At 51.2% G+C, this 115343-nt stretch carries 105 protein-coding genes, 1 tRNA gene and 9 pseudogenes (2 of these 115 running past the window's edge); 38 read left to right on the top strand and 77 right to left on the bottom strand.

Annotated features, from left to right (window positions below; all coding sequences use genetic code 11):
* From OGX95_RS08115 to OGX95_RS08105, 3 genes are all read right to left on the bottom strand, one after another.
* A protein-coding gene (locus OGX95_RS08115) for an IclR family transcriptional regulator (protein WP_286629067.1) crosses the window boundary here: on the bottom strand, positions 1–596 show its 5' portion. 187 nt of this gene lie to the left of the window's left edge; the window shows 596 of its 783 coding nt (coding positions 1–596); its start codon is at positions 594–596; its stop codon lies off the left edge, out of view.
* A 270-nt stretch (positions 597–866) separates the two neighbouring features.
* The gene (locus OGX95_RS08110; RefSeq protein WP_286629066.1) at positions 867–2063 is read right to left on the bottom strand and encodes a nicotinamide mononucleotide deamidase-related protein YfaY; all 1197 of its coding nucleotides are present in this window, start codon (positions 2061–2063) and stop codon (positions 867–869) included.
* A gap of 113 nt (positions 2064–2176) precedes the next feature.
* Positions 2177–2719, bottom strand: a complete 543-nt coding sequence (locus OGX95_RS08105; protein ID WP_286629065.1) for a YfaZ family protein — start codon at positions 2717–2719, stop codon at positions 2177–2179.
* 317 nt (positions 2720–3036) lie between these two features.
* Between OGX95_RS08105 and nudI the strand changes: the two are divergent.
* From nudI to arnF, 8 genes and pseudogenes are all read left to right on the top strand, one after another.
* Positions 3037–3462: pseudogene (nudI, locus tag OGX95_RS08100) on the top strand (nucleoside triphosphatase NudI).
* Positions 3463–3757: 295 nt separating this feature from the next.
* Positions 3758–4897: a UDP-4-amino-4-deoxy-L-arabinose aminotransferase gene (arnB, locus tag OGX95_RS08095; RefSeq protein WP_286629317.1), complete on the top strand. Its 1140-nt coding sequence runs from the start codon at positions 3758–3760 to the stop codon at positions 4895–4897.
* 2 nt (positions 4898–4899) lie between these two features.
* The gene (arnC, locus tag OGX95_RS08090) at positions 4900–5883 is read left to right on the top strand and encodes an undecaprenyl-phosphate 4-deoxy-4-formamido-L-arabinose transferase (RefSeq protein WP_101741528.1); all 984 of its coding nucleotides are present in this window, start codon (positions 4900–4902) and stop codon (positions 5881–5883) included.
* Positions 5880–7862, top strand: coding sequence for a bifunctional UDP-4-amino-4-deoxy-L-arabinose formyltransferase/UDP-glucuronic acid oxidase ArnA (gene arnA / locus OGX95_RS08085; protein WP_286629064.1), 1983 nt, complete (start codon positions 5880–5882; stop codon positions 7860–7862). The genes arnC and arnA overlap by 4 nt, the downstream gene beginning before the upstream one ends.
* A complete protein-coding gene (arnD, locus tag OGX95_RS08080) occupies positions 7859–8761 on the top strand; it encodes a 4-deoxy-4-formamido-L-arabinose-phosphoundecaprenol deformylase (RefSeq protein ID WP_286629063.1) in 903 nt (300 codons plus the stop codon). The genes arnA and arnD overlap by 4 nt, the downstream gene beginning before the upstream one ends.
* Positions 8758–10413 (top strand): lipid IV(A) 4-amino-4-deoxy-L-arabinosyltransferase, encoded by a 1656-nt coding sequence (arnT, locus tag OGX95_RS08075; protein WP_286629316.1) that lies wholly within the window; start codon positions 8758–8760, stop codon positions 10411–10413. Before arnD ends, arnT begins: the two co-directional genes overlap by 4 nt.
* Positions 10410–10745: a 4-amino-4-deoxy-L-arabinose-phosphoundecaprenol flippase subunit ArnE gene (arnE, locus tag OGX95_RS08070; RefSeq protein ID WP_286629062.1), complete on the top strand. Its 336-nt coding sequence runs from the start codon at positions 10410–10412 to the stop codon at positions 10743–10745. Before arnT ends, arnE begins: the two co-directional genes overlap by 4 nt.
* Entirely contained in the window at positions 10745–11131 is a 387-nt protein-coding gene (arnF, locus tag OGX95_RS08065; RefSeq protein ID WP_286629061.1) for a 4-amino-4-deoxy-L-arabinose-phosphoundecaprenol flippase subunit ArnF, read from the top strand. The genes arnE and arnF overlap by 1 nt, the downstream gene beginning before the upstream one ends.
* A gap of 2 nt (positions 11132–11133) precedes the next feature.
* Here arnF and pmrD read toward each other — a convergent pair whose 3' ends face one another.
* From pmrD to OGX95_RS08025, 8 genes and pseudogenes are all read right to left on the bottom strand, one after another.
* The gene (gene pmrD / locus OGX95_RS08060) at positions 11134–11397 is read right to left on the bottom strand and encodes a signal transduction protein PmrD (protein WP_286629060.1); all 264 of its coding nucleotides are present in this window, start codon (positions 11395–11397) and stop codon (positions 11134–11136) included.
* A gap of 106 nt (positions 11398–11503) precedes the next feature.
* Complete coding sequence (menE, locus tag OGX95_RS08055; protein WP_286629059.1) at positions 11504–12934, bottom strand: o-succinylbenzoate--CoA ligase; 1431 nt, start codon at positions 12932–12934, stop codon at positions 11504–11506.
* Positions 12931–13893 (bottom strand): o-succinylbenzoate synthase, encoded by a 963-nt coding sequence (menC, locus tag OGX95_RS08050; RefSeq protein ID WP_286629058.1) that lies wholly within the window; start codon positions 13891–13893, stop codon positions 12931–12933. The genes menE and menC overlap by 4 nt, the downstream gene beginning before the upstream one ends.
* Complete coding sequence (gene menB / locus OGX95_RS08045; protein WP_137384147.1) at positions 13893–14750, bottom strand: 1,4-dihydroxy-2-naphthoyl-CoA synthase; 858 nt, start codon at positions 14748–14750, stop codon at positions 13893–13895. The genes menC and menB overlap by 1 nt, the downstream gene beginning before the upstream one ends.
* Positions 14751–14764: 14 nt before the next feature.
* A pseudogene (gene menH, locus OGX95_RS08040) lies at positions 14765–15469 on the bottom strand (2-succinyl-6-hydroxy-2,4-cyclohexadiene-1-carboxylate synthase); the annotation flags it as partial.
* Positions 15470–15502: 33 nt separating this feature from the next.
* A pseudogene (locus OGX95_RS08035) lies at positions 15503–16294 on the bottom strand (thiamine pyrophosphate-binding protein); the annotation flags it as partial.
* 73 nt (positions 16295–16367) lie between these two features.
* Positions 16368–16616 (bottom strand): annotated as a pseudogene (locus tag OGX95_RS08030) (chorismate-binding protein); the annotation flags it as partial.
* Positions 16617–16903: 287 nt separating this feature from the next.
* Positions 16904–17226 (bottom strand): annotated as a pseudogene (locus tag OGX95_RS08025) (GNAT family N-acetyltransferase); the annotation flags it as partial.
* Positions 17227–17285: 59 nt separating this feature from the next.
* Here OGX95_RS08025 and OGX95_RS08020 point away from each other — a divergent pair.
* A pseudogene (locus OGX95_RS08020) lies at positions 17286–17642 on the top strand (MBL fold metallo-hydrolase); the annotation flags it as partial.
* 51 nt (positions 17643–17693) lie between these two features.
* On the opposite strand, the pseudogene OGX95_RS08015 reads toward OGX95_RS08020, so the two are convergent.
* The 11 genes and pseudogenes from OGX95_RS08015 to OGX95_RS07965 form a co-directional block, all read right to left on the bottom strand.
* A pseudogene (locus OGX95_RS08015) lies at positions 17694–18192 on the bottom strand (tyrosine-type recombinase/integrase).
* 34 nt (positions 18193–18226) lie between these two features.
* The gene (locus OGX95_RS08010; protein WP_286629057.1) at positions 18227–18736 is read right to left on the bottom strand and encodes a fimbrial protein; all 510 of its coding nucleotides are present in this window, start codon (positions 18734–18736) and stop codon (positions 18227–18229) included.
* A gap of 12 nt (positions 18737–18748) precedes the next feature.
* Complete coding sequence (locus tag OGX95_RS08005; protein ID WP_286629056.1) at positions 18749–19789, bottom strand: fimbrial protein; 1041 nt, start codon at positions 19787–19789, stop codon at positions 18749–18751.
* A gap of 19 nt (positions 19790–19808) precedes the next feature.
* Positions 19809–22358, bottom strand: a complete 2550-nt coding sequence (locus OGX95_RS08000; protein ID WP_286629055.1) for a fimbria/pilus outer membrane usher protein — start codon at positions 22356–22358, stop codon at positions 19809–19811.
* Positions 22359–22388: 30 nt separating this feature from the next.
* Complete coding sequence (locus OGX95_RS07995; protein WP_286629054.1) at positions 22389–23051, bottom strand: fimbrial biogenesis chaperone; 663 nt, start codon at positions 23049–23051, stop codon at positions 22389–22391.
* 62 nt (positions 23052–23113) lie between these two features.
* Positions 23114–23650 (bottom strand): fimbrial protein, encoded by a 537-nt coding sequence (locus tag OGX95_RS07990; protein ID WP_286629053.1) that lies wholly within the window; start codon positions 23648–23650, stop codon positions 23114–23116.
* Positions 23651–24073: 423 nt separating this feature from the next.
* On the bottom strand, positions 24074–24625 hold the full coding sequence (locus OGX95_RS07985) for a tyrosine-type DNA invertase (RefSeq protein ID WP_286629052.1): 552 nt from the start codon (positions 24623–24625) through the stop codon (positions 24074–24076).
* A gap of 305 nt (positions 24626–24930) precedes the next feature.
* The gene (menD, locus tag OGX95_RS07980; protein ID WP_286629051.1) at positions 24931–26601 is read right to left on the bottom strand and encodes a 2-succinyl-5-enolpyruvyl-6-hydroxy-3-cyclohexene-1-carboxylic-acid synthase; all 1671 of its coding nucleotides are present in this window, start codon (positions 26599–26601) and stop codon (positions 24931–24933) included.
* Positions 26602–26688: 87 nt separating this feature from the next.
* Positions 26689–27987 (bottom strand): isochorismate synthase MenF, encoded by a 1299-nt coding sequence (menF, locus tag OGX95_RS07975; RefSeq protein WP_286629050.1) that lies wholly within the window; start codon positions 27985–27987, stop codon positions 26689–26691.
* 94 nt (positions 27988–28081) lie between these two features.
* Positions 28082–28387 (bottom strand): stress response protein ElaB, encoded by a 306-nt coding sequence (gene elaB / locus OGX95_RS07970; RefSeq protein ID WP_286629049.1) that lies wholly within the window; start codon positions 28385–28387, stop codon positions 28082–28084.
* 53 nt (positions 28388–28440) lie between these two features.
* Entirely contained in the window at positions 28441–28902 is a 462-nt protein-coding gene (locus OGX95_RS07965; RefSeq protein WP_286629048.1) for a GNAT family N-acetyltransferase, read from the bottom strand.
* A gap of 67 nt (positions 28903–28969) precedes the next feature.
* On the opposite strand from OGX95_RS07965, the gene rbn reads away from it, so the two are divergent.
* Together rbn and OGX95_RS07955 are read left to right on the top strand one after the other, a co-directional pair.
* The gene (gene rbn / locus OGX95_RS07960) at positions 28970–29887 is read left to right on the top strand and encodes a ribonuclease BN (protein ID WP_286629047.1); all 918 of its coding nucleotides are present in this window, start codon (positions 28970–28972) and stop codon (positions 29885–29887) included.
* A 64-nt stretch (positions 29888–29951) separates the two neighbouring features.
* On the top strand, positions 29952–30956 hold the full coding sequence (locus tag OGX95_RS07955; RefSeq protein WP_286629046.1) for a chemotaxis protein: 1005 nt from the start codon (positions 29952–29954) through the stop codon (positions 30954–30956).
* A gap of 58 nt (positions 30957–31014) precedes the next feature.
* On the opposite strand, the gene nuoN is transcribed toward OGX95_RS07955, so the two are convergent.
* From nuoN to lrhA, 14 genes are all read right to left on the bottom strand, one after another.
* The gene (nuoN, locus tag OGX95_RS07950) at positions 31015–32472 is read right to left on the bottom strand and encodes an NADH-quinone oxidoreductase subunit NuoN (protein ID WP_286629045.1); all 1458 of its coding nucleotides are present in this window, start codon (positions 32470–32472) and stop codon (positions 31015–31017) included.
* Between the two features lie 6 nt (positions 32473–32478).
* Positions 32479–34008, bottom strand: coding sequence for an NADH-quinone oxidoreductase subunit M (nuoM, locus tag OGX95_RS07945; RefSeq protein ID WP_005129465.1), 1530 nt, complete (start codon positions 34006–34008; stop codon positions 32479–32481).
* A 228-nt stretch (positions 34009–34236) separates the two neighbouring features.
* A complete protein-coding gene (gene nuoL, locus OGX95_RS07940; protein WP_286629044.1) occupies positions 34237–36078 on the bottom strand; it encodes an NADH-quinone oxidoreductase subunit L in 1842 nt (613 codons plus the stop codon).
* A complete protein-coding gene (nuoK, locus tag OGX95_RS07935; RefSeq protein ID WP_006683663.1) occupies positions 36075–36377 on the bottom strand; it encodes an NADH-quinone oxidoreductase subunit NuoK in 303 nt (100 codons plus the stop codon). The genes nuoL and nuoK overlap by 4 nt, the downstream gene beginning before the upstream one ends.
* Positions 36374–36928 (bottom strand): NADH-quinone oxidoreductase subunit J, encoded by a 555-nt coding sequence (gene nuoJ, locus OGX95_RS07930; protein WP_003028059.1) that lies wholly within the window; start codon positions 36926–36928, stop codon positions 36374–36376. Before nuoJ ends, nuoK begins: the two co-directional genes overlap by 4 nt.
* A gap of 11 nt (positions 36929–36939) precedes the next feature.
* Positions 36940–37482 (bottom strand): NADH-quinone oxidoreductase subunit NuoI, encoded by a 543-nt coding sequence (gene nuoI, locus OGX95_RS07925; protein WP_005129470.1) that lies wholly within the window; start codon positions 37480–37482, stop codon positions 36940–36942.
* 14 nt (positions 37483–37496) lie between these two features.
* Positions 37497–38474: an NADH-quinone oxidoreductase subunit NuoH gene (gene nuoH, locus OGX95_RS07920; protein WP_003028063.1), complete on the bottom strand. Its 978-nt coding sequence runs from the start codon at positions 38472–38474 to the stop codon at positions 37497–37499.
* The gene (gene nuoG, locus OGX95_RS07915; protein ID WP_286629043.1) at positions 38471–41197 is read right to left on the bottom strand and encodes an NADH-quinone oxidoreductase subunit NuoG; all 2727 of its coding nucleotides are present in this window, start codon (positions 41195–41197) and stop codon (positions 38471–38473) included. Before nuoG ends, nuoH begins: the two co-directional genes overlap by 4 nt.
* 80 nt (positions 41198–41277) lie before the next feature.
* Complete coding sequence (gene nuoF, locus OGX95_RS07910) at positions 41278–42615, bottom strand: NADH-quinone oxidoreductase subunit NuoF (protein ID WP_202038192.1); 1338 nt, start codon at positions 42613–42615, stop codon at positions 41278–41280.
* Entirely contained in the window at positions 42612–43112 is a 501-nt protein-coding gene (nuoE, locus tag OGX95_RS07905; RefSeq protein ID WP_003028069.1) for an NADH-quinone oxidoreductase subunit NuoE, read from the bottom strand. The genes nuoF and nuoE overlap by 4 nt, the downstream gene beginning before the upstream one ends.
* Positions 43113–43114: 2 nt before the next feature.
* Positions 43115–44917, bottom strand: coding sequence for an NADH-quinone oxidoreductase subunit C/D (gene nuoC / locus OGX95_RS07900; protein ID WP_137384160.1), 1803 nt, complete (start codon positions 44915–44917; stop codon positions 43115–43117).
* An 85-nt stretch (positions 44918–45002) separates the two neighbouring features.
* Positions 45003–45665 (bottom strand): NADH-quinone oxidoreductase subunit NuoB, encoded by a 663-nt coding sequence (gene nuoB / locus OGX95_RS07895; RefSeq protein ID WP_003028075.1) that lies wholly within the window; start codon positions 45663–45665, stop codon positions 45003–45005.
* Between the two features lie 15 nt (positions 45666–45680).
* The gene (gene nuoA, locus OGX95_RS07890) at positions 45681–46124 is read right to left on the bottom strand and encodes an NADH-quinone oxidoreductase subunit NuoA (RefSeq protein ID WP_040230134.1); all 444 of its coding nucleotides are present in this window, start codon (positions 46122–46124) and stop codon (positions 45681–45683) included.
* A gap of 626 nt (positions 46125–46750) precedes the next feature.
* On the bottom strand, positions 46751–47689 hold the full coding sequence (gene lrhA / locus OGX95_RS07885) for a transcriptional regulator LrhA (RefSeq protein ID WP_271440146.1): 939 nt from the start codon (positions 47687–47689) through the stop codon (positions 46751–46753).
* Positions 47690–48614: 925 nt separating this feature from the next.
* Between lrhA and alaA the strand changes: the two genes are divergently transcribed.
* Together alaA and yfbR are read left to right on the top strand one after the other, a co-directional pair.
* Positions 48615–49832 carry an alanine transaminase AlaA gene (gene alaA, locus OGX95_RS07880; RefSeq protein WP_286629042.1) on the top strand — a complete coding sequence of 406 codons (1218 nt, stop codon included), beginning with the start codon at positions 48615–48617 and terminating at the stop codon, positions 49830–49832.
* Positions 49833–49916: 84 nt separating this feature from the next.
* Positions 49917–50516: a 5'-deoxynucleotidase gene (gene yfbR / locus OGX95_RS07875; protein ID WP_135321182.1), complete on the top strand. Its 600-nt coding sequence runs from the start codon at positions 49917–49919 to the stop codon at positions 50514–50516.
* Between the two features lie 49 nt (positions 50517–50565).
* On the opposite strand, the gene OGX95_RS07870 is transcribed toward yfbR, so the two are convergent.
* The 4 genes from OGX95_RS07870 to yfbV all read right to left on the bottom strand — a co-directional run bounded on the left by OGX95_RS07870 (position 50566) and on the right by yfbV (position 54180).
* On the bottom strand, positions 50566–52398 hold the full coding sequence (locus tag OGX95_RS07870; RefSeq protein WP_286629041.1) for an SLC13 family permease: 1833 nt from the start codon (positions 52396–52398) through the stop codon (positions 50566–50568).
* A 77-nt stretch (positions 52399–52475) separates the two neighbouring features.
* Positions 52476–53153: a sugar phosphatase gene (locus OGX95_RS07865; RefSeq protein WP_286629314.1), complete on the bottom strand. Its 678-nt coding sequence runs from the start codon at positions 53151–53153 to the stop codon at positions 52476–52478.
* Positions 53146–53640 carry a YfbU family protein gene (locus tag OGX95_RS07860; RefSeq protein WP_003028086.1) on the bottom strand — a complete coding sequence of 165 codons (495 nt, stop codon included), beginning with the start codon at positions 53638–53640 and terminating at the stop codon, positions 53146–53148. Before OGX95_RS07860 ends, OGX95_RS07865 begins: the two co-directional genes overlap by 8 nt.
* A gap of 84 nt (positions 53641–53724) precedes the next feature.
* Positions 53725–54180, bottom strand: a complete 456-nt coding sequence (gene yfbV, locus OGX95_RS07855) for a terminus macrodomain insulation protein YfbV (RefSeq protein WP_003028087.1) — start codon at positions 54178–54180, stop codon at positions 53725–53727.
* A 339-nt stretch (positions 54181–54519) separates the two neighbouring features.
* On the opposite strand from yfbV, the gene ackA reads away from it, so the two are divergent.
* The 3 genes and pseudogenes from ackA to OGX95_RS23000 all read left to right on the top strand — a co-directional run.
* Positions 54520–55722, top strand: a complete 1203-nt coding sequence (ackA, locus tag OGX95_RS07850) for an acetate kinase (protein ID WP_286629040.1) — start codon at positions 54520–54522, stop codon at positions 55720–55722.
* Between the two features lie 75 nt (positions 55723–55797).
* A complete protein-coding gene (pta, locus tag OGX95_RS07845; RefSeq protein WP_137384163.1) occupies positions 55798–57939 on the top strand; it encodes a phosphate acetyltransferase in 2142 nt (713 codons plus the stop codon).
* Positions 57940–58412: 473 nt separating this feature from the next.
* A pseudogene (locus tag OGX95_RS23000) lies at positions 58413–58637 on the top strand (putative basic amino acid antiporter YfcC); the annotation flags it as partial.
* A gap of 85 nt (positions 58638–58722) precedes the next feature.
* Here OGX95_RS23000 and yfcD read toward each other — a convergent pair.
* The 3 genes from yfcD to yfcF are packed head-to-tail and all read right to left on the bottom strand — an operon-like array spanning position 58723 to position 60585.
* Positions 58723–59277 carry an NUDIX hydrolase YfcD gene (gene yfcD, locus OGX95_RS07835; RefSeq protein WP_137384165.1) on the bottom strand — a complete coding sequence of 185 codons (555 nt, stop codon included), beginning with the start codon at positions 59275–59277 and terminating at the stop codon, positions 58723–58725.
* Positions 59278–59333: 56 nt separating this feature from the next.
* Positions 59334–59885: a phosphodiesterase gene (yfcE, locus tag OGX95_RS07830; protein ID WP_271440250.1), complete on the bottom strand. Its 552-nt coding sequence runs from the start codon at positions 59883–59885 to the stop codon at positions 59334–59336.
* 55 nt (positions 59886–59940) lie between these two features.
* Positions 59941–60585 carry a glutathione transferase gene (yfcF, locus tag OGX95_RS07825; RefSeq protein WP_286629039.1) on the bottom strand — a complete coding sequence of 215 codons (645 nt, stop codon included), beginning with the start codon at positions 60583–60585 and terminating at the stop codon, positions 59941–59943.
* Positions 60586–60719: 134 nt separating this feature from the next.
* Here yfcF and yfcG point away from each other — a divergent pair, with 134 nt between their 5' ends.
* The 4 genes from yfcG to OGX95_RS07805 all read left to right on the top strand — a co-directional run bounded on the left by yfcG (position 60720) and on the right by OGX95_RS07805 (position 63272).
* On the top strand, positions 60720–61355 hold the full coding sequence (gene yfcG, locus OGX95_RS07820) for a GSH-dependent disulfide bond oxidoreductase (protein WP_286629313.1): 636 nt from the start codon (positions 60720–60722) through the stop codon (positions 61353–61355).
* A gap of 54 nt (positions 61356–61409) precedes the next feature.
* Positions 61410–61772, top strand: a complete 363-nt coding sequence (gene folX, locus OGX95_RS07815) for a dihydroneopterin triphosphate 2'-epimerase (protein ID WP_005129505.1) — start codon at positions 61410–61412, stop codon at positions 61770–61772.
* A gap of 19 nt (positions 61773–61791) precedes the next feature.
* Positions 61792–62685 (top strand): TIGR01777 family oxidoreductase, encoded by an 894-nt coding sequence (locus OGX95_RS07810; protein ID WP_286629038.1) that lies wholly within the window; start codon positions 61792–61794, stop codon positions 62683–62685.
* 71 nt (positions 62686–62756) lie between these two features.
* Positions 62757–63272: a GNAT family N-acetyltransferase gene (locus OGX95_RS07805; RefSeq protein WP_286629037.1), complete on the top strand. Its 516-nt coding sequence runs from the start codon at positions 62757–62759 to the stop codon at positions 63270–63272.
* Between the two features lie 33 nt (positions 63273–63305).
* Here the strand turns inward: OGX95_RS07805 and hisP are convergent, their stop codons facing one another.
* The 15 genes from hisP to pdxB all read right to left on the bottom strand — a co-directional run bounded on the left by hisP (position 63306) and on the right by pdxB (position 77574).
* Positions 63306–64079: a histidine ABC transporter ATP-binding protein HisP gene (gene hisP / locus OGX95_RS07800; protein WP_005129511.1), complete on the bottom strand. Its 774-nt coding sequence runs from the start codon at positions 64077–64079 to the stop codon at positions 63306–63308.
* Positions 64080–64092: 13 nt separating this feature from the next.
* The gene (gene hisM, locus OGX95_RS07795; RefSeq protein ID WP_271440245.1) at positions 64093–64800 is read right to left on the bottom strand and encodes a histidine ABC transporter permease HisM; all 708 of its coding nucleotides are present in this window, start codon (positions 64798–64800) and stop codon (positions 64093–64095) included.
* Positions 64797–65483 carry a histidine ABC transporter permease HisQ gene (locus tag OGX95_RS07790; RefSeq protein ID WP_286629036.1) on the bottom strand — a complete coding sequence of 229 codons (687 nt, stop codon included), beginning with the start codon at positions 65481–65483 and terminating at the stop codon, positions 64797–64799. Before OGX95_RS07790 ends, hisM begins: the two co-directional genes overlap by 4 nt.
* A gap of 186 nt (positions 65484–65669) precedes the next feature.
* Entirely contained in the window at positions 65670–66452 is a 783-nt protein-coding gene (hisJ, locus tag OGX95_RS07785) for a histidine ABC transporter substrate-binding protein HisJ (protein ID WP_003028120.1), read from the bottom strand.
* Positions 66453–66699: 247 nt separating this feature from the next.
* Positions 66700–67482 carry a lysine/arginine/ornithine ABC transporter substrate-binding protein ArgT gene (gene argT, locus OGX95_RS07780; RefSeq protein WP_286629035.1) on the bottom strand — a complete coding sequence of 261 codons (783 nt, stop codon included), beginning with the start codon at positions 67480–67482 and terminating at the stop codon, positions 66700–66702.
* Between the two features lie 287 nt (positions 67483–67769).
* Positions 67770–68363 (bottom strand): UbiX family flavin prenyltransferase, encoded by a 594-nt coding sequence (locus OGX95_RS07775; protein ID WP_502872775.1) that lies wholly within the window; start codon positions 68361–68363, stop codon positions 67770–67772.
* Positions 68364–68435: 72 nt separating this feature from the next.
* Positions 68436–69953: an amidophosphoribosyltransferase gene (gene purF, locus OGX95_RS07770; RefSeq protein WP_137384176.1), complete on the bottom strand. Its 1518-nt coding sequence runs from the start codon at positions 69951–69953 to the stop codon at positions 68436–68438.
* Between the two features lie 33 nt (positions 69954–69986).
* Positions 69987–70475, bottom strand: a complete 489-nt coding sequence (gene cvpA / locus OGX95_RS07765; protein ID WP_096756345.1) for a colicin V production protein — start codon at positions 70473–70475, stop codon at positions 69987–69989.
* Positions 70476–70677: 202 nt separating this feature from the next.
* Positions 70678–71346: a cell division protein DedD gene (gene dedD / locus OGX95_RS07760; protein ID WP_286629033.1), complete on the bottom strand. Its 669-nt coding sequence runs from the start codon at positions 71344–71346 to the stop codon at positions 70678–70680.
* Positions 71336–72604 carry a bifunctional tetrahydrofolate synthase/dihydrofolate synthase gene (gene folC / locus OGX95_RS07755; RefSeq protein WP_286629032.1) on the bottom strand — a complete coding sequence of 423 codons (1269 nt, stop codon included), beginning with the start codon at positions 72602–72604 and terminating at the stop codon, positions 71336–71338. The genes dedD and folC overlap by 11 nt, the downstream gene beginning before the upstream one ends.
* A gap of 192 nt (positions 72605–72796) precedes the next feature.
* Positions 72797–73711 carry an acetyl-CoA carboxylase, carboxyltransferase subunit beta gene (gene accD, locus OGX95_RS07750; RefSeq protein ID WP_286629031.1) on the bottom strand — a complete coding sequence of 305 codons (915 nt, stop codon included), beginning with the start codon at positions 73709–73711 and terminating at the stop codon, positions 72797–72799.
* A gap of 149 nt (positions 73712–73860) precedes the next feature.
* Positions 73861–74520: a DedA family protein gene (locus OGX95_RS07745; protein ID WP_286629030.1), complete on the bottom strand. Its 660-nt coding sequence runs from the start codon at positions 74518–74520 to the stop codon at positions 73861–73863.
* 24 nt (positions 74521–74544) lie between these two features.
* The gene (truA, locus tag OGX95_RS07740) at positions 74545–75357 is read right to left on the bottom strand and encodes a tRNA pseudouridine(38-40) synthase TruA (protein WP_271454958.1); all 813 of its coding nucleotides are present in this window, start codon (positions 75355–75357) and stop codon (positions 74545–74547) included.
* A complete protein-coding gene (locus OGX95_RS07735) occupies positions 75357–76370 on the bottom strand; it encodes an aspartate-semialdehyde dehydrogenase (protein WP_286629029.1) in 1014 nt (337 codons plus the stop codon). Before OGX95_RS07735 ends, truA begins: the two co-directional genes overlap by 1 nt.
* Positions 76371–76437: 67 nt before the next feature.
* Positions 76438–77574, bottom strand: a complete 1137-nt coding sequence (gene pdxB, locus OGX95_RS07730; RefSeq protein WP_286629028.1) for a 4-phosphoerythronate dehydrogenase PdxB — start codon at positions 77572–77574, stop codon at positions 76438–76440.
* Positions 77575–77682: 108 nt separating this feature from the next.
* On the opposite strand from pdxB, the gene flk reads away from it, so the two are divergent.
* The gene (gene flk / locus OGX95_RS07725) at positions 77683–78690 is read left to right on the top strand and encodes a flagella biosynthesis regulator Flk (RefSeq protein WP_286629312.1); all 1008 of its coding nucleotides are present in this window, start codon (positions 77683–77685) and stop codon (positions 78688–78690) included.
* On the opposite strand, the gene OGX95_RS07720 is transcribed toward flk, so the two are convergent.
* The gene (locus OGX95_RS07720; RefSeq protein ID WP_286629027.1) at positions 78687–79865 is read right to left on the bottom strand and encodes an MFS transporter; all 1179 of its coding nucleotides are present in this window, start codon (positions 79863–79865) and stop codon (positions 78687–78689) included. The genes flk and OGX95_RS07720 overlap by 4 nt on opposite strands.
* Positions 79866–80104: 239 nt before the next feature.
* On the bottom strand, positions 80105–81325 hold the full coding sequence (gene fabB / locus OGX95_RS07715; RefSeq protein WP_005129715.1) for a beta-ketoacyl-ACP synthase I: 1221 nt from the start codon (positions 81323–81325) through the stop codon (positions 80105–80107).
* A gap of 159 nt (positions 81326–81484) precedes the next feature.
* Between fabB and mnmC the strand changes: the two genes are divergently transcribed.
* Positions 81485–83485, top strand: a complete 2001-nt coding sequence (gene mnmC, locus OGX95_RS07710) for a bifunctional tRNA (5-methylaminomethyl-2-thiouridine)(34)-methyltransferase MnmC2/FAD-dependent 5-carboxymethylaminomethyl-2-thiouridine(34) oxidoreductase MnmC1 (protein ID WP_286629026.1) — start codon at positions 81485–81487, stop codon at positions 83483–83485.
* Between the two features lie 122 nt (positions 83486–83607).
* Here mnmC and OGX95_RS07705 read toward each other — a convergent pair whose 3' ends face one another.
* From OGX95_RS07705 to prmB, 6 genes are read right to left on the bottom strand one after another with little or no spacing between them, the layout of a single operon-like run.
* Positions 83608–83883 carry a YfcL family protein gene (locus OGX95_RS07705; protein ID WP_005129722.1) on the bottom strand — a complete coding sequence of 92 codons (276 nt, stop codon included), beginning with the start codon at positions 83881–83883 and terminating at the stop codon, positions 83608–83610.
* A 32-nt stretch (positions 83884–83915) separates the two neighbouring features.
* Positions 83916–84464 (bottom strand): elongation factor P hydroxylase, encoded by a 549-nt coding sequence (locus OGX95_RS07700; RefSeq protein ID WP_286629025.1) that lies wholly within the window; start codon positions 84462–84464, stop codon positions 83916–83918.
* Complete coding sequence (locus tag OGX95_RS07695; protein ID WP_286629024.1) at positions 84464–85273, bottom strand: sulfite exporter TauE/SafE family protein; 810 nt, start codon at positions 85271–85273, stop codon at positions 84464–84466. The genes OGX95_RS07700 and OGX95_RS07695 overlap by 1 nt, the downstream gene beginning before the upstream one ends.
* On the bottom strand, positions 85273–86097 hold the full coding sequence (gene mepA, locus OGX95_RS07690) for a penicillin-insensitive murein endopeptidase (protein WP_286629023.1): 825 nt from the start codon (positions 86095–86097) through the stop codon (positions 85273–85275). The genes OGX95_RS07695 and mepA overlap by 1 nt, the downstream gene beginning before the upstream one ends.
* 3 nt (positions 86098–86100) lie before the next feature.
* Positions 86101–87186 carry a chorismate synthase gene (aroC, locus tag OGX95_RS07685; RefSeq protein WP_286629022.1) on the bottom strand — a complete coding sequence of 362 codons (1086 nt, stop codon included), beginning with the start codon at positions 87184–87186 and terminating at the stop codon, positions 86101–86103.
* 39 nt (positions 87187–87225) lie between these two features.
* On the bottom strand, positions 87226–88158 hold the full coding sequence (prmB, locus tag OGX95_RS07680; protein ID WP_286629021.1) for a 50S ribosomal protein L3 N(5)-glutamine methyltransferase: 933 nt from the start codon (positions 88156–88158) through the stop codon (positions 87226–87228).
* Between the two features lie 166 nt (positions 88159–88324).
* Here prmB and smrB point away from each other — a divergent pair, with 166 nt between their 5' ends.
* Positions 88325–88876: an endonuclease SmrB gene (gene smrB, locus OGX95_RS07675; protein WP_286629020.1), complete on the top strand. Its 552-nt coding sequence runs from the start codon at positions 88325–88327 to the stop codon at positions 88874–88876.
* A gap of 100 nt (positions 88877–88976) precedes the next feature.
* Here the strand turns inward: smrB and sixA are convergent, their stop codons facing one another.
* The 4 genes from sixA to OGX95_RS07655 form a co-directional block, all read right to left on the bottom strand.
* On the bottom strand, positions 88977–89462 hold the full coding sequence (gene sixA, locus OGX95_RS07670; RefSeq protein ID WP_048211041.1) for a phosphohistidine phosphatase SixA: 486 nt from the start codon (positions 89460–89462) through the stop codon (positions 88977–88979).
* Between the two features lie 208 nt (positions 89463–89670).
* On the bottom strand, positions 89671–91818 hold the full coding sequence (gene fadJ / locus OGX95_RS07665; RefSeq protein WP_286629018.1) for a fatty acid oxidation complex subunit alpha FadJ: 2148 nt from the start codon (positions 91816–91818) through the stop codon (positions 89671–89673).
* Positions 91818–93128, bottom strand: a complete 1311-nt coding sequence (gene fadI / locus OGX95_RS07660) for an acetyl-CoA C-acyltransferase FadI (protein ID WP_286629017.1) — start codon at positions 93126–93128, stop codon at positions 91818–91820. Before fadI ends, fadJ begins: the two co-directional genes overlap by 1 nt.
* A 176-nt stretch (positions 93129–93304) precedes the next feature.
* Positions 93305–93589: a YfcZ/YiiS family protein gene (locus tag OGX95_RS07655; RefSeq protein WP_137384194.1), complete on the bottom strand. Its 285-nt coding sequence runs from the start codon at positions 93587–93589 to the stop codon at positions 93305–93307.
* Positions 93590–93960: 371 nt separating this feature from the next.
* Here OGX95_RS07655 and fadL point away from each other — a divergent pair, with 371 nt between their 5' ends.
* Entirely contained in the window at positions 93961–95292 is a 1332-nt protein-coding gene (gene fadL, locus OGX95_RS07650; RefSeq protein WP_286629016.1) for a long-chain fatty acid transporter FadL, read from the top strand.
* A 60-nt stretch (positions 95293–95352) separates the two neighbouring features.
* Here the strand turns inward: fadL and mlaA are convergent, their stop codons facing one another.
* On the bottom strand, positions 95353–96108 hold the full coding sequence (gene mlaA / locus OGX95_RS07645) for a phospholipid-binding lipoprotein MlaA (RefSeq protein ID WP_005129765.1): 756 nt from the start codon (positions 96106–96108) through the stop codon (positions 95353–95355).
* Between the two features lie 287 nt (positions 96109–96395).
* Between mlaA and OGX95_RS07640 the strand changes: the two genes are divergently transcribed.
* The 3 genes and pseudogenes from OGX95_RS07640 to OGX95_RS07630 form a co-directional block, all read left to right on the top strand.
* On the top strand, positions 96396–97337 hold the full coding sequence (locus OGX95_RS07640; protein ID WP_286629015.1) for a formate/nitrite transporter family protein: 942 nt from the start codon (positions 96396–96398) through the stop codon (positions 97335–97337).
* A 75-nt stretch (positions 97338–97412) separates the two neighbouring features.
* Positions 97413–97487 (top strand) — tRNA-Arg (locus OGX95_RS07635).
* A 175-nt stretch (positions 97488–97662) separates the two neighbouring features.
* Positions 97663–97815: pseudogene (locus OGX95_RS07630) on the top strand (Arm DNA-binding domain-containing protein); the annotation flags it as partial.
* 224 nt (positions 97816–98039) lie between these two features.
* Here OGX95_RS07630 and OGX95_RS07625 read toward each other — a convergent pair.
* A complete protein-coding gene (locus OGX95_RS07625; protein ID WP_286629014.1) occupies positions 98040–98939 on the bottom strand; it encodes a LysR family transcriptional regulator in 900 nt (299 codons plus the stop codon).
* A gap of 138 nt (positions 98940–99077) precedes the next feature.
* Here OGX95_RS07625 and OGX95_RS07620 point away from each other — a divergent pair, with 138 nt between their 5' ends.
* From OGX95_RS07620 to OGX95_RS07600, 5 genes are all read left to right on the top strand, one after another.
* Positions 99078–99998 carry an alpha/beta hydrolase gene (locus tag OGX95_RS07620; protein WP_286629013.1) on the top strand — a complete coding sequence of 307 codons (921 nt, stop codon included), beginning with the start codon at positions 99078–99080 and terminating at the stop codon, positions 99996–99998.
* Positions 99999–100027: 29 nt separating this feature from the next.
* Positions 100028–100924 carry an alpha/beta hydrolase gene (locus OGX95_RS07615; RefSeq protein WP_286629311.1) on the top strand — a complete coding sequence of 299 codons (897 nt, stop codon included), beginning with the start codon at positions 100028–100030 and terminating at the stop codon, positions 100922–100924.
* 59 nt (positions 100925–100983) lie between these two features.
* Entirely contained in the window at positions 100984–101619 is a 636-nt protein-coding gene (locus tag OGX95_RS07610; RefSeq protein ID WP_286629012.1) for an SDR family oxidoreductase, read from the top strand.
* 69 nt (positions 101620–101688) lie between these two features.
* The gene (locus OGX95_RS07605) at positions 101689–102837 is read left to right on the top strand and encodes an NADH-dependent flavin oxidoreductase (protein ID WP_286629011.1); all 1149 of its coding nucleotides are present in this window, start codon (positions 101689–101691) and stop codon (positions 102835–102837) included.
* 541 nt (positions 102838–103378) lie between these two features.
* Positions 103379–103849: an Lrp/AsnC family transcriptional regulator gene (locus OGX95_RS07600; RefSeq protein ID WP_286629010.1), complete on the top strand. Its 471-nt coding sequence runs from the start codon at positions 103379–103381 to the stop codon at positions 103847–103849.
* A 400-nt stretch (positions 103850–104249) separates the two neighbouring features.
* On the opposite strand, the gene OGX95_RS07595 is transcribed toward OGX95_RS07600, so the two are convergent.
* Entirely contained in the window at positions 104250–105413 is a 1164-nt protein-coding gene (locus tag OGX95_RS07595; RefSeq protein WP_286629009.1) for a trans-sulfuration enzyme family protein, read from the bottom strand.
* 704 nt (positions 105414–106117) lie between these two features.
* Between OGX95_RS07595 and OGX95_RS07590 the strand changes: the two genes are divergently transcribed.
* Positions 106118–107539: a hypothetical protein gene (locus OGX95_RS07590; RefSeq protein WP_286629008.1), complete on the top strand. Its 1422-nt coding sequence runs from the start codon at positions 106118–106120 to the stop codon at positions 107537–107539.
* Positions 107540–107584: 45 nt separating this feature from the next.
* On the opposite strand, the gene OGX95_RS07585 is transcribed toward OGX95_RS07590, so the two are convergent.
* On the bottom strand, positions 107585–107917 hold the full coding sequence (locus OGX95_RS07585) for a hypothetical protein (RefSeq protein WP_286629007.1): 333 nt from the start codon (positions 107915–107917) through the stop codon (positions 107585–107587).
* Positions 107918–108103: 186 nt separating this feature from the next.
* Between OGX95_RS07585 and OGX95_RS07580 the strand changes: the two genes are divergently transcribed.
* The 4 genes from OGX95_RS07580 to dmsD are packed head-to-tail and all read left to right on the top strand — an operon-like array spanning position 108104 to position 112692.
* On the top strand, positions 108104–110542 hold the full coding sequence (locus OGX95_RS07580) for a DMSO/selenate family reductase complex A subunit (RefSeq protein WP_353655420.1): 2439 nt from the start codon (positions 108104–108106) through the stop codon (positions 110540–110542).
* Positions 110543–110546: 4 nt separating this feature from the next.
* The gene (locus OGX95_RS07575) at positions 110547–111167 is read left to right on the top strand and encodes a DMSO/selenate family reductase complex B subunit (RefSeq protein WP_286629006.1); all 621 of its coding nucleotides are present in this window, start codon (positions 110547–110549) and stop codon (positions 111165–111167) included.
* A gap of 1 nt (position 111168) precedes the next feature.
* The gene (locus tag OGX95_RS07570; protein WP_286629005.1) at positions 111169–112017 is read left to right on the top strand and encodes a dimethyl sulfoxide reductase anchor subunit family protein; all 849 of its coding nucleotides are present in this window, start codon (positions 111169–111171) and stop codon (positions 112015–112017) included.
* 18 nt (positions 112018–112035) lie between these two features.
* The gene (gene dmsD / locus OGX95_RS07565; RefSeq protein ID WP_286629004.1) at positions 112036–112692 is read left to right on the top strand and encodes a Tat proofreading chaperone DmsD; all 657 of its coding nucleotides are present in this window, start codon (positions 112036–112038) and stop codon (positions 112690–112692) included.
* Between the two features lie 254 nt (positions 112693–112946).
* Here the strand turns inward: dmsD and OGX95_RS07560 are convergent, their stop codons facing one another.
* The 3 genes from OGX95_RS07560 to OGX95_RS07550 are packed head-to-tail and all read right to left on the bottom strand — an operon-like array spanning position 112947 to position 114853.
* Positions 112947–113183, bottom strand: a complete 237-nt coding sequence (locus OGX95_RS07560; RefSeq protein WP_286629003.1) for a hypothetical protein — start codon at positions 113181–113183, stop codon at positions 112947–112949.
* A 60-nt stretch (positions 113184–113243) separates the two neighbouring features.
* Positions 113244–114137: a dihydrodipicolinate synthase family protein gene (locus tag OGX95_RS07555; RefSeq protein WP_286629309.1), complete on the bottom strand. Its 894-nt coding sequence runs from the start codon at positions 114135–114137 to the stop codon at positions 113244–113246.
* A 20-nt stretch (positions 114138–114157) separates the two neighbouring features.
* Complete coding sequence (locus OGX95_RS07550) at positions 114158–114853, bottom strand: B3/B4 domain-containing protein (RefSeq protein WP_286629002.1); 696 nt, start codon at positions 114851–114853, stop codon at positions 114158–114160.
* 43 nt (positions 114854–114896) lie between these two features.
* Between OGX95_RS07550 and OGX95_RS07545 the strand changes: the two genes are divergently transcribed.
* Positions 114897–115343, top strand: partial view of a helix-turn-helix domain-containing protein gene (locus tag OGX95_RS07545; RefSeq protein WP_286629001.1) — the 5' portion only. Its footprint extends 156 nt past the window's final position; 447 of the gene's 603 nt are visible here — the first part of the coding sequence; the start codon lies at positions 114897–114899; its stop codon lies beyond the right edge, outside the window.

Raw genomic sequence — 115343 nt, 5'->3', positions numbered from 1 at the left:
ACATCCGGGTAATCCTCGCCGTTATCAAAGCTCCATCCGCGCTGACGAATGCGCTCCAGTTCATCATTCAATTGCTGAGGATTGGCAATGGTGGTCGGCGTCGCCTTCTCCCATACCAACTGGTCAATAATGGTTTTGCGTACTGCCGCAGGCTGCCAGGCCAGCAAACATTTGCCAATGCCTGAGCGATACAGAGAAAGACTTTTTCCCTCATGCGATCGCACACTGATGGTGGACGAGGATTCCACTTTCAGAATGTAATACGCGCTTTCGTGGTCGATGAGCCCCAGATGACAAAGCAAATCGGTTTCATCCATCAGCTGTGTCAAACGGGGTCGCGCCAGCTCACGCAGATCCATTTTGCTCAACGCGTGTCCCGAAAGTTCAACAAGCTTGGTCCACAGGCAGTATTTCTCCTGGTGATCAATACTGAGAAAGCGCTGACGCTTTAGTTCGTTTAACAACAAATAAGCGGTGCTTTTCGGAATACCCAACGTCTCCACAATCGTTGCGGCGCTACACGGGCCGATACGCGCAATAAGATTGAGAATGTCTATCGCTCTGGTGAGAGCAGGGACCTTGCTTGATTCCAACATACTGGACTCCGGTCTGAGATACTGGAATCAGTGTGTTCGGTCAACAGGGGTAAAATTGTGAAGCACATCAAATCCCGCCTTTCTTCCAGCTGGCTGGAAAGATTACGTATAGAAATGTGAACCACAGCACGGATTTTTCCACGGGGAGTACAACAGGTTGGACAAAAATGCAGGGAAAATTGCCGGATGGCGGGTGAACGTCTACTCCGGCAGATAAACAGACGTTCACGCAAAGCCCGATAAGCGCAGCTCCATCGGGCAATTTACAGGTTAGATCGACAGCGACTCAACCACTTCAATCCAGCCGTGTTCGCTGGCAAGATCCTGCCCGTTTAACCAGCGACGCAGCATATTAAGCGCCATCATTGCGCAAACTTCCTGACGAACAACCAAACTGTAGCGATTTGCATTGAGTCGCACCCGCAAGGCATGTGTGCCGTCAGGTGTTGCCAGTGCGAAGTTAATATGTTCGTTTTCGAAACCCGATACCGCCAGCGCCAGTTCGGCATAATGGTTGCCGCGTCGCTCGGTTATCCAGTGCGCCGTTTGTGCCAGCGTTTCTTCCTGAGATGGCACCACTTCACTGGCCAACAGAGGCGCGTTAACGCGAGAAAGCTGGAGTGCGATCAGGCCCGCGGTAAACTGCTCGCTGAGCGTCAGGCTGAACTGTCGCGACTGCAAAGTACGTGCAATTTGTGCAGGAAGCCCTTCCGTGCCTTCAAAAATCATATTCTGCCCGGCAACGCGTTTCACCTCCGGCCAGAGCGCCAGCATCGCTTCACGTTGGGAATCGGGCCCGGTTAGCTTCAGCTCGATTATTGGCATGGACGAACGATATCCCATTGTCACCCCGGGCGGTAAAACCAGAGAGTCCAGGCTCTGTGCCAGATCGCTTTCAGAACGACCAAAAGTCGTTAAGCGCAGACATAGCGGGGGCTGGGAAAGAGAAAAACGTTCACGCAGGCGCGGCAGGATCTCATGTTCAACCATCACTTTAAATTCTGACGGCACACCCGGCGTAAAGAACATCAGGCAGCGATTAAGCTTTACGGCGAACCCGCAGGCAGTTCCGACCGGATTATTAATAAACTCCGCGCTGGCCGGAAGTTCAGCCTGTTTGCGATTGCTCGGTGCCATCACGCGTCCCCGCTCACGGAAAAAACGCGTCATTTCGGCCAGCCACGCTTCATGCAGAACCAGCCCTTCACCTTTTGCGGTTGCCGCCGCCAGTGCGCTCAAATCATCGCTGGTTGGACCTAAGCCACCATTAACAATCAAAATATCGGCGTGTTCACTGCGTTCGCGCAAAATGGCGACCAGATCGTCAAGATTGTCGCCCACCGTGTTACGGCGGGTTAACGGTAATCCCTGATTAAAGAAAAAATCGGCCAGCCAGGCGGCATTGGTGTCGACGATCTGACCGTGCAACACTTCATCCCCGGTGGATAGCATCTCCACGTTTAACATTGTGTTCTCCTGCTTATGCAATCAAAACACTATAACGCAATGGAGGAGGAACATGGAGGAGGAAGGAGAGAGAGAAATAAAAACAGGCGCGGCTAAATGCCGCGCCAGGGACATCAGAAGCTGGCGCTGACCCCAACGTACGGGCCGTCAGCAATCGCGTTATCGCGGTTGCCATCTTTACCCGCCAGATTCAGGTAACGGTAACCTGCTTCAATGCTCAGCGGACGCATAATCGTCAGGCGCGCCCCGGCGTTAGCTTCTTCGTAGCTGTCGATCCCGCTGGAGAGTGAGTCCGGGGAGTAGTAGTATTCGCCAAACAGACGGAAACTGTCGCCAATCGGCCACTGTAAACCACCACCGACAGCTGCCGCGTAGCCTTCATCACCGTCTTTCGGGTTGGTATAGATACCTTTCCCACCGACTGTTGCCAGCAACGGACCCAGAGGGATATTCAGACCAAGGCCAAGCCCTGCAACATCACCGTCGTCATCGTTATGCATCCAGTTACCGCTGACAGCCAGACCCGTGGTTTCAGTTCCCATACCGAATCCAAGGTTGGTGTAATCTTTGCCAGCCTGGCCATTAATGCTAATCGCGTTCGCCGACGCAGAAACAAACAGCATTCCGGCAAAACCCAGTAATACACTTTTTTTCATTTTCTATCCTTTCCAGCAATAATCAAAACATAGCCCCAAAACCGCTGGATTGTACTGCCAGATGGCGAGGAATCAATGAGCTAAAAAAGCGATACAATGACATATTGTAACTAAATACTACCCACAATGTTTCAGTAAGGTTAAGTTCTTACCTGAAATAGACGGTAAAAGGCACCTGATTGCCGTTTTCAATAGACAACGTTATTTTCCCCGGCAAAGCTGGCTTAAACCGCAATGAAGCGTTTTTTCTGCCGCCTGCAAAAGGTAAGATGTGTTAACGATGGATCCCTCCGCCCTCCCCTACAAGGAACAGACTTATGCGCCAAAGAACGATTGTTTGCCCACTCATTCAAAATGAAGGCTGTTATTTACTGTGCAAAATGGCCGACGATCGCGGTGTTTTCCCTGGCCAGTGGGCGTTGTCTGGCGGAGGCGTTGAGCCAGGCGAACGTATCGAAGAAGCCTTACGTCGGGAAATCAGGGAAGAACTGGGAGAACACCTCGAGTTATCGCAGATTACCCCCTAGACCTTCAGTGACGATATACGAACCAAAACCTACGCTGATGGTAGCCAGGAAGAGATTTACATGATTTATCTCATCTTCGATTGTGTTTCCGCCAACCGTGAAGTGAAGATTAACGAAGAGTTCCAGGACTTCGCCTGGGTTAAACCGGAAGATCTCCCTCATTACGATTTAAACATCGCCACACGTAAAACGTTAACATTGAAAGGGTTATTGTAAACTCAAATGGTGATAGCAGCAGGGTATTGATCCTTCAGATCATGGCATTGCACTCATCATTCAGCAGCAGAACTGCAATGCCGTAGCCACGACAAAATACTCGTAAAAATCATTTATTTTCAGACAAATAAAATAATCTCATCCGCATTCCCCTTTATATCTCCAACCTTAAACTCTTAAGGATAAATTAACCTTCAGTCTTTAACCTTTGTGGCCTGATGAAATAATTAACGATGCCCCTGTTTATCACTAAAAATAAAACTGCGGTGGCGTTAAATGGCTTTAAGGAATAATGATGTCTGACTTTTTGCCTTTCTCCCGCCCGGCAATGGGTGATGAAGAACTTGCAGCAGTTAAGGCGGTTCTGGATTCAGGGTGGATAACTACAGGTCCTAAAAATCAGCAGTTGGAAGACGCTTTCTGCCAGCTCACAGGAAACCAAAACGCCGTTGCCGTCTGTTCCGCGACGGCAGGTATGCACATTACGCTAATGGCGCTGGGTGTGGGTGAAGGCGATGAAGTGATCACCCCGTCGATGACGTGGGTATCTACACTCAACATGATTGTCCTGCTGGGCGCCACACCGGTGATGATCGATGTCGACCGCGATACGCTGATGGTGACCCCCGAGCAAATAGAAGCCGCTATTACACCACGAACCAAAGCTATTATTCCCGTGCACTATGCCGGGGCCCCAGCCGATCTTGATGCCATTTACGCCATCGGTGAACGCCATGGAATCCCTGTTATTGAAGATGCAGCGCACGCCGTCGGAACGTTATACAAGGGTCGTCATGTTGGTGCTCGTGGTACCGCAATCTTTTCCTTTCACGCTATCAAGAATGTTACCTGTGCAGAGGGAGGGTTAATTGTTACTGACGACAGCCAGTTCGCTCAACGGCTTCGCAGCCTGAAATTTCACGGCCTGGGTGTAGATGCTTATGACCGTCAAACCTATGGTCGCGCGCCGCAGGCTGAAGTTCTCGCGCCGGGATACAAGTACAACCTGACTGACATCAACGCCGCCATCGCCCTGGTGCAGTTGAACAAGCTGGATCGTCTGAACGCACGCCGTGCGCAAATTGCGCAGCAGTATCAACAGGCGCTGACCGATACACCGTTTCAACCGCTCACCCTGCCTCAGTGGTCGCATGTGCACGCCTGGCATTTGTTCATCATTCGCGTGGATGAAGCCCGCTGTGGGCTGAGCAGAGATGCTCTGATGGAATCACTAAAGGCCAGAAATATTGGCACAGGCCTGCATTTTCGCGCGGCCCACACGCAGAAATATTATCGCGAACGTTTCACCGATCTTTCTCTGCCTAATACCGAATGGAATAGCGCACGCATTTGTTCACTGCCGCTTTTTCCCGACATGACCGACGATGACACACAACGCGTCATTACGGCACTTCGCCAGATTGCAGGACAATAAGCATGTTTGAAGCCACACCGATTAGTAAAGTCTCGGTGGTCATTCCCGTTTTTAACGAACAGGAAAGCCTGCCAGAATTAATCAGGCGCACCAGCGCCGCCTGCGAAAAACTGGATACTGAATATGAAATTCTGCTCATTGATGACGGTAGCAGTGACAATTCGGCTCAACTGATGATGGACGCCTCCCAGGCACCGAACAGCCATATTGTCTCTATTCTGTTGAATCGAAACTATGGGCAACACTCGGCGATTATGGCCGGTTTCAGCCACGTCACTGGCGACCTGATCATCACGTTGGATGCTGATTTACAAAACCCGCCAGAGGAGATCCCGCGACTGGTTGCCACAGCAAAAGAAGGCTTCGATGTCGTCGGAACGGTGCGTCAGAACCGCCAGGACAGCCGCTTTCGTAAGACCGCCTCACGGATGATCAATCATCTGATTCAGCGCACAACCGGTAAAGCAATGGGCGATTATGGCTGCATGCTGCGCGCCTATCGCCGTCACATCGTCGATGCCATGTTGCATTGCCAGGAGCGCAGCACCTTTATTCCTATTCTGGCTAACATCTTTGCCCGCCGCGCCACGGAAATCCCGGTACACCATGCCGAACGTGAATTTGGCGACTCTAAGTACAGTTTCATGCGTCTGATAAACCTGATGTATGACCTGGTAACCTGCCTGACCACCACGCCATTGCGTATGTTGAGCCTGCTGGGCAGCATCATTGCCGCCACAGGCTTTACCCTGTCGGTCCTGCTTGTTGTTCTTCGCCTGACGCTCGGCCCGCAGTGGGCGGCAGAAGGTGTGTTTATGCTGTTTGCCGTGCTGTTTACCTTTATCGGCGCGCAATTCATTGGCATGGGATTACTCGGCGAATATATCGGTCGCATCTATAACGATGTCCGCGCACGCCCTCGCTATTTTGTTCAACACGTTATCCGTCCACAAACCACGCAGTCAACTGAGGAAAACCGCGCATGAAAGCCGTCGTATTTGCCTATCACGATATGGGATGTCAGGGGGTTCAGGCCCTGTTGGATGCGGGTTATGACATCGCTGCTATTTTTACGCACGCCGATAACCCAGGTGAAAAAGCGTTTTTTGGCTCAGTTTCCCGCCTCGCTGCCAGCGCAGGAATTCCAGTGTATGCTCCGGACGAGGTCAATCATCCGCTGTGGATCGAGCGGATCGGCCAGCTCGCCCCTGATGTGATCTTCTCATTCTACTATCGCCATTTACTCAGCAACGAGATCCTGCGTCTTGCGCCTGCGGGTGCCTTTAATCTGCACGGCTCATTACTGCCCAAATATCGTGGCCGTGCACCGTTGAACTGGGTATTAGTCAATGGTGAAACCGAAACAGGTGTGACGCTTCACCGCATGGTCAAGCGCGCAGATGCCGGTGCCATCGTCGCCCAACAACGCATTACCATTTCCCCCGATGACGTGGCACTAACCCTGCACCATAAATTATGCCAGTCTGCCCGCGAGGTACTGGCGCAGGCGCTGCCAGCCATCAAGGCCGGTGATTTTCAGGAATACCCACAACAGGAAGCCGACGCCACCTGTTTTGGTCGCCGCACGCCCGAAGACAGTTTCCTCGACTGGAACAAACCCTGCGCACAACTGCATAACATGGTTCGCGCCGTGTCCGATCCATGGCCCGGCGCATTTAGCTATGCCGGTACGCAAAAATTCACCATCTGGTCATCGCGCCAAAGTGCAAATACATCTGCGGCTCTGCCGGGAACGGTTATCTCCGTATCACCATTGCTGATTGCGTGTGCCGATGGTGCACTCGAAATCATTACCGGGCAAGCGGGTGATGGCATTACTATGCAGGGCTCACAGCTGGCACAAGTTTTGGGTCTGGTTGCAGGTTCCCGCCTCAACAGCCAGTCCGTTTCCGCCAGCAAACGTCGCACCCGCGTTTTGATCCTTGGCGTTAACGGTTTCATTGGCAACCACCTGACCGAACGCCTGCTACGCGAAGATAACTACGAAATCTACGGACTTGATATTGGCAGCGATGCGATTGAGCGTTTTCTGCAACACCCACGATTCCATTTTGTGGAGGGTGATATCAGCATTCACTCCGAATGGATTGAATATCATGTGAAAAAATGCGACGTCGTGCTGCCACTGGTCGCCATTGCCACACCGATTGAATATACCCGCAACCCGCTGCGCGTCTTCGAACTCGATTTTGAAGAAAACCTGAAAATTATTCGCTACTGTGTCAAGTACCGCAAACGCATCATTTTCCCATCAACATCTGAAGTCTATGGTATGTGTACCGATAAAGACTTCGATGAAGACAGCTCCAACCTGATCGTCGGTCCGGTTAATAAACCGCGCTGGATCTACTCGGTTTCTAAACAACTGCTGGATCGCGTCATTTGGGCATACGGTGAAAAAGAAGGGCTACGTTTCACCTTATTCCGTCCGTTTAACTGGATGGGACCGCGTCTGGACAGCCTGAACGCCGCACGTATCGGCAGCTCACGCGCCATTACCCAACTGATCCTGAATCTGGTGGAAGGCTCCCCCATCAAGCTGATTGAAGGCGGCAAGCAGAAGCGCTGCTTTACCGACATTCGTGACGGTATCGAAGCCCTGTTCCGCATCATTGAAAACGACGGCGGGCGCTGTGACGGCGAGATCATCAATATCGGTAATCCGGATAATGAAGCAAGTATTCAGGAACTGGCTGAAATGCTCCTTTCCTGCTTCGAAAAACATCCATTGCGCCAACACTTCCCACCGTTTGCTGGTTTCCGTGACGTTGAGAGTAGCAGCTACTATGGCAAAGGCTACCAGGACGTTGAGCACCGCAAACCCAGTATTCGTAACGCCAAACGTTGCCTGAACTGGGAACCAGCAATCGATATGCAAAAAACGGTTGAAGAGACGCTGGACTTCTTCTTACGCAGTGTGGATATCACGGAACACACATCATGACCAAAGTGGGCTTGCGAATAGATGTCGATACATTCAGGGGGACACGCGAAGGCGTGCCCCGCCTGCTGGAGACATTGAACCGGCATAACGTTCGGGCAAGTTTCTTTTTTAGCGTCGGGCCCGACAACATGGGGCGCCATCTCTGGCGTCTGGTGAAGCCGCAATTTTTGTGGAAGATGCTGCGCTCAAATGCAGCCTCACTCTACGGGTGGGATATTTTACTGGCCGGCACCGCCTGGCCTGGAAAAGAAATTGGCCTGGCCAATGCGGCCATCATTTCGCAAGCAGCCCGGTATCACGAAACTGGCTTACACGCCTGGGATCATCATGCCTGGCAATCTCGAAGTGGCGGCTGGAACGATAAACAGCTGATTGATGATATTTCGCGGGGCATTAATGCGCTCGAAACGATCATCGGCCACCCTGTCACCTGTTCTGCCGTAGCTGGCTGGCGTGCCGACTCACGCGTCGTCGATGCGAAAGAAACATTCCATCTGCGCTATAACAGCGATTGCAGGGGAACATCGTTATTCCGTCCTGTACTTGAAACAGGAGAAATGGGTACGCCACAAATTCCGGTCACGCTACCGACATGGGATGAGGTGGTTGGTCAGGAGGTGCAGGCAGCAGACTTCAACGACTATATTCTCTCCCGCATTCAGAGGGACAAAGGCACCCCGGTCTACACGATTCACGCAGAGGTGGAAGGCATTGCTTTTCAGCAAAAATTTGACGATCTGCTCATTCGTGCCGCCGACGCAGGGATTACGTTTTGTCCACTGGGCGAACTGTTACCAGACGATATCAGTACACTGCCAACGGGCCAGATCGTTCGTGGCAAAATACCCGGCAGAGAGGGATGGCTCGGCTGCCAGCAACCCGCGAGTGTGACACCATGAAATCCGCACGTTACGCCCTGGCATTTGTCGCATTTATTGCACTGTATTTTATTTTACCCATCAATAGCCGCCTGCTCTGGCAGCCCGACGAAACGCGCTATGCTGAAATCAGCCGGGAAATGCTGACGTCTGGCGACTGGATCGTCCCACATTTTTTAGGGCTACGCTATTTTGAAAAACCCATCGCGGGATACTGGTTAAACAGCATCGGGCAATGGCTGTTTGGCGCCAATAATTTTGGCGTCAGAGCGGGCGCAATTTTTGCAACATTGCTGACGGCACTGCTGGTCGCCTGGCTGGCAATGCGGCTATGGCGTGATAAACAAACGGCCATACTCTCTGCCGTTATCTTTCTAACGTTTTTCTCTGTTTACAGTATTGGAACCTATGCGGTACTTGATCCCATTATCGCGCTGTGGCTAATGGCGGGTATGTGCTGTTTTTGGGAGGGAATGCAGGCCACCACCAGAACACGTAAAATTGTCGCCTTTTTGCTGTTAGGATTCACCTGTGGTATGGGCGTGATGACCAAAGGCTTTCTCGCGCTCGCTGTCCCCGTCCTCAGCGTACTGCCATGGATTGTCGTGCAAAAGCGCTGGAAAGAGATCTTTATTTACGGTCTGTTGTCGATTATCAGCTGTATTGCCATTGTCCTGCCGTGGGGACTGGCGATTGCACAACGCGAACCAGACTTCTGGCACTACTTTTTCTGGGTTGAGCATATTCAGCGTTTTGCGCAGGATGATGCCCAACATAAAGCACCATTCTGGTACTACATACCGATTTTCGTGGCGGGTGCCTTACCCTGGCTCGGGCTACTACCGGGTGCATTGCGTACCGGCTGGCGTGAACGGGATGTACCACGTAGCGCCTTATACCTGCTGAGCTGGATTATTATGCCGATCCTGTTTTTCAGTATCGCCAAAGGGAAGTTGCCAACCTATATTCTTTCCTGCTTCGCACCGCTGGCAATCCTTACCGCACGGTTTGGCTTGCAGGCTGCTGAAAAAGGTTCTGCAGCCCTGCGCGTCAACAGTTGGATCAACATTCTGTTCGGTGTTACTGGTATTGTCGCCACATTTATCGTATCCACGCTCGGACCGTTGAAGACACCGGTCTGGTCGCATATCGAAACGTACAAAGTGTTTTGCTCATGGGGTATCTTTATCACCTGGACGCTATTTGGCTGGTATACGCTTAACAACAGTGAAAAAAACTGGAGATTAGCTGCGCTGTGCCCGCTGGGGCTGGCGCTGTTGTTCGGCTTCTCAGTACCTGACCGGGTAATGGAATCCAAACAGCCACAGTTTTTTGTCGAGATGACAAAAGAGTCGCTGGAGTCGAGCCGTTATATTTTCACCGACAGCGTTGGCGTTGCCGCAGGACTAGCCTGGAGCCTGAAACGCGATGACATCAACATGTACGGGCAAACAGGTGAGTTAAAATACGGCCTTAATTATCCAGATGCCCAGGGACGCTTCGTCAGCCGGGATGACTTTGCCAGCTGGTTGGCGCAACATCGTCAGGAAGGGATCATTACGCTCGTGCTGTCAATTTCGAAGGATGAGGATATTAATCAGCTTGCCATTCCCCCCGCTGACTATATCGACAATCAGGGGCGCCTGGTCTTGATTCAGTACAGGCCTAAATGATCTGGCTAATCTTAGTCCTTGCCAGCCTGCTCAGCGTCTGTGGGCAATTGTGCCAGAAGCAGGCCACCCGCCCGGTACCCGCCCACGCGCGAACACGCTATATCACGCAGTGGATTGGTCTGGCGCTGGCCTGTCTGGGACTGGCCATGCTGCTCTGGCTGGCAGTATTGCAGAATATTCCCGTCGGTATCGCCTACCCAATGCTAAGCCTGAACTTTGTATGGGTCACGCTGGCGGCATGGAAAATCTGGCGCGAACCTGTCACAACGCGTCACTGGTTGGGGGTTGGGCTACTCATCACCGGCATCTTTATTCTTGGGAGCGCGGTGTAATGGGCATCTTTTGGGGGCTGTGTAGCGTGATTATTACGTCGGTTGCTCAGCTTAGTCTGGGTTACGCGATGGATAATCTGCCGCCCATGCTGCAACCGCTGGCGTTTATCTCCGCCGTTTTTTCAACCAGCAGCAGCGCATTCGCCTTATATGGCGGGCTGGTAGGTTATTTACTGTCAGTGATGTGCTGGCATAAAGCCCTGCATCAGCTCGCGCTGAGCAAAGCCTATGCCTTGCTCAGCCTCAGCTATGTACTGGTGTGGATCGCATCAATGATTTTACCTGGCTGGCAAGGAACCTTCTCAGTAAAAGCCCTGGTGGGTGTGCTGTGTATTATGGCGGGATTAATGACCATATTCTTACCTGTCCGCCAACACTCGCCCTGAGATCATTTATCGTCAGACAGCTGTCGCAGACGCTCCCATTCTTCACAGAGATACTGTCTGGCATCAATGATTTTAATCACTCGCGATGTGTCACGGTTAATACAATACTGGGCATCTTTTAGCGGTGACAGGAGATCGCCGGCTTTTACACGCTCACAGGCTTGCGCTTCAGCCAGCATTTTCAACGAACCACCGGTATCAGAAAGTACAATATAGAGCCTCCCTGCTTTTTGGTTAAAACAAGACTTCTTCACATGCCATTCCATAGCGCACCTTTTGCTAATGATTTTCACACCAGGTTACACTTTAGCAGATAAACCAAAGGACAATGGCCAGGGAGTGGCAATTATGCGAGATAAATTTAATGCTTTCTTAAGCTTTACCGCAGGTACGGACCCACTCCAGCAGCGCCCGGCGAGAAATCTTAATACCACCGCTTTTCAATTCTGCGGGTAAAGTGAGCCAACGAATGGGTTGCTGGAAACGTGCCAGCTTATCTTTCACCCATTCTGCCAGATCAATACTTCCGGCTTCGGCATCGTACTCCACAACCGCAACGGGGCGGTGGCCAAATTCTTCATCTTCTATTGGAACAATAAAAGCTTGCAGAACATGGGGATGCGATACAATAACGCGCTCTACCTCTTCCGGTTGGATCCCTTCCCCGCCACTAAAAAACAGGTTGTCCATCCGCCCGACAATGGTTAGCTTGCCATCATGCACGATGCCACGATCGCGGGTGGCAAACCAGCCTTGCGCATTAACCAGCGGATAAAGCTGTCCGTTACGCCAGTACCCTTGCGCCATGCTGGCGGCACGCAGCCAGACTTCATCATCAACAATCCTGACTTCTCTGCCTGGTAGTGCAGAGCCGACATCCGCCTTACCATCGGCTTCTTTCGCACAAACCGTGGAGGCAAACTCCGTCAACCCGTAACCGCACCAGCAGCGAATACCCTGCTCACGCGCTTGTTCAGTCAATTCAACAGGAATCGCTGCACCTCCCAGCAACACGGTCTTTAGCGATACCGGTGTGTTATTGACCAACAGCCGCCAAAGCTGCGTGGGAACCAGCGAAGCATGGGTACAACCCGCCAGCATCTGCTCTAACGGCTGCTTATCGCGCACGGTCATACGCGCCCCCGCAAACAGCCAGCGCCACATAATCCCCTGACCGGAAACGTGAAATAACGGTAGCGAGAGCAACCAGTCATCGTCTTCGCCAAATGGCATCAGTGACAGCACCCCCTGCGCACTCGCCAAATGCGCCTGACAAGTATGTACCGCCGCTTTAGGCAGTCCGGTTGAGCCGGAGGTTAACGTCATAGTGCTCAAGCGCTGAGGCAACCAGGCGGCAGCATGCTCGCCAGACGGTTCCAGCATCCGCAGCAGTGTCAGTCCCGGGAGCGGACTTTCTCCTTCCAGATCCAACACAAAACACAGCGTCAGATCCGGGATTAACGCATCCAGCAACGACTGTGGCAACTGCGGGTTCACAGGTAAAATTCGTGCCCCGCACTGCAACAATGCCAGCCAGGCCAGCAGCGAACGGGGATGATTCCAGGCGCGGAGCAATATGCCATCGCCCTCTTCTACACCTTGAGCCGCAAAGCCGCTTGCCAGGCAATCGACTCGTGCACAGAGATCGCCCCAGCTTAACACCTCATCATTGAGGCGTAAGGCTGGCACGTCCGCACGAGCCTGCCGCCAGTGACGCCACGGCCAGTCAGTAAAATCAGGAGTATCGGACAACCGCACCAGGCCCGATGCGCTTGCGCCATCGGGCATTTCCCACTGGGTCATAGCAATCGTTCCAGCGCATCTATCTCAATGCACGGCAACGGACTGCCTGGCCACGCGCGTACCTGCTGGCACTGCATCAGACTGAGCGTATCCAGGCCAGGGATAGTCTGTGGCGTCAACCAGGCGGCGATGCGCGCCAGCTGGGTTAAGCCCAGGCTCGACTCGATAGAGGAGCTGATTACGGCGGTGAGACCGAGCGCGTGTGCGGCTTCAACCTGCTCACGAACCTTGTCGAGGCTACCCGTCAGCGTAGGCTTGATGACGACAGCCTTCACGCCCTCTTCGGCCATAAAGGTGAAATCGGCTTCACGCAGACTTTCATCCCAGGCAATGGCAATCCCTGTTTCACGCGAGAACGCGCGGGAATCATCACGGGTTTTACACGGCTCTTCGAGGAAGGCAATGCGCCCGCGATACTCAGGATTGACATATTTCGCAAACTGCTGGGCTTTCAGCGGCGTCCAGGCACGATTGGCGTCAAGCCGCAGGTGCAGTTCCGGGATCGCCTCCAGCAACAGGTTAACGACCATACCGTCGCGAACAGCCTCATACAGACCGACTTTTACCTTCGCAACTTTCTCGCCAGGCATGTCTGCCAGTTGCAGCACCAGATCGTCAGGATCACCTGTACACAACGGCGCAGCACGATAGTCCGCCGCCTCAGGCAACGTACCCGCAAGCTCGGCCAGCGCACAGCTAACACCAAATGCGACGGCAGGCAGCGTTGGTAAGGATGAATCCCCCTGCTGCCAACCGTTAACCCAGGCCAGCAGCGCAGTTTGCGCCTCTTCCCAGGTTTCCTGGCTGAAGCCCGGTAGTGGAGAGATCTCTCCCCACCCTTCGCGCTCGCCGTCACGAAGACAAACGTACAGCCCGTCACGCGTTTTTAACCGCCTGTCACGCAAAATCACCCCCGCGTCCATGGGGATCTGCCAACGGTATACCTGCGCGCTACGCATTACGGATTCCGTTTGAATTTGCTGAAGTCAGGCTGGCGTTTCTGGTTAAAGGCGTTACGGCCTTCCTGACCTTCTTCCGTCATGTAGAACAGCATGGTCGCGTTACCGGCCAGCTCCTGCAGACCTGCCTGACCATCACAGTCGGCATTCAGTGCAGCTTTCAGGCAACGCAGCGCCATCGGGCTGTTTTGCAGCATTTCACGACACCAGCGCACAGTCTCTTTTTCCAGATCGACCAGCGGAACCACGGTATTGACCAGGCCCATATCCAGCGCCTGTTTTGCATCGTATTGACGGCACAGGAACCAGATTTCACGTGCTTTTTTCTGACCTACGATGCGTGCCATGTAGGACGCGCCCCACCCGCCGTCGAAGGAACCGACTTTCGGGCCAGTCTGACCAAAGATGGCGTTTTCAGCCGCAATAGTCAGATCACACATCATGTGCAGCACATGACCACCACCGATGGAATACCCGGCCACCATCGCGACAACCGGTTTCGGACAAGTGCGAATTTGGCGCTGGAAGTCCAGAACGTTCAGATGATGCACTCCGGAATCATCCTGGTATCCGCCGTAATCGCCACGTACTTTTTGATCGCCACCCGCGCAGAACGCTTTATCGCCCGCACCGGTCAGAATAATCACGCCAATATTGTCATCATAGCGAGCATCCGCCAGCGCCTGAATCATCTCTTTGACGGTGACAGGACGGAAAGCATTGCGTACCTGCGGACGATTAATGGTGATTTTTGCGATACCGTCGGTGGATTTCTCATAGCGAATGTCGGTGTAGCCTTCAGAGCAGTCAAGCCATTCTACCGGTGCGTAAAGCATTGTTTCATCAGGATAAATCATAAAATGTCCTATAGTCAGCGACGCAGAATCTGAGCCAGACAGTCCACCACGCCAGCGGGATTCTCCCGATGCGCGTTGTGTCCGGCATTACGAATCACATGGTTCGGTACGGATAGTTCCGCCGCCAGAGCGCGGAATTTATCGTCACGTTCACCACATAAATAATAAAACGGAAATGTGCGCGTTTTCAGTTGCACACGTAAATCAGGTTGTACGGCCAGCGAGGTGGCTTCCAGCATTGCCGCCAACGTTTCACCCTTATTCTGGCAGCGTAAAGCGACCAGCGCCTCTCTTTCGGTCATATCCAGCGAAGCGAAAACCGGTTGCTGGTACCAGTCATTAAATACATCGTGCAACGGCTCACGGCGAAAACGTGCGGCCCAACGTCCATCTGAAAGACGACGCTGAACGCGCTCATCTTCGTGTTGTAAGCCCGGGTGCCCACCTTCAACAACCAGACCGCAGAGTCCCGGCATCCCCTGACAGGCCGCCATCATTGCGACTCTGCCGCCAAGCGAATATCCCACCAGCCAGTAGTTAAGTATGTTGTAACTAAGCAGCGTATTACGTAACAAATCGCTAACGTCATCGAATCCGTTCACGCTGATATCAGCAGAACCGCCGTGGCCAGGCAGGTCGATATACAACCGCGAATAGTCCGGGAATGCTTCACCGACCGCCTGCCATTCCCGGCGATCACCGGAAAATCCGTGCAGGAAAACCAGCCAGGGGTAGTCGGATTGGCCGTGTTCAACCACCGCGTGCAGCACCCGGCGCGCCAACTCAGGAATAACGACAGCCCACGGCTGGCGTTTCTCCGCCGGATGCAGCTCAAGCCAGCGATCGATATGACAAATCAGGCGACGACCACGATGATGCGCCGAATCCTGACGCCCCGGCAGGTTGTCCACCTGCCAGTACTCGTCAGACTCGCAGGTCGCCAGCCACTGCAAAACGCGTTTGCTGGTCAGGCTGCAGCCCAGTTGCTGCTGCCACTCGACACCGGTATCGTCCATATCGCCGTACAACGGTTCGGCAACCGGACAGTTTATATGAACGCCGCCGGAGTGTAGCGCACCAAGCGCCTGGTCGAGAGTCGATATCAGCCAACTGGCGGGAATATCCTGTGATGGCCGCGGTAGGGATATCGTCTGCGACGAATGCGAGGCAAACATGCCCGGCTGACGAAGGGTTTGGTTCGCACCGCAGTCAATCAGCTCCGGCGGCCGGTCTGCGGTGAGTAAAATGAGTTTTTCACCGGTCAATCCGGCTTCTATCAGCGCCAGATAGAAGTTGGCCGTCGCGGTGCCAGAGGTGACAATCACCGCCACCGGCTGGCCGTTGGCCTTCGCCAGCCCTGGTGCCAGGTGACCGAGGCCGCCTTCGTCAAAGTGAATATGATGAATAAATGCACGGTTTTCCGCCGCCAGGGTTAAAGGTGTTGAGCGCGAACCGGGCGCAATGCAGATATGCTGCACGTCGTGGCGCGTTAAAGCTTCAAGGATCACCACCGCCCAACGTCGGTTGAATGCGCTTACTGACATGAATTTGTCCGGTATCAACAATTGAGGCTAAGTATAGATAATACAAAGTGATCGAGCTTTGATATACATCGTTTTATCCAGGCTTTGTCAGCAATAACGAACGCAATCCTGCAGCTTTATTTTCAATTTCTTGCCACTCTTGTTCGGAGTCCGAACCGCTGACAATTCCTGCCCCGGCGTACAATCTAAGCGTATCGTGCTCTACTTTTGCCGAACGCAGAGAGACGCAGCATTCACTTCGCGCCAGCGACAGATAACCAGCAGACCCGGCATACCCGTCGCGGGCAAAAAGCTCATTGCGGATGATGAAATCCAGAACGGCCAGTTCTTCATCGCCGTTGCGCTGCTGCCAGTAAAATTGCGGCCAGTGCGGCTGATGACTATACCACAGCAGAGGGTCAAAAGCGTTATTCAGCACGAAGGGGATATCGAAAATTCGCGTGCCGGGGGATGGCGGGAAATCTTCAGCCAGACAGCTGGACAGGCTTTCCAGCACGGTGGAAACAGACAGCTCGCAAACCTCCACGGAGTAAAAAACCACATTATAAGGGGTACTGCGGCGAAATAGCAGTACTCACGATGAGGGAACGGTTTTAGCCAGCATGATGGTTAGTGGGTGGCAATTTCGCGTGCCATGCCCACATGATCGATACCGTCCTCGTCATAAACCTCGGTGACCGGCACAAAGCCGAAGCTAACGTAAAGTTTTTGTAGATGCGTCTGAGCGCCAAGATAGATAGCCTTTTGTGCCAGTGCTGACGACAGCTGGCCAGCACCTGCTCCATCAGTTGATAACCCAGCTTCTCGCCGCGCACCGCCGGGCTGACAATTACCCGCCCAATCACCGCCGGCTCAAACTCATCATCGCTCTTGACCATACGCGCGCAGGCCACCAGTTCATCACCGTGCCAGCCGAGAAGATGGCGATCATCTGTTCGGTCTCCCCGGCCTGCGGTGCAGCCGCCCGACGCAGGGTTTAACGCTTGATCAGGAAGATGGTCGGGTAATTGATAGCCTCAGGTATCCTGGCCCATCAACGCCGGGGAAAAAGCTGGCTATTTTCGGCGATACCTCCCCCTGTCCCTAGGCACTGGAACTGGCGCGCGGCGTAAATGCTATGGTTCATCAAGTGACTCTCGAGCAGGCGATGGCGGAAAAAGCCAACGGGCGCGGGCATTCGTCAAGCTAGCAAACGACTGCATTGGCGAGGGAGGTATGCGTTGGTACTCTTATCGCCACTCACTTTAGTTTTCGCTATGATGCGCAAGGCTGTCAGCGGTTGCGGGCAGAGTGTCGGGAAGTATTCCCGTCAACCGTGCTGGCAGAAGATTTTCGGGTTATACCGTAGATTAAAAAAGCGTAATGCGGCAAATAAGAAGAGTCACGATTACGCCAATATTTATTCTTCAACATAATTATTATAACGCAGGGTATATTTTAAATTTCGATAACCGAGATAATCCTGTATAGCGTCGTCATCAACCCCTTTTTTGCCCAACTCATAGCCGCAAGCATGACGCAGCATTCGCGGATGGATATTTTTCTTTAGCGAAACGTTGACGGGTCATTTTATTTCCCCGTGAAGAGATAAATAGCAGATCGCTACGGGCCGGATAGCACTTTCTTCTGGCCAGCAACCAGCGCTGTAATGAAATAATCTCTTTGGGTTGTAATAGATGATACCCTGAGATATCATGACGCGCCCGGCGAACATAAACCCGCCTCCCCGAAAAGTCAATATATCGCAAAGTTAATGCGGTAATTTCGTTAATTCGACCACCGTGCAAAAAGCACATTTTGATCATGCAGCTATTTCTCTCAGGATGAGCACAATAATGTGCAGCGAGCACCAGGCGCTCAACGTCTTTCACGCTAAGATATTCCGTTGCAACCTGCATACGACATTCCTTTTCATCCATTTGATACATAAAATTACTGATAAGTAAAAGTCATCTGCACCACTGATTCGAATTTCCCGACCGTTACCCCGCCCTGGGTCGAATATAATCGAGCAGCCAGCGGAAATTCACCCTTGCCGGTACTGCTGTTAATAGCAATAGTCATCTGGTCCTGATTTTTATAGGTTGTGGAATGGTCGGTATTGGTTATTTGCAGTGCAATATTCTGCGCTGCGTCGCTGGCGGCCATATTGGCGAAATGCGCCGCGTCATCACCATCGGTGACACCAACAAATTTCACCGTCGCTTTGGTGGTTCCTGCCGGGCAGTTTTCTATATTTAAGATAAAGGTTTCCCACTCCGATGCATTACCGGCCGTTTGCATATCTACGTTCAGAAGCGTGCCAAATTTCACCTCCTGATACTGGGTGTCGGTACTCACGTCACAGGGAAGAAAATAGATATTCCCTTTTACATTCAAAGGTATTCCGCCCCATGATGAAAAAACAGGCAGCAACAATACCAGCCACAGCACCTTTTTCATTATTTGCCCCTGTTATTCAATTTCTGCCTGAATGGTTGCCGTGGCCGTAAATCCACCGCCGTCGGGTACATTTCCGGAGGTATTAATCGGATAGATTTTCATGGTCGTATCCCCAGTCTGAGTTGAATAATTCATATTGATCGGAAGCATCCCTGAGATAACGGGGATTTTGACGCCGGTAATACTTTCAATCCGTACCGCAATATCGCTATTAGTCGTCGCTAGCGCACTATTGTCATGACTATCCTGCCCCCCCTGGAATGAAAGAGATATTTTTACTCCAGCGGAAATATTGGTACATGCCACCATCATATTTACCGTATGCGGAGTAAACCCCATCGGCATCTGGCTGGCCGTTTTGAAGTTATTAGCAGCAATATTGCCAAAATCGACGTTAATCGGCTGGCCAGTATTAATTTCACAGGATTGCGGTACCGTTACCGAGCCACTCATTGAGATCTGCGTCATGGGAATTGAGCTGTAACTCCCTGAGGTCCTCGTTCCGTAGACATTGAGGATTATCGTCGGTGGAATTACCACCTGACCGACAAACGGCCGGGTAAAATAGAGTGAAATATATCCTCGCGAACCGGTATCAAACGCTGAACCATTCGAGCCGCAAGTAAGTGAAGTATCATACAGATTACTCTTATTCATCACAGGAGTCGGAACATACTGATTCAGATGTCCTGCAATAAATAACTCACTGGCAATTTCCAGGTATTTATTCAGACGGTAAAAATTTAGCCCCCTGCGGGTTTGCGTCTCAGCTAATCCAGGGATTGTCGCTTTATAAAGAACAGGGCCATAGGAATTTCTGCTCACGCAATCGCATTTTGCTATATAGGTTCCCCCGGTATTCCAATGATAAAGGCGATCAAACTCCATTCCGGTCTGGTTTTGCGAGGGGCTAGTAAATGTATTAATAAACGAAAAACTGTCCTGAAACGGAGCGCCACTATTATTCTGACACCAGCCAGTTGCCGCCATAGCCTGCGGCGACACAATAAGCGCTGTCAGGCTTGCTAATATACCCCATGAAAATCGTTTCATTATCTCTACATCCTTTCGATTAACGACATAGCCCCTGGGCTACAATAATGCCGATGAGGGTTTTTCCTGACGGTAATGCATACTGGACCCGGCAGCGCTCTTGTGCGCCTGCCCCCCATTTCACATTGAGTACACCGTTAGATTCCAGTCCGCTCAGGTAGACTTGCCCACCATCGCCAACGATAAAAGCCTGCTCTGACACCGCAGCTCCGGGTATGCTAACCATGGCACCGAATGGTACAGGCTGACCATTCGCTCGACGCACCGTCATTAGCACCCGGTTGCCCACGCTGGTGGCGTAATTTGCGCGAACCACAGCTCCGCGAGTCGGCACCACCGTCTGAGTAGTGAGTTCAAGATCAACATCATCCGGCATCGTACTGGTATCAAGGGTTAACGTGTTTTTACGATATGGCGAGGCATAAGGCACCACGGTATAGCCTCGCCAGTCAGTCCTGACGCCAGTCTGGTTATTCACGCCGACCCCCGCAGCTCCGGGAGCTTTAATTAAGGCAAGGGTTTCACCAAAAGGCTGCCCCAACGTCAGGCCGTTCTCATGCACCAGCGCTCCACCGCGCAGGGAGTAATTGAGACGATGGCTATATTTATCATGGCTGTAGCCGCCTGTAAGCTCAGCATAGGTCGCACGCCAGTCTGCATTGACGCTGCCACTCTCTCCCCTTCCCTGACTGGTATACCCTTCCTGTACGCTCCAGCTCAGGTTATTACGCTCCAGAAAGGTGCCGGAGAGACCCAGATTGTTGTTGGTTGAACCATTTTTGCTGCTATTCAGGGAGTAGCTGGCATAAACCGGCTTCGGCAGCCATTCGCCCAGAGGAATGCTAATGCTCAGCGCGAACAGGTGATCTTCATCATTACGCTTGCCGGTGCTCTGGTCGGTTGTATTGCGGTTATAGCTGTAGTTCATGCTATAGCTGATGCCGTACCAGCTGTTGCTGTAACCGACACCAACGGATTCCATGGTGCGCCCGGTGTTCCAGTAATCTTCTCGGATATAGCTCAGCGACATCGACCCCATTTCATCGCCAAGACTCTGGCTAAGGGTCATTTCTCCCCGGTTACGCCGCCGTTCGATTGAAGAGGTATAATTGTCATCCCGATAGGTATCCAGCACTTCCTGCATCCCCCAATAACCACTGGTCGCATAGCGATATCCTGCAAGGGAGACGTTAGTGCCTAAGCCTGGGAGATCTTTGCTGTAACGAACACGAACCGACTGGCCGTTCTCTTTGTCTTTATCCTGGCGGTTAGACCAGGCCTGGGTGACATCTGTCGATACGGCACCAAATTCACCGAGGTTTTTACCCATCCCCAACGCCAACGACTGATATTTACTGCTAAATTGTCCACCGCCATATAAGGTCAACCCCCACGGCAGGCCAAAAATAGCCGTCGCCTGAGTGAGAGGCGTCTCATCAATGCTATTGTCGTAGGCGCGATAGACGCCGGAAGTCACACTATATTTCAGACGGCCCTCACGCTGCAGGACAGGGAGGGAAGCATAAGGCACTATCAAGTTCTGCTCACTGCCATCGGATTCTTTGATGGTGACAGATAAGTCGCCCGAACCACCGGTTGGATACATATCGGTGATTTCAAAAGCGCCAGGGGAGACGTAGGTCTGGTAAATCTCATATCCATTCTGACGAATAATGACCTGAGCATTAGTTCGTGCAATCCCGCGGACGACCGGCGCATAGCCGCGCAGGCTTTCCGGCAGCATATCGTCATCGGAAGCTAGCATCGCCCCACGAAAAGGTATGCCGTCGAAAACATCAGCATCGGTGCTGCTGTCCCCCAGCGTCATCACCCCTTGCAGGGCATGAATATTGCGCTGAGCATAGGTATAAACCGTATCCCAACTGTTACTGGACTCTCCACCACTGCTGCTGCGGTTCCAGGTTGTGTAGTTACGCAAACGCCACGGCCCAATGTTGATTCCGGGACGCAGGTTAACGTATTGATTGTCGCTATTCGGCATGTCGTTCCGGCGCGACCAGTTGTTTGCCCCGCTCAAAGAGTAGTTCAACAGAAGCGCAGTAACCCCGTCATCCCACTGCTTCGGGTCAACCCAGCCCCGTGCCGCGCTATAAACCGCAGCCTGAGGGAAGCTTAATAGCAGCCGCTGCTGGCTAAAACGAAAGTCTGATTTTGCCTGCGGTATGACATCCAAATCCGCACAGTCCGCCGATTTGCGTCCTAACTCGGGAAATTGCGCAACGCGCACGCCCCATTCGGCAAGCTCCTCGACGCTCAGACAGGGCTGTAATTCCGTTGTGCCCGAGACTCGACTCTGCTGAAAAGTCACATCCCGGGTTTCCATAAAGACATTATTGAGGTAAATATCAACCCGATAGGTTCCCGGCTGCTGCCCTCCAGCCTGTTCATAGGCTGATAAATCCCTGACGCCCGTATGTGGGCCATCCATCTCCAGTAACGCCGGGTTAAACACATCCCGCGCCAGTGCTGCATCACACCACGGTATCAAGGCAACGGCCAGAGATCCGGCTATCCGGTTAAGCCGCCATTTGTTATGATTGTTTTTCATTCTCTCTGGAACTCCCTGGCCTGACAGCCTTTACAAATTAGCGTTATGCTGCGCGCCAATACCGCCGTAATCATTAATCAGTTTCCACTGCAAAGAGCCTGTGCTGCCGCGCGGTAATTCGAAACGAGCCGTCGCGCCAGGCGCTACCCAGTTGGCTTCTTTGACTTCTGCGCCGCCGATCTTCACCTCAGCGAAATTCATATAGAAAGCAGTTGGATTAGTGACCTGTAATGTATTACCGCTGCGCGTCCAGCGAAGCTGCTCCGTTACCATTTCCGGCGTTCCCTCAACGGATTTCGGTCGATAAATTAATTTGATACGCGTTTTAATCGCTATCTGTAACGTATTCGCACCAGCTTTAACTTGTGAGGATGGAATCGCTTTGATATTCATCCAGAACATACTTTCTTTGTTTTCCGGTAATCCACCGCTATAAATCACCCGCAGGTGGGTCTGCTGTTCACCCTCGAGGCGAAACAAAGGCGGCGTTAACAGAAAGGGAGAAGACCCGTTATCGGCCTCAACCCAACTTTGAATGAGGTAAGGCGTAGCATCATTATTCGTTACGCTCAGAGAGGACTCTTTTTTGCCGCCGGGATAAATCAGGCGAGTACCACCGGTGACGACGCCCGCATGTGCCGCAGCGCCTACCAATAGCCATCCAGCCATTAGCACTTTCAGGTATCGTTTCATCTCCAACTCCCTGGAAAAGCGAGCCGGTTACGGCTCGCTAGCACGGTCTAATAGACGGAGGATCAGTTGTAGCTGATAGTGAAGTTCGCGGCGCCGTCAGCTTTACCGACAACGATAGTCGTGTCTGTCTGGATATAACGGACACGGAACGGCAGATCGATATTGCCGCTAGCCGGAATGGTCAGGCTGGTAGAACGCGCGAACAGTGGAAGGATGTTATTGTTGCTGCCGTCAACCAGTTGCAGCGATACGCCTTTTGCCACATCAGGATCGGTACCTGCGCCAGTCAGCTTGAGTTTTTCATTGTCCCCACCAACGTTATCGCCAGAGAACAATACTGACGCTTTAGTCACGGTAGTCGGGCAGTTTTCCAGTTTAATATCGAAACCTTGCTCAGCCGCAGTAGTACCAGTACCGGCAAACGCAGTCTTAGCAATCTGTCCCATATCAACGATCAGCGGGTTAGACAGGTCGTTGACCACGTCACAACCGGCATCAATGATCTCGCCAGTAAATCTCACCTGACCGTCATCTGCCAGCACAGCACCAGAGAACGTCGCGCAACTGGCAATAACAGCAGCAAGTAATGTTTTTTTCATGATTAATCCTTTTCAATGCAATCAATGCACTAACTTAAAAGCGCAATACCGTGCGCATCCTTTTATTTACGCCTGATAGTAATAACGCAGCAAAACATTGACCCATGAAATGAGTATAATATTTTGAAGTGGTCATTTTGTATCAAACTGACCACTTCAATTAATTGGAATATATATTACCAGGGAAGGTGACTTTTATTTTATATTTACCAGGATAAAACCTAATAAACATGACAAAAAACCAAAAAGAGTAACGGAAAAAGCCATACACGTCATAAATCAAATATCATAAAAAAATAAACCGCCAATATAATTTAAATAACAACATGAAAAATATAAGAAAAAGATTGTTAATCACAAATTGACATTATTATCACCTGTGGATAGCATAGGAGTCAGTTTGATACAAAATGACTATTTCATTTACCAAACCTCCCTAAATCTCGCATCATTGCTTGCCGTATAGATAACCGTATGCTGAATATTTCTGTGCCCCAGGAAATCCTGGATTAATCGTGTGTCCACACCGTTATTAGCCAGCGCAAAGCCGCATGCGTGGCGCAGCATATGTGGATGGGCGTTGATTTCAAGCTGTGCATCCAGACTAAGATTCTTCATCATCTGATATATTCTCTGGCGCGACAACGGCTGGCCATTACGTGATAAAAAAAGCCATTCAGAATTATTTCCGGGATAATTCTTACGCACACTCAGCCACTCATTAAGTATCTTCACCTCTCGCTTATAAATAGGATGAGTCGTTGAAAAACCATTCTTCAGCCGGCTGATATAAATAACCCCACTTTCAATATCGATATCGGAAAGCCGCCAGTGGCGAATTTCGCTTACCCGACATCCATGATTAAAACACATCCACAGCAAGCAGACATCGCGCTCTGGGTTTGCTCCCTGTCTGGCCGCATCAACCAAACGTTGAACCTCCCCAATAGTTAAGTGCTTACGCCTTGATTTCATTGACTTTCTCCGCCTACAAAACACAATAGTGTGCGTATTAATAATAGTACGGAAAATAAGAGTGCAAGGGGAAACGTAAAGTGAGATTAATATGATAAAAAGCATGAGAAATACGTATATTAAAGAAAACATCCACTCAATACATATAGATAAAAAAGGACCGCCGAAGCGATCCTTATTCATTAATGGCGAGTCAAACTACATCAGCGGCTGCGGCGATACGCCGAGTGTCATCGCCGGAAAACCCATGCACAAAATCAGCCAAGGCGAACCTGCCTGAGCCTCTTTTGCCTGCGCATGCAGAATCATAGATGACTTACCTGCGCCAGCAGTTGCTGCAGGGTTTGCGCCCCGTCAGTTTCATTCACGACCAGCTCAATCACCGTTGCCACCGGTGTACGCCAGGCGTTCGTCAGTGCGTTCTCCAGTTGCGCCCAGTTCTCCGGGCGGTGATATTTGAGATCAAACATCGCCGCGGCATGCTCAAAATGGACGTTCTGCGGCATCAGGTAGAACCGTTCACGTTCGCTTTGCGGGGTTGGCAGCAGGGAGAAAATCTGTCCGCCGTTATTATTCACCACAATCAGGACAAACGGCGCGGAAACCTGGCGCAATAAGGCCAGCGCATTCAGGTCATACAGTGCCGATAAATCGCCGACGATAGCCAGCGTTGATTTCGCACTGGCACGCTGTACGCCTGCCGCCGTTGATAGCAGACCGTCAATCCCGCTCGCACCGCGATTGCTGTAAACCGGGAAACCTGCCGGAAGCTGCGAAAGTGCGTCAATCAGCCGTACAACCAGGCTGTTCCCTACGAACAACTGTCCCTGTTCTGGCAGATACTCGCGAATACGGTGCGCCAGCTGTGCTTCGCCAAACGTGTCACGGCGGGCTTCTACCGCCTGCCATGCCTGTTGCGCCAGCCGCGGGATCGCCACACACCAGGGCTGGCGTTTCTCAGCCGGATGCAGCTCCAGCCAGTCGCCCACTTTTGCCACCAGCCGACGTCCACGATGATGAGCAGGATCCAGACGTCCTTCGATATTGTCGACAATCCAGAATTCCTGGGGGTCGCAATTGGCCTGCCACTGCAGCAGTCGTTTACCGGTCAGACTACTGCCGAGCTGCACCACAATCTGCGCCTGCTCTAATTCAGCTACCGCTTTCGCGTTCCCCAGCCACAGATCGGCGCAGGGCAACGGCTGTCCGGTTTGCGACAGCACATCACCAATGAGTGGCCAACCTAACGTCTGTGCCCAGAGCGCAACTTTCTTGCCCTCTTCGGCGCTCATACGCCCGGCAAGTACCACACCACGTTTTTGCCGCCAGAAAAACCAGTCGCGCTGTTTATCACTTTCCAGTCGACGCGCTTCGCGCAACCAGGGTTTATCATCCTGCCACCAGTCACCAAGACGCTGCTGCCAGGCCAGACCCGTTTCGTCCATCTCGCCATATAAGGGTTCGGCAAACGGACAGTTTATATGAACCGCCCCGCTATGCAGCGCCGCTAAGGCGTTATCGATAGTAGACACCAGCCAGCTTGCCGGAATGTCCTGCGTCGGGCGTGGTAAAGAGAGCGTTTGCGACGGATGCGACGCAAACATGCCGGCCTGACGAATCGCCTGGTTAGCGCCACAGTCAATAAGCTCAGGCGGTCTGTCAGCTGTGAGTAAAATCAGTTTTTCACCGGTCAGCCCGGCTTCAATCAGCGCCGGATACAAATTCGCTACCGCCGTACCAGAGGTGACAATAACGGCAACAGGTTGCCTGCTGACTTTCGCCAGGCCTAAGGCGAGATGTCCCAGTCCGCGCTCATCAAAATGGGTATGATGGATAAAAGCGGGGTTTTCCGCTGCCGCTAACGTCAACGGCGTCGAACGAGAGCCAGGGGCAATGCAAACATGCCTGACGCCGTGGCGAGTGAGTGCTTCCAGAATGACCGCCGCCCAGCGTCGGTTAAATGCGCTTACTGACATGAGATTGTCCGGTATCAATATTGCGACACAGTATAAAGAATCGAATAAATGGATTTTTGATATGAGTCGGGAATATACACGAAATCATTATCCTTCCATCTGTAATAAAGTACGTAACCCTGCCGCTTTATTATCTATTTCTTGCCATTCTTGCTCAGGATCTGAACCGCGCACGATCCCCGCCCCGGCATACAGGCGCACTACGTTTGCGCTAATTTTCGCTGAACGTAATGACACGCAAAACTCGCTCTGACGCAGTGAAAGATAACCCGCGGAACCGGCATACCACTCGCGTTCAAAGGGTTCATTATGTTGGATAAATTCACGCGCCAGCTCGCGCGGAATACCCGCTACGGCTGCAGTAGGCTGTAGCTGTACCAGACAGAGCGTATCATCCGCCTGATTGAGTGCAGTCCAGATACAGCGGCGAAGATGCTGTACTTTTCGCAGTCTGAGTACCTGCGGAGGCAAGACATCAAGGGTTTGCGTACAGTTCTGCAGCCGTTGGCAAATATCTTCCACCACCAACATGTTCTCACGCTGGTTTTTATCGTCCTTCATCAGCCATTCACCAAGCTGCCAGGCGCGATGATCGTCAGGATGATTGGCAACGGTTCCGGCCAACGCTTCAGTGCGCAGTGCCGTGTCACGCCGCCTGTACAGACGTTCAGGAGAAGAGCCAAGAAAAGCAGATTCGGCGGAAAACGCCATATAGAAGTGGTAACAGTTGAGATTTAAACGACGACTGGAGGCCATAACCGCCGCCGCGTTCACCGGCTGAGAGAACTGTAAATCGGTCGCACGCGCCAGCACCACTTTGTCGAGTTCTTCCTCAGCAATGGTCTGCGTGGCAAGCTCAATAAGGCGAACCCAACCGTCTTTATCCGGCCAGTGCTGCTCTCCCGTCAAAATCAGACGCAATGAGGGAAGCGGTTTTACCTGCGCAAGTGTTGAAATAAACGCAGCGGCCTGCGCGGCATCTTCACGCAACGACACGTCGCTATACAGGTGTAGTCGTAAGGTTGCAACCCCGGCACAGCGTCGCCATTCCAGGCGAGGCAGCAATAAATTACCGCGCTGCGGCTCAAACGCATTCAGGCCCCAGACGCGCAGTTCGGGGTAATTATCATGTTGGCGTAAAAACCGTTGGGCGGATTCCAGTGAGGAGAATGTCGCAACTGCGCCCAGCACAGCGGCTTCTTCATCGCCGTTACGTTGCTGCCAGTAAAACTGCGGCCAGACGGGCTGGCTGGCCAGCCATCCTAAAGCGTCAAAAGCGTCATTCAGAGGGAAAGGGATGTCGTAAATACGAATGCCAGGTGCTGCCGGTATCTCTTGCGACAAAAAGCGCATCAGACTTTCCAGCGCAGTAGTGATTGAATACACGCGGACCTCTCCCTGTTAAAAACCTCTCATTATACGGGGTACTGGGCAGAAAAAGCAGTACCCCCGTATAGGGAGTGCGATGACAGCGCTATATTTATCGCCGTGCCAGCAATAATCCCATCACTAAACCGACTGTCGCCCCCACGCCGATCCCACGCCAGGGTTTTTCGTGTACATAGTCATCTGCCCGGCAAACAGCCTGCTTTGCACGATAATAGTAACTGTCAGAGGCGTGACTAACGCGGTTTCTCACATCTTCTAACGCCTGCTCAGCCCGCGCTTTCAACTCAAGGTATTTCTGGTCTGCAGGATCGCCGGAAGAACGTAGCACTTCTTCCAGCGTTTCGCTCAACAACTCCAAATCGTCATCAATACGTGATTCGTAAGAATGAAAAGACATTATATTCTCCCTTTCTATTGACGTACCCGCTAACTATAGACGACCGGGGCTGTTTACGCTTGATGCCCCTCACGCGCCATACCGATGTGTGGAATACCATCTTCGTCATAGATCTCCGTGACTGGAACGAAACCAAATCTCGCATAGAACGATTGCAGATGCGCCTGAGCCCCCAGGTATAACGCCTTATGCGGCCAATGCTGTGTACAGGATGCCAGCGTTTTCGTCATTAACTGCTGCCCCAATTTTTCACCGCGTAGCGCTTCGCTTACAATCACCCGACCAATTACAACTGGCTCCAGATCATCGTCACTTTTCAGAATCCTCGCATACGCCACCAGTTCATCATTGTTCCATCCCAGTATGTGACGGTTCTCCCCGACTAAGTCGTCGCCATCCACGTCCTGATACGGACATTGTTGCTCAACAACAAATACCGCGCAGCGAAGCTGAAGAATGGCATACAGCTCCTGAACACTCAGCTTTGCATGATGGAGATCTTGCCAGTGGATCATTGTCTGCCCCTTTGTTGTGATAACCTGAACACCCTGCCTCATTGATGGCGAAAAGTGTAACGTAAAGATGGAATTACTATTTTTAGGTACGTCTGCGGGAGTTCCCACACGCTCTCGCAATGTAACGGCAATATTACTGAATCTGCAACACCCGACTCAGGCAGGTTTGTGGCTTTTTGATTGCGGCGAAGGGACGCAGCATCAAATGCTTAGCACCCCGTTCAACCCGGGCAAACTTGATCGTATTTTTATCAGTCATCTGCATGGCGATCACCTTTTTGGTTTGCCAGGGCTGCTGTGCAGCCGTTCAATGGCGGGGAACGTCCAGCCGCTGACGCTTTACGGTCCGAAAGGATTACGGGAATTTACCGAGACAGCCCTGCGACTAAGCGGTTCCTGGACCGATTACCCGCTGGATATTGTAGAAATCACCGCCGGGGAGATTCTCGACGATGGCCTGCGTAAAGTGACCGCGTTTCGACTGGAACATCCGCTGGAGTGCTACGGTTTTCGTGTTGAAGAACACGACAAACCCGGCGCGCTTGATGCCAACGCGCTCAAAGCGGCGGGCGTTAAACCAGGCCCTTGTTTTCAGGATCTCAAAGCGGGAAAAACGATCGTGCTGGAAGACGGGCGCACAATTAACGGGGCCGATTTTCTCGCCCCGGCAATTAAGGGAAAGTCCGTCGCCATTTTTGGTGATACCGGCCCCTGTGCGAGCGCTATTGAACTGGCAAAAGGGGTGGACGTGATGGTGCATGAAACCACGCTGGACGCCTCTATGGAAGAAAAGGCCAACAGCCGGGGGCACAGTTCTACCCGTCAGGCCGCACAGCTGGCACGGGACGCCGATGTGGGCAGACTCATCATGACCCACGTCAGCTCACGCTACGATGCAAAAGGCTGCCAGCGGTTACTTGAAGAGTGCAGAGCACTGTTCCCGGCAACGGAACTGGCTCACGATTTCGCCATTTTCACCGTTTAACGCTTTATTTTTCCGCCTCAGTGCCGATAACAGTGGAAAGGCTGGCTTTCACACTGAGGACAGGATGAACAATTTCCAGAAAGATATTGATGACAGGACCAATCTTACCTTGTCTAACCGCTTTGAGCTGCTGCTGTTTCGCCTCGGCAAGTCGGTTGAAGAGCAGAAATCAGAGCTGTTTGGCATCAACGTTTTCAAACTCCGTGAAATCGTTCCGATGCCAACATTTACCCGCCCTGCCGGCATGAAGGCTCCGCTGTTAGGCATGGTGAATATCCGGGACCAGGTGATCCCGGTGATCGACCTGCCTGCTGTCGCCGGGTGTAAACCTGAAACCGGGCTTAATATCCTGTTGATCACAGAGTACGCCCGCAGCGTACAGGCGTTTGCGGTGGAGTCAGTAGAGAACATTATGCGCCTCGACTGGCAGCAGGTGCACACTGCTGAGAAAGCCGTCAATGGTCGCTACATCACCAGTATTGCTTGTCTGGACGACGACAAAGAAACCAACAATTTGGCGCTGGTGCTTGATGTCGAACAGATCCTGTATGACATTGTGCCGTCCAACCACGATTTACGTGCAACCGACCTGAAAACCAGCAAATTCAATATCACGCCGGGTGCGGTGGCCATTGTTGCGGAAGACTCCAAAGTTGCCAGGGCGATGCTGGAGAAAGGACTGAACGCGATGGAAATTCCGCATCTGATGCATGTCACGGGCAAAGATGCCTGGGACAAAATTCAGCAACTCTCCGAAGAGGCACAAGCGGAAGGTAAGCCAATCAGTGAGAAAATCGCCCTGGTGCTGACCGATCTGGAAATGCCAGAGATGGACGGTTTCACACTGACCCGTAAGATAAAAACCGACGAACGTCTGAAGAAGATCCCGGTTGTTATCCACTCTTCACTTTCCGGTAGCGCCAACGAAGATCACGTTCGCCGAGTGAAAGCAGATGGCTACGTGGCTAAATTCGAGGTCAACGAATTATCTTCTGTTATTCAGGAAGTGATGGATCGTGCAGCAAAAGATGTTAGTGGTCCTTTGGTGAGCCGCCAGCTTTCCGCCTGATAGCTTTGCCCCCATAAAAAAACCCGCCGAGGCGGGTTTTTTCGTTTCAGCGTGTCGCTTACATCAGCGGCGCTGCCAGCTGCACGATGCTGATCAGCGGTTGCGGATAGACACCGAGGATCAGAACCAGCAGAGCAGAGATCAACACCACGATACCGCCAGCGCTGTACTGCCAGTTAGACGGTGCATCGCGGTTCAGTTGCTGTGGTGCGCTCAGGTACAGGCTCACAGCAACGCGCAGGTAATAGTACAAACCAATCGCGGAACCGACCACCACCGCGGCAACCAGCCACCACAGGTTAGCCTGTACACCGACAGCCAGTACGTAGAACTTACCGATAAAGCCCAGCGTCATCGGGATACCGGCCAGAGACAGCATCATCACCGTCATCACTGCCGCAAGGATCGGGCGATGCCAGAACAGACCACGGTAGGAGAACAGTGAATCAGCATCCGGACCACGATACGGGCTGGACATCAGGCTGACCACACCGAACGCGCCGAGGCTGCTGAACAGATAACCGGCCAGATACACGCCTACCGCTTCCATCGACATCTCGCCGCTTTGCAGGGCAATCAGCGCCACCAGCAGATAGCCGAGGTGAGAGATAGAAGAGTAACCGAGCAGACGCTTAATGTTGGTCTGGCTCAGCGCCATCAGGTTACCGAAGATGATGGACGCGAAGGCAATCACACCCAGCACAATACGTACCGCTTCGCTGTCACCAACCGGCGCGTACAGGAACAGACGCATCACCACGCCGAAGATAGCGATTTTGCTCGCCGTCGCCAGGAAGGTGGAAACCGGGGCCGGAGCACCCTGGTATACGTCTGGCGTCCACAGGTGGAACGGCACCAGTGAAAGTTTGAAGCCCAGACCCACGATCATCAGACCGAAGCCAGCCAACAGCAGCGGCTCATGCAGCATGCCGTCGCCGAGGCTCTTACCAAGTGCAACGAACGACAGGTTGCCGGACTGTGCATACACCAGCGCCATACCGAACAGCAGGAAGGAAGACGCTGCGGCAGACAGGATGGTGTATTTGATACTGGCTTCCAGTGAACGTTTCTGACGGAAGGCATAACCGACCAGGCCAAACAGCGGCAAAGAGATCAGTTCGATACCGAGGAACAGCGCTGCCAGATGGTTAGCATTGGCAAGCAGAATTCCACCCAGTGCGGCAATCAGCACCAGCAGGTAGAACTCTTCCCGGTTGTCGTCGTAGCCTTCCAGCCATGGGTAAGCAAAGGTACAGGTAGCAAGACTCGCCAGCAGTACCAACCCGGTATAGAGCATGGCGAAACCGTCGACCCGCATCAGCGGGGTGACGTCCATGGCGCCCGCCTGGCCAACAAACCAGAGCGAAACCAGCGCGGCGTTAAGACCAATGACCGACAGCGTGGCATTGAGGAAGTGATTGCGTCGCCACGCAATGGAGAGCATCACAACCACCACCGTCAAGCCGACGATCAGCAGCGGTAGCAGCGCAATCAGGTGTTGTGGAGTTATTGTCATGGCGATTTACGGCCTTGTAGTAGTAACGGAATTAACAAACCACTGCTGGATGTTGCTCATCGCAGAATGCGAGGTATCCAGAATCGGCTGCGGATAGAAGCCAAGCAGTACCAGAAGCACGACCAGCAACAGGATGATAAACAGCTCACGCAGCGACATCCCTGGCAGTTCAACACTGGCAATCTGGCTTTTCGCCTTACCAAAGTAAGCGCGATGCAGCATCGCCAGCGAGTATACAGAAGCAAACACCAGACCAAAGGTTGAGATCACCGTAATGACCGGAACCACCTGGTAGCTGCCGAACAGAATCATGAATTCGCCAACAAAGTTACCTGTACCCGGCATACCCAGCGTACAAACGGCGAAGAACATGGACAGTGCAGGCAACCATTTCATTTTGCCCCACAGGCCGCCCATCATACGCATATCACGCGTATGCAGACGTTCGTATAACTGCCCACACAGAATGAACAGACCGGCTGCGGACAGACCGTGAGCGATCATCTGGATAACCGCACCCTGGTACGCCAGCTGGCTGCCCGTGTAGATAGCAATCAGTACGAAGCCCATGTGCGATACCGAGGTGTAGGCAATCAGACGTTTGATATCGTACTGATTAAAGGCCATCCACGCACCGTAGAAGATACCGATAACGCCGAGCCACATCGCGATAGGTGCGAACTCCGCCGACGCGTTCGGGAACAGCGGCAGAGAGAAGCGCAGCAGACCGTAGGCTGCGGTTTTCAGCAAGATCCCCGCCAGGTCAACGGAACCTGCGGTCGGTGCCTGGGAGTGCGCGTCCGGCAACCAGCCGTGCAGCGGAACCACCGGCATTTTCACCGCAAAAGCGATGAAGAAGCCCAGCATCAGCAGATATTCCACACCGTGGGACATCGGGGTATTCAGCAGTTCTTCGTAGTTGAAAGTCCAGACGCCAGTGGCTTTGTAGTGCACAAACACCAGCGCCAGGATGGCAATCAACATCACCAGACCACTCGCCTGGGTGTAAATGAAGAACTTGGTTGCCGCCGTGATACGCGTTTTACCGTCAGAGGCTTTATGCCCCCACAGCGCGATCAGGAAGTACATCGGCACCAGCATCATTTCCCAGAAGAAGAAGAACAGGAACATGTCGATGGCAAGGAACACGCCGATCACGCCGCCCAGAATCCACATCAGGTTCAGGTGGAAGAAGCCCTGGTATTTTTCGATTTCATTCCAGGAGCACAGTACCGCCAGAACACCGAGCAGACCAGTCAGCACTACCATCAGCAGCGATAAACCGTCGATTGCTAAGTGAATAGAGATGCCGAAACGCGGGATCCACGGCAGGATAAACTCAGACTGCCACTGCGGAATGCCAGCGGATTGCGTCAGTGAATAGCCGCCCTGCAACCACAGTTGCAGACCAAGCGCCAGCGTCAGTCCCATGGTAATCAGCGCTATCCAGCGCGGCACCTTCACGCCAAAGCGTTCGGTCTGCCAGCACAGGAAGCCACCGATGAAAGGGATTAATATCAACCAAGGTAATAACATGGTGATCTTTGTTCCTTGTTTAAGTCCCGTTCAGGCTATCTCACTCGTCATAGCGAACCCCGGCTGTGCTCGCAACCTTCACGTACTTCAGTACGCTCCGGTTGCTGTGCGCAGGCGGTGTCCACTCTGACTTCGCCGATAACGCCTGTCCTTTTGGACCTGATTTTCAACGAATTTTAATAATTCTCTTTGGGTTTGTTGTGTCGGGCACAATACCAACCCTCAAACTCAACGCAGTACCATCAACAGTGCCAGCACAACGACAGCGCCGATGCTCATTGATGCCACATACCAACGCAGATAGCCGTTCTCGCTTAACAGCAGACCTTTACCTGCAAAGCGGGAAAGGATAGCCGGGATGTTCATCATTGCGTTCAGCGGATCGCGTTTCAGCAGCCAGGCGATGCCGAGGAACGGCTTAACGAACACTTTGTCGTACAGCCAGTCAAAGCCCCAGGCGTTATACCACCAGGTCCCCAGCAGACGGCCCGGCGCACTGTTGGCAATCGACGTCACCAACGTACGTTTACCCAGCCACAGCCATGCTGCGATCAGGATGCCCGCAATCGCGACGATACCGGAGGTAATTTCCAGCGTCATAACACGACCATGCTCAAGCTCAGTCGTTGCAGGCAGTACACCCTGCAGCGGAGGCACAATCAGCGCACCAACAAAGGTGGACAGGATCATCAGCACAATCAGCGGCAGATGATGGGTAATCCCCTTCCCTGCGTGAGCGCGAATTTGTTCTTTACCGTGGAACACGATGAAAATCATACGGAAGGTATACAAAGAGGTCATGAACGCACCGACCAGACCTGCAACCATCAGATTGATATGACCGTTCGCCATCGCTCCGGCCAGGATCTCATCCTTACTGAAGAAGCCTGCGGTAATCAGCGGCAGAGCCGACAACGCCGCGCCACCAATCAGGAAGCAGAGATACACCAGCGGAATAGACTTACGCAGGCCGCCCATCTTGAAGATGTTCTGTTCGTGGTGGCAGGCCAGGATAACCGAGCCGGATGCCAGGAACAGCAGCGCTTTAAAGAAGGCGTGCGTCATCAGGTGGAAAATCGCCGCATCCCATGCCTGTACGCCAAGCGCCAGGAACATGTAGCCAATCTGGCTCATGGTGGAGTAAGCGAGCACACGTTTGATGTCGGTCTGTACCAGTGCGGCAAAACCCGCCAGCACCAGCGTGATAGCACCAATAATCCCTACCAGATGCAGAATTTCCGGGGTCATCAGGAACAGACCGTGGGTGCGTGCAATCAGGTAAACACCGGCGGTAACCATCGTTGCGGCGTGGATCAGCGCAGAGACAGGCGTCGGGCCTGCCATCGCGTCTGCAAGCCAGGTCTGCAACGGCAGCTGTGCTGATTTACCCACCGCACCGCCCAGCAGCATCAGGGTTGCCCACATCAGCATATTGTTACCGTCTGCAAAGTGCGCAGGCGCCAGTTCCACCATTTCGCGGAAGTTCAGCGTACCCAGCTCGTTGTAGAGGATAAACAGTGCGAAGGCGAGGAATACGTCACCGACACGGGTTACCACGAAGGCTTTCATTGCCGCTGCGCCATTCTTCGGATCGGTATAATAGAAACCGATCAGCAGATAGGAGCACAGGCCCACGCCTTCCCAGCCGAGATACATCAGCAGCAGGTTATCCGCCAGCACCAGAACCACCATGCTGGCGATAAACAGGTTGGTGTAGGCGAAGAAACGAGAGTATCCCTCCTCTCCGCGCATATACCAGGAGGCGAACATGTGGATCAGGAAACCGACACCGGTTACCACGGAAAGCATGGTCAGCGACAAGCCGTCCAGCACCAGGTTGAAACCGATGTTGAAATCACCGACGGACATCCACGTCCACAGTGGCTGGCTGTAGGCCTGCTGGCCATTAGCAAAGAAGTCAACGCCAACAAACGCGGTTACCAGCGCCGCCAGGCCAATCGACCCGACGCCCACGGTCGCGGACAGATTTTCTGACCAACGACCGCGAGAGAACGCCAGCAATACAAAGCCAATAAATGGCAGAATAATGGTTAAGGCAAGCATGTTCATCCACGCATCTCACTTACTGAATCGATGTTCAGGTTCTGGCGACGGCGATGAAGTTGCAGCAACAGCGCAAGTCCAATGCTCGCTTCAGCAGCCGCGAGGCTGATGGCAAGAATGTACATCACCTGACCATCGGTCTGGCCCCAGTAGCTTCCGGCGACCACGAAGGCCAGCGCAGAGGCGTTAATCATGATTTCCAGCCCGATCAGCATAAACAGCAGATTGCGGCGGATAACCAGACCCGTTAAACCCAGTACGAATAAGACAGCCGCGAGGATCAGTCCATGTTGTAAGGGGATCATGCGTGCTCCTCCGTTTTTCTTTTCGCGCGGTCATCCGTGCGATTGCTCAGCACTTCACCTGAACGCTCTTCGCGACCGACGTGGAAGGCCACAACCAGACCCGCCAACAACAGCATCGAAGCCAGTTCAACCGCCAGAACATAAGGTCCAAACAGGGAAATGCCGACAGCTTTCGCGCTGATCGGTGTACCGTCGATGCCCTGATCGTTAACACCCAGGATGGCATACACAATGACCACCAGCATGATGGCCGACAAAATCGCCGGACCAATCCACACCTGCGGCTTCAGCCACTGACGTTCCTGTTCGATTTCAGAACCACCGAGGTTGAGCATCATCACCACGAACACGAACAGCACCATGATGGCACCCGCGTAGACGATAATTTCCAGCGCACCCGCGAAGTAAGCGCCTAACGAGAAGAACACCCCAGAAATCGCCAGCAGCGAAATAATCAGGTACAGCAGTGCGTGTACCGGATTGGTGTGGGTGATCACCCGCAAGGTTGCGAGAATGGCTATCAGGCCACAGATATAAAAAGCGAACTCCATTGCCCCTCTCCTTACGGTAACAGGCTCTTGACGTCGATTGGCTTAGCTTCGTTCTCTGCTTCGCCTTTATCTTTGCCGTCGATTGCCATACCTGCCATCCGGTAGAAGTTATATTCCGGGTATTTGCCCGGACCGGAGATCAGCAGATCCTCTTTCTCGTAAACCAGGTCCTGGCGCTTGTATTCACCCAGCTCGAAATCTGGAGTCAGCTGAATAGCTGTTGTCGGACAGGCTTCTTCGCACAGACCACAGAAAATGCAGCGTGAGAAGTTAATGCGGAAAAACTCCGGATACCAGCGGCCATCTTTGGTCTCTGCTTTTTGCAGAGAGATACAGCCAACCGGACACGCTACCGCACACAGGTTACAGGCAACGCAGCGTTCTTCACCGTCTGGATCACGGGTCAGTACGATACGACCACGGAAACGGGGCGGTAGATAGACCGGTTCTTCCGGGTACATCTGCGTTTCGCGTTTCGCGAACGCATGTAGGCCGATCATCCAGATACTACGTACCTGGGTGCCGAAGCCTACTAACAATTCTTTTAAGGTCATGGTCTTTGTGTCCCTTATTGCGCCTGCCAGAGAATGACAGCCGCCGTTACCAGCAAGTTGACGAGCGTCAGCGGCAGACAGACTTTCCAGCCGAAGGACATTACCTGGTCATAACGAGGACGCGGTAACGACGCACGAATCAAAATGAACATCATCATGAAGAACGCGGTTTTCAGCGCGAACCAGACGAATGGCGGTAAGAACGGGCCATGCCAGCCACCGAAGAACAGCGTAACCATTAGCGCAGAAATGGTGACGATACCGATGTACTCACCCACAAAAAACAGACCGAATTTCATGCCGGAATATTCAATGTGGTAACCATCGGCCAGTTCCTGCTCGGCTTCTGGCTGGTCAAACGGGTGACGGTGGCACACCGCTACGCCCGCGATAGCAAAGGTGACAAAACCAAAGAACTGCGGAATAACGTTCCAGATATCAGCCTGGTTATTGACGATGTCGGTCATATTAAATGAACCGGCCTGCGCCACCACACCCATCAGGGAAAGCCCGAGGAACACTTCATAGCTCAGCGTCTGTGCAGACGCACGCATCGCACCGAGCAGCGAGTATTTGTTGTTGCTCGACCAACCGGCGAACAGCACCGCGTACACTGCGAGCCCCGCCATCATCAGGAAGAACAGGATCCCGATGTTCAGGTCAGCAACTACCCAGTTCGGACTCACTGGCACAATGGCGAAAGCCAGCAGCAGCGAGGTGAAGGCGATCATCGGTGCCAGGGTAAAGATGACGCGATCCGAGAATTTCGGGATCCAGTCTTCTTTAAAGAACATCTTGATCATATCCGCAACCAGCTGGAGTGAGCCACCCCAGCCAACACGGTTCGGTCCGTAACGGTTCTGGAACAGACCCAGCAGACGACGTTCACCAAAGCTCATGAATGCCCCGCAGGTGACCACCACCAGCAGGATCACCACCGCTTTGAGAATGCTCAGCAGGATCTCAATCAGATCGGGTGTAATCCAACTCATTGTTGTGCCTCCTGCAGATCCTCAAGACGCGCACCTGCCAGAACCGGCGCGATGCCAGGCATGCCCATCGGCAAACCAACCTGCCCTGCCGTCAAGCCTTCAGCGATTTCAACCGGCAGCGTGACCGTGTTGCCATCGTAGCTGAAAGAAACGCGCGTGCCGGCATTAACACCCAACTTCGCGGCATCTGCCGGGTTGAGTTTGATGTACGGCTGCGGCATGCGGGTCTGGAAGACCGGTGCACGCTGGGACATTTCATCACTACCAAACAGATGGTAGTACGGTGCGATACGCCACTGACCATCCTGAGCCTGGAAGCTCGCCGGAACGGTAGTGAAGTAATCCAGGCCCCCTTCAGAGGCTTCAATCAGACGCACGCCCGGATCGCCATGACGCAGTTTACCGCCCACTTCATCCTGGAACTTGTTCCACGCTTGTGGGGAGTTCCAGCCTGGTGCCCAGGCAAACGGAATTTGTGAACGCGGTGCAGACGGCTGGTTGTTCCCTTCCATCGAGAAGGCGAACATGGTGTCTTTATCCTGCGGCTGGCGCGGCTCGTGTACGCTGATGTTAGCGCGCATTGCCGTACGACCACTGTAGCGGTGCGGTTCACGTGCCAGTTTCTGTCCACGGATGCGGAAGCTGGCATCCGGCGCAGCATCTTTAATACCCGCCAGCTGCGGCAGCTTCTCAACGACCGCGTCTATAACGTGGTCGAGCTGCGTCCAGTCCACTTCACGGCTCTGTACGGTGCTGTGCAGCGAATGCAGCCAGCGCCAGCTTTCCAGCATGATGGTGTTGGCTTCGTAATAGGACGGGTCATAGACCTGGAAGAAACGCTGGGCACGGCCTTCGTTGTTAATCACCGTACCATCGCTTTCGGCGAAGCTTGCGGCGGAAAGCACCAGATGGGCGTTTTCCATAATAGCCGTACGCTGATGGTCAATGACCAGTACCAGCGGCGCTTTCGCCAGTGCGGCGTTCACACGCGTTGCTGAAGCATGACGATGCAAATCGTTTTCCAGCACCACAACGGCGTCAGCGCGACCTGTTTCCAGTTCAGTCAGCGCATCATCAAGGGAACCACCGCCAATCATGCCCAGGCCCATGCTGTTAACAGAGCGGGCAATCATGGTGATGCCGACGTCTGCGCCACGGCCTTTCAGTGCTTTCGCCACGTTAGCAGCAGCCTGAATCACTTCGGCGCTACCGGCGTTAGTACCGGAAATAATCAGCGGCTTCTTCGCCCCGGCCAGTGCCTGAACGATAACGTCAATTTTGTTCTGCAGGTCACGGTCGATGCCGTCAACCGCCGGTGCGTTGTTATCCAGCGCATGGGCGATAGCGAAACCTAAACGCGCCTGATCTTCAACCGGTGCACGGTAGGTCCATGCTGCGATATCATCCAGACGTGTGTTATCGACGTTGGTCACGAACAGCGGATGTTTGGCACGCTGGCCAATGTTGAGGATGGCTGCAATCTGCCAGTCGGCCACTTTCTGTGCCGCTGCCATTTCACGCGCTTTCCCCTTCACCGCCTGACGCACAGCCAGCGCAACACGCGCCCCGGTCTGGGTCACATCTTCACCCAGCACCAGGACTGCGTCGTAAGATTCGATTTCGCGCAGTGCCGGGGTATGAATACCGCCGTCACGCAGCACGCTCAGCGCCAGTTGCAGACGTTCCTGTTCACCCTGGGCGATACCGGTATAGAAGTTATCCGCACCCACCAGTTCACGCAGCGCGAAGTTGCTTTCAACGCTGGCTCGCGGAGAGCCAATACCGATCACTTTCTTCGACTGACGCAGAATATCTGCCGCCCCCTGCATCGCCTGCTCAGCGTTGAGGGTGATCAGATCATCGCCACGACGCTGTACCGGCTGACGCGGCCTGTCTTTCAGGTTCACGTAACCATAGCCAAAACGACCGCGATCGCAGAGGAAGTAGTGGTTTACGGTACCGTTGTAGCGGTTTTCGATACGACGCAGTTCACCGTAGCGCTCACCCGGGCTGGTGTTACAACCAATGGAACACTGCTGGCAGATGCTCGGCGCAAACTGCATATCCCATTTACGGTTATAACGCTCGGAGTGCGTTTTATCAGTGAACACACCGGTCGGGCAGATTTCCACCAGGTTACCGGAGAATTCGCTCTCGAGAGTACCGTCTTCCGGACGACCGAAATAGACGTTGTCATGTGCGCCATACACGCCCAGATCTGCGCCGTCCGCATAATCTTTGTAGTAACGCACGCAGCGGTAGCAGGCGATGCAGCGGTTCATTTCGTGAGAAATGAATGGCCCCAGATCCTGATTGCGGTGAGTACGCTTAGTAAAGCGGTAGCGACGGAAGCTGTGACCGGTCATTACAGTCATATCCTGAAGGTGGCAGTTACCGCCCTCTTCACAGACCGGACAGTCGTGTGGGTGGTTAGTCATCAACCATTCCACCACGCTTTCACGGAATTGCTTCGCTTCTTCGTCGTCGATAGAAATAAAGGTGCCTTCGGTAGCCGGTGTCATACAAGACATCACCAGGCGACCACGCGTATCTTCCGCGTTTTGATATTGCTTCACCGCACACTGGCGGCAAGCACCGACGCTCCCAAGCGCCGGGTGCCAGCAAAAGTATGGAATATCAAGGCCGAGAGACAGACAAGCTTCCAGCAGGTTGTCCGCTCCGTTGACCTCATATTCTTTGCCGTCTACATGAATCGTAGCCATAGTCAGCATGCTTCCAGTTGGCTCGGTCATAACCGAGCGTTAATCGAATTTCTTATCGCGACACAGGGTTAACCCTGTAATCACCAGCGCTCTTTCAGCAGGTTCGGCTGAATACCACTAATTACGTGGGTATTGCTGAAGGTCTGCTTGATGCCAGCTTCGAATTCTTCGCGGAAATATTTAATGGCGCTCTGCAGCGGTTCAACCGCACCCGGTGCGTGCGCACAGAAGGTTTTACCCGGACCGAGGAAACGACACAGTTGCTCAAGTGTCTCGATATCCCCCGGCTGGCCTTCACCACGCTCCAGCGCACGCAGAATTTTCACACTCCACGGCAGGCCATCACGACATGGCGTACACCAGCCACAGGATTCGCGGGCGAAGAACTCTTCCAGGTTGCGCACCAGCGGTACCATGCCAATCTCGTGGTCAACCGCCATCGCCAGTGCCGTACCCAGACGGCTGCCCGCTTTACCGATGCTTTCGAATTCCATCGGCAAGTCGAGATGTGCCTCAGTGAGGAAGTCGGTTCCCGCACCACCTGGCTGCCAGGCTTTGAACTTCAGGCCATCACGCATGCCGCCCGCGTAATCTTCGAGGATTTCACGGGCAGTAGTGCCAAATGGCAGCTCCCACAGTCCCGGATTCTTCACGCGACCAGAGAAGCCCATCAGTTTGGTGCCCGCGTCTTTGCTCTTCGAAATGTTCTGGTACCACTCCACGCCGTTTGCGAGAATAGCCGGTACGTTACACAGGGTTTCGACGTTGTTAACACAGGTCGGTTTACCCCATGCACCAGAGCTTGCCGGGAACGGCGGCTTGGAGCGCGGGTTCGCGCGGCGACCTTCGAGGGAGTTAATCAGCGCGGTTTCTTCACCACAGATGTAACGCCCTGCCCCGGTATGCACAAACAGTTCGAAATCGAAACCGGTGCCCATGATGTTTTTACCAAGCAGGCCAGCTTCGGTCGCTTCGGCAATCGCGCGACGCAGATGCACAGCCGCTTCGATATACTCACCGCGCAGGAAGATGTAACCACGGTACGCTTTCAGCGCAAACGCGGAGATCAACATACCTTCCACCAGCAGGTGCGGCAGCTGTTCCATCAACAGACGGTCTTTATAGGTGCCCGGCTCCATTTCATCGGCGTTACACAGCAGGTAACGGATGTTCATGGATTCGTCTTTCGGCATCAGGCTCCACTTCAGACCGGTGGAAAAGCCTGCGCCGCCACGCCCTTTCAGGCCAGCGTCTTTTACCTGGTTAACGATTTCATCCGGTGACAGCCCGGTCAGGGCCTTACGCGCACCTTCATAACCGTTCTTGCTACGGTATTCGTCCAGCCAGACCGGCTGTTTATCATCGCGCAGACGCCAGGTCAGCGGATGTGTTTCGGGAGTACGGATAATGTCTTTCATTTATACCGCTCCAACAGTTCGGGAATGCCTTCCGGGGTCAGGTGAGCATGAGTATCTTCATCGATCATCATGTTCGGCCCCTTGTCGCAGTTCCCCAGGCAGCAGGTCGGCAGCAGCGTAAAGCGACCATCAAAGGTCGTCTGCCCCGGCTTGATGTTGAGTTTTTTCTCAAGCGCAGCCTGGATCCCCTGGTAGCCATTGATATGGCACACGACGCTGTCGCAATAGCGGATCACGTGGCGACCTACCGGCTGGCGGAAGATCTGGCTGTAGAAGGTCGCAACACCTTCAACGTCGCTTGCCGGGATACCCAGCACGTCAGCGATCGCGTAGATCGCCCCATCCGGCACCCAGCCACGCTGTTTCTGAACGATTTTCAGCGCTTCAATGGACGCCGCACGCGGGTCTTCATAGTGGTGCTTCTCGTGCTCAATCGCTTCACGCTCAGCCGCACTCAGCTCAAAAGCCTCGGTTTGTGGTTGTTGATTCTCGTGCATAATTAGCGGTCCACATCTGACATAACAAAATCGATACTACCCAGATGGACGATCAGGTCGGACACCAGGCTGCCACGTACTGCTACCGGGATCTGCTGCAAGTGCGCATAACTCGGGGTACGGATACGAGTACGGTAACTCATGGTGCTGCCATCGCTGGTCAGGTAGTAACTGTTGATACCCTTGGTCGCTTCCACCATCTGGAAGGACTCGTTCGCCGGCATAACCGGGCCCCACGAAACCTGCAGGAAGTGGGTGATCAGGGTTTCGATATGTTGCAGCGTGCGCTCTTTCGGCGGTGGCGTGGTCAGCGGGTGATCCGCTTTGAACGGGCCTTCCGGCATGTTATTGAGGCACTGCTCAAGGATGCGCAGGCTCTGACGCAGTTCTTCAACTTTCAGCATCACGCGGGTATAGCAGTCGGACACACCGCCGCCAACCGGCACTTCAAAGTCAAAGTTCTCATAACCAGAGTACGGACGTGATTTACGCACGTCAAAATCAATACCCGTCGCGCGCAGCGCAGCACCGGTACAGCCCCAGTCCAGCGCTTCTTTTTTGCCGTATGCGGCAACGCCCTGAGAACGGCCTTTCAGGATGGTGTTGCGCAGTGCGGCTTTCTCGTAGGAATCCAGACGCTTCGGCATCCAGTCGAGGAAGTCACGCAGCAGTTTGTCCCAACCGCGCGGCAGATCGTGTGCTACGCCACCGATACGGAACCAGGCCGGGTGCATACGGAAACCGGTGATCGCTTCGACGACGTCATAGATTTTCTGACGGTCGGTAAAGGCGAAGAATACCGGGGTCATTGCGCCGACGTCCTGAATGAACGTAGAGATGTACAGCAGGTGGCTGTTGATACGGAACAGTTCGGAGAGCATGACGCGAATCACATTCACGCGATCCGGTACGGTAATGCCCGCCAACTTTTCGACCGCCAGCACATAAGGCATTTCGTTTACGCAACCACCGAGGTATTCAATACGGTCAGTGTACGGAATGTAGCTGTGCCAGGACTGACGCTCACCCATCTTTTCAGCACCACGGTGGTGGTAGCCGATGTCAGGTACACAGTCGACGATTTCTTCGCCATCAAGCTGCAGGACAATACGGAATGCACCATGGGAAGACGGGTGGTTAGGACCGAGGTTGAGGAACATGAAGTCCTCATTTTCGGTGCTACGCTTCATGCCCCAATCTTCTGGCTTGAACGTCAATGATTCCATTTCCAGATCCTGTTTGGCTTTGGTCAGCTCAAACGGATCGAATTCAGTCGCACGCGCTGGATAGTCTTTACGCAGCGGATGGCCTTCCCAGGTATGCGGCATCAGTAGGCGCGTCAGGTGTGGGTGGCCTTCGATATCGATGCCAAACATTTCCCAGGTTTCACGTTCATACCAGTTGGCGTTCGGGAAAAGTTTGGTGAAGGTCGGTACGCGCAAGTCGTTCTCAGACAATGCCACCTTGAGCATAATATCTCGATTGCGTTCAATGGAGATCAGGTGGTAGAAAACGGAAAAATCCGCGGCAGGTAATCCTTCGCGGTGCGTACGCAGACGTTCATCCATGCCGTGTAAGTCAAACAGCATGACATAAGGTTTCGGCAGTCTCTTTAAGAAATCGCCAACTTCGAGTAACTGTTCACGCTTGACCCAGACAACGGGTACCCCGGTGCGAGTCGCCTGAACGGTAAAGGCATCCGGCCCAAAACGGTTGCGCAGTTCGCCAATGACCGGGTCATCGAGGTGATCCCGTGTTTGCCATGCAGCGTCTTGCGCGGTTAAGTCGGTCATATTGTTCACCATTGCAAATGGTCCGTGATAGTCGGCAGTGCTTCGCGCTATTTATGTAGTGATAAGCGAAGGAAGTGCTGCTGCCGACAGGCGCAAATTAAATCTCGTCTGGTGTACGAAGATTCGTTACAGCAATACGTTCGCCGCGTTTACGCTCGCGTTCTGACTGCATATTGGCGCGATAAACGCCCTGATCGCCAACCACCCAGGAGAGCGGACGGCGTTCTTTGCCAATGGAGTCTTGCAGCAGCATCAGTGCCTGCATGTACGCTTCCGGACGCGGCGGGCATCCCGGGATGTACACATCTACCGGAATAAATTTATCAACGCCTTGCACGACCGAGTAGATATCGTACATACCGCCGGAGTTGGCGCATGCGCCCATGGAAATAACCCATTTAGGTTCCAGCATCTGATCGTAGAGGCGCTGAATAACCGGGGCCATTTTGGTAAAGCAGGTTCCGGCCACGACCATGAGGTCAGCCTGACGCGGTGATGCACGCAGAACTTCCGCACCAAAACGGGCCACGTCATGCACGGCGGTAAACGAGGTCACCATCTCTACGTAGCAGCAGGAAAGGCCAAAGTTATATGGCCAAATTGAGTTTTTACGGCCCCAGTTAACCATGTCATGCAGTTTGCCCATGAACACGTTTTTGTTAACTTCTTGCTCCAGGGGGTCGGTTACGATCTCCTGTTTTTGCAGGGGGTAACGGTCGTTCTCACCGTTAGGATCTATGCGGGTGAGCGTATAATCCATCTTAATGCCTCGCGGTTAGCGTTGACGATTAGCGATACTGTTCGTTTCCGGGTTCATACGCTCGCGGCGTGAACGCGCGGGCGTCCAGTCCAGCGCGCCAATACGCACCAGATAAACCAGACCTGCCAGTAACACAAAAATAAAAATTGCAGCTTCCACAAAGCCAATCCAACCGCTTTCACGGATAGAAGTTGACCATGCGAACAGATACAGCGCTTCAACGTCGAAGATAACGAAGAACATGGCTACCAGATAAAACTTGGCAGACAGGCGCAAGCGGGCGGTGCCGACCGAGTCGATACCTGATTCAAACGGCACGTTTTTAGATCTCGCGCGTGCGCGACCACCTAAAAACCAACCGCCGACGAGCATCAGGCAGCACAGGCCAATGGCAACAATAAGAAAGATAGCGAATGCCCAGTGATGAGCGATGACTTCAGTGGATGTTGACATACTCATTGCTTACTCATCAAAAGTAGCGCCAAATTCTCTGCTCTTTTCGGCAGATGAGCGCCACATCGATTCATGGGGAGGAATAAAAAAAACCTTACAATCACTGTAGAAAATCATTTATACAGCCAATTGATGGGGTTTTTTACTCCTTTCTATAACCTTTTGTCAACTTTAACAAAAGTTTCCTCACATTATTTTACACTGCTCCAACTTCATTAACATAAAGTGCTCTTTAGACTCATTTCGATCGTGTCATCAGTCAATTTCAATGTTGTTGAATCGTGTCCGTAGTGAAGTAAAAAAGATAATACACGTCTATTTTGACAGGAATTCGCACAGATGCCTCCCCCTAAATGGGAGTATTTTCTTGATCTGTGACACGCTTTTGTTAATTCACCATAAAAAACAGCAACAATTTCTCTAGTTTTTTAACATGGAAATGAATAGCGCCTTGGGTGATTATTTTTTGCACTATTTACAGGTGATTTTTTTACCTACTGATTTTGTTAATTTTTGGTATACAAAATGGCATTCCCGACCATTATTTGCATAAAAAAAGAGCCACTGGATGTTTTTTCATCACCAGCGACTCTTTTTTGCACTTACATTTTATAACGATTATTTATGGTACATCACTCAAAATCGCCTTCAACTATCAGCGAATCGTCTCCCCCTTCAGGGGTAAACTGGTTGTATTGCCAGGGATTTTGATAGGTCTGCATCGACTTAAAGATCACCTGAGCCAGCTCATTTTGTGAGGCAGGGTCGCAGCACAGCAAGTACTCCGTTTCCGGCAACGGTGGCAATCCGTCCGCCGCGCCCAGTACGCGTAAATCCGGGCTCATCATTTCTACAGGACGAGCAGTCACTCCCAACCCCGCCTTCACTGCCGCACGCACAGCCGCTAATGTTGAAGCAACATAGGCCAGACGCCACGGGATCTGCGCCGCGTTCAGTGTTGCCAGTACCATATCGCGGAACGGACTCGGATCGTCCAGCAGTACCAACGGAACCGGTTCACCTTTTTGTAAAATATATTCGGCCGCACAATACCAGTGCGTAGGTGAGGTACGCAGATTCAAACACTCAAAATCGCCTGGCCGATTGGTCGTCACCACCAGATCAACTTCTTGTGACTTCAGCATATCCACCATGTAGGCGTTGCGTTTCACTCTGACATCCAGCGCAAGCTTCGGATAAACCGAACTTATCCGGTTGAGCAGAAAGGGAAGGATGGTATCCGCTGACTCATCAGAAGCGCCAATAGTTAACACTCCCTGAAGATTGTTAAACATTAATGATGAGCATGCCTCATCATTAAAACGCAATATTTTTCTGGCGTAACCCAGCAACTGAATCCCATGCTCGGTCAGTAGTTTGTTACGTCCATGGCGCGCGAACAACTCTTTCCCCACAAGTTGCTCGAGGCGTTGCATTTGCTGACTCACCGCAGACTGAGTGCGACATACCGCAGCTGCCGCAGCCGCGAAGGTATTCAGATCGGCAACAGCAACGAAGGTTCTCAGCAGATCGAGGTCGAGGTTAATTATCGGACGATTTGCATTTATCATAATTTTTCACTTACTCGCGGGTCATACCGGGTTAATGCTGTGCATTCAGAAACAAACAACTCCATTTGTAATGGACCTCCCTCGCAGTTTCACCAGGTGTAACCAGGTGAAAATAAGGATGTATTTACTTTAACAAACGAAACAATTCCCTTTCAGCGCTATATAATACCCGTGACACTCATCGGAATATAGCAACGAGAAAGAGTCATTTTTTTAGCTGTTGGATGATTCTGACTAATGGAAAACATGTAAATTTTGTAAATTTAAAAAATAGTTAACGAACACTAATTTACACATTAAAAGCTAAATTTTCAGTATGTTAGAAACTCTCAACTAACATTAGAATTATCGCAAAACACAAGGTGCGCACCATTTCATGGGACTTATCTTAACCTAAAACCACTATATTTATAAGTGTTATCGCGAATTAATCGAAGCAAAAAGGTGTTAACTCAGACTGGCGGTTTTCGTATTATTAACGCGTTCAATAAATACTGTTTAAATATTAAATAATAATTAATTAAGAATGCCACCATTCATTAATTATGCTTAACAATAGATTCACACCGCGCCGTTATCAGATCAGGCCGATAACAGTTTGTCAGGCTAAGACCTCAGTATTTTCGAATTGCGCAAACAGCAGATGCTGCAAACCGCGCACTGCCTTGCACATCTCACTATTTTTAGCCAAACAAATCACCACACTCAAGTCGCCATAGTGAAATATATAACCACAAAATACAAAATACTAAGATTATAATTCTATACTAATTTAATTATTTAGTTGTTAACAGTTAATTATAACCTCGCAACTTTCGAAATCTTCTACTAAAGACCCTTCAAAACTCACCGTCGGGGGAGTACATTGTTCTGTGCTGACTTCCACGGCAGGGAGTGGCATTCACAGCTAAAAAGGTCAAGATTCATGTCCCCCATTGAAAAATCCAGCAAATTAGAAAACGTCTGTTATGACATTCGTGGCCCGGTTCTGAAGGAAGCAAAACGCCTGGAAGAAGAAGGCAATAAAGTTCTGAAACTCAACATCGGCAACCCTGCGCCATTCGGGTTTGAAGCACCAGATGAAATTCTGGTCGATGTGATCCGCAATTTGCCTACCGCACAAGGGTATTGCGATTCAAAAGGTCTTTATTCAGCCCGCAAAGCGATCATGCAGCATTACCAGGCCCGCGGGATGCGCGATGTTACCGTGGAGGACATTTATATCGGTAACGGCGTTTCTGAATTAATCGTTCAGGCGATGCAGGCATTGCTGAACAGTGGGGACGAAATGCTGGTTCCTGCGCCTGATTATCCGCTGTGGACAGCGGCAGTATCGCTCTCTGGCGGTAATGCCGTGCACTACCTGTGTGATGAATCATCAGACTGGTTCCCGGACCTTGATGATATTCGGGCAAAAATCACCCCGCGTACGCGAGGGATCGTCATCATCAACCCAAACAACCCTACCGGCGCCGTCTATTCCAAAGAACTGCTGATGGAGATTGTTGAGATTGCTCGCCAGAACAACCTCATTATCTTTGCTGACGAGATTTACGACAAAATTCTTTATGATGACGCGGAACATCATTCTATTGCTCCACTGGCCCCGGATCTGCTGACCATCACCTTTAACGGCCTGTCAAAAACCTACCGCGTTGCGGGTTTCCGTCAGGGCTGGATGGTACTGAACGGACCGAAGAAGCATGCCAAAGGGTATATTGAAGGTCTTGAAATGCTGGCCTCCATGCGTTTATGTGCCAACGTTCCGGCGCAGCATGCCATTCAAACCGCGCTGGGTGGATACCAGAGCATCAGCGAATTTATCATGCCAGGCGGACGTTTGTATGAACAGCGCAACCGGGCCTGGGAACTGCTCAATGATATTCCTGGCGTCTCTTGCGTAAAACCGCGTGGTGCGCTGTATATGTTCCCGAAAATTGACGCCAAGCGCTTCAATATTCATGACGACCAGAAAATGGTGCTCGACTTCCTGTTGCAGGAAAAAGTCCTGCTGGTCCAGGGGACGGCATTCAACTGGCCGTGGCCGGATCATTTCCGCATCGTGACGCTGCCGCGTATTGACGATATCGAAATGTCGCTGAGCAAGTTTGAGCGTTTCCTGTCCGGTTATCACCAGCTGTAATAACGTAGAGTGCTACCGAGATTTGCATCCGGTAGCACTCTCTGCGCAAAATACCTTTACTGAAGTCACTGAGTAAGGGTTGTTATGAAGCAGAGCCATTTTTTTGCCCACCTCTCCCGTCTGAAACTCATTAACCGCTGGCCGCTGATGCGCAACGTACGCACCGAAAACGTGTCTGAACACAGTCTGCAAGTAGCGATGGTTGCGCATGCGCTGGCGGCAATCAAGAACCGAAAGTTTGGCGGCCAGGTTAACGCTGAACGCATTGCCCTGCTGGCGATGTACCACGACGCCTCCGAAGTGCTGACCGGTGACCTCCCTACCCCGGTGAAATACTTTAATTCGCAAATTGCCCAGGAATATAAAGCTATCGAGAAAATTGCCCAGCAGAAACTGGTCGATATGGTCCCTGATGAACTGCGAGATATTTTTGCGCCGTTAATTGATGAACACGCCAGCAGCGATGAAGAGAGAGCGATCGTTAAACAGGCCGATGCGCTTTGCGCCTATCTGAAATGCCTTGAGGAACTTTCAGCCGGGAATAATGAATTTAAGCTGGCGAAAACACGGCTGGAAAAAACGCTGGAGTCACGGCGTAGTGAAGAGATGGACTATTTTTTAGCCGTATTTGTACCGAGTTTCCACCTCTCGCTGGATGAAATCAGCCAGGATTCCCCTTTGTGATGTTTCGCCGGATGGCGGCTAACGCTCATCCGGCGCAGGGGTTAAAAAATCAAAACGGGAACAGCATAGGGATCATCACCACACACACCGCCATCACGATCACCGTAAATGGCACCCCAATTTTCACAAAGTCGCTAAAACTGTAGTTACCCGGCCCCAACACCAGCGTGTTCACAGGTGATGAGACTGGCGTCATAAAGGCTGCAGATGCCGCCATCGCAATGACCATCGCAAAAGGATAGGGCGAAACCTCCATCGACTTCGCAGCCGCCAGCGCAATCGGTGCCATCAGCACCGCTGTTGCAGTATTCGAGATAAATAAGCCAATGGTCGCGCACAGGACAAACAGACAACCCAGCATCATGTACGGGCCATATCCCCCACCGACGTCCATGAGTCCTTTTACTACCAGATCGACGCCGCCGGTTTTTTGTAAAGCCAGCGCGAAAGGCATCATCCCGACGATCAAGATAATGCTAGGCCAGTGGATCGCCTTATAGGCGCTCTCTGCATCAATACACCGGAATTTCCCCATCAGCAGGCAGGCAATAATTGCGGCCACCGTATTGGGTATTTCATCCGTCAGCATTAACGCAACCATCAGCACCAGGCAGAAAATCGCGTGCGGTGCCTGACTGTGTGCCGGAGACGCTTCACTGACTTCAACCGGCATGTTCAACACCACAAAATCGCGGCCTTTTTTCCCAAGCGATGTGATCAGTTTCCAGTTCCCCACGACCAGAATGATATCGCCCATCAGCAACGGTTCATCCACCACCGCGCCGTCCATCGCCGTACCATCACGCTTCACCCCGACGACGTTCAGGCCATAACGCGTACGAAACGCGATTTCCCGTACCGTTTTACCGATTAATTCTGATTCAGGGATCAACGAAATCTCCGCCATCCCCACATCGAGTGCCTGTTCGGAAAAATACTCGCCGCGCAACACCATCGGCTCCAGCAATTGTTCACTGCAGAATTCGCGCAGATCGACATCAGCAGCGGACATATCAATGAGCAAAACGTCACGGGCACGGAACTCAGAGACCCCATTAACGTCCACAATCACGCGCCGAAAGCGACGCCAGCGTTCAACACCAATCACGTTCGCCCCGTAGCGCTCACGCAGCTTCAGGTCGTCAAGACGCTGGCCAATCATCGGCGAGCCGGGACGAATAGCCAGGCGGCGGGCGCGCCCAGTCAGACGATACTCTTTGATAAGATCGCGAAAGGTCCGGCGTTTCCAGCCATCCCCCTGCTGCCTGGAGTCCTCACCCTTGAGCATAAAACGCATAAGCAGCATGTAAATAATGCCGAGCACCAGAACAACCAGCCCCAACGGCGTCACGCTGAAAAAACTGAAGCCGTTAAGTCCTTCGCGCAGTAGCTCACTGTTGACGACCAGGTTCGGTGGTGTCGCTACCAGCGTCATCATGCCACTGATAAGCCCCGCGAAGCTAAGCGGCATCATCAGGCGTGAGGGAGAGGTTTGCATGCGCATAGATACGCTTAAAACAACAGGAATAAAAATCGCGACTACACCGGTGGAACTCATAAAGGCACCGAGCCCGGCGACGGTGATCATCAGCAAAACCAGCATCTTGACTTCACTACTGCCGGCAACCTTCACCAGCCAGGCCCCCATCACCGTTGCCACCCCGGTACGCACCAGGCCGTCCCCAATGATAAATAAGGCCGCTATCAAAATAACGTTAGGATCGCTGAAACCCGAAAAAGCCTCTGAGATGCTCAGTGTTCCACTCAGAACAAAGGCAATGATGACCAACAGAGCAACTGCATCCATGCGCACTCTGCCAGTGGCAAACAAAACGACGGCAATCGCCAACAATGAGAGAACCCATATCAATTCACCGTTCACAACATATCCTTGTTAAATGAGAGGGATGGATTGAGTTTGCCATAAAAAAGCCCCAACAGTCTGGGGCTAAATCACGATCAGGTATTTCTTATAACGACCACATTCCCATTGGGTTGCTTGGTCACGGAAATCTGTTCCAGACTGGTCAACGAAAAGTCGACCTCATCCAGACGCGGCGTGTCCGACGGCGCGTTGACCGCGATCACATGACATCCGGCAGCCAGGCCAGAGAGCACTCCAGCGGGCGCATCTTCAACCACTGCACACTCCTGCGGTGCAAGACCTAGCAGTTGAGCACCTAACAGATATGCATCTGGCTCAGGTTTGCCTCTCTTTACCCGTTCAGCAGTGACAAACACTTCAGGTGCGGGAAGGCCTGCAACACGATGGCGTGCCCGCGCAACGGGCATCGACCCCGAGGTCACAATCGCCCATGGAATGCCCGCTTTATTGAGATGGTTGAGTAAATCAATCGCCCCCGGCAGCGCGACGATCCCAGCGGTTTCCGTGGCCTCTATTTGCTCCAGGCGCGTAAACTCCGCAGCGATCTCCGCCTCTGACTTGCCCACCATAAAGTGTCGCAGAGAGGTAATAGCCTGCTTGCCGTGAATAAAGCCCAGCACCTCGGCGTGATCGAGACCAAAACGATCGGCCCAATTGCACCATGCTCGTTCTACTGCGGGTAAGGAATCGACCAGCGTCCCATCCAGATCAAACAGAAAGCCTTTGCACTGCACGCTCGCCCCCTCAGGCATTAATGATTTGGTTAATTTCATTCGCGCTCAGGTGATACTGACGCGGGCAGGAGTGCCAGACATTCAGCATACGCTGATATTTTTCCCACATTGGGGTCTGAGCGTTGAAGCCATGTGTACCGGCATCAAAATGGGTATAACGGCCTTCCACGTTCACCATAAAACGAACGTACCCGAGGAAACGGGCTTCCGTTGCGGCATCAAAGCCAAGGAACGTCACGCGGCGTTCATCAATAGCCTGTGCATCTTTAAGATTAGTCCAGGACACGTGTAATGCGTGATACATCTCCATAATATCGATAATCGTACGACAGGTTTCTTCCGTCAGCTCACCAAACTCACGATCCAGCTCGCGCATCTGCAAGCCGTAACCGCGTTCAATAATCGTCTGCAAACGACGATAACGCTCGGCGTTGGTCGGATCGAGCATGGTCATCATTTTGTACTGGTTCGACAAAATAAGACGTTGAGCGTTGGTCATTTCCATTTGGGACTCCTGTATCACTACTACTGCGATGAAAAAAAAAGAAGGCAACTTGTGCCTTCTTTTATATGCGTAATCAGGGGTCAATTACAAATCATCGAGGAAAGTTTTATCCAGTTGTTTGAAGGCGCGCTTAAGCGTGTCAGCCAACGCCTGATAATCCGGCTTCCCTTCAACCGGCGACAACGCCTGTCCGGCTTCTTGTAATTTCCCCCGAACTTCGTAGAACCAGTTGAGAATCGAAGGCGGCAGTGGTGTAACGGAACGTTTACCCAGCCACCACATGCCCTGCATTGGCAGGCTCAGCGCAAACAGCGCCGTTGCCACAGCCGGTCCCAACTGACCACCTAACGCAATTTGCCAGCATAACGTAAAGACAGCGATAGGTGGCATAAAGCGAATCGCATATCGTGTCATGCGGATCACGCGATTCTCAACAAACACAGGCGCCAGGCGCTTTTCCATTGGCCACGTCTTTGCGTAGTGCTGTCCCCGGCGAAACAAGCTAAAAAAATTGACGGAGCGATTATCCGGTGTCGACATGGCGGTTACCTCAACTTCACATATAAAAATTAAAAAATTTGTGCAAAACAACAACTATAAGGGACATCGTTCAAAACATTTTGTCTTCGATACCCACAATCAGGTATCCTGTGTCGGCCTGTAAGGCCTTTAGTCCAAAATCATTGAGTCGTCAAATTGGCATACAGTATGCCATTGGCTGAAAAATACGCAAAATGACATAGACTCAAAGGTATTTATTCCATCGTGCCCAAAAAGACCATGGCGCATGATGTTAATCATAAACGTCGGTGTCATCATGCGCTACGCTCTATGACTCCCTGACGTTTTTTTAGCCACGTATCATAAATAGGTACTTCCATGTCGAGTAAGTTAGTACTGGTTCTGAACTGCGGTAGCTCCTCACTGAAATTTGCCATCATCGATGCAGTAAACGGTGAAGAATACCTCTCTGGTTTAGCCGAATGTTTCCATCTCCCAGGAGCACGTATCAAGTGGAAAATGGACGGCGGTAAACAAGAAGCGGCTTTAGGTGCAGGCGCCGCTCACAGTGAAGCGCTGAACTTTATCGTTAACACTATTCTGGCACAAAAACCAGAATTGTCCGCGCAATTGACTGCAATTGGTCACCGTATCGTACACGGCGGTGAAAAGTATACCAGCTCCGTGGTTATCGACGATTCCGTTATCCAGGGCATCAAAGATTCCGCTTCTTTCGCACCGCTGCACAACCCGGCTCACCTGATCGGTATCGCAGAAGCGCTGAAATCCTTCCCAAGCCTGAAAGACAAAAACGTGGCTGTGTTCGACACCGCGTTCCATCAGACTATGCCGGAAGAATCTTACCTCTACGCTCTGCCGTACAGCCTGTACAAAGAGCATGGCGTTCGTCGTTACGGCGCGCACGGTACCAGCCACTTCTTCGTGACTCAGGAAGCGGCAAAAATGCTGAACAAACCGGTTGATGAACTGAACATCATCACTTGCCACCTGGGCAACGGCGGTTCTGTTTCTGCAATCCGTAATGGTAAATGTGTTGATACCTCCATGGGTCTGACCCCGCTGGAAGGTCTGGTGATGGGTACACGTTCCGGTGACATCGACCCGGCGATTATCTTCCACCTGCACGACACCCTGGGCATGAGCGTTGACCAGATCAACAAAATGCTGACTAAAGAGTCTGGCCTGCTGGGTCTGACCGAAGTCACCAGCGACTGCCGTTATGTTGAAGACAACTACACCACCAAAGAAGACGCTAAACGTGCAATGGACGTTTACTGCCACCGTCTGGCGAAATACATCGGTTCCTACACCGCGCTGATGGATGGTCGTCTGGATGCGGTTGTCTTCACCGGTGGCATCGGTGAAAACGCAGCGATGGTTCGTGAACTGTCTCTGGGCAAACTGGGCGTTCTGGGCTTCGAAGTTGACCACGAACGTAACCTGGCCGCACGTTTCGGCAAATCTGGTTTCATCAACAAAGAAGGTACCCGTCCTGCGGTGGTTATCCCAACCAACGAAGAACTGGTTATCGCGCAAGACGCGAGCCGTCTGACTGCCTGATTTCACACCGCCAGCCTAGCTGGCGGTGCTGTTTTGTAACCCGTCGAAACCGACGGTAACGAAAGAGGATAAACCGTGTCCCGTATTATTATGCTGATCCCTACCGGAACCAGCGTCGGCCTGACCAGTGTCAGCCTTGGCGTGATCCGTGCTATGGAACGCAAAGGCGTTCGTCTGAGCGTCTTTAAGCCAATCGCTCAGCCTCGTGCCGGTGGCGATGCACCAGACCAGACTACCAGCATCGTGCGTGCTAACTCCTCTCTGCCAGCCGCTGAGCCGCTGAAGATGAGCCATGTTGAATCTCTGCTGTCCAGCAATCAGAAAGATGTGCTGATGGAAGAGATTATCGCGAACTACCACGCGAACACCAAAGATGCTGAAGTTGTACTGGTTGAAGGCCTGGTCCCAACCCGCAAACATCAGTTCGCTCAGTCTCTGAACTACGAAATTGCAAAAACGCTGAACGCGGAAATCGTCTTCGTGATGTCTCAGGGCACCGATACTCCGGAACAGCTGAACGAGCGTATTGAACTGACTCGCAGCAGCTTCGGCGGCGCGAAAAATACCAACATCACCGGCGTTATCGTTAACAAACTGAACGCACCGGTTGATGAGCAGGGCCGTACCCGCCCGGATCTGTCCGAGATTTTCGACGACTCTTCCAAAGCGAAAGTGATCAAAGTTGATCCGGCTAAACTGCAAGAATCCAGCCCGCTGCCAGTACTGGGCGCGGTGCCGTGGAGCTTCGATCTGATCGCAACTCGTGCAATCGATATGGCGCGTCACCTGAACGCCACCATCGTCAACGAAGGCGATATCAATACCCGTCGCGTGAAGTCTGTAACGTTCTGCGCACGCAGCATTCCGCACATGCTCGAGCACTTCCGTGCAGGTTCCCTGCTGGTAACGTCGGCCGATCGTCCTGACGTGCTGGTTGCAGCATGCCTGGCGGCAATGAACGGCGTAGAAATCGGCGCCCTGCTGCTGACTGGCGGCTACGAAATGGACGCGCGCATCAACAAACTGTGCGAACGTGCATTCGAAACGGGCCTGCCGGTATTCATGGTGAACACCAACACCTGGCAGACCTCTCTGAGCCTGCAGAGCTTCAACCTGGAAGTGCCGGTTGACGATCACGAGCGCATCGAGAAAGTTCAGGAATACGTTGCAAACTACATCAACGCTGACTGGATTGAATCTCTGACCGCGACCTCTGAGCGCAGCCGTCGTCTGTCTCCGCCAGCGTTCCGTTATCAGCTGACCGAACTGGCGCGTAAAGCCGGTAAACGTGTTGTTCTGCCAGAAGGTGACGAACCGCGTACCGTTAAAGCAGCGGCTATCTGTGCTGAACGTGGGATCGCAACCTGCGTACTGCTGGGTAACCCGGATGAAATCACCCGTGTTGCCGCGTCTCAGGGCGTTGAACTGGGCGCTGGCGTAGAAATCGTTGACCCGGATGTGGTTCGCGAAAGCTACGTTGCTCGCCTGGTCGAACTGCGTAAAAACAAGGGCATGACCGAAACCGTTGCCCGCGAACAGCTGGAAGACAACGTGGTTCTCGGTACTCTGATGCTGGAACAAGACGATGTTGACGGCCTGGTTTCCGGTGCTGTTCACACCACTGCGAACACCATTCGTCCACCGCTGCAGTTGATTAAAACTGCGCCGGGTAGCTCTCTGGTGTCTTCCGTGTTCTTCATGCTGCTGCCGGATCAGGTTTACGTTTACGGCGACTGCGCGATCAACCCGGATCCGACCGCAGAGCAGCTGGCAGAAATCGCCATTCAGTCTGCGGACTCCGCGATTGCCTTCGGTATCGAACCGCGCGTAGCAATGCTCTCCTACTCCACCGGCACATCTGGTGCAGGTAGCGACGTAGAGAAAGTTCGCGAAGCGACCCGTCTGGCTCAGGAAAAACGCCCTGACCTGATGATCGACGGCCCGCTGCAGTACGACGCCGCCGTTATGGCTGATGTAGCAAAATCCAAAGCGCCGAACTCGCCGGTTGCAGGTCGCGCTACCGTGTTCATCTTCCCGGATCTGAACACCGGTAACACCACCTACAAAGCGGTACAGCGTTCTGCTGACCTGATCTCCATCGGGCCAATGCTGCAGGGTATGCGCAAGCCGGTGAACGACCTGTCTCGTGGCGCGCTGGTAGACGATATCGTCTACACCATCGCTCTGACTGCGATCCAGTCTTCCCAGCAGCAGTAATCTGCTGTGTACGCCGGATGGTGACTTAAACGCGTCCTGCTACCTACATAGCGTGATTCTTGAAACCGGAAATAGCTGATATTTCCGGTTTTTTTATGCCCGTCCCTTTCATTAACAAATTCTGGAAAATTTGCTTAACTGCGCTGCATCAATGAATAACTATTCTCCTGTTTGCATACTTAGCCTCTTTGCTTTGCAACAGGGATAGTCCTTTATGTCTGCAGTAACAGAATCACAACCCGCGAAAAAATGGGCCATGCCCGACACACTGGTCATTATTTTTTCGTCGCCATTTTAACCAGCCTGGCAACCTGGGTCGTTCCTGTCGGAATGTTCGACAGCCAGGAAGTACAGTAGCTGGTTGATGGACAAACCAAAACACGTAAAGTGGTCGATCCCCACTCTTTTCGTATTCTGACCAACGATGCGGGTGATTGGTGGTGCATTCGGCATCGTAATGCGCACAGGAACCGGGTGATCTGGTTGGGGTAAACCGCCAGGTCACCGTGTTGGCCTTTCAGTTTGGTGACAGCTTCAGTCATATTATCTACCCAACCTCTGCGTCGCTGATGGCGACATTAGGCGTGTGCCGGGTGGACTTCCGTAACTGGTTGAAGGTGGGCACCACGCTGCTGGGCCTGCTGTTTATTATGTCCAGCGTAGTGGTCATTGGTGCGCAAATGATGGGCTACCATTAAACAACAAGGCCGGATAATGCACATCAGCGGCTTATCCGGCCTACAACGAGTCCCGATCCGTCATCCAGGATCGGCGGCGCTAAGTTTACTCAGCTTCTTCCTGCTTTTCGGCCTTCGCACTTTCATTCTTGGCATTGCGTGTCATCCACAGCGCCAGTGCTTTCAGTGAGTCCGGTGTAAATTCATCACAGCGCGCGGTAATTTCTTCCGGCGTCAGCCAGCACACTTCACTAATCTCTTCTTCCTGCAGCGCAAACGGTCCGTGAGAAACGCAGCTAAACAGCCCGCCCCAGACGCGACAGTTCTGGTCTTCAAAATAAAACTGACCGTGCTCGGCAAACGGGACACCGGCAATGCCCAATTCTTCTTCCGCTTCACGACGCGCCGAGTCCAGAAGCTGCTCATCAGCCTGAACAACACCACCCGCGGTAGCATCCAGCATACCGGGCATAAAGTCCTTTGTCTCAGTGCGACGTTGAACCAGAATTTTACCCATACCATCGTGGACAACGATATACGTTGCACGGTGGCGCAAGCATTGTGCCCGCATTTGTTCCCGGCTGGATTGTGCGATGACTTCATTGTCTTCATTCACAATATCCACCCATTCAGTACTTGCCAAACGACGCTGTTCCACCATCAGGAAACCTTCTTTTTTCTAGCGCTCTTACGGCGCGTTTACGTTTGTGGGGTAAATTACGGATTAATCTCGACCTGCGCAATAATACTTTGATCATTGAGTGCCATCACGCTGAGAACATTATCATCCAGAATCCCGTAGCTTGCCGTAAATCCCCCTTTCGGGATACTTACCGAACCTGGGTTAAACTGGTAGATATCCCCACGTCGCTCTGCCACCGGCAGATGCGTATGCCCGTAAACCAGCACATCGCCGGCGTTGAGCGGTGGTAAGTTATCCGGACCAAAAAGATGTCCGTGCGTCAGAAAGAGTCGCTGGCTGTCAGTCAGAATTTGCTGCCACGGCGCGGTTATTGGAAAATGCAGGAGCATCTGATCCACTTCGCTGTCGCAATTACCACGCACTGCAATTATTCGCGACGCCTGCTCATTCAAACGCTCGGCGACCTGTGCTGGCGCGTAGCCCTCTGGCAGAGCATTACGCGGCCCATGGTTCAATACATCGCCCAGTATCACCAGCCATTGCGCGCCGCTTTGGGTAAACCGTTCAAGTACGCATTCCGTAGCCGGCAACGAACCATGAATGTCCGATGCGAACATCAGTTTCATCACTCACCCCTCGTTGAAAAATACCTTTCAATGATACTGGATTACGCCCCTACTTTCAGCAGGAACGCTTCGCTGAAAGCGCGATAAAACGTTGTACCGAAGCGCGCTGCCACTGGAAGGTGGCATACTCCGCAAGCTGTTCTGGTACATCATCGCCATTCAGAACCAATCGATTAAGCATTAGCGCTAAATCGCTGTCTGCGATACACCATTCACCAAACAAATTCTGCTTACCGTGCACCAGTAAACTGCCCGCCGTGGCAAACAACTTTTCCGCACTGGCCCTTCCTGCTCCCGTCAACGGACCTTTCTTCACGCCACCAAAAACCACATCCGTCGAACGCTCTTCCCGGATAGGCATCAGATCGCTACGGAGCCAGGCCTGAACCTGGCGGGCACGAGCCCTTTTTTGTAGATCGTGCGGATAAATGCGCTCCCATTGCGGCGGAGCGAAACGCTCTTCCAGGAACTCGGCAATCGCCGAAGATTCACTCAGTTCAAAACCGTCAATGTCCAGAACCGGTACACGACGCGTCAGCGCATACCCTTGCCATGAAGGTTGCAAGTGTTCACCACTATTGAGGTCGACAGTTTTCAGCGTAAAAGGCAGCCCTTTCTCTTGCAGAGCGACATAAACAGACAGCACATAAGGGGAGAAAAAGTTGGCATCTGACCACAGCGTAATTGCAGGTTTGCTCATAATGTCCTCTGAAGTGTATTGGCTTGCTTTCAAAATATAGAGTCTTTCTCTCGCTGTCACTTGATGAAAACTCACGCACGTCAGCAGCTTCTATACTTGTAGTGACCCGGTTCATGACAAAACGGACGCTGAAAATGATCGACCTCTACTACACTCCATCGCCAAACGGGCACAAAATCACACTGTTTCTCGAAGAGGCACAGTTAAAATACCGTCTGATTCATGTAGATATCAGCAGAGGCAGCCAGTTTCGCCCTGACTTTTTGCTGATTTCACCAAATAATAAAATCCCGGCCATTATCGACAGCGCACCGGAAGATGGTGGAAAACCAATTAGCCTGTTTGAGTCTGGCGAGATTTTACTCTACCTGGCGGAAAAGAGCGGTAAGCTACTCAGCGGCGAATTACGCGAGCGCCACACCACGCTGCAGTGGCTCTTCTGGCAGGTTAGCGGACTTGGGCCAATGCTCGGACAACATCATCACTTCAGCCACTTCGCACCGCAGACTATCCCCTACGCCATTGAACGGTATCAGGTGGAAACCCAGCGACTGTACAACGTCATGAATAAACGCCTGGAAATATCACCCTGGCTGGGGGGCGATCATTACAGCATTGCCGACATTGCCTGCTGGCCGTGGATTAATCTCCACCAGCGCCAGCGTATCGACCTTGACAACTATCCGGCGGTCAATAACTGGTACGAACGTATCCGTACTCGTCCCGCAACAGAACGGGCGATGCAGCAAGCGCTGAGCGAGAAAAGTTAACGCGATTCGGTTCTCGTGTATCATGAAAAGGTTCATACATGGAGGAAACCTGCAATGTCACAACCTGACGCAATTATTCGTATAAAAAACCTTCGTCTGCGCACTTTTATCGGCATTAAAGAAGAAGAGATTCTGAACCGACAGGATATCGTCATCAATATTGCCATCCACTATCCAGCAGACAAAGCCCGGACCAGTGAAGATATCAACGACGCGCTGAATTATCGCACCATCACCAAGAGTATCATTTCGCACGTTGAGAGTAACCGCTTCTCATTGTTGGAAAAATTAACGCAAGATGTGCTCGATATCGCACGCGAACATCACTGGGTCACTTATGCTGAAGTGGAGATCGATAAACTTCACGCATTGCGTTACGCCGACTCCGTTTCCATGACATTGAGCTGGCAGCGCTAAACGTAACCCGGGAGGCGACATGCAGATTCTGATTACCGGCGGTACTGGCCTGATTGGACGTCATTTGATCCCCCGCCTGCTGGAACTGGGGCATCAGATTACCGTAGTGACACGTACTCCTGATAAGGCTCGTCAGATTCTGGACTCCCGGGTCACGCTATGGAAAGGGCTGGAAGAGCAGCAAAACCTCGATGGCATTGATGCTGTCATCAATCTTGCCGGAGAGCCTATCGCTGACAAGCGCTGGAGCGCTGAGCAAAAAGAACGTTTGTGCCAAAGTCGCTGGGGGATCACGCAGAAGCTGGTTACGTTAATCCACGCCAGCAGTACGCCACCATCCGTACTCATCTCCGGTTCCGCAACGGGATATTACGGCGATCTGGGTGAAGTCGTGGTGACGGAAGAAGAACCGCCGCATAATGAATTCACCCATAAGTTGTGCGCCCAGTGGGAACAGATCGCCAGTGCTGCGCAAAACGACAGAACGCGCGTATGTTTGCTGCGTACTGGCGTTGTATTGGCCTCTACGGGCGGGATCCTCGCAAAGATGGTCCCACCGTTTCGTCTGGGGCTTGGCGGTCCTATCGGCAATGGACGTCAATACCTGGCCTGGATCCATGTTGACGATATGGTCAACGGGATTATCTGGCTGCTGGATAACGATTTGCGCGGTCCCTTCAACATGGTTTCGCCGTACCCGGTTCGCAATGAACAGTTTGCCCATGCGCTGGGTCATGCCCTAAACCGCCCGGCGATCCTGCGCGTTCCGGCGGCCGCCATGCGGCTGCTGATGGGCGAATCCTCGGTACTGGTCCTCGGGGGGCAGCGCGCGTTGCCCAAGCGACTGGAGGCGGCCGGTTTTGCGTTTCGTTGGTACGATTTGGAAGAAGCGCTGGCCGATGTCATCCGATAATGTCTGATATCCCTTCACTGTTGCCATTGTGGTGGTATGGTTAAAAAACCGAATACCACAATGGCGACGTTATGGCGATAATATCAACACCCCGACTTACCCTCTCTTCGTACCAACTCGCTGACTGGCCTTTTTTCCAGCGGCTACGGGAAAATCCTGACGTCATGCGTTTCATGGGTGATATTGCCCCAACCAAAGATACTCGCCTGCTCTTCGCCAGACGCCTTTCCGCTCGACATACATTTGTTATCCGGGAGCACAACAACACGGCGCAACTGGGCGATATTGGCTTACAGATAAGCCATCTTTATCCTCAGGAAGCTGATATTGGCTATGCCATCACGCCGCGGGCGCAAGGGAAAGGTATAGCCAGTGAAGCCGTACGTGCAGTGTGTGATTATGCCTTTCAACAGGCTGGCGTAACGGCGATAAATGCCTATGTATTAGCCGGGAATACCGGGTCGATACGCATTCTGGAAAAAACAGGATTTATACGCACTCAGGTGCTCGAAAAAGCCTATGAAGTGAACGGCATAGCGCATGACGACTGGGTTTATCGTCTGGAGTACAGCGCGTTAAAGCGGTAGACCCGGAAAGCGTAGTGCCTCCGGGCAACTCAATTACTTCAGTGATCCTTTAAGGAACTGCTGTAAACGCGGGCTTTGTGGGTTCCCGAACACCTGCTCCGGATTACCCTCTTCTTCGATTTTTCCCTGATGCAGGAAAATAACGTGTGAGGAAACGTGGCGGGCAAACCCCATTTCATGCGTCACAACCACCATTGTTTTCCCCTCTTCGGCCAGTTGTTGCATTATACGCAACACTTCACCGACCAACTCCGGATCAAGCGCCGAGGTTGGCTCATCAAACAGCAGAACCTCGGGCTCCATCGCCAGCGCACGCGCAATGGAGACACGCTGCTGCTGACCGCCGGACAGATGCACCGGGTATTTCCCCTGCGCGCGCTCATCAATACCGACTTTGGCCAGATACTTTACCGCACGCTCGCGGGCTTCATGCTTGCTCAGCCCCAGCACCTGAATCGGTGCTTCCATGACGTTTTCCAGCACCGTCATATGGCTCCACAAGTTGAAGTGCTGAAAGACCATGGTCAGTCGCGTACGTAACAGACGCAGCTGATTTTTATCTGCAACCTTCAACTGACCGTCTTTGTCGCGCACCAGGCCAATATTCTGACCGCTAACCACAATCGTTCCGGCGCTCGGTTTTTCCAGAAAGTTAATGCAGCGCAGGAAGGTACTTTTACCAGAACCTGACGAACCAATAATGCTAATAACATCACCCGCATTGGCCTGCAGCGATACCCCTTTCAGCACTTCATGTTCGCCGTAGTGCTTATGTAAATCGATAACGTTTAATTTATTTTCAGACATCGTGTTACTCGAATCATTTAGAGGATACATGCTGCAACCAGCGTTTTTCCGCTTTACGGAACAGGCTAATCAGGACATACGAAATCATCAAATACAGTACAGCGGCAATACCGAATGCGGTAAATGGCTGGTAGGTTGCCGAGTTGATGTCACGGGCGATTTTCAACAAATCCGGCACCGTCGCGGTAAACGCCAGCGCCGTGGAATGCAGCATTAAAATGACTTCGTTGCTGTATGCCGGTAACGCAATACGCAGTGCAGAAGGCAAGATAATGCAGCGATACAGTTTAAAGGAAGAGAAACCGTAAGCCCGTGCGGCTTCAATCTCGCCATGTGGTACGGAACGGATGGCCCCGGCAAAAATCTCCGTAGTGTAGGCACAGGTGTTAAGCGTCAATGCCAGTACGGTACAGTTAAGTCCGCTGCGGAAAAACGCGTTGAGGAAATCTGTCCCTTTCACAATCTCCAGCGTATACATACCGGAATAAAACACCAACAGCTGAACATACAGCGGCGTTCCACGAAAAATATAGGTGAACAACCAGATAGGAAACTGGATAAATTTATTGCTTGATACGCGACCAATCGCCAAAAACAGTGCCAGAATTCCGCCCATCACCACCGATGAGATCAGCAACCACAATGTGATCGCCACGCCGGTAAAGCGATAGCCGTCAGTCCACAACAGGGATTTCCAGTACTCCTGAATAATTTCAATCACAGGTCAGCCCTCTTCACACCCACGGAGTAGCGGCGCTCAAGGTACAGCAGCACACCATTAGACACGGTGGTAAACACCAGATAGATGGCCCCACACACCACAGCAAAATAGAACGGCTCCCAGGTACTTTTTCCGGCAAGCTGAGTGGCTTTCACCACATCTTCAAGTCCAAGCAGTGACACCAGCGCCGTGGCCTTCAGAATAACCTGCCAGTTGTTGCCAATCCCCGGCAAGGCAAAGCGCATCATTGCCGGAAACATAATGCGGCGAAAAATTTGCGAACGGGTAAAACCGAATGCCGTCGCCGCTTCAATATGACCTTTTGGTACAGCCATAAACGCGCCACGGAAGGTTTCAGTAAAATAGGCTCCGTAGATAAATCCAAGCGTAATAATCCCTGCGACCATCGGATCGATATCAATCTGACTGATACCCACTGCGTCGGTAATCGTATTCAGCGCGATTTGTAATCCGTAGAAAATGAGCAGCATTAAGACGAGATCGGGAACCCCGCGGATAAGCGTGGTGTACCCTTCGAAAATAAGCTCCATTGCCCGGTTTTGCGAAAGCTTCGCTGCCGCGCCAACAAGGCCTATCATGACCGCCAGCACTACCGAGCTGAGAGCCAGCTCCAGCGTAACAATCGCGCCCTGTAAAATAACACCTGAAAAGCCATACAACATGCTGCCTGTCCTGTCGTGTGTGGTGGAGTAATAAGCCTCTTTTGATTTCAGACTAACCGTTAAATGCCGGATGGCGGCTTTGCCTTATCCGGCCTACAAAATCACCGTAGGCCTGATAAGCGCAGCGCCATCAGGCATAAATTCAACGCGTCAAAAATCTACGGGCTTTATCAGCACCTGCGGTGATTAGCCGCCGTAAACATCAAAATCGAAATACTTTTTCGCCAGCTTCTCGTAAGTACCGTCAGCACGCATCTCTGCAAATGCTTTATTCAGTGCTTCGCGCAGTTCATTATCGTCTTTACGCAGCCCCATACCGGTACCAACGCCGAACAGTTTCTCGTCTTTCACTGACGGGCCGCCAAATTTGTAATCTTTACCTACTGGCTGCTTCAGGAAGCCTTCGCTGGCCGCGACTTCATCCTGGAATGCGGCATCAATACGCCCGGCAGTCAGGTCAGAATAGATATTGTCTTGCCCCTGATAGGAGACAATTTCAATGCCTTTTGGCGCCCAGTGTTCGTTACCGAACGTTTCCTGAGTCGTGCCCTGCAGCACACCGACACGTTTACCTTTCAGAGACTCAATGGTCGGCTGAATAGCGGAATCTTTAGCAACCACCAGACGAGAGTCTGCTGCATAAAGCTTGTCGGTAAAGGCAATCTCTTGCTGACGTTTTTCAGTAATGGAAAGCGACGACATGATGGCATCGATCTTCTTCGCTTTTAACGAAGGGATCAGCGCATCCAGCGGGTTTTCCACGAAGGTACATTGTGTATTGATGCGTTTGCAGAGCTCTTTAGCCAGATCGATATCAAAACCGACCAATTCACCCTGCGCATTTTTCGATTCGAACGGTGCATAAGTAGGATCTGTACCGATACGAATTTTTTGCGGGATGGCTGCAAATGCTGCGGTAGCACTGGAGAAAGCCAGAACCAGAGAAAGAGACAACACCAGTTTTTTCATAACTATCCTCAACAGACTGTCTTTTATAGGGGATCTTTACAGGACCAGGTGCAGTTATCGTGCCATTAATCAGGCCGACAAGGCAAAGCATTCTACCTTGTTAGCGGTATTTATTTGCATGAAAAGCGCTTAAGTATGCAATCATACCTATTAAGACCACGATAAAAGCACCAAAATAGTGCACTGAAATCATTATGCACCGTAACGGCTAACCCCTATGGTGCAGTCAATTCCCCGTTTCAGCGTATCAATCGCCGTAGACATTAAAGTTAAAATACTTACTCGCCATTTTGTCGTAGGTGCCATCTTTACGCAGTTCGCCCAGCGCTTTATCAAACGCCGCTTTCAGCTCGACATCGTCTTTGCGTAACCCAATCCCGGTCCCGTCGCCAAAGTATTTTTTATCTTTTACTGAAGGACCGGCAAACGCGTAATCCTTACCTGCAGGTTGTTTCAGGAAGCCTTCGCTGGCTGCGACTTCGTCCTGCAATGCCGCATCCAGACGGCCCGCCGTCAGGTCAGAATAGATCAGATCCTGGTTCGCATAAGCCACAACATCCACGCCTTTGCTGCGCCAGTTATCATTGGCATAGGCTTCCTGCGTCGAACCTTGCAGTACGCCAACATGTTTACCCTTGAGTGAATCCAGAGTCGGTTGAATTGGGGAGCCTTTCGCAGCGATCAGACGTGAATCTGCTGCGTAAAGTTTGTTTGAGAAAGCAATTTCTTGCTGGCGTTTCTCGGTGATGGAAAGCGAAGAGATGATGGCATCAATTTTTTTCGCTTTCAGCGACGGGATCAGCGCATCAAAATCGCTGGCGACCCAGGTACATTTGATCTGCATACGTTTACACATCTCATTTCCCAGATCGATATCAAAGCCGACAAAATCGCCTTTGGCATCTTTAGAGGAAAAAGGTGCATACGTGGTGTCCGTACCGATACGAACTGTCTGCGGAAGTGCTGCGTAGCTGGCTGCGGTTGCACAGACTCCTACCAGCAAAGACAAAGCAAGAACCGTCTTCTTCATACATAACCCTCAAGTGGCGTAATTTTATTATGTTTTACGTTGTGTTGTGTGTTTGCAGACTTTTTCATGCAGGTCTTATGCCATTTTCGCATCGATGAGGATATTCGACGTTAAATATGTTAATAAAACGTTGCAATATTGTCCTGATTTTGAAGATAGCAGGTCTGACGGTTGAACCGCAGCGTTTCGTTGCGTTTTAACGAATTAAATGTTGAGGATATGATCGCGGTTACAAAATTGCCCTGAAACAGGGCAATGGATGTTTCTTTGCACGTTGATGGAACGACTTATGCGCCCTGCCAGCGAGTGAACAGATCCTGCGGAAGGGTAATATCAAACTGATCAAGTACGCGATTAACCGTTTGATTAATCACATCATCAAGTGTCTGTGGCCGATGATAGAAGGCGGGAACGGGTGGCATAATCACCGCGCCAATTTCTGCTGCCTGAGTCATAAGACGCAAGTGCCCGAGATGCAACGGAGTCTCACGTACACACAGCACCAGCGGACGGCGTTCTTTCAGCACCACATCTGCCGCGCGGGTAAGCAGTCCGTCTGTGTAGCTGTGAACAATACCTGAAAGCGTTTTAATTGAGCATGGCAGGATGACCATTCCCGCCGTCTGGAAAGAGCCAGATGAAATACTGGCGGCAATATCACGCGTATCGTGTGTCACATTCGCAAGCGCCTGTACGTCACGCACAGAAAGGTCCGTTTCCAGCGCCAGCGTCTGTCGCGCCGCCTGGCTCATCACCAGATGGGTTTCCACGTCAGCAACGTCGCGTAAAACCTGTAACAGCCGCACACCATAAATTGCACCGCTTGCGCCAGAAATACCAATGATGAGTCGTTTCATGTTTAATCGCCCTTGCTTGTTCAGGGCCGACTTTGCAGGAATTTACGGTGAGTTGCAAGCAAGGGTGCAACCTGCACCCTTGCTTGCGAGCAAACGTTAACCTTCGTTGTGCATCTCAAGATTTTCCGCTTCGTTCTGACGCAATACCGCTTTGGCATCGTCATTACGCAAAGAGTCCAGGAAATCGAGATACTGCTGGTCAACATCTTTAGTGACATAGACGCCATTAAACACGGAGCATTCAAACTGCTGAATATCCGGGTTCTCAGCACGCACAGCGTCGATCAGATCATTCAGATCCTGGAAGATGAGCCCATCTGCGCCAATGATTTGACGGATCTCGTCTACTTCACGACCATGAGCAATCAGCTCCGTCGCCGTTGGCATATCGATACCATAAACGTTCGGGAAGCGAATCTCCGGTGCGGCAGAGGCCAGATAAACCTTCTTCGCTCCGGCCTCACGCGCCATCTCGATAATCTGTTCTGAGGTGGTCCCGCGCACGATAGAGTCGTCTACCAGCAGCACGTTCTTATCACGGAATTCCGCGCGGTTGGCGTTCAGTTTACGGCGCACGGATTTACGGCGCAGTTGCTGACCCGGCATGATAAAGGTACGCCCCACGTAGCGGTTTTTCACAAACCCCTGACGATACGGCTTACCGAGGATACGGGCAATTTCCAGCGCGATATCACAAGAGGTCTCCGGAATGGGGATCACCACGTCGATATCCAGATCTTCCCACTCACGGGCAATTTTTTCGCCAAGCTTTGTTCCCATATTCACACGGGCGCTGTAGACGGAAATCTTGTCGATGAAGGAGTCAGGACGCGCGAAGTAAACATATTCAAACAGGCATGGGTTACTGACCGGATTATCGGCACACTGGCGGGTAAACAACTGGCCTTTTTCGGTAATATATACCGCTTCACCCGGCGCGACATCGCGCAGGAATTCAAAGCCCAGCGTATCCAGCGCCACGCTCTCGGAAGCCACCATATATTCGGTACGACCATCACCGATATCGCGTTTGCCCAGCACCAGCGGGCGGATACCATTAGGATCGCGGAAGGCCACCATACCGTGGCCGATAATCATCGCCACGCAGGCATAGGCGCCGCGGATCTGGCGGTTAGTTGCGGCAATCGCAGCAAAAATATTATCGGCTTCCAGCGGGTAGTGGCGGAAATTATCCAGCTCGCTGGCGAAAATATTCAGCAGAATTTCAGAATCTGAAGTGGTATTGATGTGACGGCGCTTTTCTTCGAACAGCTTTTTACGCAGCTCATGCGCGTTGGTCAGGTTGCCGTTGTGGGCAAGCGTGATGCCATACGGTGAGTTGACATAAAAAGGTTGAGCTTCGGAGGCGCTGGAGCTCCCAGCCGTTGGGTAACGCACATGACCGATGCCCATATTGCCCTGCAAACGCTGCATATGGCGCGCTTCAAAAATATCGCTCACCATTCCGTTTGCTTTACGCAAACGGAAGCAGTTATTGGCATCAATGGTGATGATGCCTGCGGCATCCTGGCCACGGTGCTGAAGCACCGTTAACGCGTCATAAATCGACTGGTTTACCGGCATAACACCGGCGATACCGACAATACCGCACATACGTCTTTTCCTCGTTCAGCAACGACCCAAAGTTTATACTTTGGGCAAGAAACTTGACGAGCTTTGCAGATAGTCAAAGAACCATCTGATGATGAAACTGAACTGTGGGATCAGCTGCGACTTACTCCAGTCTTCACTTTTCGACACACCGGTAAATGTATCGAGAAAGAACAGTATGGCGGCGACGATCAACGCCCCTCTCAGAGCACCGAAGCAGATCCCCAACACCCTGTCAGTCCCCGACAGGCCTGTTTTCTCCACCAGCTGACCTATCACAAAGTTAACGATAGCGCCGACGATAAGTGTCGCGATAAACAGTATCGCGATAGCAATCCCATTCCGAACCAGTTCGTCTTCAAAGCCCGTAAACCAGACAGACAGGTAAGTGTAGTAATGGCTGGCGACAAAGAAAGCACAACCCCAAGTCACCAACGATAATGCTTCACGTACAAAGCCACGGATCAGGCTAACCAGACAGGAAAAACCAATCACCGCGATAATGGCGTAATCAATCCAGACCATAAGTGTCCCACGATTTTACGCCCTGTCGTCCTGTTCGGGGCGCATTCTAACAGAAAAAGAAAACGTTTGCGTAGGGATTTCCTTTCCACGCGTAAATAAAAATGGCGCTGAAAAAATCTTCAACGCCATACGGTTTTATGCCTCTTCGGGCACTGCCGGATAACGGTGTTAATACCTTATCCGGCCTACGTGAGACAGCCCCTTAATTAGGGGTATACCCCATAACAACCCCACTCAGGCCGGAGATTTTCTGCAGTTCTCCCAGCGAGTTTTTCAGCTTATCTCTGGACGCATCAGGCCCGACAAGAATTCGGGTTATTTTACCCTGTACTGGCGTTGACGGGGAAGTATATACCCGGAAACCCGCCCCACGTAACTTACCGACGATCTCATTGACCTTATCCGCATTTTTCAACGCACCAAGCTGCACAACGTAGGCTTTCCCGGTTGGTGCCGGGGCGTCTTCGACGACCGGTTTCGGTGCAGGGGCAGGAACGGGCGTCGGCGCCGGAGCAGCAACAACAGGTTGCGGCTTCGGTTTAGGTTTTGGTGGCTCTACAGGTGCAGGGATAGGATCTAACTCTGCGTTGTTTGCTGCCGTCAGACGCGACGGATCCAATGACGGCGCTGCCGCATCACCGGCACGTACCTCTTCTGCGGCACCTTCCGGCGGTTGCGTCGGCAGTGCCTGCGTCGCCGCAGGCATCATGTCCGGTTCATCGCGATCTCCGGGTTTTGGTACCAGGGGGATCGCCGCAAACTCATCCTGATAATGTTTTTTCTGCCCGTCGAGCAACCCGGGAAGCACAATCACCCCAAGCGCGACCAGCACAATAGTGCCAACTAATCGATTCTGAAACTTACTCGCCACCGCTTCTCCCCACGTCTATTACTTCCATGACATGTGCGACAGTGTGAAACGATCCACACACCAACACGGTATCTTCTGGTTTTGCCGCGGCCAGGGCCGCAAGCCATGCCTGAGCCACGCTGCCATAGGCTTCGCCATTACCCAGGTGCTCCAGCAGTTGTTCTGCCGTTGCGCCACGCGGGCCTTCCAGAGGCGCACAATACCAATCGTCAACCACGCTTTTCAACCAGGCTAACGTACCGGCAATGTCTTTATCATGTAGCATACCGATAACCGCAAGTACGCGCCCGCTTTTCACTAACTTTTTCAGACGTTCTGTCAAATATTCCGCCGCATGCGGATTATGAGCAACATCAAAAATCACCCGCGGTGACTCGCTCACAATCTGAAAACGCCCCGGTAAAATAGCCTGCTCGATACCTTCACGAATCGCCTGCTCGCTGACGTTAAGTCCGCTGGCTCTCAGTGCTGCCAGTGCGGTCGCGGCGTTAGGTTGCGGGACCTGCGGTAACGGCAGTTGTGTCAGCGTACCGTGGCTATCCGTGAATGACCAGTCGTTCTCTGTAACAGAATAGCGCCAGTCCACACCACGGCGCTGCAGTATCGCCCCTGTCTCTTGCGCCACATCCGCGATGGTATAGGGCATTTCCGGTTCACCGACGATAGCCGGTTTCTCTGCACGGAAGATCCCCGCCTTCTCGCGGCCAATGCTCTCGCGATCGGGCCCCAGCCAGTCAGTATGGTCAAGCGCAATGCTGGTGACTACCGCGACATCAGCATCGACGATATTGGTTGCGTCAAGACGGCCGCCTAACCCCACTTCCAGAATCACCACATCAAGCTGCGCCTGTTTAAACAGCCACAATGCTGACAGCGTGCCGTATTCAAAGTAGGTCAGGGAAATATCACCGCGCGCAGCTTCAATCTCAGCAAATGAGGCGGTATGCGCAGACTCCGGCAACTCGCCCCCCTGCACGCGAACACGTTCCGTGTAGCGCACCAGGTGGGGAGAACTGTACACACCGACCTTATATCCGGCCGCGGTGAGTACGGACTCCAGCGTTCGGCAAGTCGTGCCTTTGCCGTTGGTTCCCGCGACGGTAAAAACAAACGGCGCCGGTTTTAATACGCCCAGTTTCTGTGCCACCAGATTCACGCGTTCAAGACCTAAATCGATGGTTTTACTGTGCAGGTTTTCCAGATAAGAAAGCCACGAGGCCAGGGGCGACGTGGCTTGGGGAATACGTTTATTGTCCATGATGCCTGTAGATTCGTTACGTTGAGAAAAGCAAAAAGGCAGCGCCAAACGGCCTGCCCTTTTGTACTCGTCATCTTTCAAGTTGCAGGAGTGTTGGCGCTACTTGCTCACCCGAATCAATTACCAGCGTAAGCTCATCGGGATGAATTCTCTTGCCACCTGCCTGCAACCCGAAATCCATAGAGTAAACTATCAGACCTCTGATTCCTGATCAGGTGCCGGAGATACCACCTCACCCTCACGTGGTTCATCCGGATTCGGCGCGGGCAGATTCATCAGCTTCGCCAGAACACTTGCCAGTTTCAGACGCATTTCCGGGCGGCGTACGATCATATCGATAGCGCCTTTTTCAATCAGGAATTCACTACGCTGGAATCCCGGCGGCAGTTTTTCACGTACGGTTTGCTCGATAACGCGCGGGCCGGCAAAGCCGATCAGTGCTTTCGGCTCAGCAATGTTGAGATCGCCCAGCATCGCGAAGCTTGCTGAAACACCGCCCATGGTAGGATCAGTCAGTACGGAAATGTACGGTAAACCGCGTTCCTGCATTTTCGCCAGCGCTGCAGAAGTTTTTGCCATCTGCATCAGTGACATCAGCGCTTCCTGCATACGCGCTCCGCCAGAAGCGGAGAAACAGATCAGCGGGCAGTTGTCTTCCAGCGCCTGTTCAACCGCACGGACGAAACGCGCGCCGACGACAGAGCCCATGGAGCCGCCCATAAAAGCGAACTCGAATGCAGCTGCAACGACCGGCATGCCGTGAAGCGTACCCTTCATTACCACCAGCGCGTCTTTCTCACCGGTTTCTTTTTGCGCAGAAGCCAGTCTGTCTTTGTATTTTTTGGAATCACGAAACTTCAGCACATCTTTCGGCTCAAGCTCGCTACCCAGTTCCACAAGAGAACCTTCATCTAACAGGCTATGCAGGCGATTACGCGCCGACATGCGCATGTGATGGTCACATTTCGGACAGACCTCAAGATTACGTTCCAGCTCAGCACGGTATAAAACCTGACCGCAGCTATCGCACTTGGTCCACACCCCTTCAGGAATGCTTGCCTTGCGGGTGGGAGTAATGTTGCTTTTAATTCGTTCAATCCAGCTCATTGGTGACCTTTCTGCCTGAACCCTAGTCAGCTTTGTTATAAGGGGCGCATAATGCCATTTTTGCCCCTAACAGACCATGAATGTTGCACATTAAAACATAACAGCCCGAAACTTTGGATAAAAAAGTGGTCGAACCGCTGAGTTACTTTCTATTTTTGCGCCCTGGATGCCGCACGTTTGTGACGAATGATTTCGATAATACCAGGCAATACAGAAAGGACGATAATCGCCACAATCAATAATTTCAGATTTTCCTGCACCACCGGCAGATCGCCAAACAAGTAGCCTGCATAGGTGAACAGTAATACCCACAACAGCGCGCCCACCACGTTATACATCGCAAAATGACGGTAGGACATGTGCCCCATACCGGCAACAAACGGTGCAAATGTACGCACAATAGGAACAAAACGCGCCAAAATAATGGTTTTACCACCATGACGTTCATAGAACGCATGGGTTTTATCCAGATAGCTGCGGCGGAAAATTTTGGAATTTGGGTTGCTGAACAGCTTCTCGCCAAACAACCGCCCGATGGTGTAGTTCACCGCATCGCCCACAATAGCCGCCACTATCATTAACGCCACCATCAGATGGACATTAAGATCGTTGGTTGGCAGTGCAGAAAGTGCACCGGCGACAAACAGCAGTGAATCTCCTGGCAGGAACGGCGTAACCACCAGTCCCGTTTCGCAGAACAGAATCAAAAACAGAATAGCGTATACCCAAACACCGTATTCCGCGACCAGTTCAGCCAGGTGCACATCAATGTGCAGAATAAAATCGATAAGAAAGTAAATCAGGTCCATAGTTTTGCCTTTATACGACTCAAATTAGTCCGCCAGAAATAGCGGGCCCATCGGCGGTTTTGGCAGGTCGAACCGATCCGGGTAATCTACCGCAACCAGATACAATCCTTCCGCTTTCGCCGTTGCCGCTGCCAGCGTTCTGTCCTTCGCCGCTAACAGTTCTGCTATCCAGCTCTCCGGCTGGTTGTGGGCGCCTACTTCCATCAGGCTGCCGACAATATTCCTGACCATATGATGTACAAAGGCATTCGCTTTAATATCCACCACCACATAAGTGCCGAAACGCGTAACGTTTATATGCATCACGTTACGCCACGGTGTGCGCGACTGACACTGCACTGCCCGAAACGAGGTAAAATCATTCTCGCCAATCAGGCACTGAGCCGCACGATGCATACGCTCAGCATCCAGCGGCTCGTAGTAATGCGTCACGCCTTTTCCCAAAACGGCAGGACGCAACCGATGATTGTAGATGATGTAGCGATAACGGCGAGCCGTCGCGCTAAATCGGGCATGAAAATCATCCGGTACCGCTTTCACCCAGCGCACGGCAATGTCACCAGGTAAATTCGCATTTACCCCCAGCGTCCACGCCGCATCTTTACGTTGCGCGGTGGTTTCAAAATGCACCACCTGTCCCGTACCATGAACACCCGCATCCGTGCGGCCCGCACAAAATACGGTAATGCGTTCATTAGCAACCTGAGAGAGCGCTTTTTCCAGTTTCTCCTGAACGCTGCGCACTTCGTTCTGGCGCTGCCAGCCATAATACTTGCTGCCGTCATACTCAATGCCCAGCGCAATTTTATGCGTTGACGGCTGTTGCAGGTCAGACATTAGTACAGGTACTCCTGCACCAGTTTTTCCGCAATTTTTACTGCCATCAATGCGCCGCCAAAGCGCACGTTATCCGCCACGGACCAGAACTGAACCTGTTCCGGCATACCGTAGTCGTTATGTACGCAACCAATTGACAGGTGCGGTGTACCAGACGCATCACCAACCTGAGTCGGGAAATCGGTCTCTTCTGACAGAACAATATCTTCACCACGAGAAAAGGCATCACGCGCCTCTTCTGCAGCCAGCGGGCGCAGCGCTTCAAAATTCACCATCTGCGCATGACCGTAGAACACCGGTGACTGCACGATGCTGGCTGAAATCAACAGACCATCATCTTGCATAATTTTACGGACTTCATCGACGATACGACGTTCTTCGCGCACACTGCCTTCGCGATCGGGCAACAGCGGCAGCATATTGAACGCCAGTTGGCGGCCAAAGAAGTCATCCTCGTCAATCGGGATCCCGTTGAGCAATTTCGCACTCTGTCCGGCCAACGCGTCTACCGCTTTTTTACCGTGGGCGGAAGCCGAGATAATGTTGGTTACCGTAATCCGTGAAAGACCACCGTCATCGATCAGCGGTTTCAGCGCAGAAAGCAGTTGACTGGTCAGGCTGTTTGGCACCGCAATAACGTTGCGATTGCGGTAATCCGCCAGTACAAATGGGTTAACGTCCGGGATGACCAGCGGAACGTCTGGCTCAAGCGCAAACAAACCGCTGCTGTCAATCACCAGACAACCGGCATTGGTTGCTTCCTCCACCCATGCAGCGGTGGCTTCAACTCCCGCGACAAAAAATGCCAGCTGTGCCTGGGTCCAGTCAAAGTCAGCGACATCCTGAACAATGACCGATTTACCGTTAAAACGCAGGTGTTCACCAGCACTTTCATTACGTGCCAGCGCATAGATTTCACCGACCGGGAACTGGCGTTCAGCCAGCGTATCGAGCAGGGCTTCGCCTACGGCGCCCGTTGCGCCCAGAATGGCAATATTCCAGCCTTCAGACATGGTGATTTACTCCAGAAATACATAAGCGTCCCTGTCGTATTATTCGACAGGGAGCATTAAGAAGACATTAATGTGCCGGATGATGAACAGCGTTAAAACCCAGCTTACACAACAGGGCTGCGGCAGCAGCGTCATCACACATTACGTATAAAGACGACCATTCGCGACGTTCAAGATAATTCTTGCGCAGTTTATCAAATTCACCCGGAATTCCAGCAACTTTGCGCAGTGGCGCATCATCGCGGCGCACATCATACACTAAATGAACCAGCCTTTTCAGTGTTGGCTGATCTAACGGACCATGCAAGGTAATACGCCCAAATTCCGGTGCGGGTAACAACGTGTTTAATGCAACATGCTGCTCACGACCAATAAATTTGCTATAGGCCTCAAAGACCTGCGTTGTCCCACGCGCTTTCCCTTCCAGGGTATAGCCAGCAATGTGTGCCGTACCAATGTCCGCTTTCTCCAGCAGCGCCACATTCAGATCCGGCTCGCCTTCCCAGACATCCAGCACGACACTCAGCAACTGCCCGGCGTTGAGTCGATTCAGTAAGGCGGAATTATCCACGACCGGTCCGCGGCAGGCATTAATCAGAATGGTTCCGGGCTTCAGGCGGCTAATCAGCGCCTCATCGGCCAGATGCAGTGTTTTGTACGGCCCTTCTTTGAACAGCGGCGTATGGAAGGTCAACACATCTGCTTGCTCAACCAGTTCTTCCAGTGCGCGGAAATCGCCCTCGTCGCCCCGATCGGCACGTGGTGGATCGCACAGCAAGGTGCGGACCCCTAATGCTTCCAGTCGCGCCTGTAAACGCCCCCCCACATTACCTACACCGACAATACCGACCGTACGGTCACGTAACGTAAAACCGTCACGCTCAGCCAGCATCAGCAGCGCAGAGAAGACATATTCCACTACCGCAATCGCATTGCAGCCGGGAGCAGCAGAAAAACCAATACCTGACTGCGCAAGCCAGGCATCATCCACATGATCAGTACCTGCCGTTGCCGTACCGACAAACTTTACCGGTTTTCCACTGAGTAGTGATGCGTTTACTTTCGTCACCGAGCGCACCATTAAGGCATCCGCATCATCCAGTTCTGTGACGGGAATCGGGCGACCGGGAACCGCTTTGACCTCCCCCAAACGACTGAACAGTTCGCGGGCATAGGGCATATTTTCATCAACGAGAATTTTCACGTCTTTCTCACCTGTTTGAGAACGAGAGTTAACCGGGCAAGTGTGCCATAATCTCGCCGCCAGGCATACTGCGAGACCTGGCTCGCTCAGATTTAAGGAACAGAGATGATGCAGCCCATTTCAGGTACGCCCGCACGCCCTCCCGGCGAAGGCCAAAACCCGCCTTCCGGTGCAGGCGAGCAGCCACTGTCCACGCAGCAGCGTACCGTACTGGAACGACTGATTACCCGTTTGATTTCGCTTACCCAACAGCAAAGCGCCGAGGTGTGGGCTGGAATGAAGCACGATCTGGGCGTTAAAAACGATACGCCGCTGCAGTCACGGCACTTCCCCGCAGCAGAACAAAACCTGAATCAGCGTCTGGGGGTTGCTCAGCAGAATCATGCTAACCGTCAGGTTCTGTCACAGCTCACTGAATTACTGAGTCAGGGAAATAATCGCCAGGCGGTGAGTGATTTTATCCGTCAACAGTACGGGCAGACAGCACTCAGCCAGCTCAAACCGGAACAGCTGAAGAATGTGCTCACCCTGTTGCAACAAGGGCAGCTTTCAATTCCGCAGCCGCAGCAGCGGCCGGCAACCGTTCGCCCTTTATTACCCGCCGAGCACAATACGCTGAATCAGTTAGTCACTAAACTGGCTGCCGCCACGGGAGAGTCCGGGAAAATGATCTGGCAGTCCATGCTGGAACTGTCTGGTGTAAAAAGCGGTGAGCTGATCCCGGCAAAACAGTTCACCCATCTGGTGACATGGCTGCAGGCGCGCCAGACCCTCAGTCTGCAAAATGCGCCGACGCTGCAAACGCTGCAGGCGGCGCTAAAACAGCCGCTGGAGCCAAATGAGCTAACAGCCATAAAAGAGTATGCGCAGCAAACATACCAGATCCAGCCGCAAACGATCCTGACAGCGGTACAAGTGCAGGACTTGCTGAATCAAATCTTCCTGCGCCGCGTGGAACGTGACCGGGAGCAGGAATTAAACGCTCCGCGTCATCTTCAACCCATTTTCAGCCCGTTCGCGCCGGTGATTGAAACGGTAAAAACATTGTCGGCACGACCGGGGCTGATGTTTGTCGCCTTGCTGATCGCATTAGCCCTGTTCTGGTTGCTTGCTTAACCTTTTCGCAGAGTCAGCAGCGTCACGAAAATGCCCACTACAGCGGAAATCGCCCCGGCAAGGAATACCGAGGAGTAACCGTATGCAGTGGCCAGAACCCCGGCGACAGGACCGCTTATGCCGTAGGAGATATCCTGAAACGCGGCGTAACCGCCGAGAGCTGTACCACGAACCTGGGCAGGCACTCGCTTCACGACCTCGACGCCCAGCGCCGGGAAGATCAGCGAACACCCGGCCCCGGTCAAAGCAGCGCCCAGCAGCGCAACCCAGGCAGATGGAGCCTGCCACAATAGAATCAGACCCGCGGTTTCAACCAGCAAAGAGACAACCGCGACGTTCACCCCGCCAAATCTGTCTGGCATCCAGCCAAACAGAATACGCATCAGCACAAACGCGCTACCAAACGCGGTCAGGGTAAACCCTGCCATCGTCCAGCCATTGCTGACAAAGTAGAGCGAAATAAAGGTACCAATTACCGCAAAACCAACGCCCTGCAGCGCCAGGCCCAGACCCGGTTTCCAGATAAGCCCCACCACGCTCCATAAGGAAGGACGCTCTCCTGCATGAGCAGGGACTTTACGGACGGTACCGTTGAACGCCCATGCCAGCAGCGGTAATACCATCGTGGTTCCTGCCAACGCCGCGAAGCCAAAATGGCTGTGGATCAGCAGCCCCAGCGGTGCGCCGGCCGCCAGTGCGCCGTAAATCGCCATTCCGTTCCACGACATCACCTTACCGGAGCGTGTTGGCCCGACCAGCCCAAGCCCCCAGGTCAGTGTTCCGGTCAGTAACTGGCTTTCACCAAAACCGAGAATTAAGCGTCCGACAATCAACAACGCAAACTTCACGGGAACGGAAACAGGCAAAAGCGCCGCTAGCAACCACGCCGCACCCGCCAGCGCACAGGCAAACATCCCCTGCAGCGCCGAGCGCTTGGCGCCATACTGATCGGCTAACCTACCGGCATAACCACGTGTTAATACCGTTGCCAGAAACTGGATGCCCACGGCGATACCGACCATGGTATTGCCATAGCCCAGCTCCTGATGCACAAACAGAGGAATGACGGGCAAAGGTAAACCGACCGTCATATAGGTCAGGAAAACCGCAAAAGCGATACGAAACAGCGAAAAATTCGCTGAAGGTGTTTTTTCTTGTTGGGTTACAGCTGTCATGCGTTACTCCAAAATGCAGAGTAAGGCGAGGAATGTCCACGCCCCCTCTACCTGACTATCAGGATTAAGGTGCGTTGGATAACGTTAAACGCTTACGCATTATCAAGAGGATAATGTTGAAGCTGGAGTCTGCCTGTAAAGTGGACCTATTGTCAACGCGATAAAAAAGGGAGCCGCACGGCTCCCTTTTGGCCTGCTTAGCGAAACACAGCAGGCAATGACGGATATCAGTATCAAACTTACGCTTTCAGCTTACGCATAACCAGCGTGGCGTTGGTGCCGCCAAAACCGAAGCTGTTAGACATAACAGTCGTCAACGCTTGCTCGGTCGGTTTAGTCACGATGTTCAGACCTGCAGCCTGCTCATCCAGCTCTTCAATGTTGATGCTCGGTGCGATAAAACCGTGCTCCAGCATCAGCAGAGAGTAGATAGCTTCCTGAACACCCGCAGCGCCCAGTGAGTGACCGGTCATGGCTTTGGTTGCAGAAATGGCCGGGCTGTTATCGCCAAAGACTTCGCGGATTGCGCCCAGTTCCTTCACGTCACCTACCGGAGTAGAAGTACCGTGGGAGTTCAGGTAGTCAATCGGGGTATCAACACCGTGCATCGCCATCTGCATGCAGCGAACTGCACCTTCACCGGACGGAGCAACCATGTCTGCGCCATCAGACGTTGCGCCGTAACCTACGATTTCAGCGTAGATGTGCGCGCCACGAGCCAGAGCGTGTTCCAGTTCTTCGACAACAACCATACCGCCGCCGCCTGCGATAACAAAACCGTCACGGTGTGCATCATAAGTACGGGAAGCTTGAGACGGGTTGTCGTTATATTTGGTAGACAGTGCACCCATGGCGTCGAACTCGCACGCCATTTCCCAGCACAGCTCTTCGCCGCCGCCAGCAAAAACGATGTCCTGCTTGCCCAACTGAATTTGTTCAACAGCATTGCCGATACAGTGTGCAGACGTCGCACAGGCAGAGCTGATGGAGTAGTTAACGCCGTGGATTTTGAACGGTGTCGCGAGGCAGGCAGAAACGCCGGATGCCATCGCTTTGGTGACCACATACGGGCCAACCGCTTTCAGACCGCGCGGGCTACGCATTGCGTCAGCGCCGAATACCTGAAAACGCGGGGAGCCGCCGCCGGAACCTGCAATCAGGCCAACGCGCGGATTATTCTGGTAATCTTCTGCAGCAAGGCCGGCATCAGCCACTGCCTGCTCCATAGAAAGGAAAGCATAGATGGATGCGTCGCTCATAAAGCGCACTACTTTGCGGTCAATGAGGCCAGTGGTATCCAGTTTTACGTTGCCCCAGACGTGGCTACGCATGCCGGAGTCCTTCAGCTCCTGAGAGAAAGTGATCCCTGAACGTCCTTCACGCAGAGATGCCAGGACTTCCTGCTGGTTATTACCGATGCTGGAAACGATGCCCAAGCCAGTAATCACTGCACGTTTCATTCAATACCTCTGTAAGTCGCACTATTTTAAAGTTTCGAGTGGCACAATAGCGTACACTTGTACGCCGAACAAGTCCGATCAGCCATTTAATGTGGAAATTTGCGCAGCCAGGCACTCCTCGTTAAGATCGGGGCACAGCCTGTCAGACGAGTAACTTACGTGAAACAATACGCTATACAACCTGCCAACCTTGAATTCAACGCTGAGGGTACACCTGTTTCCCGAGATTTTGACGATGTCTATTTTTCCAATGATAACGGGCTGGAAGAGACACGCTACGTCTTCCTCGGTGGCAACCACCTCGCCGAACGTTTTCCTGTGCACCCACGCCAGGTGTTCGTGGTGGCAGAAAGTGGCTTTGGTACCGGGCTAAACTTCCTCACGCTCTGGCAGGCATTTGCCACCTTTCGCAACGCACACCCTGACGCTACCCTGGAAAGATTACATTTCATCAGTTTTGAAAAATTTCCGCTAACGCGTGAGGATCTGGCGTTAGCGCATCAGCACTGGCAGGAACTGGCGCCATGGGCAGAGCAACTCCAGGCACAGTGGCCACTGCCGCTGGCAGGTTGCCATCGTCTACTGCTTGATGAGGGGCGGGTTACTCTGGATCTGTGGTTCGGTGACATCAACGAACTCACCGGTAAGCTGGACGAGTCCCTGAACCAACAGGTTGATGCCTGGTTTCTGGACGGCTTCGCCCCAGCAAAAAATCCGGATATGTGGACGCCAACACTCTTTAACGCCATGGCTAGACTGGCCCGACCGGGTGGTACGCTGGCAACCTTCACTTCGGCTGGTTTTGTGCGCCGGGGATTGCAGGAAGCCGGATTTACAATGCAGAAGTGCAAAGGTTTTGGTCGTAAACGTGAAATGCTGTGTGGCGTGATGGAACAGACGATAACGTCCCCTTCATCAGCCCCGTGGTTTTTGCGTACAGGAACGAAGAAGCGTGAAGCGGCCATTATTGGCGGTGGTATTGCCAGTGCATTACTGTCTCTGGCGCTACTGCGTAGAGGCTGGCAGGTCACGCTCTACTGCGCTGACGATAAACCTGCGCAGGGTGCTTCCGGCAATCGTCAGGGCGCACTCTATCCGTTGCTCAGCAAACATGATGCGGCGATTACTCTTTTCTTCCCCACCGCATTTACCTTTGCTCGTCGCCTGTACGATGCCCTACCCGTTAATTTTGCCCATGACTGGTGTGGCGTAACGCAGCTCGCCTGGGATGAAAAAAGCCAGCAGAAAATCAGCCAAATGCTGTCACTTGAACTCCCCAGGGCACTCGCCGTCGGGGTGGACGCAGACCAGATTTTGCAAACAACAGGCGTTGTGACCGAATGTGATGGCATCCAGTACCCGACTGGCGGATGGCTGTGTCCGGCACAGCTTACCACCGCCGTTCTCGACCATGCGACAACACTTGGGTTACGTACCCACTACCAACACACCCTGACCTCACTTGCTCATCAAACCGATAGCTGGCAGTTGCAGTTTGCCAACGGAGACGCGGCAACACATGAGGTCGTGGTTCTGGCGAATGGGCATTGTATTCACCGTTTTGACCAGACTCAGTCACTACCGGTGTATTCCGTTGGTGGTCAGGTAAGTCACATTCCCACGACGCCTTCGCTTTCCGCACTGCGCCAGGTTCTGTGCTATGACGGCTATCTTACCCCGCAAAACCCGGAAAATCAGCAGCACTGTATTGGAGCCAGCTATCATCGAGGTTGTGAAGAGACGTCATTCCGTCATGATGACCAGCAACAAAACCGTCAGCGTTTGATCGACTGCTTGCCGGATGCGGCATGGGCAAAAGAAGTGAATGTCAGTGACAATGCAGCCCGTTGCGGCGTCCGTTGTGCCACGCGCGATCACTTACCGATGGTCGGTAATGTGCCGGACTATAACACCACACTCGATCGGTATGCCCGGCTTGCAGAAAACAAAGAGCATGCTTCAAGTGCACCGGTATACCCGGATTTGTTCATGTTGGGCGCGCTGGGGTCACGTGGGCTATGTTCTGCCCCGCTATGTGCAGAAATTCTGGCCGCGCAAATGAGTGATGAACCTATACCAATGGATGCCAGCACGCTGGCGGCGCTGAATCCGAATCGTCTATGGGTAAGGAAGTTATTGAAGGGTAAAACGGTGAAATAAAAGGGTGGGGTGTCATCCGATCATTGCCTGATGGCGCTACGCTTATCAGGCCTGCAAACACCCGCCCACGTAGGCCGGATAAGACACCTCAGTGTCGCCATCCGGCACACCCCCTGTAATTATTATTTTGTCGCCTTCTGGAACAAGGTGTCCCACATCTCTTTCACTAACGCCTGGTCACGTGGCGAGAGTTCGCCCGCGCTGATGGCTTTTTCCAGGCTGCTGGTCACATTGGCGTACAATGCCTCAGCGGAATGGTCCTCCCCACCGTCCAGTTCAGCAACGGCCAGTGTCAGGTGCCCACGCAAATAACCACTGGCAAACAACTCATCATCGCTGGCGTGCTCTACCATATCGTCGATTAATGCCAGAATGCGTGATTCAAACTCCGCGATCATCTTCTTTCCTCATTGTAAACGTGGCATCGGCGTCAGTTAAGCGCTTCGGGCCACGGGAATTGTTCCGCCTTAAGTTCAGGCGTGTGATAATAATTCTGTAGTGCGTTAATGAAACGCGCCGGGCGTTCAGGGATCCCCTTTTCCAGATACTCCATCACCTGAGCATGAACACGGCGCTGGAATACCACACGATCCGGTTCAAAATCACCTTCCAGGTTGTCGCAACTGACGTTAAACGGGTAGCCCGCCGCCATACAAAACAGCCAGTCAAACGCCTGCGGCTTCACTTCCACATCTTCAAACTGACATTGCGTTTTCGCATCACGTCCGTCCGGGCAGTACCAGTAACCGAAGTCAACCAGCTCACGACGCGCTTTACCGGCAATACACCAGTGCGAAATTTCGTGCAACGCGCTGGCGTAAAAGCCATGTGCAAAAACAATACGGTGATACGGTAACTCTGCATCAGCAGGAAGATAGATCGGTTCGTCGTCGCCCTTAATCAGACGGGTATTAAATTCATCGGCAAAGCAGCCGTTAAAAATATCAATTAACTGTTGGTAGTGATGGGTTGTGTTCATTAGTTCATCCCCAGCCAGTGGAGAATCTCCTGTCCATGATTATCGTAAAGTAATTTGGCACTCATCACTGCGGAAACAATGACGATCATCGGCCGAATGAGTTTTTGCCCTTTGCTGAGCACCAGTCGCGACCCCATCCGTGCGCCAATAAACTGACCAATGAGCATCACAAACCCGGTCGCCCAAACCACTTTGCCACCCAGCGCGAACAGCAACAGCCCGCCGATATTTGAGGTGGCATTCAAGACTTTGGCGTGTGCCGTCGATTTTGCAAGATTGTAGCCGCACAACATAACGAAGCAGAGCGCATAAAACGATCCGGCGGCCGGGCCAAAGAAACCATCGTAAAATCCAACGCAGCCCCCGGCCACCAGCGCAAAAGGCAAACCATACAGGCGGCGCCGTCGGTCTTCTTCACCCACTTTAGGCATTAACAGAAAGTAGAGGCCAATACAGATAACCAGAACCGGCAGGATCTGACGTAAAACGTCTGACTGCACATGCTGGACCAACAACGCGCCGCTCATTGAGCCAATAAATGTCATGAAAATATTGAGCTTCTGGTCGGCAAGATTCACGACACCGCGACGAATAAAATAGATTGAAGAAGAGATCGATCCGCCGCACGCCTGCAACTTATTGGTTGCCAACGCTTGCGCAGGTGGCATACCGGCGGCCATCAATGCGGGAATCGTAAGTAAACCGCCGCCCCCCGCCAGAGAATCAATAAACCCTGCCAACATTGCCACAAAAAAAAGAACACCCAGCAACAACGGAGACACCATAAACAAATTGGCAAAATTATCCATTAGAGTACATGCTCGTCCAGTAACGCCTGGCAGGAAGGCGGCAACGGCGGCGGTGTCTTCTTCTCAGGCTTTGTTGTTCCAGGTTTTGGAGGTTCGAACCAGCTTTGCAGCTCTGCGCCACAGCCATCACCCGGTGGAGGAAACGGTTGGTCTTCGCACTCAAGACTGTCGGCAGGGCAACGTAACCGGACATGCATATGCGCACGATGCTGGAACCACGGTCGCACTTTGCGTAACCAGTCCCTGTCAGTTCCTGCATCCAGACACAGCTGCTGCTTAATTGCCGGATTCACGAAAATACGCGTGACTTCACTATCTTTTGCAGCCAGCCTGATCAGGCTGAAAATCTCCGGCTTCCACAGTGACGGTACGACACGCTTACCATCCTGCGAGACCAGATCCAGTGCCTGAGGCCGCAGCAGTTGTGTCTGCGTCCAGCGTGTTTTCGGCAATTGCAGGAAAATATCGACATCCAGCCCGGTCTGGTGACTGGCATGACCGCCATTAAAGCGCCCACCCGCCGGCATCCCCATATCTCCGATTAATACCGTGCCCAGCCCCAGATTGTTGGCCTGGTTACTCAGTCGCTGGATAAAGGTTACCAGCGTGGGATGGCCGAAATAGCGGCGCTGGTCAGTGCGCATCACCTGATAGTGTTCTGACTGTACCGGCAGCGTATCCGCCCCAACGATACAGCCATTGGAGAATGCGCCGATAGACTGTGCGCTACCCGCAACAGGATGGGTAATTTTCTGCCAGGGCGTGGCCGCCAGACAGGCGGTGCTGGCAAGCAGAGCCAACACCGCAAGTGCCGTTTTTTTCATTTCTTACCAGCGTGGAATGTCAGTCTTCACATCCGCATTTTGCGCCCGCTGGCGCAACAGGTGGTCCATCAACACAATAGCCAGCATCGCTTCTGCGATCGGCACTGCGCGGATCCCAACGCACGGATCGTGACGTCCTTTGGTGATCATTTCGACTTCTTCACCAAAGCGGTTGATAGTACGCCCAGGCACAGTGATGCTGGACGTCGGTTTCAGCGCCATATGGGCAATAATTTGTTGCCCGCTGCTGATCCCTCCCAAAATGCCACCCGCATGATTACTCTGGAAACCGTCTTTGGTGATTTCATCACGATTCTGGCTGCCACGCAGTGCTACAACGTCAAAACCGTCGCCAATCTCTACGCCTTTTACGGCGTTAATGCTCATCAACGCATGCGCAATGTCGGCATCAAGACGGTCAAAAACAGGTTCACCGAGACCTGCCGGCACACCGTCAGCGACAACAGTGACTTTTGCTCCAATGGAGTCGCCCTCTTTTTTCAGTCCGCGCATCAATTCATCCAGCGCTTCGATTTTATCCGGGTCCGGGCAAAAGAAGGGATTCAATTCGACCTGAGACCAGTCTTTAATCTCCAGCGGAACATCGCCCATTTGCGTCAGACAACCACGGATTTTAACGCCGAATTTTTCCGCCAGATATTTTTTGGCGATTGCTCCCGCCGCTACGCGCATTGCCGTTTCACGAGCGGATGAACGTCCACCGCCACGGTAATCACGGAGGCCGTATTTCTGCTCGTAGGTATAGTCGGCGTGTCCTGGACGGAAAACATCCTTGATGGCGCCATAATCCTGAGAACGCTGATCGGTATTTTCAATCAGCAGGCCAATACTCGTACCGGTGGTGACGCCGTCGAATACGCCGGAGAGGATCTTCACTTGATCCGGTTCCCGACGCTGGGTGGTGTAACGCGACGTGCCCGGACGGCGCCTGTCGAGATCGTGCTGCAGATCGGCTTCAGTCAGAGGAATGCCCGGCGGAACACCATCAACGATACAACCGAGCGCCAGCCCGTGTGATTCGCCGAAGGTTGTTACGCGAAAGAGTTGCCCAATTGTATTTCCTGCCATCACGGCTCCGTTATGCGTGTTGTGTATCTGCGCGTGTATTTAGTCTTTGTAAATGCTGAAGTGCTCACGAGCGGCGATCAACTGCTCTTTGGTCAGCATGAATACACCGTCTCCACCGTTGTCAAACTCCAGCCAGGTAAACGGCACATCAGGGTATTGCTCTATCAGATGTACCATGCTGTTTCCGACTTCACAAATCAGAATACCGTTATCAGACAGGTAGTCCGGGGCGTTACCCAGAATGCGGCGAGTCAGCTTCAGCCCATCACTACCGGATGCCAGACCCAGTTCAGGCTCATGACGGTATTCGTTCGGCAGGTCTGACATGTCTTCCGCATCAACATACGGCGGGTTAGTGACGATCAGGTCATACTGGATTTTCACCAGATCGCGGAACAGGTCGGAACGGATCGGCGTTACGTGATGAATCAGACCGTGCTCTTCAATATTGTGTTCGGTAACCGCCAGCGCATCCGTAGAAATATCAACCGCATCCACTTCAGCTTCCGGGAAGGCATATGCGCAGGCGATAGCAATACAACCGCTGCCGGTGCACATATCGAGGATATGCTGCGGCTGCTTGTTGATAAGACCAGCAAAACGGTTATTGATCAGCTCGCCAATAGGCGAACGCGGAACCAGCACGCGTTCATCAACATAGAATTCATGCCCGCAGAACCAGGCCTTGTTGGTCAGGTAAGCCACCGGAATACGCTCGTTGACACGACGAATCACACGCTCAACAATACGATGACGCTCGCTGGATGTCAGACGTGCGGTGCGCATGTCTTCAGGAATATCCAGCGGCAGATAGAGAGACGGCAGCACCAGCTGTACGGCCTCATCCCACGGGTTATCCGTACCATGGCCATACCAGATATTCGCTGCGCTAAAACGGCTGACCGCCCAACGCAACATGTCCTGAATGGTATGCAGTTCACTCACTGCTTCATCGACGAAAATTTTATCCACGTATTCCTCCAGGGCATGCTCGCATTAAATTCGGCGGCTAGTTTGCCACGAAGACGGCGATAAATCAGCATTCACACCGAGCCTGAGCGCGAAAATTGCGTTTTAAGCGATCGGATGCCCGTCGAGTCGGGTTAAACTAACGGAAAATAAAAGATGAGACTCTCGAATGAAAAAGAAAACATCGCTCAGCGAGGAGGATCAGACGCTGTTTCGCCAGCTGATGACCGGCACTCGTCAAATTAAGCAGGACACCATTGTCCATCGACCACCACGCAAAAAAATCACCGAGGTTCCGGTCAAAAGGCTGCTACAGGAACAGGCTGATGCCAGCCATTATTTCTCGGATGAATTTCAGCCGCTGCTGAACACTGACGGTCCGGTAAGATACGTGCGGGCCGATGTCAGCCATTTTGAACTGAAGAAGATGCGCCGTGGTGATTACTCCCCGGAGCTGTTTCTTGATTTGCACGGATTGACGCAACAGCAGGCCAAACAGGAGCTCGGCGCATTGATTGCCGCCTGTCGTCGTGAGCATGTTTTTTGCGCCTGCGTAATGCATGGCCACGGGAAGCACATTCTGAAACAGCAAACGCCGCTGTGGCTGGCACAACATCCGCATGTGATGGCCTTCCATCAGGCACCGAAAGAGTACGGTGGCGATGCCGCACTGCTGGTACTGATCGAAGTGGAAGAGTGGTTGCCACCTGAACTCCCCTGAGGCAGCAATTCAGAAACAAAAAGAGCCGCATTTGCGGCTCTTTTATTTTCCGGATGGCGATCCTGCCTTATCCGGACGATGAAACGTGGCACGGGTTCGATTAAATCGCTTTTGCCATTTTCAAATTACACGGGCTCATCTGCCAGTTAAAAATGCCCTTTCCGCTCTCATCAAGCGTTACGCTGGCTATCGCAGATGTGGTAAACATCGGCGGCGTTTCTCCCGGGCAAAGCTCAGACACCAGATATCCCACTAACGGTAAGTGAGAAATCACCAGCGCCGTTGCGATACCTTCATTGGCCAGAGCCTGTAAATAGGCACTGACCAGACCGACATCGCCGCAGGGAGTCAGCTCCGGCAAAACATCCACACCGGCTGGCAGGTTCATACATTCTCCCACCACATCCAGCGTCTGTTCGGCTCGTAGGAACGGGCTCACCAGAACACGTTCGATATCCACTTTTTGACCTTTCAGCCAGTTCGCCATCAGGCGAGATTCGTCACAACCACAAGAGGTTAAAGGACGAACCGAATCACTGGCGGCATCGAGGGCCGCGTCGCCGTGACGCATGATAAAAACTTGCATATTGCACCGCTTTTGTTAACCAGAATCACCAACACGTTTACACAAAGCCCCTATTGGCAGTGGTAACTATGTGGTGGCCGGCATTGTGCCTTATCCATTCACCGAATGAAACGCTGTTTTTTACCTCAACGGCGTAAGTATAGTCAATCTCTGTTTACATTTTGAGCGCGACACATACATTCAGTGCGGATTCATCCTACCTTTGACCTCATGAATTCAGGTCAGTTTCCCCGATATTCCAGAATCTTTCACCACGTTCCGCCATCTGCAATAACTGTTCACACGGTGTAAACCGTGAGCCATATTGCGTGGACAGTCGTTGCAGAACCGCAACCACTTCACCCGCACCGAGAGAATCCATATACCGGAACGGGCCGCCGAGGAAAGGCGGAAAACCAATACCAAATACAGCGCCGATATCACCATCACGTGCGCTGCGGACGACCTGCTCACCAAAACAGCGTGCTGCTTCGTTAAGCATTAACATGACACACCGCTCTGCAATTTGCGGGGCTGCGAGTTGGCCCTGACCCTGGACGCCAATAAGCGTATAAATTGCAGGGTCGACCTGTTTTTTGCTTTTACGCCCTTTCGCCCCATAAAGATAGAAACCCCGACCATTTTTTCTACCTTTGCGATCGTCATTCAAAATTGAAGCAACAACATTTGCAGGCGCGCTAAAACGTTCTCCATATGCGGCCTCAAGCACTGGTATAATTTTAGTGCCCGTATCAATTCCGACCTCATCCAAAAGTTGGATTGGCCCTACCGGAAAACCAAACTTAACCAGCGCGGCATCAATAGTGTCGACACGTTCACCTTCGGTCAGCATGCGAATCGCTTCGTTGATGTAAGGCGCTAAAATACGGTTAACGTAAAAGCCAGCCTTATCCTGGACAACAATCGGTGTTTTGCCCTGTTTTTTCGCTAACTTAACGGTTGTGGCAATCGTCTGCTCTGAGGTTGTTGCATGAGGGATCACTTCCACCAGTGGCATTTTTTCTACCGGACTAAAAAAGTGCAGACCAATGACCTGTTCAGGCCTGGCAGCATTAGCCGCAATATCACCAATCGGCAAAGATGAGGTGTTCGATGCAAAAATAGTATGAGGGGCACAATTCTGTTCAATTTCTGCCACCATCTGTTGTTTTAACGACAGATCTTCGAATACCGCTTCAATAATCAGATCGCGATGAGCAAAACCGCGATAATCGGTGGTTCCCGAAATCAGCGCCAGTTGTTTGTCACGTTCACCGGCCTTGATATGACGGCGACGAACCTTCGTTTCAAGTTGATCCCAACTGTACTTTAGCGCGTGGTTGATTCCTTTAGCATTAATGTCTTTGATGCGCACCGGCAAGCCACCTTTACAGGCAGTGACATAAGCAATACCGCCGCCCATCAAACCACCGCCCAAAATACCGACGCTATTCAGCGGGCCGGGCTTCGCTTCACTACCGGGATCCTTTTTCACATCGGTATTGGCAAAAAAGATGTTCCGTAGCGACTTAGACTGCGAAGTCATCGCCAGCTCGCCAAACGCGCGGGCTTCTGCCTCATAGCCGCTGCTGCTCCCCTGCGCGAGACCGGTTTCGATCACCTCAAGAATGCGGTCCGTTGCGGGGTAGTTACCCAGCGTTTTTTGCGCCGTCTTTTTGCTGACCATACGAAACAGCAGTGCACGTCCCAGCGGCCCCGCCAACACGCGTTCACGTACGGGCAGAACCCGGTGCGCCGAACTGTCTTTTTTGGCCAGTTCAACCGCAGCTTCCAGCAAAATGGTCTGTGGTACAACGTCGTCCACCAGCCCCACTTTTAGCGCCTGTTTTGCCCGTAGCTGTTTTCCTGTCAGGATCATATCCAGCGCAGTACTGACACCAATAAGACGGGGTAATCGCTGGGTTCCACCGGAACCGGGAAGCAGGCCTAGCTGCACTTCCGGTAAACCCAGCACGGTTTTAACGTCATCGGTACAGATACGGTTATGGCAGGCCAGCGCCATCTCCAGCCCACCGCCCAGACAGGCACCATGAATAGCGGCGATAACCGGGATCGGTAAGGCATTAATTTCCGCCATGATCTGCTGCCCCTGACGGGCCAGCGTTTCAGCTTCCTGCGCGCTGCGGCAATCCCCTATCATGTTGATATCGGCACCGGCGATAAAATTATCGGGTTTTGCCGAAATGAACACGACGCCACGCAACGCTTTATTGTCGCGAATTTGTTTCAGAATGGCCCGAACCTGAGAAGCAAACTCCGCTTTCAGGGTATTCATTTTCTCTCCGGGTACATCAATGGAGACAACGGCGATGTTATCCAGACGCACGTTGAGTGTAAAAGCCGATGTCATTTCCATTATTCTGCCTCCAGAACCATTGCCGCCCCCAAACCACCTGCCGCACATGCGGTGACTAAACCAAAGCCACCGCCGCGACGCCGTAATTCATGGAGAGTTTGGGTGATCATTCGTGCACCGGTTGCGGCGAATGGGTGTCCATAGGCAATTGAGCCCCCCAACACATTAAATTTACCGTCATCGACTTCGCCAGTGGCATGAGAACGCCCTAACACTTCGCGGGCAAAACGCTCACTGCCCAGCAACTGGAGGTTCGCCAGCGTTTGTGCGGCAAAGGCTTCATGCATATCAATAAGCGTTAAATCCGCCATGGTTAACCCTGCGCGCTCAAGAGCAAGCGGTGTCGACCATGCAGGTCCTAACAGCATGTCCTGCCAGACATCAATGGCGGTAAAGGCAAAACTACGCAGATATCCCAGCGGTACCAGCCCTAACTCTTTCGCACGCGATTCCGTCATCAAAATCACGGCGGCAGCACCATCTGTTAACGGAGTACTGTTGGCCGCCGTAACGGTACCGTGTTTTCTGTCAAATGCCGGACGCAACCTGGCGTAATCCGCCATCGTCGAGTTACCGCGAATATTGTTATCTTCTGAAAAAGGATCTTTAAAGGGGGGGGCGTAGGTCGTCATCACCTCTTCCGCAAGTTTTCCTTCAGACCATGCCTGAGCCGCGCGCTGATGAGAACGATGTGCCAACGCATCCTGTTGTTCACGTGTGATGCCATAGGTTTTCGCCATTTGTTCAGCTGTATCCCCCATGCGTAAACCAGTGGAATATTCAGCAACAGCCGGTGGCACAGGCATCAAATCGCGCAAGCGCAATCGGGAGAAGAGTTTCAGACGTTGCCCGGTTGTGCGGGCTTTATTGACATCCACCAGTACTCGCGCCAGCTTTTTGCTGACGCCAATAGGCAGAACGGAAGAGGAGTCTGCGCCGCCGGCAATCCCAGCACGAATAGTACCGGCCATCAGGCTTTCTGCAACATTCGCCACGGCCTGAAAGCTGGTTGCACAAGCCCGGCTTACGCTGTAAGCATCTGTATGCACATTCATCCCCGTTCCCAGAACGATTTCCCGGGCAATATTGGGGGCTTCTGGCATTTGAACCACCTGGCCAAAAACCAGCTGTTCAATCACGTCAGCAGGTATTTCGTTGCGGGCCAGCAATTCACCAACAACCATTTTTCCCAAATCAACGGCGGGAATGCCATGAAATGCGGTAGCCTGACGGGCAAATGGCGTACGCAATCCGCTCACGATGGCGATACGGTCGCCCTGGCGCGTAACCAGCGGTAAAGCCTGATTCATAACACTCCCCTGTAAAAAATAAAAATAAGTGGTCTGACCTGATCACAGTCTTAACCAATTTTTTACATTTAGCCAAGCGGAGAGAAAAGAAAGTGAGAGCTATGACACAGTGAATAGTCACTGACTGTTACGAAAATGCCCTTGCCACAAAGTGGCAAGGGCATCAGTAGAAGGGATTAACGCAAGCCCAGCTGGAAAATCAGCGTTTCAGCTTCACAGGCAAAAACAAAGTCGATATCCAGACGCACACCCTCTGACTCTTCAGTGAAAGTCGAGGTGATTTTGCAAGGTTCAGATTCCACGCTACGTGCCTTCTCAGTCAGAGCGGCCAGCGTTTCTTCTGCCTCTGCGCGATTCGCGAACACGCGGCTGTATGACGCGGTGCAATCGGAGTTGTCCATGATGGTGCCAACATCCATACAGCAGCAAACCGGGGTTTCATCAGCACTGCATTTACTCATTGTAGATTTCCTCTGTATTCGCACCTGAGGTGCCAGATAAACGATGGGGATATTTTACGCTCCCATTATTCGCCTCTCCAGTCGTTAATTGTGTGAAATGAGATAAGTGACCGAAATCACACTTAAAAATGATCTAAAACAAAAATCACCCAAACAGGTGAGTGCGCGTACCCGCAATTTTGCCAGCTGGATCGCGTTTCTTAGATCAGAATTGAAAATATTTATAAACATACTTGCAACATTCTGGCTGGTCCGACCTATACTCTCGCCACTGGTCTGATTTCTATGTGGTACCTCAGACCCTACACTTCGCGCTCCTGTTACGGCATGTAACATAGTTTGTATAAAAATAAATCTATGAGGTTATGGTCATGAGCCAGAAAACCCTGTTTACAAAGTCTGCTCTCGCAGTCGCAGTGGCAATTATCTCCACACAGGCCTGGTCTGCAGGCTTTCAGTTAAACGAATTTTCTTCCTCTGGCCTTGGCCGGGCATATTCGGGTGAAGGCGCTATTGCAGATGATGCAGGTAACGCCAGTCGTAACCCCGCGCTGATCATGATGTTTGATCGCCCTACTTTCTCTGCCGGTGCGATTTTCGTTGATCCGGATGTCGATATTTCCGGACGCTCACGTATTGGTAACGACGCCAGCCAGGATAACATCGCCCCAACCGCCTGGATACCGAACGTGCATTTTGTTGCCCCGATTAACGATCAATTTGGTTGGGGGGCATCTGTTACCTCTAACTATGGTCTGGCAACGGAGTTTAACAATAATTACGCAGCCGGCTCGATGGGCGGAAAAACCGATCTGGAAACGCTCAACTTAAACCTGAGCGGTGCCTACCGTCTGAATAATCATTTTAGCTTCGGCCTCGGTTTTAACGCCGTCTATGCCAAAGCGAAGCTTGAACGTTATGCAGGCGATCTCCCACAGCAGATCGTTGCAGGTTCTGGCGGCAAAATTCCTCCATCACTGGCCGCACAATACCCGGCAGATACGCAGATTGCGCGCCTGAAAGGCGATGAGTGGGGCTTCGGCTGGAACGCCGGTATTCTTTATGAAGTGGATAAAGACAACCGTTACGGTTTCACCTACCGTTCGGAAGTAAAAGTGGACTTCGACGGTGATTACCGCAGCAGCCTGCCATCAATGGACCGTATTCCAGCGCAGTTGCGCCCGGTGTTCGCTAGCCTGCCTGCTGGCACCAACGGCAGCACAATTGACGGTTCACTTGATCTGAACCTGCCAGAAATGTGGGAGTTCTCAGGTTATAACCGCGTTGCGCCACAGTGGGCGGTTCACTACAGCATGGCATATACCAGTTGGAGTCAGTTCCAGGAGCTTAAAGCGAAAGGCAGCAACGGTCAGACCCTGTTCTATAAAGAAGAAGGTTTCAAAGACTCTTACCGCATCGCGCTGGGTACTACCTACTACTACGATGATACCTGGACATTCCGTACCGGTATCGCCTTCGATGATAGCCCTGTTCCAGCTAACCGCCGTTCCATCTCTATTCCGGATCAGGACCGCTTCTGGCTGAGTGCGGGTACAACCTATGCGTTTAATAAAGATGCTTCATTGGATGTCGGCATTTCTTATATGCACGGTCAGAAAGTGAAATTCGAAGAAGGCCCGTACTCCTTCGAATCAGAAGGGAAAGCCTGGCTGTACGGTATGAACCTGAACTACGCATTCTGATTTTCATCAGATGTAAAAAAGGTGAGCTTTTTAGCTCACCTTTTTATTTGCCTCAATTTCTTACTCAGAATCGATCTCTTTTAACTCATCCTGAATATCTTTTGCATTCGGGTTTTCTTCTGGTTTGAGTTTACCGCCATTCGCAATAAAGTCATGACGCTGGAAGTAAGCTTCACGCACCATGATGTAAGGATCTGAAGATTGGCGCAGCAGGCCGTCAGAATCGAGCAGTTGCGCACGCGTTTCTATTCCTTCAACCGTCCATTTACCTATCGATAACGGCCAGGTTAACCAGGACAGAACCGGATACAGCGTATCCACCATATCGCCGCCATCGTCACGAAGCGTGAAGCTGCCGTAGAATGGAAGCTGCATGTATGGACCGTAACCGACATCATAGTGGCCTAATGTGCTGCCGAAGCGGTGTGGTTCAACACGCTGCAACTTCGGATTCGCCATCCCCGCCACATCAATAAACCCGCCCATACCTAACAAGGTGTTCAGGAAGAAACGGGTAAAATGCACCATCCCCTGATAGGGGTCGCCTTGCAGGAAATAGTTAACCATGACAGCCGGTTCTTCAAGGTTGCCAGTAAAGTTGCTCAAACCATTACGGGCCGGCTGCGGAACATAATCACGCCAGGCGACAGCCACCGGGCGAACAACATATGGATCCAAAACATTAAAGTTGAAGTTGTACATGGTGCGGTTGAACCCTTCAAATGGGTCCGAACGCCCCTGCTGTTCAGTACCGGAGCTCGCACACCCCACCAAAAGTGTGGTTCCCAGCGCAAGCGCCGACAGGCGAAGCTTCATAAGTGTCTCCCTGTGTATTATGGCTATCGCTGATTGCCATCCATGACGGAACGATGATGTATCCGCCTGATTAGATGTGAGCGATTGTAACAGCACGTCAATCGATGTCTATATGCCCTAACTTACTGATTTGATCATAGCCTGGTAATACAGACTCAGTGATGGTTCATTCTAACGAAGCCAATAAAAACATGCGTTACCATTTTTGCGATTTCAGCCTTTATCCACCAGCCTTCAAATAAAAAACCGCTACGCTTTAGCAATACGAGCTTATTCAGGATCCTGGTATGAATGACATCGAAAAAGAGAAGATTGATCGTCACAGCGACGAACTCCAGGTGGAAAGCGAAGAAAAGCGGAGCGGAAAAAAGATAGAACTCAATGAGGACAGGCTCCCCTCACGTGCAATGGCAATCCACGAGCATATCCGCCAGGACGGTGAAAAAGAGATGGAACGCGACGCGATGGCGCTATTGTGGTCAGCCATTGCTGCCGGGCTGTCAATGGGTGCATCGTTGCTGGCAAAGGGAATTTTTCATGTACAACTGGAGGGTGTTCCCGGCGGATTTTTGCTGGAGAATCTCGGTTATACCTTCGGCTTTATTATTGTGATTATGGCTCGCCAACAACTCTTTACGGAAAATACCGTCACCGCCGTCTTACCCGTTATGCAAAACCCTACCCTCGGTAATTTTGGTCTGTTGATGCGTCTGTGGAGCGTAGTACTACTGGGTAATATTCTGGGCACCGGGGTTGCGGCATGGGCGTTTGAATACATGCCGATTTTTGATGAGGCGACCCGTGACGCCTTTGTCAAAATAGGCATGGATGTAATGAAAAATAACCCGACGGAGATGTTTGCCAATGCCATTGTCTCCGGCTGGTTGATTGCCACGATGGTCTGGATGTTTCCCGCCGCCGGGGCCGCAAAGATTGTCGTCATTGTCCTGATGACCTGGCTGATTGCCTTAGGCGATACCACACATATCGTCGTGGGTTCAGTTGAAATTCTCTATCTGGTCTTTAATGGAACACTGCACTGGGGCGACTTTTTCTGGCCTTTTGCCTTACCGACACTGGCCGGGAATATCTGCGGCGGGACATTTATCTTTGCACTGATGAGCCACGCGCAGATCCGCAACGATATGAGCAATAAACGCAAGGAAGAAGCCAGGTTACAAGCAAAGCGGGAAGCACAATCGCAGAAAAACCAGAAAAAACAGACCTGAATGGTGACTGTTTGAGCAGTCAGGCAGCCTGAGACTTACCGTTGAGAGTAAAAAACGCTATACTCGTGCCGCTTCGTCCCCTTAGTTAAATGGATATAACGAGCCCCTCCTAAGGGCTAGTTGCAGGTTCGATTCCTGCAGGGGACACCATATACGCCTCTCCTGATGTCTACCGAATTCAATAAAACCCCCTTATAATCAGTGATAACCCCTCTGCTCTGGCGATGTGATGTCAACCGATATCTACCCATTTCAACGTGAATCAAGAAACGTTTGGGGGCCTAAGTGGGGCTTATCCTGTTCAATGAAATATGAGGCTCCCAAAATACCGCTGAATGCGCGTCAGGTCGAGACTGCAAAGCCCAGAGATAAAGCCTATAAGCTCGCTGACGGCGGAGGGCTTTATCTCATGGTCAATACTAACGGTTCAAAGTACTGGCGCATGAAGTATCGATTTGCCGGGAAGGAGAAAAAGCTACTGGAGCTTCTGACTGTATTACAGCTACCGCTCAAAAAAATGACAAAAAGAAATGCTGTAGCTACATGTTGCAGCGTTTTTTTCACGTAATGCAGGATTTTTTGATCATGTTTAAGCATAACAAAACCTGAAATTGTCAGTGTGCAACTTAATGAATTGTCTGCTTAGTGCCAGATATAGTCATTCACGCCCTGAACGCCTGGAACCACCATCAAAAAGAATAGTTAAACAGCCCCATTATATTTCAGCACATCAATTAACAGAGAAAATGCCGAACCTGCATGGCGGCGGTGTGGGTAGTACAGATGATACCCTGGTAAGTCTGGCGTAAATTTCTCCAGAACGCGGGTCAGTTTTTTTTCTTGAATGGCCTGCTGGACCTGGTCATAAGGCAGATACGCGAGGCCGTGCCCGTCAATAGCAGCATCGAGGATCAGGTCTATCGTATTTAATAGAAGTTGTCCTTCCATGCGAACCCTGACTTCGCGCCCTCCGCGCATTAATCTCCAGCGATTTGCGGAACCCGATGTGGGTAGATACAAATTGATTGCCTTATGATCGACTAAATGCGCTACAGATGTTGGTACTCCATGTCGGGATAAATAATCCGGCGCGCCAACAATCGCCATCGGAATATCAGGTCCGATTCGCACAGCAATCATATCCTTATCCATCTCTCCCCCCAGGCGAACTCCGGCATCAAAGCGCTCAGAGACGACATCAGTCAGGCCGTAATCGATAAGGAGCTGCACGTTAATGTCAGGGTGAGATTTCAACAGCGTGCGCATGGCGGGCAACAATATGGTCTTTGCGGCATGTTCCACTGTGGTAATGCGTATTGTGCCTGAGGGGCGGTCACGCAGATCACCTAATGAGGCCAGAGTCGAGTCTATGTCGTGCAGCATTGGACCAAGGACAGACAAAAGTTGTTCACCCGCTTCCGTCGGTACCACGCTGCGTGTGGTTCGCGTTAAAAGCCGTAACCCTAATCGCTCTTCCGTGCGACGAACTATCTGACTTAACGCTGACTGGGCCATACCCAGACGGGCGGCAGCCCGGGTGAAACTACGCTCTTCGGCGACGGCCACGAATGCCATCAGATCTGCTATCTCATCGCGTTTCATCTCTGCGCTTCCATTTGAGCAATTAATCATTTAAATGATAAGTCCAATCATTATTTTGGGTCTAATCATCTTAATAATCAATGGCTATAGTTATCCCATCAAGTACGACAGATAACCGACAGCCCAATGAGGAACCGGATGATGAACCAGAAAATCAGCTTCACCAACAGCAATATCCCGACAATTTCTTTGTCCGCTGTACTTTATTTCCCACCCGCATTTGATGAAAGCCGCAAGTATCCGGCTATTGTGGTTTCTCATCCTGGGGGCGGCGTTAAGGAACAAACCGCCGGAACCTATGCCGAAAAGCTGGCAGAAAAAGGGTTTGTGACGGTAGCTTATGATGCGTCTTATCAGGGCGAAAGCGGCGGCGAACCGCGCCAGCAGGAAAACCCGTACATCCGTACGGAAGATGTCAGCGCGGTGATTGATTACCTTACTACACTGCCTTATGTCGACACTGCGAGAATTGGCGCAATGGGCATTTGCGCTGGAGCGGGCTATACCGCCAATGCCGCGATTCAGGATCGTCGCATCAAGGCCGTCGGAACGGTCAGCGCTGTTAATATCGGCTCAATGTTCCGTAATGGCTGGGAAAACAATGTGAAGTCCATTGATGCACTGCCATATGTTGAAGCGGGATCCAGAGCCCGCACCAGTGATATCAGCAGCGGTGAACATGCCATTATGCCGTTTGCGCCAATGAAGGAGTCTGATGCTCCAAATGAAGAATTGCGCCAGGCCTGGGAGTATTACCATACGCCACGGGCACAGTACCCGACAGCCCCTGGATACGCCACGCTGCGAAACCTCAACCAGATCATTACCTATGACGCTTACCATATGGCGGAGGTTTACCTGACCCAACCACTGCAAATTGTTGCGGGTAGCGCTGCGGGAAGTAAATGGATGAGCGACGATCTGTACGATCGCGCCTCAAGCCAGGATAAGCGGTACCACATTGTCGAAGGCGCCAACCACATGGACTTGTATGACGGCAAAGTATACGTCGCGGAAGCCGTTTCGGTATTAGCGCCATTCTTCGAGGAGACGCTGTAATGAAACACGTACGTATCCAGAACGCCGATATGGCCTGTCATATTGCCGCCAGCATTCAGTTTCCACCGGTGTTCGATGAGTCAAAACAGTATCCGACAATTATCAGCGCTCACCCGATTGGAAGTTGTAAAGAACAAACGTCAGGCAGTGTGTATGGCGCAGCGCTGGCAAAAGCCGGGTTTATCGTGATTGCGTTTGATGCCAGTTTCCAGGGGGATAGTGGTGGAGAGCCTCGTTATCTGGAAGATCCCACGATGCGTGTTAAAGATTTCAGTAGCGTGGTGGATTATCTGGTAACACTGCCTTACGTCGATGAAGAACGTATCGGTGTGCTGGGTATTTGTGGCGGAGGTGGATATGCCATCAATGCGGCAATGACCGAGCGTCGGATTAAGGCCATCGGTACTGTTACTGGTGCAAATTATGGCCGTCTGATGCGTGAAGGATTTACAGCGTTCGACCCGATAGGAGCACTCGAAGCAATGGCACAGCAAAGAACCGCAGAGGCTCGTGGTGCTAAGCTTCGTGTGGATGATTTGCTGCCACCATCACCGGAGGCTGCTGTTGCAGCAGGATTGACAGAAACAGACTTGTTTGGTGCAACTGAATATTACCGTTCTCCGAGAGGTTATGCGCCAAACGGGGTGAACCGGGCGCTTTTCTCTCACCAAACTGTCGCCGTGGGGTGGGATGCATTTCATCTGGCAGAAGTTCTCTTGACCCAGGCGCTGATGGTTGTAGTAGGAGACAAAGTTGGTGCATTTGGAGCATATCGTGATGGCTGTGAAATTATTGGTCGGGCAGCTTCCAAAGATAAAGAACTGGTCGTGGTTGAAGGGTGGTCTCATTATGACCTCTACGACAAACCAGAACCTGTCAAACAGGCTCTTGATAAACTCATTCCTTTCTACAAAACCCATTTATAAGTGCTGACATGGGGGAATATCTCCCCATTTACAACTTGATGACTATCCAGGACACAAGAATGACAAATGTGCTTATTTTAGGTGCCAATGGGCAAATTGCCCGTTGGGTGATAGATATGCTATCCACTCAAACTGATATTAAAATGACATTGTTGTATCGCAAACCAACGAATATAAAAGGTAATGAACCTGTAAACTCAGAAGTTATTATTGGTGATGCATCAGACCAGAAGCTCATGGACCGACTTATAGCTGGGAAAGATATTGTTTATGCAAACCTTGCCGGGAATGTTGATGAACAGATGAAAGTCATTGTTTCAGCGATGAAAAAAAATAATGTAACCAGGGTAATCAGCATTAACACCCTCGGTATTTACGATGAAGTGCCAGGCGCTTTCGGCGAGTGGAACAATAACACCATCGGAGAGTACCTTCCTCCTTACAGAAAAGCCGCTGACATTCTGGAAGCCTCGGACCTCGACTATACCATCATCAGAGCCGCCTGGCTGACAGATGAAAATGAAGTTGATTATGAGGTCACACAAAAAGATGAGTCATTTAAAGGAACAGAGGTTTCCAGAAAGAGCGTAGCTGATCAGGTTGTCAAAATCATAAATAACCCATCGCAAATGGTAAATAAAAATATTGGTTTGAATAAACCCGGTACTAATGGAAGTAAACCTAAATTTATGTAAACCGCATTTGAATGATTAACGTCCATAACGAGCATCTTCTGATAAATAAAACTCAACCGGAATAACATCATGAAAAATAAATTTACATCATTATTCGCTCCTTATTCCCTGGGCGAAAACATAGAATTACGTAACCGTATCGTAATGGCTCCTATGACCACATGGTCAGCAAATCCTGACGGGACGATATCTGATCAAGAGCTGGCATTTTATGAACGACGCTCCCGGGATGTTGGACTGGTAATTACCGGGTGTACCTACGTTACGCCAAGTGGTATCGGATTTACCGATGAGTTTGCAGCGTATGACGATCGATTCATAAACAGTCTTGAAAAATTGGCTACTGCGGCAAAGAGTGGCGGCGCACCGGCCATTCTTCAGATTTTTCATGCTGGCAACAAGGCGCTTCCTGAACTTGTACCTAATAGTGATGTTTTAAGCGCCAGTGCATCAAAAGCCCAGGCAGGTGATTTCAATAGTGGTAAAACCCTGAGCAGGGAAATGACAGAAAATGAAATCCAGGCAACGATTCAGGCATTTGGTGATGTGACTAAAAGAGCGATTAAAGCCGGTTTCGATGGTGTAGAGCTTCATGGCGCGCACGGTTTCCTCCTGCAAAATTTCTTCTCCCCGCTGTTTAATCATCGCTCCGACAGATGGGGGGGCGATCTTGAGAATCGTATGCGTTTCCCACTGGCTGTATTGCAGGAAGTTAAAAACGCAGTTTACGAATATGCGACAAAACCGTTTGTCATTGGCTACAGAATTTCCCCTGAAGAGTCTGCTAAAGGGGGACTGCGGATAGAGGACTCTTATAAGCTACTGGATCGTTTGATCTCATCCGGTGTCTCCTATATACACGCGTCTCTGGTGAGTATTAACGAGAGCTATCCCGTTGAGAATTCAAAAGGGCTGCGAACTATCGAACTGCTATTAAATCATATTGCCGGGAGGGTTCCGGTGATTGCTGCGGGAAAAGTGCGCACCCCTGATCAGGCGCTGGAAGCGCTTTCCTTAGGCCTCCCTCTCGTCGCAGTAGGAAAAGGGTTGGTTATTAACCCAGAGTGGGTTTCTTTGGCTAAATCAGGTCGAAGTGAAGAAATTCAGACAGCACTTGATCCCAAATTCGTGCCAGAGCTATCTATTCCAGACAAACTTTGGAGCGTTATCAAGGCATCAAAAGGAACAGGGTGGTTTCCTGTAAGAGATGTCCGGTAAATTCATTGTGGTTGTATGCTGTGGAATAGACCATGCGCTGTTCCACAGCCTTAAGTCTGCTTTTCGCTGTGAGTTCAACTGATGGATGCAACACATTGGTTAAAACGCTCTGCGGGTGATTCATAGTCTAGCGTTTTTCTTGGTCCCTCGTTGAGCAGCCTGGTCAGGACGCAGACTGCGATCGATGACACCCTGAAGGATTTTGAAGCGGTTGATTTATTTCACGGTGAACATCCCGGCGTCAGGCATAGCCACAGGAAACTCCTCATCAGGAAAAGTGAGTTGTTGACTAAGCATACATGTTTGAAAACTATAGCCTGAACATTCCCAATGAGTCATAAATAGACATTAGCATATTGGAGTTACCCCCTCCTCAAATATTAAAGTAGCGTGACCACCAACAGGTCATTAATAGATAAGAGCGTTCTGGTAAGCATAACGATGCTCACTTTTTTACTTCTTAACCTTGGCAGTGAATGCTTTAATGCTTCAAAACAGTTAATCTGTGTAGTGTTAATAACCAAAAAGACCATTAATCAGCATGAAAACTCCAGGTTTTAAACTCGATGGCATAGATCATAAAATTCTTAATGTGCTCACCAGGAATGCCAGGATGACCACAGCGGAGATTGCAGAGCATGTGGGACTATCACCCACACCATGTGGGCGTCGTATCCGTCAACTTGAAGAGGCCGGTGTCATTGAGGGTTACACAGCCCGACTTAATCCTGAAGCTATGGGGCTCGGTATATGCGTTCTGGTATCTGTTAAACTCTCTTTTCAGGCCCCTGAAGGACATGAACAGTTTCTTAAAGCAACAAGAGAGCATCGTGAGATTACTGAATGTCTCCTTGTTACTGGAGATAGCGACTACCTGCTACGTGTGTGGGTGGAAAATATGGCAACCCTGGCAGAATTTATCCCCACGGTGTTACAGGGGCTCCCCTGCGTTGCTGAAACCTCTACCACACTTGTACTGAAACATGTTCACGGCGCGCCAGGAAGACCATGAACACGGCCTTCAACCTCAGACTGAATGAGGTAAGGCAACTGTCAGATTAAGATAATGGGTTATTACCATTCAGGCATTCCTCCCCCCTAAAAAGTCATAATTTTTGTGGGAGACAGTGCAGGTACTCCACATGATTATTTGCGTTTTGATAAATAATAACTTATGCATCCCTTTGGTTACGCGAGTTGTACCCAGTTCAACGCGTAGATTTTAGGTATTCCTGCCCCGCCAATAATCACATCACATATAGTGAGGAAGATCAGCTTTTACCGCAAAAAAACCGGTATTCAAAATACCGGTAATATAAAAAACAACGGCAAATAAACTTCATGTCACAATGAAGCAATTCCGCGATAATCACTATGGCATTCATTGCCATAAGACCATCACGAACGGGGATTTACATTAATCCAGCGCCTGTTAGCGCCATATTAATATCTTCGATAATATCATCCGGATCCTCAAGACCAATACTGAGACGGAAAAAGCCATTATGGAATTCTTGAGGGTAATATTTTATTTTTTCTGAAGTAACTTCGTTATAAACTATCAGCGTTTCACCGTCGCCGAGTGATACAGCATGAGAAATAAGGGATAAAGCATTCAGGAAAAGATAGTTGGTTTTTTCATCCCCTTTCAGCGCAAAACTAATCATACCCGAATAGCCCACCATTTGCTTTGCAGCAACGGTATGTTGAGGGTGTGAATCGAGACCCGGATAATAAGCGAACCTGATACATGGAAGGGCTGATAAATGTACTGCCACTTTATGTGCAGAAATTGAGTGTTGCTTCATCCTTAACGGTAGTGTTACTAACCCACGATTAATTAAATACGCGTTGAAAGGACTCAGGATCCCGCCAAAATTAACCATTGCTGTAAGCTTTATTTTCTCGATAAGTTTCTTATTACCTAAAACACAACCTCCGAGAGCATCACCATGGCCATTAATATATTTTGTCATACTATGTACGACAAGGTCTGCACCTAATGCCAGTGGTTTCTGATACAGGGGGGAAGCAAATGTACCATCTACAGATAACAAAATATTACCAGGAGATGCCAACTTAGCAATTTCACTAATGTCACTGATACCTGTAGTAGGGTTACCGGGAGTTTCAATATGTATCATTCGGGTATTAGATTTAATATGCTTGCCTACATTCTTAGCATCTGTGGTATCAATCATACTTACTTCAATACCAAGTTGTTCAGGCAGTACTTCCCGAAAAAGAATATTCACGGAACTGTAACAAACCTGAGAACAGATTACATGATCTCCTTTTTTTAGTAAGGTAGCAAAAACAGCGTGTAGGGCCGCAGCACCACTGGCAAAAGTAGCACAATCTTCAGCCTCTTCAAGTGCCTTAAGTTTTTCTTCCAGAGCAGTCTGGTTAACATTACGGTTTCTGGCATAAATATTAGAATTAATACCGCTCCAGTCAACTGGCGTACCATCGGTAGGCAGCCGGTAATTACTCGTCAGATAGATGGGAGTATGCAGGGCACCGTAAAAATCGTCATTATTGTTACCTGAATGAACACAGGCTGTATTAATCTTCATGTAAGAACCTTTGAATGTTAGATAATAAATTAGGGCTTTCAGACAGGTATATTAATTAACAAAAATTCCATAAGGCACCCCTTATAAAGGCGTAACTGCAGGACAAAACAATTTTGTATTACCTGTCAGACGACCGAACTTATTCTATCAATATACTGTAAAAGGTTCCGGTCAAACTTAACCATAAAAAGCAGTGTCATTTGCAGTATAACTCCATATATCAGAGAAAATTAGCCGCAAACTGCAAATGTATCTTGCCACCAATGCTGAGACCATCTTTTGGGATAGAGGGTTAACAGGCTTGAATGTTAAATATACGTTAAACACTCGCTGTGCGATTGCCAGGCCATCAAAAACAAACCGATTACGAGTATTATTTATAATATTATATTTCAGTGACTTACATCTATTAACCACCCGACTGCCGGGATAAGAAATGTAAAAGTAGACATCGGTCAATATTTTACTTCACAATGGTCATTATGATGACTTCGTAGTATCTTATGACCAAAAATCATTTTAACTGTTGATTTTTATGTGTTTTATAAAGGGTGCAGATGTAATGCCATCAGCATGCCGGTAAGAGGAAACCTTCATGTTTTCAAACAGGAACCCTGTCAGCCCTCCCGGACAGGACGTACACGAACCAGTGATTTTAAGAGACAAGCAGCATTACAGCGTGCGCATTTTTAGAGGAAAAAACCATGACTAACCCTCCTAACACCAGTTCTGAAATAGGACTCGGCAAATATCCATGGCCACAGGTAATTAAATGGTTATTAATTATTTTAGTAGTATATGCCATAGGCAGTGTGTTTATATCCAATCCATTTTCTATCTTCGTTGATAGAACCACTCCGGTTGATTACTCCAGGGTGATGTATTTTCATGGCATGACTGTTGGTCTTGCAGGAATAACAGCTTTGATTATCAGTCAGGTTTTTGATCTTGATAAAAAATTTAAGAAAATTATATTCTTATGCACAGTCGCTACTGTGATAATCGGCGTTACAGGTGGAGCGGTTAACCGCTCAATGGAATATACTAAAATTTTCCTCTGGTATCAAATTCTCGCATTCATTGCACTTGATGTAATTTTAATCACGATGACATACGGTTTAATAGTGATTAAAAATGAGGATCTTAAACGATCAGCTACATATTATTTAGTTTTATCGGCGTCAGCCACTGCTGTTATTGCCGCACTGATTGGTGATCTGGCGGGATTTATCCTCGACTTTGGTGACTGGCCGGGGATTCTGGGATGGTATGCCAGCAAGATAGGCTATTCATTACAGGAATGGCAGGATAATCTGTTAAGATCTCATTCAGATATGATGGTAGTAGCCGTCATTGGACTTATTTTATCTGTCATCAGCTGGAAATATGGACGCCGTCTGTCAGGTTCCGCAGCAGTTGCAAAATCTGCAGGGGAATGGATGGCCATAACAGGTCTGATTCTGCTCATTATAATCATGGTTGTTTCCGGTTTTGGTGGTTCTGGCATGCAGATTCCTCATATTTTTACTGAGAAGGGATTCTATGCTCCGCGAGGTCAGAGTGTGGCTGGCATTGACCTGGGGGACTTCGCTATTGGTACGTTCTTCTTACTGGGCGGTATGTTACTTATCGGTGCTATTTTGTTCGGTAAAAAAATGCCGGAACATGCGCTAAATAAGACAGCTAAATACACTCTCGGCGGTATTTTTATTACCTGGGGCAGCATTGTAATCACTGTTGCAGGCATGGGATTTCTGGAAGAGTACCGGGCCGATCTTTACAACTCCTCTAAAGATGTCCCTCTGGGAGACTACGGATTTGCTTTCAGAATGTTACATCTTGATGTCAGTCTAATCCTTTTTCCAGCAATCATGGTGGTGATGTTGCTAGCCCATCATTTTTTAAGAGATGACGAGAATAAATTCATTCAATGGATATTGCGTACTGGTGTGGTGCTCTGTTCTGCTGGCTCGCTTGTGTATATGGTTCTTAATCCAGGGCCTTTTGGCCCGGGTTACTGGATTGTCGGGATAGGATTTCTGATTATTATCCTTGCTATGATTTACTTTTTCGTTCGTAGTGATAATAAAGAAAAAGAGAAATTCAATGACCATGGTATAGTCTAGTATAGACGGCTGGATATTATAATGGGTGCTGCAACAGCACCCTTATTAATTACTGACTCCTGTTTTTTGTTTTACTGCATTATATCTATAGTGGCAATGGAGCCAGTCCCGATAAATCTCTGCATTCAGAAAAATACCGTTATCTTTATCACTAATAACACCGTGTTTAATTCTTAGCTGAAAAAGTATATCCCGAAGTTCATTGTATTTATATTTTCCTTCAGTCCTAATTTCCGGGAAGTCATACGTTTTTTCTCCAAAAGCATCTTGTAGGCAAACCTGCAAGACTGCTGAAACCAATCCATACCAACCTCTTGAACAGATTTCGCTATTTTTTCCTGAATGCTGCTTCCTTACTGAAAAGGCGACAGAATCCAATCATAATGCTCCACCCGGTCATTATATTGACCTTTATAGATCAAGGTCAAAATATTTACTATTTTTGATCACTATATTGACCATAAAAAGGAGTAAAAGGTGCAATTTATCGGCTGTTTTAGGCGTGAATACAGTGTTTGGATTTCAAGTTAAGTGACTGATTACTTTAGAAAGAGGGAAGTATAAATGGCTTCATATCTGGAAAAGATAAAGACATCAAGACGTACTTTATTAAAGAATTCAACAATGTGCAGTCTTGCTGCCATTGCAGGTAACGTGTTCATGCCATTTGCCAATATTCCACCTGTCAGGGCAGCCGGACAAGCAACAAGTCCGGACAAAGTGGTTTGGGGAGCATGTTCTGTTAACTGTGGTAGCCGGTGCGCATTACGCTTCCACGTCAGGAATGACGAGATTTACTGGGTGGAAACAGATAATACCGGTCTGGATGAGTATGGTAACCATCAGGTCAGGGCCTGCCTGAGAGGACGATCAATCAGACGGCGAATCAATCATCCTGACCGGCTTAAATATCCAATGAAACGCGTTGGCAGAAGGGGCGAAGGAAAATTTGAACGTATCAGTTGGGATGAAGCACTGAATACAATTGCATCATCAATAAAAAAAGTGAAGAAAGAATATGGCAATGAGGCAATCTACCTGAACTTTTCTACCGGTGTCATTGGTGGAAACATCACCTATTCAGAGCCTTTCGATTCCCTTTTTGCCCGTTTGATGAATTGCTATGGCGGTTTCCTTCGCTATCACGGTGACTACAGCAACGGACAAATTAATACCGCTATGGAGTATACCTATGGCCAGGATATTGGTAACAGCATGTCCGATGTTGAGAATACCCGACTCCTGGTTATGTTTGGTAATAACCCGGCAGAGACAAGGATGAGCGGAGGTGGCGTAACATATTACCTTGAACAAGCTCGTGAAAAATCAAATGCCCGGATGATAGTTATCGACCCCCGCTATACGGATACCGCAGCAGGCCGTGAGGATGAATGGATCCCTATTCGCCCAGGTACAGATGCTGCTCTGGCTGCCAGTCTGGCATGGGTGCTTATTACTGAAAATATGGTCGACCAGAATTTTCTGAATAATTACTGTGTCGGCTATGATGAAAAAACACTACCAGATGGCGTCCCGGCAAACAGTCATTACAAGGCTTATATACTGGGCTACGGTGAAGACAATACAGCCAAAACACCTGAATGGGGCGAAAGCATAACCTCTGTTCCCGCTGAGAAAATCATTAAACTTGCCCGTGAAATAGGTTCTGCAAAACCAGCATTTATTTGTCAGGGATGGGGGCCGCAACGCCAGGCAAATGGCGAACTCAATGCGCGCGCTATCTCCATGCTGGCGATACTTACCGGGAATGTGGGTATCCAGGGTGGAAATAGTGGCTCCCGTGAAAATTCTTATATGATGCCGATTGAACGGATACCGGTTTTTGAAAACCCGGTTACAACCAGCATTCCCTGTTTTAAATGGGCTGATGCGGTTGATCATGGTACTGAAATGACTGAACTAAAGGATGGCATAAGGGGTAAAACCAGGCTTGATGTTCCGGTGAAATTCATATGGAACAGGGCCGGGAATATGTTAATTAACCAGCATGGCAATATTAACCGGACACATGAAATTCTTTGTGATGAGAATAAATGTGAAATGATCGTCGTCTCTGAAATCTTCATGACTGCCTCTGCCAAATATGCCGATATTTTAATACCTGATCTTATGAGTATTGAGCAGGAAGATTTTATGCCAAATGAATATGCCGGGAATATGGGGTATCTCATTCATGTTCAGCCTGCAACCAGTGCTAAGTTTGAGAGGAAACCTATCTACTGGACGGTCAGTGAAATTGCTAAAAGATTAGGCGATGACATCTATCAGAAGTTTACTGAAGGCCGGACACAGGAACAGTGGCTGGAGTTCCTGTATGATAAAATGCGAACTGATGCCCCTTCCCTTCCCTCCTATAAAGAATTCAGGGAAATGGGGATTTATAAACAAAAAGACCCTACTGGACATCTGGTTGCCTTTAAGGAATTCAGAGAAGATCCGATAAATCATCCCTTATCAACACCATCAGGTAAGATTGAAATTTATTCTTCAAGGCTGGCAGAACTGGCGCAGAAATGGGAACTCCTGGACGATGAAGTCATCAGTCCACTTCCAGTTTATGCATCAACCTTTGATGGCTGGGATGCTCCTGAGCGTAAATCCTATCCGCTACAGATGACCGGATTTCATTTTAAAGGACGAGCCCATTCCAGCTATGGGAATATCGATATCCTCAAAAGTGCCTGCCCACAGGAAATATGGATCAACCCGCTTGATGCAGAACAAAGGAATATCAGGCACGGAGATACTGTTAAGGTGTTTAATGCCAGAGGTGCACTCACTATCAAAGCTAAGGTTACCCCAAGGATCATGCCTGGCGTAACAGCGATGGGAGAAGGCGCATGGCATAACGCAAATATGGACGGGGATAGAATTGATCATGGCTCCTGCATCAATACTCTGACCAACCATCGATCTTCCCCGTTGTCCAAAGGAACTGCTCAGCATACAAACCTTGTTGAAATTATAAAATATGAAGGGTAAGTAAATGTTAACTCAATATGGTTTCTATATAAACAGTGAGCGTTGCACTGGTTGCAAAACCTGCGAACTGGCATGTAAGGATTATAAAAATTTATCTGCCGATATTAATTTTCGCAGAATATATGAATATACAGGCGGATCATGGCTCAGAGAGGAAGGTGAAAGTATCCATAATAATGTTTTTACGTATTATCTCTCAATATCCTGCAATCACTGTGCCGATCCTGCCTGCACCAAAGTCTGTCCCAGCGGAGCCATGCATAAAAGGGAAGATGGCTTTGTGGTAGTCAACGAGGATGTTTGTATTGGGTGTAAATACTGCCACATGGCCTGTCCTTATGGTGCTCCGCAGTTTAACGAAGAACTCGGACATATGACAAAATGTGATGGTTGTTATTCGCGGGTTCATCAGGGAAAAAAACCAGTCTGCGTTGAGTCGTGTCCGCTTCGTGCAATTGACATGGGACCAATAGATGAGCTTAGCAAGAAATATGGCCAGTTAGCTGCTGTTGCACCTTTACCGTCATCACATTTTACCCAGCCCAGCCTGGTCATTACGCCAAACGCAAACAGTCGGCCAGTGAATGATCGCACGGGATACCTGGCAAACCCTGAGGAAATTTAAAATGAGTAACGGATGGCATGAATTACCCCTCGTATTTTTTACTGTACTGAGCCAGTGTGTGGTGGGAACGTTTATCATTTTAGTCTATGGATGGTTTAGTAATAATGACAGTCTGGTAAGAAAAAACATCCTGACAAGGATGTTTATATTATGGATCATGATGTCTGTTGCGTTTGCAGCCTCGACTTTTCATCTGGGCTCTCCATTTCGCGCACTAAATTCGCTTAACAGAATTGGTCATTCAGCATTAAGCAATGAAATAGCTGCGGGGTCTGCTTTTTTTGGTATTGCCGGTCTGTGGTGGCTAACCTCATGGATTAATATACTGCCATTGAAATTAGCAAAGTTTTTTTCTTTTGTTGCGGTCATTTCCGGACTACTGTTTCTGTATCTGATAACAATAGTATACTCTTCGGTGCCAACCATTCCGACATGGAATAATACCTTTACGCCATTGTCTTTTTATATGACAAGTTTAATAGTAAGCCCTGTTCTTGGTGCTACGCTGTTACACTCCAGCGGTGTTGAACTGAAAAACAATATGTTGCATATTTTTATGGCACTAGCTATATTTCTTAGTTTGATGATTACACTTTTACAATGGCATGATCTATCACTCATAAGTACCACGTTATATCGTGGGAACGAAATTCTGCCAGAATTCACCTGGCTGGTTGGATTGAAATACTCGTTTATTATTTTTGGGGTATTTCTTAGCTTATTTGTCATTTCAAAACGCATTTCCACCAACCCTGTCTGGCTTTTTTTACCCTGCGTAATGGTATTTTCCGGAGAAGTAATCGGTAGATTTATTTTTTATAGTTTACATTTCACTGTCGGGCTTATTTAGATTAAGGATGATTAAGCAATGGGAACATTTAATGCTGACAAATTGGCTTTGGTAAAATATAGCGGCAGAATTTTAGGTAGCCTTTTTCTTTATCCTCCTTCTTCTGGTGGAAACAGGGAAATTATATCTTTTATTGCTTCTCATAACTGGATTTGTGACTGGCCAGAAAGAAATAAATCTATAGACAGATATGCCTCACATTTAACCTCAAACCTGGAATATCAGGGGGAAACCCGGGATACAGCGTACACCCGCCTTTTCATGGGCCCGGGGAAACTTACAGTTCCACCATGGGGGTCAGTGTGGCTTGATAAGGATTGTGTGAATTTTGGACACTCAACCTGTGAGCTTCGTAGTTGGATGGATGTCAAAGGTATTGCATATCCTCGCCAGGATGCTGAGCCAGAGGACCATCTGGGTTTGCTTTTATTGCTGGGTTCATGGCTTGCGGATCAGGATGATGAGACTGGACTAAGCGAGCTTATGTCTTTTCACCTTCTTCCGTGGGCGTTTCATTATTTGCACAGTCTCACCTTATATGCAGACCACCCTTTTTACTCGTCATTAAGTGCACTGACCAATGAAACACTCAGATTATGGCAGACAGGAAATCCGGTCCCTGTCAGGAACCGGAAGGTATACTTTTCAGTCCGGGAAAGCAGGTCAAATGGTTAGACTGGTTTGTTATTAGCCTGACCAGGCGAAGAACTGTGCTCTGACATGCAGGCTGAATGATCCCTGACGCAGGCCAGAGTGCAGTTCAGCTTCTGATAATTCCGGCTACCTGCTGGGAAAGCCTCTCAACGGATACTATAGTCCTGAGGCGACTAAATGATATCCGCCTGAGGACGATCTCCGGCGTTAGGAACCTACCTGCAGAAAACGTTTTCTGCTGACTACCAGACGGGTTGTTTTGCCAGTGATTATTTTTAAACAACATCCGGATGCGGCTCGACAGGGACATTACGAGAACTGCTGACAGGACACTCAGTCTTAATGCCAGCGGCGCGTAAGTCCCTAACCGAGAAATACTGTTCAGATGACTGGCACAGTAAAATCACGGCCAGCACCCCGCCGCCATCAGCAATGCGTGCCAGCATCGCTGCACAGGCATAGCGGAAAAGGCCTGCCTTAACAGGAACGTTTGTACACCTAAGGGTTGTCATGAGGATTATTGCCCGGTCATTTTTCAGAAGGACCGACAGAATGCCAGCCCTGTGGGTGGGTTACTTCAGTTCAAGCTCAGTTATCACACGGGCAATATCCGCGATATCGCCAGCTGACAAAGGCTGTAGAGGGCGAGGCAGGCAATCCGTATCAGTCAGACCAAGCACGCCAGCAGCTGCAGCAATAACGCGAATACTACCGCCATGTTTACGGAACAACGCCCACAACGGCTCCAGCCGGGTTGTCAGTTCTGTGACGCAGGCATGATCCCTTATTGCTGCTGCCTCCGTTATCTGTTTTGCTGTTTCCGGGAACAGACCGCCGCACACGGAGTACCAGACCTCACAGCCTGCATTTAATCCCAGTCCGGCATAAGCATCGCCACTAATACCGATTGTCACTCCCAGGCGAAGATGTCTGCGTACCGCATCCACCCTCTCAGTGGCTGCAGCCAGATTATCAGGGACTCCCGGGATCTTAACTGAACGAACGCCTTCCAGTGATGACAGAAGACCGTGGAGTTCATCTGTAAAGCTAAAATGCGTGGTGCCCGGATTATCATAGACACATACAGGGACAGACGCATTTTGGGTCACCGTTTCAAAAAGTGAAAAAACTTCTTCATCCCGAAGTGACTGATAGCTGACCGCCGGAAGCAACAGTGCATCCGCACCTGCTGCCTGCGCATCATCTGCCAGATGCAGGATGGCATCGGTACTGACCGCCCCCACACACACCATCACAGGAATATCTCCGGCAAGCTGTTTTGCCAGAGTAGCAATACGATTTCGCTGCTCCCGGGTCAGATACGCATAACTTCCTGTTGATCCCAAAATGCCCATCGAATCTACACGGGCCGCCGTAAGGCGGGCCAGAATCTTACTGAACCCCTGTTCGTCGACGCCACTGGCGATGACCGGAGTTAACGGAAACGCAGACAAGCCGGTGAACATTGTGTTTCTCATGAGTGATATTACTGACATTGCGCTTCTATGAAAGCCACTTCAAACCACAGACCGGGCATCATTTTTTCAAGGCCATCGGTAAGCATCTTTCCGGCTTCATGAAGCTTCTCGAGGGGCATTTGCGGCAGGCTCTCCAGAATGAACCACATTTCCTGAGCGTCCACACTTAAGCGGGTTCGGATCCCCTGTCGCCAGTTCCAGCGACGGCAAGTCACTCCATGGTCATCACACCAGATAACTTCACCTTGTGGAGGATATTCAACGGCAGTCTCACCTTCTTTCACAGTATCAAAAGGTTCTGTACCTTTTGCCACAACCAGACGCGGTGAACCCTGATAGGCAGAGATATTCTCTCCGCCAACCGGAACGGCATACTGCAGACTGACAGCGTTATACAAATCCACTACCGGGTCGAGCGCCGGCATTGTACCGTCGCGAAGAACGCGCTTACGCAAGGCATCTGCTGAGCAAGGAGTACGTTTTGGCTTGGCACCAAATCCCTGGAATGCTTCTGCCCAGGCTGCCAGATGGGCCTCAGCCCAGTCGGGATTGCCAGCCAGAACGGCTTCACAGGCTTCTTTCAGAGCCATTTTTCCAACGTGAGGGTTAAGAACAGGCGCCGCCTGCGCATAAATACTAAGAGCCCGGAAACCGGGGGCGATGCCGTAAACTTCAGGAGCAATTGACGGGGAGACTTTCGACACGAGATAATCCTGTAATGACCAATTTACTTCATGATATCGACCAATGACCAAAAAAGTCAATTTAGTGACCGAAGCCGGTTCAGATGTTAGTATCATTAACGAAGCTGTTTCGCACCGGATAAAGCAGTACCGCAAGCAAAAAAAATTATCTCTCGATGAGCTATCCAGACGAGCAAACATCAGTAAAGGCATGCTGGTAGAGATCGAGGGATGTAAGGCCAACCCCAGTATTGCGCTGTTGTGCCGTCTTGCCGCAGCCATGGGGGTATCCGTTGCGGATTTTGTTAACGTCAGTACAAAGCCAGATGTCCGCATCATTGCGGACACTGAGATCCCTGAGCTCTGGAAGGGAGAAAAAGGGGGAAGCGCCCGGCTTCTTGCAGGATCGGGAGGGCCGGATATGACTGAACTCTGGATGTGGGTAATGATGCCTGGGGAAAAATTTTCGTCGTCAGGACACCCTTCCGGAACGCTGGAATTACTTTATGTA

Origin of the sequence: Citrobacter sp. Cu233, from assembly GCF_030332225.1 — a bacterium.
GTDB lineage: Bacteria > Pseudomonadota > Gammaproteobacteria > Enterobacterales > Enterobacteriaceae > Citrobacter.
The sequence above is the reverse complement of the archived record's forward strand: the minus strand, read 5'-3'. Positions and strand labels throughout refer to the sequence as shown.

Coding starts and splice junctions, on each gene's coding strand:
- OGX95_RS08110 (WP_286629066.1), bottom strand. CDS start 2,063: ATGTTAAACGTGGAGATGCTATCCACCGGGGATGAAGTGTTGCACGGT.
- OGX95_RS08105 (WP_286629065.1), bottom strand. CDS start 2,719: ATGAAAAAAAGTGTATTACTGGGTTTTGCCGGAATGCTGTTTGTTTCT.
- arnB (WP_286629317.1), top strand. CDS start 3,758: ATGTCTGACTTTTTGCCTTTCTCCCGCCCGGCAATGGGTGATGAAGAA.
- arnC (WP_101741528.1), top strand. CDS start 4,900: ATGTTTGAAGCCACACCGATTAGTAAAGTCTCGGTGGTCATTCCCGTT.
- arnA (WP_286629064.1), top strand. CDS start 5,880: ATGAAAGCCGTCGTATTTGCCTATCACGATATGGGATGTCAGGGGGTT.
- arnD (WP_286629063.1), top strand. CDS start 7,859: ATGACCAAAGTGGGCTTGCGAATAGATGTCGATACATTCAGGGGGACA.
- arnT (WP_286629316.1), top strand. CDS start 8,758: ATGAAATCCGCACGTTACGCCCTGGCATTTGTCGCATTTATTGCACTG.
- arnE (WP_286629062.1), top strand. CDS start 10,410: ATGATCTGGCTAATCTTAGTCCTTGCCAGCCTGCTCAGCGTCTGTGGG.
- arnF (WP_286629061.1), top strand. CDS start 10,745: ATGGGCATCTTTTGGGGGCTGTGTAGCGTGATTATTACGTCGGTTGCT.
- pmrD (WP_286629060.1), bottom strand. CDS start 11,397: ATGGAATGGCATGTGAAGAAGTCTTGTTTTAACCAAAAAGCAGGGAGG.
- menE (WP_286629059.1), bottom strand. CDS start 12,934: ATGACCCAGTGGGAAATGCCCGATGGCGCAAGCGCATCGGGCCTGGTG.
- menC (WP_286629058.1), bottom strand. CDS start 13,893: ATGCGTAGCGCGCAGGTATACCGTTGGCAGATCCCCATGGACGCGGGG.
- menB (WP_137384147.1), bottom strand. CDS start 14,750: ATGATTTATCCTGATGAAACAATGCTTTACGCACCGGTAGAATGGCTT.
- OGX95_RS08010 (WP_286629057.1), bottom strand. CDS start 18,736: ATGAAAAAGGTGCTGTGGCTGGTATTGTTGCTGCCTGTTTTTTCATCA.
- OGX95_RS08005 (WP_286629056.1), bottom strand. CDS start 19,789: ATGAAACGATTTTCATGGGGTATATTAGCAAGCCTGACAGCGCTTATT.
- OGX95_RS08000 (WP_286629055.1), bottom strand. CDS start 22,358: ATGAAAAACAATCATAACAAATGGCGGCTTAACCGGATAGCCGGATCT.
- OGX95_RS07995 (WP_286629054.1), bottom strand. CDS start 23,051: ATGAAACGATACCTGAAAGTGCTAATGGCTGGATGGCTATTGGTAGGC.
- OGX95_RS07990 (WP_286629053.1), bottom strand. CDS start 23,650: ATGAAAAAAACATTACTTGCTGCTGTTATTGCCAGTTGCGCGACGTTC.
- OGX95_RS07985 (WP_286629052.1), bottom strand. CDS start 24,625: ATGAAATCAAGGCGTAAGCACTTAACTATTGGGGAGGTTCAACGTTTG.
- menD (WP_286629051.1), bottom strand. CDS start 26,601: ATGTCAGTAAGCGCATTTAACCGACGCTGGGCGGCGGTCATTCTGGAA.
- elaB (WP_286629049.1), bottom strand. CDS start 28,387: ATGTCTTTTCATTCTTACGAATCACGTATTGATGACGATTTGGAGTTG.
- OGX95_RS07965 (WP_286629048.1), bottom strand. CDS start 28,902: ATGATCCACTGGCAAGATCTCCATCATGCAAAGCTGAGTGTTCAGGAG.
- rbn (WP_286629047.1), top strand. CDS start 28,970: ATGGAATTACTATTTTTAGGTACGTCTGCGGGAGTTCCCACACGCTCT.
- OGX95_RS07955 (WP_286629046.1), top strand. CDS start 29,952: ATGAACAATTTCCAGAAAGATATTGATGACAGGACCAATCTTACCTTG.
- nuoN (WP_286629045.1), bottom strand. CDS start 32,472: ATGACAATAACTCCACAACACCTGATTGCGCTGCTACCGCTGCTGATC.
- nuoM (WP_005129465.1), bottom strand. CDS start 34,008: ATGTTATTACCTTGGTTGATATTAATCCCTTTCATCGGTGGCTTCCTG.
- nuoL (WP_286629044.1), bottom strand. CDS start 36,078: ATGAACATGCTTGCCTTAACCATTATTCTGCCATTTATTGGCTTTGTA.
- nuoK (WP_006683663.1), bottom strand. CDS start 36,377: ATGATCCCCTTACAACATGGACTGATCCTCGCGGCTGTCTTATTCGTA.
- nuoJ (WP_003028059.1), bottom strand. CDS start 36,928: ATGGAGTTCGCTTTTTATATCTGTGGCCTGATAGCCATTCTCGCAACC.
- nuoI (WP_005129470.1), bottom strand. CDS start 37,482: ATGACCTTAAAAGAATTGTTAGTAGGCTTCGGCACCCAGGTACGTAGT.
- nuoH (WP_003028063.1), bottom strand. CDS start 38,474: ATGAGTTGGATTACACCCGATCTGATTGAGATCCTGCTGAGCATTCTC.
- nuoG (WP_286629043.1), bottom strand. CDS start 41,197: ATGGCTACGATTCATGTAGACGGCAAAGAATATGAGGTCAACGGAGCG.
- nuoF (WP_202038192.1), bottom strand. CDS start 42,615: ATGAAAGACATTATCCGTACTCCCGAAACACATCCGCTGACCTGGCGT.
- nuoE (WP_003028069.1), bottom strand. CDS start 43,112: ATGCACGAGAATCAACAACCACAAACCGAGGCTTTTGAGCTGAGTGCG.
- nuoC (WP_137384160.1), bottom strand. CDS start 44,917: ATGGTGAACAATATGACCGACTTAACCGCGCAAGACGCTGCATGGCAA.
- nuoB (WP_003028075.1), bottom strand. CDS start 45,665: ATGGATTATACGCTCACCCGCATAGATCCTAACGGTGAGAACGACCGT.
- nuoA (WP_040230134.1), bottom strand. CDS start 46,124: ATGAGTATGTCAACATCCACTGAAGTCATCGCTCATCACTGGGCATTC.
- lrhA (WP_271440146.1), bottom strand. CDS start 47,689: ATGATAAATGCAAATCGTCCGATAATTAACCTCGACCTCGATCTGCTG.
- alaA (WP_286629042.1), top strand. CDS start 48,615: ATGTCCCCCATTGAAAAATCCAGCAAATTAGAAAACGTCTGTTATGAC.
- yfbR (WP_135321182.1), top strand. CDS start 49,917: ATGAAGCAGAGCCATTTTTTTGCCCACCTCTCCCGTCTGAAACTCATT.
- OGX95_RS07865 (WP_286629314.1), bottom strand. CDS start 53,153: ATGCCTGAGGGGGCGAGCGTGCAGTGCAAAGGCTTTCTGTTTGATCTG.
- OGX95_RS07860 (WP_003028086.1), bottom strand. CDS start 53,640: ATGGAAATGACCAACGCTCAACGTCTTATTTTGTCGAACCAGTACAAA.
- yfbV (WP_003028087.1), bottom strand. CDS start 54,180: ATGTCGACACCGGATAATCGCTCCGTCAATTTTTTTAGCTTGTTTCGC.
- ackA (WP_286629040.1), top strand. CDS start 54,520: ATGTCGAGTAAGTTAGTACTGGTTCTGAACTGCGGTAGCTCCTCACTG.
- yfcD (WP_137384165.1), bottom strand. CDS start 59,277: ATGGTGGAACAGCGTCGTTTGGCAAGTACTGAATGGGTGGATATTGTG.
- yfcE (WP_271440250.1), bottom strand. CDS start 59,885: ATGAAACTGATGTTCGCATCGGACATTCATGGTTCGTTGCCGGCTACG.
- yfcF (WP_286629039.1), bottom strand. CDS start 60,585: ATGAGCAAACCTGCAATTACGCTGTGGTCAGATGCCAACTTTTTCTCC.
- yfcG (WP_286629313.1), top strand. CDS start 60,720: ATGATCGACCTCTACTACACTCCATCGCCAAACGGGCACAAAATCACA.
- folX (WP_005129505.1), top strand. CDS start 61,410: ATGTCACAACCTGACGCAATTATTCGTATAAAAAACCTTCGTCTGCGC.
- OGX95_RS07810 (WP_286629038.1), top strand. CDS start 61,792: ATGCAGATTCTGATTACCGGCGGTACTGGCCTGATTGGACGTCATTTG.
- OGX95_RS07805 (WP_286629037.1), top strand. CDS start 62,757: ATGGCGATAATATCAACACCCCGACTTACCCTCTCTTCGTACCAACTC.
- hisP (WP_005129511.1), bottom strand. CDS start 64,079: ATGTCTGAAAATAAATTAAACGTTATCGATTTACATAAGCACTACGGC.
- OGX95_RS07790 (WP_286629036.1), bottom strand. CDS start 65,483: ATGTTGTATGGCTTTTCAGGTGTTATTTTACAGGGCGCGATTGTTACG.
- hisJ (WP_003028120.1), bottom strand. CDS start 66,452: ATGAAAAAACTGGTGTTGTCTCTTTCTCTGGTTCTGGCTTTCTCCAGT.
- argT (WP_286629035.1), bottom strand. CDS start 67,482: ATGAAGAAGACGGTTCTTGCTTTGTCTTTGCTGGTAGGAGTCTGTGCA.
- purF (WP_137384176.1), bottom strand. CDS start 69,953: ATGTGCGGTATTGTCGGTATCGCCGGTGTTATGCCGGTAAACCAGTCG.
- cvpA (WP_096756345.1), bottom strand. CDS start 70,475: ATGGTCTGGATTGATTACGCCATTATCGCGGTGATTGGTTTTTCCTGT.
- folC (WP_286629032.1), bottom strand. CDS start 72,604: ATGGACAATAAACGTATTCCCCAAGCCACGTCGCCCCTGGCCTCGTGG.
- accD (WP_286629031.1), bottom strand. CDS start 73,711: ATGAGCTGGATTGAACGAATTAAAAGCAACATTACTCCCACCCGCAAG.
- OGX95_RS07745 (WP_286629030.1), bottom strand. CDS start 74,520: ATGGACCTGATTTACTTTCTTATCGATTTTATTCTGCACATTGATGTG.
- truA (WP_271454958.1), bottom strand. CDS start 75,357: ATGTCTGACCTGCAACAGCCGTCAACGCATAAAATTGCGCTGGGCATT.
- OGX95_RS07735 (WP_286629029.1), bottom strand. CDS start 76,370: ATGTCTGAAGGCTGGAATATTGCCATTCTGGGCGCAACGGGCGCCGTA.
- flk (WP_286629312.1), top strand. CDS start 77,683: ATGCAGCCCATTTCAGGTACGCCCGCACGCCCTCCCGGCGAAGGCCAA.
- OGX95_RS07720 (WP_286629027.1), bottom strand. CDS start 79,865: ATGACAGCTGTAACCCAACAAGAAAAAACACCTTCAGCGAATTTTTCG.
- fabB (WP_005129715.1), bottom strand. CDS start 81,325: ATGAAACGTGCAGTGATTACTGGCTTGGGCATCGTTTCCAGCATCGGT.
- OGX95_RS07705 (WP_005129722.1), bottom strand. CDS start 83,883: ATGATCGCGGAGTTTGAATCACGCATTCTGGCATTAATCGACGATATG.
- OGX95_RS07700 (WP_286629025.1), bottom strand. CDS start 84,464: ATGAACACAACCCATCACTACCAACAGTTAATTGATATTTTTAACGGC.
- OGX95_RS07695 (WP_286629024.1), bottom strand. CDS start 85,273: ATGGATAATTTTGCCAATTTGTTTATGGTGTCTCCGTTGTTGCTGGGT.
- mepA (WP_286629023.1), bottom strand. CDS start 86,097: ATGAAAAAAACGGCACTTGCGGTGTTGGCTCTGCTTGCCAGCACCGCC.
- aroC (WP_286629022.1), bottom strand. CDS start 87,186: ATGGCAGGAAATACAATTGGGCAACTCTTTCGCGTAACAACCTTCGGC.
- smrB (WP_286629020.1), top strand. CDS start 88,325: ATGAAAAAGAAAACATCGCTCAGCGAGGAGGATCAGACGCTGTTTCGC.
- sixA (WP_048211041.1), bottom strand. CDS start 89,462: ATGCAAGTTTTTATCATGCGTCACGGCGACGCGGCCCTCGATGCCGCC.
- fadJ (WP_286629018.1), bottom strand. CDS start 91,818: ATGGAAATGACATCGGCTTTTACACTCAACGTGCGTCTGGATAACATC.
- fadI (WP_286629017.1), bottom strand. CDS start 93,128: ATGAATCAGGCTTTACCGCTGGTTACGCGCCAGGGCGACCGTATCGCC.
- OGX95_RS07655 (WP_137384194.1), bottom strand. CDS start 93,589: ATGAGTAAATGCAGTGCTGATGAAACCCCGGTTTGCTGCTGTATGGAT.
- fadL (WP_286629016.1), top strand. CDS start 93,961: ATGAGCCAGAAAACCCTGTTTACAAAGTCTGCTCTCGCAGTCGCAGTG.
- mlaA (WP_005129765.1), bottom strand. CDS start 96,108: ATGAAGCTTCGCCTGTCGGCGCTTGCGCTGGGAACCACACTTTTGGTG.
- OGX95_RS07640 (WP_286629015.1), top strand. CDS start 96,396: ATGAATGACATCGAAAAAGAGAAGATTGATCGTCACAGCGACGAACTC.
- OGX95_RS07625 (WP_286629014.1), bottom strand. CDS start 98,939: ATGAAACGCGATGAGATAGCAGATCTGATGGCATTCGTGGCCGTCGCC.
- OGX95_RS07620 (WP_286629013.1), top strand. CDS start 99,078: ATGATGAACCAGAAAATCAGCTTCACCAACAGCAATATCCCGACAATT.
- OGX95_RS07615 (WP_286629311.1), top strand. CDS start 100,028: ATGGCCTGTCATATTGCCGCCAGCATTCAGTTTCCACCGGTGTTCGAT.
- OGX95_RS07610 (WP_286629012.1), top strand. CDS start 100,984: ATGACAAATGTGCTTATTTTAGGTGCCAATGGGCAAATTGCCCGTTGG.
- OGX95_RS07605 (WP_286629011.1), top strand. CDS start 101,689: ATGAAAAATAAATTTACATCATTATTCGCTCCTTATTCCCTGGGCGAA.
- OGX95_RS07600 (WP_286629010.1), top strand. CDS start 103,379: ATGAAAACTCCAGGTTTTAAACTCGATGGCATAGATCATAAAATTCTT.
- OGX95_RS07595 (WP_286629009.1), bottom strand. CDS start 105,413: ATGAAGATTAATACAGCCTGTGTTCATTCAGGTAACAATAATGACGAT.
- OGX95_RS07590 (WP_286629008.1), top strand. CDS start 106,118: ATGACTAACCCTCCTAACACCAGTTCTGAAATAGGACTCGGCAAATAT.
- OGX95_RS07580 (WP_353655420.1), top strand. CDS start 108,104: ATGGCTTCATATCTGGAAAAGATAAAGACATCAAGACGTACTTTATTA.
- OGX95_RS07575 (WP_286629006.1), top strand. CDS start 110,547: ATGTTAACTCAATATGGTTTCTATATAAACAGTGAGCGTTGCACTGGT.
- OGX95_RS07570 (WP_286629005.1), top strand. CDS start 111,169: ATGAGTAACGGATGGCATGAATTACCCCTCGTATTTTTTACTGTACTG.
- dmsD (WP_286629004.1), top strand. CDS start 112,036: ATGGGAACATTTAATGCTGACAAATTGGCTTTGGTAAAATATAGCGGC.
- OGX95_RS07560 (WP_286629003.1), bottom strand. CDS start 113,183: ATGACAACCCTTAGGTGTACAAACGTTCCTGTTAAGGCAGGCCTTTTC.
- OGX95_RS07555 (WP_286629309.1), bottom strand. CDS start 114,137: ATGTTCACCGGCTTGTCTGCGTTTCCGTTAACTCCGGTCATCGCCAGT.